Consider the following 115343-nt stretch of genomic DNA (forward strand, 5'->3'; position numbering starts at 1 on the left):
CCTGAAACATAAAGTTTTATTTTATCCGCAACTTCGAATCCACTATCTTTTCTTAAATTTTGAACCTTACTTAAGATTTCACGTACATATCCTTCTTCTTTAAGCTCTTGAGTAATATTAGTATCTAAAATTACTCCAACTTCACCTTCACCTGCAAATGCAAAACCTTCAAGTCCTTGCATTGTTACAAGTAAGTTTTCAGAAGTAAGCTTAATTTGGTCTTCACAACCTTCAACATCTACAAATACAGAACCACCATTGTTTATAGTTTGAGCAAGCTCCATTTGATTCTTTTCACTTATAGCTTTTCTTATTCCTGGTATAAATCTTCCATAAGCTCTTCCCAATACAGGTAGATTTGGTTTTATTTCAAAATTAACGTATTTTGAAAGATCTGCACCAAATTGAACCATTTTAATATTAAGTTCTTCTTTTATTATGTCTCCATAATATTCTGGAAGTGATTTTGTGCTAACAAGCATTTCTGAAAGAGGCTGTCTGTTCTTTATATTTGCTCCATTTCTAGCACTACGTCCAAGTTTAACTATTTTGTATGCTAAGTCCATTTTTTCTTCTAGCTCACTGTCTATAGCACTTGCATCATATGCTGGCCATTTACATAAGTGAACACTTTCCTCAGCATCTTTATCTAAATTAGCCACCAAGTTTTGGTATATATCTTCTGTCATAAATGGTACGAATGGAGCTGCAATTTTAACAAGAGTTGTAAGAACTTTATAAAGTGTTGTATATGCTCCAATCTTGTCCTCTGTAAGCTCCGTAGTCCAGAATCTTGCTCTGTTACGTCTGACATACCAGTTTGAAAGTTCATCCACAAACTCTTCAAGTTCAAGAGCTGCTTGAGTAATTCTGTAGTTATCCAAATGCTCTTCTACATCTTTTATTAATGTGTTAAGTTTAGACATTACCCATTTATCCATTACATTTTCTGATACAAAATTTTTGTATTCAGTTGGATTAAATTGATCTATCTCAGCATATAAAACATAGAATGAATATACGTTCCATAATGTGCTTAAGAACTTTCTTTGAGTTTCTTTTACGTCATCCTCAGAAAATCTTGTTGGAAGCCATGGTGCACTGGCAGTATAGAAATGCCATCTTGTAGCATCTGCTCCTTCATTCTCAAGTACATCAAACGGATCTACTACATTTCCTTTTGATTTTGACATTTTAAGTCCATGTTTATCAAGAACGTGACCTAAAACTATACAGTTTTCATAAGAACTTTTGCCAAATAATGATGTAGATATTGCAAGTAATGTATAGAACCATCCTCTAGTTTGGTCTACTGCTTCTGATATAAATTGTGCTGGGAAAGTCTTATCAAAAACTTCTTTGTTTTCAAATGGATAGTGATGTTGAGCAAATGGCATTGAACCTGAGTCAAACCAGCAGTCTATAACTTCTCCAGTTCTAGTCATTTCTTTTTGGCAATGCGGACAAGTAAGTTTAACTGCATCTATATATGGTTTATGAAGTTCTATTCCATCTGGAACATTTATTCCTTTTTCTTTAAGCTCTTGAACACTTCCTATACATTCTCTATGACCACATTCACATTCCCATATTGGCAATGGTGTTCCCCAATATCTGTCTCTTGAGATACCCCAGTCAATAACATTTTCAACGAAATTACCAAATCTTCCTGTTCTTATATTATCAGGATACCAATTTATGCTATTGTTGTTTGCAACAAGTTGATCTCTAAGTGATGTCATTCTTACAAACCAGCTGTCCTTTGGATAGTAAAGAAGTGGTGTATTACATCTCCAACAGTGTGGATATGAGTGAGTAAACTTCTCTGATTTATAAAGCGATCCATTTTCTTTCATATATTCTAGAATTTTAGGATCTGCTTTCTTTACAAACATTCCATTCCATGGTTCAACTGAATCTACAAATTTACCTTCTAAATCAACTAAATTAATAAGTGGCAAGTTGTATTTCTTTCCTGTTTGAGCATCATCTTCACCATAAGCAGGTGCTGTATGTACTATTCCAGTACCATCAGTAAGAGTTACATAATCTCCATGAACTACATAAAAAGCTTTTTCTTCTGGAACTTCAAATTTAAATAATTGTTCGTATTCAGTTCCAAGAAGTTCTTCTCCTTTAAATTCTCTTACTACCTCATATTCTCCTTCTAATACCTTATCAGCAAGCTCCTTTGCAAGTATTAGATATTCTCCATTATTTAATACTTCTACATAGTCATAAGCTTTATTAATTGTTAAAGCTACGTTACTTGGTAATGTCCAAGGAGTTGTTGTCCAAGCTAATATATATTTATTGTCTTCACCTTTTACTTTGAATTTAACAAATGCAGTAGCTTCTTTTACATCTTTATATCCTTGTGCAACTTCGTGAGAAGATAAAGCTGTTCCACATCTTGGGCAGTAAGGTGTTATTCTGTGACCTTTATATAAAAGCTCTTTTTCCCACATTTGCTTTAATGCCCACCAAACTGATTCTATATAATTATTTTCATAAGTTATATATGGATTATCCATGTCAACCCAGAAACCTAGTTGTTCTGACATTTTTTTCCAAAGACTAGTGTACTTGAATACACTTTCTTTACATTCTTTTACGAATTTTTCTACTCCATATTCTTCAATTTGAGGCTTACCTGAAATTCCAAGTTTTTTTTCTATTTCAAGCTCTACAGGAAGTCCGTGAGTATCCCATCCAGCTTTTCTTAGAACCTTATAACCCTTCATAACCTTATATCTTGGAATTAAATCCTTCATAACTCTTGTAAGTACGTGACCTACATGAGGCTTACCATTGGCTGTTGGAGGTCCATCATAGAAAGTGAAATATTCACCATCTTGATTTAAATTAAAGCTTTTTTCTATAACATTTTCTTCATTCCAAAGCTTAGCAATATTTTTTTCCATATCTACAAAATTTGTAGATGCTTCTACTTTGTTATACATTATATTATCTCCTTCCCGTAAACTCTATTTATTATCATTTAATTTTCATTATTAACAATAATACCCATTTTATTACCATTTATGGCATTTATTGTTCAATTTAAATTAAAATTTATAATTTAATACAAACTAAAAAAGCTACGCCCATAAGGACGCAGCTGTATAAACTACCCATAAACCACCTATGTGAAAATTTCAAGTACTATCATACTCTATTTCTTAACGCGAAATAACGGATAAACTTACTCAACAAATCTCTTTCAGTTCTCAGCTCCCAGGTGATTTTCCTTAAACCTTAGCTATGGGTTTCCACCATTCCCCACTCTCTTTAAGCATACAGTTAATTACTTTTCCTGTTCCTAGCTTTTATTACTTAATTTTTGTCAGTTGAAACTATAAATTTACTGACCAAACCACTATAATTATATAATTTTTCAATTGTATTTATTATATTACAACATTATTTTATTGTCAATTTATGTTTATGATATTTTATCATTAGCTGTTTTTTAATAGTTAAGATAAATATAAGTCATTGAAACAGCATTAAATATAGCAAAAAAGACTGGATTATACCAATCTTTTTTGCTCATAATATATCATTTAATATATCTAATATGTTATATAATCTCCCAGCCACTGCCAGGTATGGTATAAACTGAAATAAAGAAAATATGAAATATAGTCTCCTAATCTTGATTAGGTATGTATGAACCCTTACCGATTAAATTTTAACATTAATATGTCGTTTTATCAATAAGTTTTTACTTATTTTTAATTATTATACTAATATTATATTCATTTTGTATAAATAAATCACAATTTCAATGAAATTTTAAGCTTATGTTCCAAAATTTTCATAAATTCTTCATCTACTGTTGCTATATGTCTGCCTAATCTTACTTTTGAAACTACTTTTATCTGCTCTGCCAATATTGTTCCTGTAACTTGATTTTTCTCCCCGTCTTCTAACTTGTAATCACTTTCTCTTAGTTCTATATGTACTGCTATTTTCTTAGGTCTATTAGATATAGGTGCAATTATAGTAGTAGGAGAATTTTTGTTTCCTGTATCATTTTGAATTATTATGACAGGTCTTATTTTATTTTCTTCCGAACCAATATTTTGACCTAGTTCACATGTCCAAATTTCTCCTCTTCTTGGAACAATTTTAGAGGTTTTTACTAAGTTATCATTCATCTTTATCTGCTCATTTACCCAATCCACATAGTTATAAATGCGTTTAATATTATATGCTCTCTTTTTTAGATTATCCAGATTGTTATTTTCTTGAAGCTTACTCTTAATAGTGTATATATATTCTTCTAATATATCATCAATGCTTTTCACTTTACTTTCTATAAAGCTTAGTAATTCTTCGTCATTCATACTATTAATGTCGTTTCTCATATAATAATCCCCCCTTTTATTATAGTAAAATGAGACACTTATTACTTTAATTTATAAAATTCTATAACTTACCCCAATATCCTCTCTTATATATGTTTTTTTAAAATTTCGTATGTATACTCTATTATTTCAGTACAAGATACACCATTTTTCTTTAATTCAATACAATTAAATGTTCCATAGTCTTCTTTTATTTTATTCATAACTTCTTTAGAAATGGTTCTAACTTGATTAGATTCCTCTGCTGAATCTCTACCTTTTATTGCTCCTACAGCTATCATTGCCCCTGTAATAGCTCCACATGTACTTCCTACAGCCATTCCACCACCAAAGGGTGTTGCCACGGATACAGGTATATTAAGATTTTTTTCTTCGTTAAGTGCTTTTATTATAGATTCTGCACAATTGTATCCTTCTTTATAAAACTCTACTGCTTTTGACATATTTAATTCCTCCCATATTATCATTTGTATATAAAAATTAATTGGTTAACTATAATGTATACATATAAAATAACAGTTACATATACTGGCCAGTTAATAACCTTCTCATCATTTCTATGCAGTTCTTTAGGTTCCATTCCTCTTCTTCCATGAATTTTGATGAGTTTTTGAATCAATATTATCACAATACCAGTACAAATTACTGCTAAAATTAAATAAACCAAAACTAAATTTATCTTTTCACTAGTTGTAAGTGCTGATAATCCTGCTTGTTGAGCAGCTTTAACTCCTTCATTTGAAGACTTAAGTAAGAAAGTGCTTAGTTCTGCTAAAAATAGTTGAGTACCATTTATAACAAAATGGCATATCATAGATGAAAATATTGACCCAGTAATTCTAACTAGATATGCAAATATTACACCTAAAGCAAAAGCATATAAAAATTGATTTCCATCCATATGTATTATCCCAAAAAATAATCCTGTCATTATAGCCGATTTTCTTATTGCTATATTATCATAACCTGCCAATATAATTCCACGATATGTTATTTCTTCACAAATAGCGGGTGTTAAAGCTATAACTCCAAGTCTTATTATGAAAGGTATATTATCAAGTTCACTGACTATCTGACCAATCCTGTTTGGAAACACAAACTGAGTTATCAAAGATAAAAATGTTGCTATAGGCATAGCTATAAGTCCTATGGCAATAACTATAAAAATAGTTTTTACTCCTATTTTTTTTAACCTTAGAGTTTCTATTACGGATTGTCTTGTTAAAACAAAATATATTATAGTAGGTACTAGCAGCAAAAGTATTTGAGGCATAACAAGATACACAGGAAGTGATAATTTCAGTTTTGTAAATATAGGTATAAGTTTCCTTCCACCTACTGAATATAATATTAACAGTATCATTGCAAATAAATTTGAATAAAATACTCTGTTTTTCTCCACACAACTCCTCCTCTCTCTACTATTTTTATTATTTCAAAAAAATATACTATAATACTAACATAATAAAGGAAGAGACATAATATTACAATACATTTTGTAATTCTTATATCTCTTCCCAGTATTTTTTTATTTTACTATATTTATTCTTTTAAGCTTTTCTCATCTTTATTGTTCTTATTTTCTCTTGTATTAATCAAGTGTTTTCATAATTCCTCTAGCTATAGCTTCTGCACTCTTTTGTTGATACTGTGGAGATTTTAATAATTTTTCCTTTTCAGTATTACTTAAAAATTCTAATTCCACAAGTGCTGAAGGTGCTTTTGTATATTTAACTACATATACTCCTCTTTCCTTCAATCCTCTGTCTTTTCCTCCTGTTGCAGCTACTAATTCATCTTGAATATTTTGCGCTAACTTTATTCCATCACTTCTATTGTTTCCATATAAAGTTTCAATTCCTGAAGTTGAAGGACTTCCATCTATACTATTAGCATGAATAGATACAAAATAGTTAACATTTGCTGTATCTGAAATATCACAGCGCATTTTTAGCTCTGCTGATTTATTAGCTGGCCATGGTACATTATCACTAGTTCTTGTATATACAACATCAATTCCATTTTTAACAAGAATATCTCCAACCTCTAAAGCCACTGCCAATACTACATCTTTTTCTTTAGTTCCACCTGGACCTACAGCACCCGAATCATATCCTCCATGTCCTGGATCTATACAAATTTTATATTCTGGAGTCCCATCAATTGAAACTACCACTGTTAAAGTAACTGGCTTATTATAGTTTTTTACTCTTCCTTGAATCACGTAACTTCCAAGCTTACTTGTATCTATACTATTTACTTCCCATATGACATCAGCTTGTACTACTGCATTATTACTGTTAACTGCTGAAATTTTAGTAGGTAAAAAATATTGTTCTCCCTGCTTTACATTAACCCTAACATCATTTGCTGAAATAATAGTGTCATTAACGCTGCTGTTTGAATAGCTCACAACACTCTGTGCTATTCCATTTACAATTTTTTCTTGATACTCTGAAGTATTAAGTAATATTTCTTCTTTTGGATTAGATATAAATCCATAATAAACCATAATTCCTATTTCATCAAAATTTTCTAGCATCTTAAAGTTACTACTTTCTTTCGCACCTCTATCTTTTGCATTAGTATTAAATATTACATTTTTTTGAACATTTTCAGCTAACTTCTTACTTGCACTATCACTAGGTGAATAATAAGTTTCTATTCCTTCCCCAACTGACTCGTTATAATAATTACAATGTAAACTGATTAAAGCTTCTGCTCCGCTGTCGTTAGCTATTTGTGTTCTCTTGTCTACGTCAACATCTTGATTCCAAGAAACTGAATCAGTATTTCTTGTATAAGTTACCTTTATTCCTTTACTTTCTAATATTTTTCCAAGTTTTAAAGCAATAGCTAAATTTACATCCTTGTCTTTAACACCTGCGGTACCGTTCAATACTTTTAGGTTTGATGCACTACTGGCGTCTATACAAACCTTAGTAATTTTAGATATATCAGTATTTGGTGCTTTATTAACTATTACCTTTAATGTAACAGTTCCACTATATCCAGATACTGTTCCTTTATAGTAATAAGTCCCTATTTTAGATGTATTAACAGTTGCCTTGTCCCATTTTACACTAACACTTTTATCTGTATTGTCGCTCATTACAGCTTTAACAGTTGTTGGCAGTGTATATTTTTCTCCTTGATATAAGAGAGTTGTTATATCCTTTATATCTTTTATATACATACTTTGCTTTACATCCAAGTATTTCAGTACGGCAACGGCTATAGCAGCTGCACTATTCTTTTTAAACTCTTCACTATTCATTATTTTTTCTTCTTGTTGATTAGTTATAAAACCTAAATCCACATAAATTCCAGTAGCACTTACACTACTTAGGGTTTTGTATGTACTTTCTTTTATACCTCTATTGTGAAGATTTGTTTTACTAGCTAATTCATTCTGAACGTATGAAGCTAATTTTTTAGATTCATTATTACCTTTTAAATAATAAGTCTCTGAACCAGTTGCAGTTGGAGCTGTTGATGAATTACAGTGAACACTGACAAGAACATCAGCTTTAGCATCATTAACAATTTTACTTCTCCTACTAATACTGTCACCACTGCTCCATGAAACTGTATCAGTTTTTCTTGTGTAAACTACCTTAACTCCATTTTCCTCTAAAATTTTCCCTGCTTTTAATACAACATCTAAATTTATGTCCTTCCCTTTAACTCCTGAAGGTCCAACTTCTGCTCCTATATCATTTGCCGCTCTTCCTGCATCCAAAGCTACTATGTATCCTTTTTGTCCTGCCGGCTTATCTGGATTAGTTTTTGTTGTGAAAATCATTTTAGTAGGCTTGGACAATTCACTGCCTTTTACAGATTTAATTCCTTCTTTAACTAATAAAGTATAAGTTTTTCCATACTCATATCCATTTACTGCAGAAATCCGTACAGATTTATTATCCTTGTAGTCAATCTTTGTATCTACCTTAGAATTGCTGTCATTTAAAACTACAATAGTATCTTTTCCATCAATAGAAGATTTGTCAACTTCATCACTAAAATTAATAGTCCATACCTTGTCAATATCTATATTAATTTTACTTTCCATTTCTAAATATGTACTTGCAAATACATTTGGAGGCAAACTCACCCCAATGACCAGTATCATAACCATAAACATTGCAATTTTCCTTATAGTACCCAAATATCTCCCCTCCAAATTCAACATATATTTATATTTTATTTTATATGGATAAATAATGCAATTAAATTAACACACTTATCAAATATTATTAAATATTTCTTTTAAACCACAAATTATCCTTAATTATATTTACGAAAAAATATATCAATAGTTCAGTTATTTATATATTTTTAAATTAATTTTTATGAGAGTAAAATTATGTCATACATTCAACTCTCTATTTATAAGTACATATTACTTATTTCGTCATTGATTATGAAATATTCAGTATAATATTTTTTTATCCATTAATATATTTTCTGTAAACTTCTTTTTAATCCTTGAATATACACCGTATGAATTATAACATTTTGTAATATAATAAGTGTAACAAAAAAGTTAATATATATACATACGTTATACAATGTAACATTTTTGGAAAGGAAGTGTATTTAGTGGAAATTACTTGGCTTGGTCATGCATCTTTTTTAATTAAAGACTCAAACGGTAGAAAACTTTTGACAGATCCCTTTGATAAATCAGTTGGCTACCATACTTTTGATGAAGAAGTAGACTTAGTATCTATAAGTCATCATCATTTTGATCATGATTACATAGAGGAGCTTAAAGGTAATCCTGAAATTATCGATAAGGTAGGTCTATTCTACTTATGTGATATTCCGATTGAAGGAATCCCTTCTTATCATGATAATTCAAAAGGCGCTAAACGAGGTGAAAATATTATTTTCACCTTTGAAATGGATGGTTATAAAATTTGCCATCTAGGTGATTTAGGTCATGAGCTTTCACGAGATTATATAACAAAGCTTGGCAATATAGATATTTTACTTATTCCTGTAGGTGGAAATTATACTATCGATGGAAAAGACGCTGCTAATGTAGCTAAATTCATCAACAGCAAAATCATTATACCTATGCACTATAAAACACCTAATCTAGCTTTTCCACTTGATGGAGTTGAAACATTTATTACAAGTATGAAAAATGGGGAAAGAATAAATGACTATACTCTCAAAATAGAAGGAGAACTTGCAGGTAGGAATATGGTTAAAATTTTAGATCCAAAACAATAGAATAAAATTGTGTAACAATTTTATTCTATTAACCAATCCCCAATCCCCAGTCACCAGAGAAGGATGTTTTGCTAATGCAAAACTAAAATTAGAATAAATTAAAATAGACTTAAAGTAGATATAATCTATCTTTAAGTCTATTTTAATTTATTTTTATCTAATTGTTCTTAATTGTTTTTATCTTTTTTCTTTACTCTGGGGATTGGTGATTGGCTACTGGGGAATATAAGAATGTTGCCACATTTCAGGCTTTCTTCAACATTTATAACTCTCTGATTTCTGGAGCCTGCATATTTGCTGGATCCTTCTGTTAAATCTTTTTCAAATTTTCCGTCTACAAGAACATCTATATGTTTTAAAAGCTTTATTTTATACTCATCATTACTTTGTAAAATTTCTTCATATGTATATCCTGTATAGCACCATAAATTTAACCCTTGTTTTTTTACTCGTTCTGCCAATACATAAAGTTCTTTAGCCTGTTCAAATGGCTCTCCTCCTGAGAAGGTTACTCCATTTATTAATGGAACATTATGATTAATTCTATTTAGCAAATCATCTATATTGACTTTATCACCATAGTCAAAAGCCTGCATAGGCTTATTATGACATCCTGGACAATTATGTTTGCATCCTGAAAGAAATACAACACTTCTTAATCCTCTGCCATTTACCATAGAGTTATCCAAAAAACCCGCAACTTGTAATTCCATTATCTCACCAGCTTTTTTATTGATAAGTGTTGATATGTTTTTCACCATTATGCGAAGTTCTGTCTTTACGTTCTGCAACTTTCCCAGCACCAAATCTCTCATCTAAAGAAAGATATCCTGTAACTCTTGAAATTCCTTGTATATCTTTACTTCCACATTTAGGACAAGTATTTTTATCTGCTTCTATTCTTTCTCCACATTTTCTGCAGTATTTTAAATGGAAATTGATTCCTATATAACTTATATTAGTATTCTTATATGCATAATCAATTATAGTCTTTACATTTTCAGCTTCTGGATATCCATCCATTTCAATATATGTTATATGTCCTCCATTACATATCTTATGAAAAGGAGCTTCTAAATCTATTTTATCTTTTATAGATATTTTACATGATACTGGAACATGATAACTGTTAGTATAATAATCTTTGTCCGTAACACCTTCTATATTTCCAAAAACGCTCTGATCTTGAAGTATAAATTTGCCTGAAAGCCCCTCTGCTGGAGTTGCATAGCAAGACCAGTTCAAACTATCTATTTCTCTATATTTGTCACAAAATTCTCTCATATATGAAACTATTTTAATTCCAAGTTCATAAGATTCCTTACTCTCTGCATGATGCTTACCTACTAAAGCAGTTAAGGTTTCTGCAAGTCCTATGAATCCAATTCCCCACGTACCTTGTTTTAAAATAGCTTCTATCGAATCTTCAGGAGATAAATTTTCAGAACCTCTCATTAAGTGCTCACCTGCTACGAAAGGTAAATCTTTAACCTTTAATCTTTTAAGTACATTATATCTATGCAATAGTGATTCTCTTGCTAATTCAAGTCTATTCTCTAAAAGAGAAAAGAATTTATCTACACTTCCCTTAGCTAATATTCCAACACGTGGTAAATTAATTGTGGCAGGTGCTATATTTCCACGTGCTTCAGGACCTGGTTCACCATTTACATTTGACATTATATATGTTCTGCATCCCATTGTAGCAGCAATTACACCTTTATCATAATATTCCTTATTAAAATCTGCATCTAAATTCATAAACATAGGGTTCATTCTCTTACTTGCAACTTTACAAGCAAGTTCATATAAATAGTAATATGGATCTGTTTCTTCTCTGTTTACACCATTCTTAACTCTAAAGATTATATTAGGGAATATAGGCTGCTCACCTTTACCTAATCCTTTTTCATATTCTTCTAAGAAAAACTGACAAACCATTGCTGCATCTTCATTTCTAGGAAGTCCTAAATTAATGGAACTGAAAGGAACCTGAGAACCTGCTCTGGAATGCATAGTATTTAAATTATATACTATTCCCTGCATGGATTGGTGAACAATCTTTTTCACCTTTTTTTCTACTATTCTTTCAATATCAGCACCAGTATTCCCAAATTCTTCTCTATACTCATTTAAAATTTCCTGTCTTGTCATATCAACAAAAGGTGCCATGTCATTATCAAAATCTACGTGAGATTGTCCTCCGAACATATCATTTTGTGTGCTTTGTAACAATATACATGACAACTCTGCAGCAGATTCTATTCTTTTTGCTGGAAGTATTGTTCCGTAACCTGTATTAAATCCTCTTCTTAATATTTTTCCCGTTTCTATATTTAAGCAGTTTGTAGTTAAATTATAGCTGTCTAAATCATGATAATATATATCTCCGTTCTCATGAGCCTTAGCTAAATGTTTAGGCATTATACCTAAATTATGCCATTTATTTGATTCACTTGCTATTCTAAGTAATTTTGAACTGAAATTATTTCCCACATTTGCGTTATCTCTATCAGTTTCAACTCCTATATTTTTGATACTTTTCATTAAATCTGATTTTATTTCTCTGATTTTTGTTCTTTCTCTTCTATAATTTGAATAAGCTACGCCTATTGGTTTATGCCCATTTTGTAGCAAAATATCTTCAACAATATTTTGAATTTCTTCTACTGTTATTTTTTCATATCCTTTGTTTTCTATCTGCTCAATAACTCTTTGAGTAAGCTCAATAGCTTCACTTTCCTTTAAGTTAAAAGCTATCTCTTCTGCAGAACCTTTAATCGCATTAGTAATCTTGATAGAGTCGAACAAAACCTCTCTACCGTCCCTTTTCACTACATATAGCATTCATTCTACCTCCAACCACAACATATTGTACACGGCATATTATACTCTACAAAAAATTTTATATCAATTTTTAAATATACCATATAAAATTACTACCCCCCTATATGGTTTATATACCTTCTTTTTCTTCTGTTTTTTATACATATAGTAATGTTGACATGAATAACTTAACTTTCTAATTTTTTCACTAATCTTCTAATAATTCTCACAAATAAATCAATCATAAAAAATATATATATAGAATAAATTATTATATCTTATAATCCTATAAAATGGAGGTGTATTAATGAGTTATACAACTGAAGGTCAGCCCCAAGGATATCCATATTTCTATACAAATAAAATTCGTGAAGCATTGATAAGTGAGATAGTTGCTATAAATGGCTATGCTTATCACATAGCGCACTCTGACATTAAAGATATAAACCAAGTATGGCATCATATTATGGAAGACGAGAAACGGCACTATGGAATGTTTTTACAGTTACTTAGAAAATACGATCCAGTACAATATGCTAAATATATGGAATCAAAAGAACATGTGAAGTTAAGTAAAAATTCCAAATACCTAAATGTATATGGAAAACACTCTGAAGATTTAATATTAAACTTTATAAGAAGTGATATAAAAGGTGAATTCGAAGCAGTAATCTTATACGAGCAAAACGCTTTTGAATCACCATATAAGGATATAAAGGAAACTTACATTGAAATCGCAGGAGATGAAAAAGAACATGCTGAAGAACTTACATTGGTACTTATGCATTATGATAAAGACAAATACGGACCTATAGAATAATGTTGCGATGCAACATTATTCTAATTCCCAATCGCCAATCCCCAGCATAAAGAAAAAATCTAAAAACAATTAAGAACAATTAGATAAAATAGACTTAAAGATAGATTGTATCTACTTTTAAGTCTACTTTGTTTTATTTTAATTTTAGTTTTGCATTAGCAAAACATCCTTTTCTGGGGACTGGGGATTGGTTACTGGTTACTAGAATAAAATTGCTCCGCACTTTTATTCTAGCGGGTATTTCACAGTTGGCACATACATACTGCTATATGGTGGTGGCGGTATAAAAATGCCTTCTTTTTTAGGTAGTTCTATTTGTTTATCTTCTCTTAATAATATCTTATTTCTTAAATCTTCTCTACCAAGCTCAGCTATTCCTGTTACTGCAACATATATATCGGAAATTTTATACCATGTAGGATAATTCACTGCTCCTGTTGGAGGTAAATAGAATATTTTTTGAAATGTAGTTACTGACTTTTTAGTAGCTTCTCCATAAATACCATCTACTATTACCTTAGGTATAGCAGGATAATTATCTGCTATTCTATTTAAGTATCTTTGTACTGTTCTTACAGGTTCTCCACTAGAACCTAATTTTAAAGTATATCCCGGATAAGACATTGGAATTCCTGAAACCTTTTTTGCCGTAGTTAATTCTAAATCTGAACCATAAAAATTAGTTAATATTTCATAAGGAACTCTACCAGCATCACCCAAATATTTACTTCCCCACTGAGTAAGCCATCCTGGACATTGAACTTTTACCCCATCGCAATATTGAGATAATAAAGGCTGTTTTCTTCCAGGTCTTTTCATATATGTGGAAAATATATCATCAACAACTCTGCTTATATTAGAATAAATATTTCTTCCATATGAAAAAGCATGGTCAAAAGCAGTAGAACTAGTTATGTCAAAATTCTTTCCTTTTCCTCTGTACCATTCTGTATATATTCTATTTAACGTAAATGAAATAATACAATATACATTTGCTCTTATTGTACTTTCTGGCCAAGTAGAAAAAATTTCACAAGATGCTACATTCTTAATGTAATCTTTATAACTTACAGTATAATTAGGTGCAGAAGGATCATCTGGAACGCCTGCATGAACAACAATGAGTCCTGGAACTACTGGCTGTGGTAAAACTACTCCTCCTGTTGGCTCTGGAAGTGGTTTATCCGGATTTTCCGGTATTTTGGGTGGATATTTTCCAACTAATGTATTAGGTTCAACATTTATTATTTCTACTTCATTTACCTGTCTTGTAGTAGTTATTGGTGTAACTTTACATTGTTGAACAGCTAAAGTATTAGGATATATTTGACATCCTCGCACAACTATATCCCTATATCCCTTTACTTTTAACTCCACATCACAAAGACTATATGGTGATTTATCTGATGGCTTCATTGAATTATCTATTGGTGGTGCATCAAGCTCTAATTCACTTGTTTGTCCCGAAGAATCAGTAGTAATTTTTTGTTCTTTTTGTCTACTTCCCTCTTCAGCTCTGGGTTTAACAATTACTTCAGCATCAGGAATAGGAACATAAGTGTCTTCTACTATAACCTGTACTTGCAGCCTCCCTTTTTGTGCCATTATTTTTCTCCTTTTAGAAATTGCTCCAATAATAATAATATGAAACTAATATAATAATTGTGACCTATCTCTTATTTTTATCTTATTTTTTCAAAAACCCCTTTCAAATCTAATAACCCATATCCCCAAGATCTATTTGGATAAACATCTCCTGGTCTTTTTTTAGTTCCTCTTATTAAATAAGTTTTTACTTTCGTTGAATACAAAGTAGGATCATTTCCTTTTACAATTCCCCACTCCAAAATAAGTGCCACGGCTCCAGCGGTAACTGCCGCTCCTACACTGCTGCCTGAAACTCTAGTTGTTCCTCCTCCCCTAGATACAGTCAAAGCATTTATTCCCCCAGCTGCTAATTCTGGTTTTAATGTATGTTCTCTTGTAAATCCTCTTCCAGAAGCTGCTACTATTGTTTCAGTATTTTGATTGTAATACGCACAAGATATAACTCTTTCACTAGTAGATGGTATAGTCAATGTAACATTTTGAGAAGGAGCTAAAAATTTAGTACCTTCTTTTAATAACTCTCTTTGATACAACCAAGCATCATATCTTCCATTTATTACAATGTCTCCATAAAGTGTAAATTTCCAAATTCCTCCCCTAGCATTTCTTATATCTATTCTTATAACTTCATCCCCCGTAATTTCTTCCGGGAAAAAATATGCTATTGTTATAGTGCTTCCCTCAAAAACAAGCTTTGATATCTCCGTCTCACCAAGCTTTGCTGGAATCTTACCAATAACTTCACCCCCAGGAGATGTTACCCCTACTGATACCTTATCAGGCTTATTGCACCAAATTTCAAAGGTTAAATCTCTCTGCAAAGGATCTACCTGAATTTCCATAACCTTTTCTTCACCACTTTTTTCAAAATTGCCTGAAGCATGAGTTTCTCCATCTGCTTGATTGCCGCAGCCTGTTACTACAATAATTCCTCTAACCTTTGATATTTCGTCTATATATCTTTCTACTATTGCACTTCCGTTATGTGCTCCTTTATTAGTCCCTAAAGGTACATAAATAACTAAAGGTTTATTTAACTTTCTAGCCATATTATAAATATACTTAATTCCTAAAATTACTTCTGCTGTACAATAAGTTGGAATATCAACATCATTTATTCCTTCTAATGATAATGTATTCTTCTTTGCTTGCTGCATCTTTACTACTACAAATTCACAGCCTGGAGCAGCACCTTTAAGCTCAGGATTCCTTCCTCTTGCCCCTATTATTCCAGCCATACTGGTTCCATGACCATTTTCATCTTTACTGTTTACAATAGCATAAGGGTCTTCTCCTTGTTTTTTTGCCATAATAGCTTTATTAATCTCTTCTCTGGTATACTCAGTTCCAACTCCTAAAAATTCTGGTATACCTTCTCCTTTTACAGTTTGATCCCATATGCTTACTATTCTTGTTGTATCATTTTCATACATAAATTCTTCATTTAAATAATCTATGCCTGTGTCAATAATACCAACAAGTACTCCTTGCCCTGTTAAGCTTAAAACAGGACTTTCATGGAATTGTGATATATTTGCTGCATCTATAGGAGATATCTGATTTAATGTATATATACCAGGCTCCTCTACAAATACTATTTCTTTTGTTTTTTTAAAAAACTCATCAGCTTTGTTTATATCAACTGATATAACTGCATATCTGTCATCTAAAATAAATCCACAGGCATACTCTATATTCATAAAGACTGACTTTATATCACCTTCATATTCTACAATATAATTCCTGTAGTTTTCTTCATAAAAAAGCTCACTGCATCCTTGTCTTGTTCCTTTATTTCTAGCCCCTCTTTGAACAGCCACTTCCATTCCCTCTCTTGCACAAAGCTCACCATATCCCCATGTAGGTCCTGGGTAAATAACATCTATTCGTTCTCTTTTCGCTCCCTTTAGCATGAAATATTTAAGTCTGTCTCCGTACATGTATGGGTCATTTGCTAAAACCAATCCCCACTGCATAAAAAGTGCTGCTGCTCCAGCAGCATGAGGTGTCGCCATAGATGTACCAGATAAGCTATCATATCCACCTCCAGTTATAGAAGATAATATTTCTTCCCCCGGTCCCATAACATCGGGTTTATCTCCACCTATTTTACCTCTTCCTGAAAAACTAGATAAAGAATTTGTTTTATAATTATAACTTCCAACAGATATAACGTTGGAAACAGTAGCTGGAATTCCTAGAGTGTTAAAAGGATCAGGCTTTAAGAACTTTGTATTTGGATTCAATCCTTCTGAAATAGGCATCCATATGTCAAATCCTCCAACTGTCTCTCCTTTTGAATATATGTTTATATTCCAAGTACCTGCTGTTAAAAATCCCGTATCTACACTTAAACTTATTATTATTTCTCCATTTATATCAAAAGGTTTAGGCCCACTGTTGTAAATAAAACATTCATCTCTACCTATGTTTTTTTCATAATATCTACCATTTTTCAAAGCAATAATTCCACTGCTTGCTCCTCCTGGATTCCTAATCTCTATACTTATATCAGTTAAAAACTCCTTATAAAATTGTAATATCAAGCTTTTTTCATCAGCAGCCACAGCCATGGAAAGATTAACACTTTCCCTTAAAACTCCTCCTACATGATGAGCAGCAGCTCCTTCATTTCCTGAGGCTATTACAAAACTTATTCTTTCCAAGCTGCAAATTGTTTGTATATACTGTTCAAGAAGACTATTTCCATTATGAGCTCCATCATTTGTACTAAAGCTTAAGTTTATTACCAGAGGTTGTTTTAACTCCTTACTTTTCTCTATTAGAAATTTAATCCCTCTCATAAGCTGAGTAGATTTTGCATAACTAACCTTACCGCTTCCTGTCATTTTCACCATGGCAATACTTGATTTGTATGCAACTCCATAATAAATTTTATCTATATTCCCTCCAGCACAAGCAATACCTGCAACATGAGTACCATGTCCCACAACATCTCTCTGTGAAACTATACTGTAAGGCTCAGGGGAATTTATAGCTCTGTTTATATCATTTTTATTCCAAACTTTCCCTCCTTGCGAAAGATCATAAATATATTCTATTCTTGTACTTCCTTCTTCGTTTTTAAAAGCAGGGTGCAAATAATCAATCCCTGAATCAATAAATCCCACTAAAACACCTTCACCAGTAAGATTATACAAACTCCATACTTCAGGTACACAACTAGCTCTGTTACTTCCTAAATCTGAGGTGAATAAAGTTTTTGGAAGTTCAATATACTGGATTTCTTCAATAGTAGATACCTTGGGTATATCCTCTACCGCTATTGTAATTATTCCATATCCAAATCCTAAGTTTTCAAAAATTCCTCCTATTGCTTCTACTTGCTGTTTAACCTTTATACGTTCATCTCCAAATAATATAACCAACTCTATTTTTCCCGTTAATATCTCATCATTCTGGGAAAATTCCGCTATTTTTGCTTTAATGTTACTTGGAACATTTAAAAGTAAGTTTAGTAATCCATCTCTATTTTCCGTAAATAGCCCTCCTTAAATTAATTCATTAATTATATTTATGAATTAAACTGTACAAATAGAAAAAGCTTAAAACTTTTTTCTAAGTTTTAAGCTTTGATCTATTCTTCCATAGAAGCAATTTTTTCTTAATGCATAATAAAAAATATTATAATTTTATTTCCACTCTATCAAGCTTAGCTAGAACTTTTATCTCCTTAATCCCGATAGTTTCAGTTCTTAAGCTACCTTTATTGCTTACCAAAAGCAATTTAGTATTATCTAATTTTTTTATTTGTCTTATTTTTCTTTCACCATTATACTCAATAAGACAAATTGAATTATTCTCAATTTCATGAGTTATATGTGCAAAAGCTATATCTTCCTTTGATATTCTAAATCCTATCATATCATCATCTTCTATTTTCAAAAACAGAACCTTATCCTTTGAATGGCCTTCAATTTTGTTATTCATAATAGGCATTTTTCTTCCCTCTAAAATCTTACTCATATCATATCCATAAACAGGTACAGTTTTTAAAACAGAACTAAATGCATCATTCCAAACATCTTTTATTTTCTCAACAGGAGCACTTTTCCCTATTTTCTCCTGTTTACCTTCTTCTAGTGCTTGTTCCTCAAAAGACATTGTAATATCATTTAAATCTTTTCCTAAAATTTTTGATATTCTGTTTATCAAGCTTTCATTTGCAACTTTTCTTCCTAGCTCAACATCTTTTACAAAACTCTCAGCAACCCCTAATTTCTTTGCTAATTGTTTTTCAGTTAGCTTTGAAGCTAATCTGACTTCTTTTATCTTGTCTCCAATTCTACTCATAACTATTCCTCCGATGTATTATTTCTCTTAAATGCTTAACTATATTTTAATATAAGTAATCCTTTTTTTCCATTAATAAAGTATATATTTTACACAAAAACCCTCTGCAAAATATATTTGCAAAGGGTTCTATATCTATTTACTACATTTTTTCAGGTTCTGGATACTCAACTCCAAAAGTATCAACTGTTACTTTTTCCATAACTTGATCTTCATATGGTCTGTCACTATAGTCTGTCTTTGTATTAACTATTTTATCAGCAGCTTCCATTCCTTCTGTAATCTTTCCAAAAGAAGCATATTGTCCATCAAGATGTGGAGAATCTTCTACCATTATGAAAATTTGACTTCCTGCTGAATTAGGAGCCATAGTTCTTGCCATTGATAAAACTCCTCTAGAGTGTATCAAATCATTTTTAAAACCATTGCCAGTGAATTCGCCTTTAATTGAATATCCTGGGCCTCCCATTCCTGTTCCGTCCGGATCTCCTCCTTGTATCATAAAGCCTGGAATTACTCTATGAAAAATTACGCCATCGTAAAATCCTTTTTTTATTAAGCTAATAAAATTATTTACTGTATTAGGAGCAATTTCTGGATATAATTCAGCCTTCATAATATCTCCATTTTGCATTTTAATAGTTACTATTGGATTCATAATTTATTCTCCTCTCTTACAACCAATTCTCTAAATATTAAATATGTTACACTAAATTATACCATAATATACCCCATTTTTAACTAAATAAAAAGATTTTAAAAAAGTTTCCCAAAAACATTCAATGAATTTTTTCACTTGTCCAATTTATATTCATGTGCAAATCATTTACTTCCTTATCTAATTTAATAAATAAACAGCCTTTGGGAAGTATTATTAAAACTGAATTCTTTAATATATTACACTCTTCGTTTTCTAAAAGCTCATTTGTTTCTATCTCTAAATTTCTCTCATCTTCCTTTTCCTCTTGTTTTATTTTTACATTAAAAATCCCTATTTTATCTAGTATTGTAGTTTCTTCTATGTCCTTATATAATTCCTCTTCCCCTCCCATAAGACAAAGCTTATTAGGAATATCTTTATTTAAAATTTTTATCTCTTTTATTGTGCATATACTATTACTATCCTTAGGATTGTTGATAACTATATAATTGAATTTTTCTGATTTTTTAATGTGAATGTTATCCTCTTTTTCTCCTATTTGTTTTTCTCCTATTTCATCTCCCTTTTTTAAAACAAACACTTTCATTTCATCACCTTATTTCTATGGTTTTTTACTTTCTATAATAATAATTTATTCCACAGATTAGGTAAGGTGATAGATAATAGAATAAAATTGTGAAGCAATTTTATTCTACTCACCAGTCGCCAATCTCCAGTCCCCAGACAATGACGTTTTGCTAATGCAAAACTAAAATTAAAATAAAGCAAAATAGACTTAAAGTAGATATAATCTATCTTTAAGTCTATTTTAATTTATTTTTATCTAATTGTTCTTAATTGTTTTTATCTTTTTTCTTTACTCTGGGGATTGGTGATTGGCGACTGGGGAATATAAGAATGTTGCTTTACAACATTCTTATTATTTCTCCTCAATATTTAATAATCTATAAGAAATATCTAAAAGTTCTTTTTCATCTGAAGTGTTAAATATTTTAATTTTTCCTTTTTTAGGATGTGAATTAATAGATTTATTAGATACAAGCTGCCTTCTTAATTGAGCAGCAGTTCCCATACTACCATCTATAATATGAACTTTTTTTCCCAATACCTTAGATAATTCCTTTCTAATAAATGGATAATGAGTACATCCTAATACTACCGAAGATATTTCTTCAGCTTGTAATTCAAAAAATCTTTCTTTAATAAAATTATTTATTTCATCACCTTCAGTTACCCCTTTTTCTATAAACTCTACAAGTCCTGGGCAAGGTAAAGGAACAATATCCGCTTTGCTTTTATATTTCATCATAAGATTGTTAAACTTTTTTTCTGCTAATGTCATAGGCGTTGCCATTATTACAATCTTACCTTTCTTATTTAATCCTACAGCTGGTTTTAATGCTGGCTCTATACCTATTATAGGAATATACTTATATGTATTTCTCAACGCCTCAATGGCAGCACTTGTAGCAGTATTGCATGCAACTACAATAGCTTTAACATTATGAGTTAGTAAAAAATCCACTGCTTCAAAGCTTAATTTTCTTACTTCATCAACACTTTTAATACCGTAGGGAGCATTCTTAGAATCACCAAGATAAACAAAATCTTCATTTGGAAGTAATTTCATAGCTTGTTTCAAAACGCTAAGTCCTCCAACTCCTGAATCAAAAAAACCAATAGGTTTATCCTTAATATACATCGTTTTAACTGATTTACAGTGTGAAGTACTATAAATCAGTTCCACCTCCAATCTTTCCACTATTATCCTAATAAATCATGTAAATAATTTTTAATACTTATTTGAATAATATATATATATACGTTGCAAAAATACTATTCATTGTATTAAAACTTAGTTAAAGTTTTTTCATAAATTAATCATTGAACAATGAACATTGATAATTGAAATATATATCCATTTTTTAAATTAAAGCTAGTTATATATTTAATTTTTTTTACTTTTTAAATTAAATATATATACAAAATTTATCATAATATAAATTATACTTCACAAATTCTCTCAATACTACCTTTACAAATTTCTTTCAAAAGCTTTATTTAAACCTTTACATTTTAATTCTTTATCAAAATTTTATTATTTTATTGACAGTTTGTTAATTTTATAATAGAATTTTTATATAATTTTCAAAATAATATAGAGTAAAATGACAAATATAAAATATATATATCCACAGTTTTGTAATTAAATTTAAAGGGAGGAAAATTATGTTTAACGATTTGATCTACACAATTTTAAAGTCTGAACATTCAGAAGCGTCTCTAAAAAATATCCTTACTGAGCATCCAGAAATTAAATATGTATCTCTTATAGGTATTGATTACTCTGGAAATGATACAGACGAAAAAATTCCAATGAGAATTTTTTTAGAAGATATAGAGGGCTTTTTAAAAGGGGCTATACAAACTGACGGTTCATCAGTAGTTCTTCCTGGGATTGCTACATTAAATAATGCTAAAGTTGATATGATTCCAGATACTGAAGTTAATTGGTTTGTTGATTACAATTTTGAAAACATTGATGAAGAAACTGGAAAGCCTGTCGGAACACTTAGAATTCCTTGTTTCTTAGTACATGACGGTAAGGCAATTGACTCAAGACACATATTGAAATCTTCGATTGCTAATATTGAAGAAAATCTTATGAAATTTTACAAAGATTATCCTGAACTACTAAAACCATACGGAGCAACACTTGATGATGTAGAAGATGTTTCTGCAACAGCTGCTACTGAACTTGAATTTTGGGTAAAAACACCTCAAGAAAGAGCACACATTGAGGAGCTTTCAACCGCTCAAGTACTTCAAGAACAATATTGGACTAGAACAAAAGGTTCTGTAAGAACGGCTCTTGAAGAAGTTCTTGTGTTAATGGATAAATATGGTTTAGAATCAGAAATGGGTCATAAGGAAGTTGGTGGAGTAAAAGCTACTCTAACAGAAGACGGAGACTTAACACATATCATGGAACAATTAGAGGTAGACTGGAAATATGCAGATGCTCTACAAGCTGCTGATAATGAATTATTCGTTAGAATATTAGTTAGAGAAACTTTTAGAAGACATAAATTAGACGTAACTTTCCTTGCAAAACCAATCGATGGTATTGCCGGAAATGGAGAACACACTCATTTAAGTATAGCATTAAAACTAAAGAACGGAAAAAGAATAAACCTATTTGCATCTACACAAAACCATTTCTTAAGCATATACGGATATGGTTCATTAATGGGAATTCTTAAAAACTATGAAGTTATAAATCCATTTATATCTGCTACTAATGATTCACTTAGAAGATTAAAACCAGGATTTGAAGCACCTATATGTATAGTTACATCACTAGGTCACTCTGTAGAAGTTCCTTCAAGAAATAGAACTATTTTATTAGGAGTTATTCGTGATAACTCTAACCCTCTTGCAACCAGATTTGAGCTTAGAGCACCAAATCCTCATACAAATACTTATCTTGCTCTTGCTGTAATGTTCATGGCATGCAATGATGGTATAACTTATGCAATTACTAATCATAAGACTGAAGATGATTTACTTGCTGAACTTTCTAAAGCAGATGGAGTTGCTACTGATTATCTTGAAAAAGATAGAGCTTACAGAAGCGAAGAAGATGTATTTGAAGATTACACTGAAGAAGAAAGAAACAAATTATTTGGTATCGCACCAAAAACAGTATATGAAAATCTTTTAGGTTTTGAAAAACATCCTGAAAAATTAGAAATCCTAAAGTCAGGTGATGTATTTACTGATAAAATACTTAACAGTTTTAAAACTGCTGTTGAAAGAAGATGGATTACAGAAATAACTGGAAGAATAATTCCTAATTATATCGATAAAATAAGAAGCTGTAAAATGCTTCATAACGCAGAAAGAGCTTCTGATATTGATGTAACTAGATGGAAAAAAGTAAATGATTTAAGAGAATATTTAATGAAAGATTCTTCTTTAGCTAATTCTTTATTCACTAGACTGTGTGAATCTGTAGAAAAGAATGATTTTACTACTGTATCTGAACTTCAAATTGAAATGGATGCTAAAATAGAAGAACTAAGAGAAGCTTATATTCAATATAAAAAGAACCTTTTAGACATATAATGTAAATTAATAAACCAAAATTATTTAATTAATAAACCAAGATTATTTAATTAATAAACCAAGATTATTTAATTCATAATCTTGGTTTATAGCTTTATAAAGTAAAATATTTTTACTTTCATTAGTTGTTGAAGTTTCATTATATTAATTTTGGAATAATATAGAAATATAAAAAAATTATTACTTAAATTATTAAGAAGCATAATTATAAAGTGTTTTTTTTGAAATTTGCAAGTTATTTTTTTAGAATATGCAATTGAAATAATCAATTAACTAATATATAATAGTAGTATTAATATTTTTGCATAAAGAGTATTGTATATATTGCATTATTTTCATGCAATATATTTCTATATACAAAAAGGAGTGAATGAATTGGTTAAAAAATTCAAGAGAATTCTAGTAGCAAACAGAGGAGAAATTGCTATAAGAATATTCAGAGCTTGTAATGAATTGGGTATAAGGACTGTTGCCATATACTCAGACGAAGATAAGTGTTCTTTATTTAGAACTAAGGCTGATGAAGCTTATGAAATCGGAAAAAATCAAGGACCTATTGAAGCCTATCTTAATATTGACGAAATAATAAACCTTGCTTTAAAAAAAGGTGTAGATGCAATCCACCCTGGTTATGGATTTTTATCTGAAAATGCTGAATTTGCACAAAAATGTGAAGAGGCAGGCATTGAATTCATAGGACCTACCGCAAATATGATGGAAAGACTTGGTGATAAAATAAAGTCTAAATTAGTTGCTCAAAGCGTTAATGTACCAACTATACCTGGAGTTGAAAAACCTGTTACATCAGAAGAAGAAGCTATAGAATTTGCCACCGCGTGTGGATACCCTATCATGCTAAAAGCTGCTGCCGGCGGTGGTGGACGTGGTATGAGGATAGTTAGAAACCAAGATGAATTACTACCTTCTTTTAGAAGTGCTAAAAATGAAGCAAAAAAAGCTTTTGGTATAGATGATATTTTCATCGAAAAATTTCTTGAAAAACCTAAGCATATAGAAGTTCAAATTTTAGGAGATAAACACGGAAATATTGTACATTTATATGAAAGAGATTGTTCTGTTCAAAGACGTCATCAAAAGGTAATTGAATTTACTCCAGCTTTTGCTCTTCCACAAGAAAAAAGAGATGAGATTTGTGCCGATGCTCTAAAAATAGCTAAATCTGTAGGATATAGAAATGCAGGAACTCTAGAGTTCTTAGTAGATATGTATGGCAATCATTATTTTATAGAAATGAATCCTAGAATTCAAGTTGAACATACTGTAACTGAAATGGTTACTGGTATTGATATTGTTCAAAGCCAAATTTTAGTTGCACAAGGATATTCTTTAGATTCTAAAGAAATAGGTATATCTTCTCAAGATGATATTACCCTTAGAGGATATGCTATTCAATGCAGAGTTACAACTGAAGATCCTTCCAATAATTTCGCACCTGATACTGGTAAAATTGATGTTTACAGAACAGGTTCCGGGTTCGGTATACGACTTGATGGTGGAAATGGTTTTACAGGAGCTGTAATCAGTCCATACTATGACAGCTTACTTTTTAAAACTACCGCTTGGTCTAGAAGCTTTGAAGATACTATAAGAAAATCTCTACGTTCTTTAAAGGAATTAAACATTTCTGGTATAAAAACTAACGTTGACTTTTTAATTAACGTTTTAAATAACCCAATATTTGCAAAAGGTGAATGTAATACAAGTTTTATTGAAACTGAAAAGGAATTATTCAATATCACTACAAAAGCTGATTCAGAATATAATATACTTAAATTCATTGGTGATGTAGTTATAAATCAAACTCATGGAACAAAAAAAGATTTTGATGTACCTGTTGTTCCTAAAATTGAAGCACCTGGAGACTTAAAAGGTACAAAGCAAATACTTGATAAAAAAGGTCCTGAAGGTCTGGTTAAATGGATTAAATCACAAGAAAAATTACTTCTTACAGATACAACTATGAGAGATGCTCATCAATCGCTAATGGCAACTAGAATGAGAACTGTAGACATGGTTAAGGTAGCAAACGCAACCTCAGTGCTTGGAAAAGATTTATTTTCTGTTGAAATGTGGGGCGGCGCAACCTTTGACGTAGCTTATAGATTTTTAAAGGAATCTCCTTGGACTAGACTACAGGAATTAAGAAAAAAAATCCCTAATGTTCTATTCCAAATGCTGATAAGAGGTTCTAACGGTGTTGGATATAAAAACTATCCTGATAATGTAATACGAGAATTGATTGATGAATCAGCTAAATCAGGAATTGATGTATTTAGAATTTTTGACTCCCTTAACTGGCTAAAAGGAATGGAAGTTGCAATTGACCAAGTTATTAAAAACGATAAGGTTGCAGAAGCTTGTATTTGCTATACTGGGGATATTTTAGATCACACAAAAGACAAATACTCTATAGATTATTATGTTAAAAAAGCAAAAGAAATTGAAAAAATGGGTGCTCATATACTTGGAATTAAGGATATGTCTGCTCTATTGAAACCTTATGCTGCATACAAGCTTATTAAAGCATTAAAAAATGAAATATCTATACCAATTCATCTTCATACTCATGATACAACTGGAAATGGAGTTGCAACTGTCATAATGGCAGCTGAAGCTGGAGTTGACATTGTAGATACTGCATTAGACAGTATGTCTGGACTTACAAGTCAACCTGCATTAAACTCTGTTGTAGCAGCTCTTGAGCATACTATGAGAAATACAGGCATAGATTTAGATGGAGTTCAAAGACTTTCAGATTACTGGGCTGCAGTAAGACCAGTTTACGGTGAATTTGAATCAGGATTAAAATCAGGTTCTACTGAAATATATAAATATGAAATACCAGGAGGACAATACTCAAATTTAAAACCGCAAGTTGAAAGCTTTGGTCTTGGCCATAGATTCAATGAAGTTAAAGAAATGTATAAGAAAGTAAATACTATGGTAGGCGATATTGTTAAGGTAACTCCTTCTTCTAAAATGGTAGGTGACCTTGCAATATTCATGGTACAAAATAATCTTGCACCTGAAAATATAGTAGAAAAAGGCAAAGATATGGCATTCCCTGATTCATCCTTGGCTTACTTTAAAGGAATGATGGGACAGCCTGAAGGTGGATTTCCTGAAGATCTTCAAAAAATTGTTTTAAAAGGTGAAAAGCCTATCACTTGCAGGCCTGGTGAACTTCTTCCACCTGAAGATTTTGACTCAGTTGTTAAACATCTTAAGGATAAGTTTGACATTGAACCTACTAAACAAGATATTCTAAGCTATACACTATATCCAGATGTATTTGAAGATTACCTAAAATACATTAAAGAAAATGGCGATCTTAGCCTAATGGGAAGTGATATCTATTTCCACGGATTACGTGAAGGAGAAACTTGTGAAATCAAAGTAGCAGAAGGAAGAACTTTAATCATAAAGCTTCTTAAAGTAACTAAAGTGAATAATGAAGGCTTTAGAACTTTAATATTTGAAGTTAATGGAAATAGACGTGAAATTAAAATAAAAGATAAAACTACAAAAGCTGTTGCTGCGGCTGATGCACTCCAAATGGCTGACCCAGATAATCCTCTTGAAATTGGTTCAAGTATACCTGGTACAGTGCTGAAAGTACTTGTACAGCCTGGAGATGAAGTTAAAGAAAATGACAGCTTAATTATAATAGAAGCAATGAAAATGGAAACAATCATTACAGCTACAACAAGTGGAACAGTAAAATTAGTAAAAGTTACAGAAGGGCAGCAAGTTAAATCTGGAGAACTCTTGGTTGAACTTAACTAAAGCTGCATTTCCCCTTATTTTAGAGCGTATGTCATATAAAAACATACGCTCTTTTTTATTGCTCTCAATTGTAATTACTGAATTCACTTGGTAAATAACCTGTATACTTCTTAAATATCTTTGAAAAATACCTATAATCTGGATAACCTAATTTTAAAGCAACTTCTGCCACTTTTATATTCGGATTTTGAAGATACTCTATTGCTTTTTCCATTCTCAGCTTTGTAATATACTCTACAAAACTTATACCCAATATTTTTTTTATTCTTCTGCTTAAATAGCTTTCACTTAAATATACTTCCTTAGCAACATCCTTTAAAGATATATTTTCAGTATAATGTTCATTTATATATTCTATGGCTTTATTTAGTCCACTTTCACTGATATTTATATTTTCTAACTTTATATATCTAAGCACACTGTTAATAATTCCATCTACCCATTTATATAATTCGTTAATCGTATTCAATCCCTCTACTTTTTGGTAGGCCTCAAATTCTCTACCCAGTACCTTCTCTACAGATATATTATGTTCATTTAACATTTTCAAAGCCATTACAACGATTTCCAAGCTTACTTGCTTTATGACTCCATAACCTATATTATTATCTTTAAATACCTTAAAATACATATTATTCAGTTGTTTACTTGTTTTCACCTTATCTCCAGCCTTTAAGCTTAATTTAATCTCTTCTTCCGCATTTAAAATATAAGTCCATTTCATTAAATTTTCATGCTTTAAATCTGTAAAATAATTGATACTTCCTCTACCTTCATATAATTTATTTTTTAAGGCTTGTTTACTTTCATTGTATATTTTTTGTATTTCGTATATAGATCCAAAATCAGATACCCCAATAGTAATCTTATTACCTAGTTCTTCTATAATTTCCAATCTAATATTCTCAAAAATTTTTTCAATATCTCTTTGAACTAAGTTACCCAAATCTAATATTACAGCCATAATATTTTCATGGCATTCTACTATATACTGGGGAATTCCAGTTAAGCATTTATGAATCTTCTTTTTAATATACTTATTTTGTTCATATAAAATATCAAAACTACCTTTTCCTAATATCTCCTTATAATTATCATTTTCAATACATCCTATAACTATTGATTTTAAATCAATACTATACTTTTCAATAAACTCATCTAATTCAATACTGCTTATTATCTTTCCCCTCATCATATCTAAAAGAATTTTTTCTCTTGCAATATCAACCTGCTCTTTGTTCCTCTTAAATTCATTGTAAACTTTCTCAATTGAACTCATTAATTCTTCTTCATCTACAGGCTTTAAAATAAAGTCAACAGCATTTATTTTTACAGCTCCTCTGGCATATTCAAAGTCATCATATCCAGTTACTATAATAAATCTGCACTCTGGTAAAAATTCTTTTATGTTTTTAGCCATCTCTATTCCATTTATTCCAGCCATACTTATATCCGTAACTACTAAATCCGGACGTATTGCTTTAGCTATTTCTATACCTTCAAATCCATTAGATGCCTCACCACAGATTTCACACTCGTATTTTCCCCAATCTATAGTTTTTTTCATTCCTTCTCTAGCTAAAACTTCATCATCTACTATCATTACTTTAATGATTTTCTTCACCCTCTTTCCAATCATATGGAAGGATTAATTTAACATATGTTTTGTCATATATTCTATCCAAGTACACTCCGTATTCTTCTCCATAATGCAGTTTAACTCTTCTATCCACATTATTCATTCCAATACCTTCACCCTTAGTACTTTTGTTTTTTATTCCAATACCATCATCAATAATTTCAAAACAAATATTTTTTTCACTCTTGTATCCTTTTATCCAAAGTTCCCCTTTTTCCAGCTTAGGTTCCAACCCATGAATTATGGCATTTTCAACTAAAGGCTGTAATAAAAGCTTTAAAATTTTCTGTTCTAATATTTCTTCCTCTATTTCAAAACTTACACCGAATTTTTCTCCATACCGTATTTTTTGAATGGTCAAGTAATTATTAATCTGATCAATATCTTCTTTTACAGTAACTACATCCCCTTTTTTACTTATACTATACCTTAAAAATTTACCTAAAGAAGTAGTCATTTTCACTACCCCATCATTCTCTCCAAGCTTAGCCATCCATTTTATAGATTCTAAAGTATTGTATAAAAAATGAGGATTTACCTGAGCTTTTAAGTTTTTATATTCTGCTTCTTTCAAAAGATACTGCTTAATATACACCTCTTCAATTAGCTTGTCTATTTCCCTTACCATCTTATTAAAACTCTTTCCTAGCTCTCCAATTTCATCATTGCTTTTTATAGAAAAGTTTACATTCAAATCTCCCTTTTCAACCTTACGCATAAGTCTTGAAAGCTCATTTACAGGCTTTGAAATACTCTTAGACAAACCAAGAGACACTATGATTGCAAAAACTCCTAAAAATATAAGTACAAATATAAAGGTCTGAATAATTACTTCTTTATCCTTATACATTACTCTAACAGGCACTGTTTGAACTATTTTAAACTCATTATTCGCAAGAGTATTAAAATAAGCCATATATTTTTCTCCTTCTATGCTGCATACAAATCTCCCCTGCTTATTATTTAAAATAGTATCTAAATAACCTTCATAAAACTTAAAACCCGTCTTATCCTTGTGCAGCTTATCAGTGATTATCTTACCTTCCCTGTCTAATATATGGATATTATTTCCTTCATATATCTCCGTATGTTTTAAAATATTATCAAAATAATCATCATATATATCTAAAAAAACATATCCTAATTTTTTACCGCTGTCTCTATCTATAATTTGCCTGCATATAGCCAGTACAACATCTTTTCTTTCTTTACCATCAACTCTTCTATGAACATAAAATACCTTATTATCTCCAGCTGAATCTATTTTTTTAAAAATATCATTGTGTAACTCTCCATAAATAGGTGAAAAATATTCTTGAGTAGTAAATCTGCTAAAGGGATTATTTACCCCTGTTATGTATACAGGTATATCAATTTTTTGATTAGCTACTACACTGGTAATTATAGTATATATACTCTGAGAATCTTTAAATTTTTCACTATAGCTAATATACTTATTTTTCTTTAAAATTTTCTGAATTTCTTTGTTTTCAGCCATAAACTCAATAATACTTGAAAAATTATTTATGGAAGAATCAATAAAAGAACTCATTATTTTTATATTTTCATTTATTGAAGTATTTATTTTTTTATCTATTAAACTTGAAGTATTATAGTAATAAAAGAATGTCAATATTATCAATGGTAAAAACCCAACTAGTATGAATGCTTTAAAAAGTCTTGCTTTGAAATTTACACTTTTTATCATTTTCACCTCTTTGTACCCACAGTTTAATTCAAAATAATTATAGCACAAAAAACTCATTTTCTATATAAACGAGCCTTTGTGCTATAAATTGAAACTTAATTCAAATGTAGTATTTGTACTATATAATTGTAACTCTTATAATTTCTTCAAAAACACTTAAATCCTGAACTATTGTCCCGGGCTTTATATATCTTGGAATTAAAATTGTATACAAACTTTTTTTTGAACAAGCAATTTCTTCATTCACTTCATTATTTTCTTCATCATCTAAAGAATCTTCCTCTAAAGAAAATTCTATATTTTTGACTTTAATATTTCTGATTTCAAAATATTCTGACACTCTATCCACCAAGTCTTTTTTATTGTAATATTCCATCTCAATTTTTACTACATTAGTCTTGGCAAATAATTTCCCTTCAAATTTCTTTAAAGATGCCAATACTCCATAAACCCCTATTGCTGAAAAAATACTCAAAAGATAATATCCCATTCCTACTGCAAGTCCAATGCAAGCTACTACCCATATAGTGGCAGCGGTAGTGAGCCCTTTAACGGAACCTTTATCCCGTATTATTGTACCTGCTCCTAAAAAACCTACTCCAGTTACTACTTGTGCTCCTATTCTCCCTATATCAGCCTTAAGTGCATTAGCTAGCTGTGGATCTTGCGCTATCATCTTAACTGTATCCTCTACCATATAAACTTGTATCATAGATATGACAGCTGCTCCAACACAAACCAATATATGAGTTCTGAATCCCGCTGGTCTGTTTTTAAACTCCCTTTCATATCCTATAAGACCACCAACTACTATAGCCAAGCCTAATCTAATAATTACCTCTTGCCACTGCACCTTTTCATCCTCCTTTCTTTATGTTTTAAAAAGAGTACTATGTATTATCGCCTAATACTATAGTACTCTTTAGTTTTACCAACAATGTTTAAATAATTATAAAATGTGAACATTTTCAGGTAAGAAACTTATTCTTACATCTTGACCTTCCTCAAACACTTCTTTTCCTTGTGGATTCGTGTCTTGAATTACTATATCTTTATCGCCTACTTTAATTACATAATCTTGATATGAACCCATAAATGTGGATAAAGTAACCTTTCCTTTTAAAATACCTTCTCTACCTACATTTACCGCTTCAGGTCTTAACACTAATTTGCAGTTATCTCCTGATTTTTTATCACCTTTATAAGCTACATTTATTTTTTCTCCATATACTTCTATTGCTGCTGAATCACCATCTTTTGAAATCATCTTACCATCAATAAAATTAGCTGTTCCTATGAAATCAGCAACAAATTCTGATTTTGGCGTATAATATACCTCTTTTGGCGTACCTACTTGTTCTATTATTCCTTTATTCATGATGATTATTCTATCAGACAAGCTCATTGCTTCTGATTGATCATGTGTAACATATACTGCTGTTATACCTACTTTTTTCTGTATCTTTCTAATTTCCGTTCTCATATATACTCTTAATTTTGCATCAAGATTTGATAATGGCTCATCAAATAATAGCACTCCTGGTTTCATAACAAGTGCACGTGCAAGTGCAACTCTCTGCTGCTGTCCTCCTGACAATTGATTTGGATATCTGTATTCCATACCTTTTAGTCCTACTAAATCAATTATATTCTCAACTTCTTTTTTTATTACAGCTTTGCTTAATTTTTTAAGTTTTAACCCATAAGCCACATTATCAAAAATATTGTAGTGAGGGAACAATGCATATGTCTGGAAAACCATTGAACTATCTCTCTTATCTGGAGGTAAATCATTAATTCTGTCTCCCCCTAAATATATTTCTCCTGAAGTTGGAATTTCAAATCCAGCTATCATTCTTAGTGTAGTTGTTTTTCCACATCCTGATGGTCCCAGCAGTGTTACAAATTCCCCTGGTCTTATATCTACCGAAATATTATCAACAGCTTTAAATTCACTGCCATTTGCTCCTATATATGTTTTGTTAAGATTTTTTATATTAACACCTTTACTTCTCTTTTCCATTTATATATTCTCCATTCTATCATATTCTTGATTAGTACTTAACATTACATTCCTTCCTTGCTTATTCCCATTCTGCTTAATAATAAGTTCATTATAGCTACTGCTACATAAACTATAATAATAAGTATAGTAGAATAAGCTGCTGCCACTCCAAATCTGCCAGCATCAGTTTGAGCTAATATTTGAACTGTAAGTAGATTGTATTTAGCTGACACAAGGAATATTACCGCACTTACTGCTGTCATACTTCTAACAAAACTATAAACAAGTCCACTGAAGAAGGCTGGCTTTATTAATGGTAAAGTTACTGATGAAAATACCTTTGAAGTATTAGCTCCTAAGTCTGAAGCTGCCTCTTCTATTGCAGGATCTATTTGTTGAAGAGCTGCTACCCCTGATCTAACCCCTACTGGTAAGCTTCTCATAACAAAAGCAATTATAATTATGGTTCCTGTTCCTGTTAGTAATAATGGTTTAGTATTATAAGCTAATATATACCCAATACCAATAACTGTTCCTGGTACTGCCATGGCAAGTAATGAACTGAATTCTACAAAACCTTTTCCGAAGAATTTCTTTCTTACAATAAGGAATGCTATTATCATAGCCATTACTCCTGTAATAGGCGTAGCAATTACTGATAGTAATGTAGTATCACTTATTGGTTTAAGTCCTAATTCAAATACATATCTAAAATGATCTAAAGTTAAAGAATAATTTACACCCCAGATTTTAAATAATCCACCAAGTGGAATTAATACATAAAGGGATAATATAAATATAGTTATTATTAAGCAAACTAGGCTTAAAGGATAAACTATTTGCTTTTCAGCAATTAACTCTCTTTCTCTCGAAGCTTTTCCTGTTACAGTAACATAAGATTTTCTTTCTAACCAATATTTTTCAAAAACAAATATAAGTATAGTTATAAGTAATAGAATAATTGCTATGGTAGCTCCACCCTGCATATCGTAATTACCTATTGCTTGTAAATATATTGATGTAGCAAGAGTAGCATAGTCCCCTCCTATAACCATAGGATTAGAGAAATCAGCTACTGTTTCTATAAATGTCAATAAAAATGCATTTGCAATTCCTGGAGCCATAAGTGGAAGTGTCACTGTAGTGAAAGTCTTCCATCTAGATGCTCCCATATTTCTTGCTGCTTCTTCCAGCGATACATCTATATGCTTTAATAATCCATTTAAAAGCAAATATGCTACTGGAAAAAATGTCATGGTTTGTACAATTACCAAACCTTTAAATCCATATATATTTGCATTTGTTAAATTTAATAATTTATTAGTAATAAGTCCTTGTTGTCCAAAAAGCATCAAAACTGATAATGCAAGAACAAAAGGTGGTGAAACTATAGGTAATATTGAAACTATATTAAACATCTTTTTCAAACGTGTTTTTATATAAGAATCTGTATACGCAAAAATAAATCCTATTAATGTTGAAAGAAATCCTACTGTAATTCCTAATTTCATAGTATTTCCTAAAGTTTTTCTAAATTCTATATTCTCAAGTATGTCCCCATAAGCCTTCAATGTAAAACCTTGATTTCCTATAAAGCTTTGTTTCAGTACAGAAAATAAAGGATATAAAATAAAGGTTAAAAGCACTAAAATAGTAAATATAATTGTGGTTAAAAGTAATGGATCTCTCCATATTTTTTTCATATCAGTCAGGTCATTTTTCAACTTACTTTTGTATTGTTTAAATGCCATTTATATACTTCCTTTCATTTTTTTGATGAATATATGGTAAAATTATCATCATTATTACAAATCCCACCATCTACAGGATGGCGGGACTATTAAACTCTTATTTATTTGTTGCTTTATGCCATGCTTCAACTAATCTTGCTCTGTTTTCACCTGCAAAAGTCATATCATAGTTTATAAGATTAGTATTTTTTAATTGTTCAGCTTCTTTTGGTGGCTGAGCATCTGGGTTTGTTAAGAATTGGAAAGAACCAACTGTTTGACCAAGTTCTTGTGCTTTCTTACTTAAAGCCCAATCAACAAACTTCTGAGCAGCTTCCATATCTGGTGCATTTTTAATTATTCCTACAGCACCGATTTCATATCCAGTTCCTTCTGATGGAGCTGATAAAACTATATCTTCATATCCTTGCTTTTTATATTTAATTCCGTCGTGCATGAAGCAAATTCCAACCATTGCTTCTCCCATACCAGCCATTTGTGCTGGAGCTGAACCAGTCTTTGGATATTGCTTAATTTGTCCATCTAATTTCTTTAAATAATCCATAGCTTTGTCTTCTCCCCAAAGCTGTACTAAAGTAGAAACTAATGTATAAGCTGTTCCTGATGAACCTGGGTTTGCAACAACTATTTGTCCTTTGTATTCTGGTTTTAATAAATCTTCCCAAGACTTTGGAACTTGTACTCCTTTTTCTTTTAATAGTGCACCGTTGCAAACAAATCCTAAATAACCATTATATATTCCTGTCCAATACCCTTCTTTATCCTTAAACTTATCTGGTATTTTTTCTGCATTTGGTGAAACGTATTTTTCAAGTAATCCTTTTCCCTTAGCATCTATAAAAGTATCTGCTGGTCCACCATACCAAACTGAAGCTTGAGTGTTACCTTTTTCAGCGGTAATTCTTGCAAGAATTTCTCCACCACTCATTCTTACCATGTTAGTTTTAATTCCTGTTTCTTTTTCAAATTCTTTAATTGCTTTTTGCGCATGATCTTCCATAAGTCCTGCGTAAATAGTTAATTGTAATTGTTTATTATCTTTAGAAGTCTCTTTTTTAGAATCCGAATTTCCACATCCCGCCAAAATTCCAACTGACATTAACATTGTTAAACCTAGTGCCAATATTTTCTTCTTAACCATGTTTCTCCCCCCACATTTCTTTAATTTTTTGTTGATAACATTTACATTTCATTATCCAACCTCTTAGCTATATTATAAGTGCATTTTCTTTTCTATAAATAATAATGAACAAAATAAAACACATGGAGGTAAAGATTTTAAACATATTTAAAAAATAATATGTGACAATCAATCTTACTATTATGATAAAAAACTATTGGTAAATAAGTTATTAACATTGTTTGAGTGCTCATAATAAATCCTCCCTAATTTTCATTTTATAAATCCCCATTATATTTGTAACTTTCTATAATAAATGCTTTATAGTCAACTGTGTATTTAATTCCTGCTTTCCAACATACAATCATCAGGTACTAGGTACAGAAATTATATAATGTTTCTTTAATATAAAGTATATAATTTTATTCTATATGTTATATATATAATAGAACAACTATAATATAAAGTTAATAAATTTTACGCTAACTTACTTATATCCTCAATCTAAAACTAAAATAATAGTAACCAAAAAAATTAATACTACATACTATATATTATAAAAAGAATAAAGGGGGTGTCTGTATGACCAGAAAAATTCTTCAAACAAAAGTAATAGTAGGAAGAGGAACAGCTCAATTCTTTTTAGAAAAAGATATTGCTTTTTTACCACCTATCCCCCCAGTTTTTTATGTAAAAGAAATCAAAAAGTGGGTTGATGTTTATAATATGAAAGTAATACCTGGCAAGGTAATCTTTAATGCTTGGGTATGGAAAGATATAAATTATAAAACAGCTCAATATGTATGCGAAGGTGGAAATCAAGTAAATGGTCCACTATATCACAGTACAACAAAAATGCCATTGGCAGGATTTGTTGATATAACACCAGTTCCAGGAGAAGAAATTTTACCAACTGACGAAGCTGAAGTATTAGAAGCTTTTGTAGAAGGTGAAAAAGATCACTGGAGTGATGAAGTAGATGTAGGAAAAGGAGTAATAGCTTATAAAAAGGTTCATGAAAAAATGGTTATAAAAATTACTTTTAAAGTTGTAAGGATAGAACATGTTCCCGTAGAAGTAGGTTGCTAAGACAATAAATATTTAACAAATAAAATGAGACAAGCCCTTTAACTTGTTTATCAGTAATAACAAAAACAAGTGTCTAAATATAGTGGGTGTCTAAAAAATTAGACACCCACTTTTCATTACTTAAACTATTCTATTTTTTATTGAGATAAGCTTATCAATTAGATGAATATGTCAACACTCTACTATGTCCATATGTTCATTTCTTGTAATCTTAACATTAATTTTAACAACCATTCTTTCAAGAATTTTTTGATAAGCTATTTCACCGAACTTGGTATTAATCGAATCACCCCACTCGTTATTCTCTCCTTCTACGTACGCTTCTACTACTTCACAAGTATCCTCTTCATTAATTTTCTTACCTGAGTCAGATATTATATCAACAACTCCTGAAAATAGAATTTTTGATTCAGCGCAATATATTCTACCGTTTATAGTATCATCATGAGTATAATCTATTGTTTCATAATTTATAGTTTTAATAACACAACCGTCAACAATTACTTTGTTTGATATTATTGTTTTGTCATAAATAATAACTTGTTTGTCAATATCTTTTATGCGCCAAATAGGTGGATTAGGTGGTGAAATTGTAATTTCTTTAATTACTAATATTTGTGTTGAACCTTCTCCAACTATTATTGGTACTTCAATTGTTTTTTTGTATATATTATTTTTCATATTAACATTTTCAAGAACATTTTTTTCTTTAATAACTTCATAATCAGATGTATTTTTTTCAAGAAGCTTATTAGAATCATTTTCAGTCAATGTGTTTTCTCTTTTTTCATCATGTGAATTTTCTTTAGACTCATTTGTTTTATTTAAAGTAAGAGTAACTTTTATTTCTCCCAAAACTTGAATTTTCCAAAATAATTTATTACGTTTTGATTGTTTTGAATTTTCCACACTAAACCTGCAAGTAGGTCGTGATGTAAACATAGCTGATACTTGTATATCTTCATTCTTAATTTGATTCTCTTTTAATATATCTTGACAATGAATAATTTGACAAAAAAGCTTTCTTATAGACTTTACTTTATACCTGTTTTTATTTTGTTTAAAAACAGTACTATAAAAAATAAAGATATCATAATCACCAAAAACAGCTACATCTGTTTTAGGCAATATCTTAGTAAATAAACTTAAAGGGCTTACTTGTAGCTCTACTATAGTTGAATTATGTAAAGCTTTAAGCTTAATATTCTTTGAAAATGATTTAATCCTTTTACCCAGAATAATTGTTGACATAATTGTTTTTATCTCCTAATTACAATTTTCACTCTAAGTATTCTTTATCAGTTGAGTTAATTAAGAACTAATAGTTGTTATTCTATGCATAATAATTATTAGTCTCTCAATTAATTCAACTAATTAAATTTCACTTTACATCTATATATTATGTGGACATTTTGAAAGATATTACCCCACTAATACTGAATACGCATAAACTGGTTTCTGATAAACTAATTTTTAAGATGCGCCTTAAAAATTAGTTCATGTCCATAGTTGGTAGGATGCGGATCTATAGTTCTATTTAGTAAATCAAAATTTGTTAAAGGCTCTTTCCCATCATATTTATGAAATTTAGTATAAACATCAGCAATTTCATAATCATAGATACTATTTCTAATCTCTACATTTATTTGCTGAATTAATTTTTCAAATGTATCATATAAAACAGGTGTATCTGTTTTTAAAGGATTGTATAAGGTCATGACATATATTTTTGCATCTGGATTAAGGTTATTAATTTCTTTAATAATTTTTGGCCAATCCGCCTTAAAGTTTTTAACCCCTTCATTTAAAGCTTTCATCAACTCAGTATCATTTTGTAAAGTTTCTAATTTTTCTTGCCATTTAGAATCTGCCCTTACAGCTTTTGTCAACTTTGCAACAAAATTCGTTTCTTTTGAATTTAAATTATACTTAGATGCAATAGCTTTTATAACTGATGATAATAAATTGTTACCTCCAATACTAATAGTAATTACATCAGCTTGTCTAACATAGTTACGTATCTTGTCCTCATTTTTTAACTTATCTAATAGATGACTGCTTTTATAACCTGGAACAGCTAGATTATTTAGTTTCAATTGATTATACTGTTTTGTTGATATCAAGTAATCTTTGAAAAGATCAACATAACCTTTATTTAAATCAGCACTTAATCCAAAAGCAATAGAATCTCCTAATGCAATATATTTAGTTTCATTTTCATACTTCATAGAATTTTTTTCTTCCAAGTAGCGAAAAGCCATTATAGCATATATAAGTTTTTCATTATAATCCACATCCTTTGGATTTAATTTATACTTAGAGACAACATATTTAATAATAGGCAATAGTAATTTGTTGCCCTCCTGACTTGCAGTAGTTACTTTAACATCTTCTTGATAAGTAAATGCTTTGGCTTGTACAGGAATGAAAATCAATAAACCTATTAACATAAAACAAATAAACTTTCGTCTGCCCATATAAAAACTCCTCTTTACTAAATTAATTAATTTTTACATTATATATCTATATTACTATCACAATAAAATAAGAATGTTGCATCGCAACATTCTTATTTTATTTTTTTCAAAACATTAAGCAAATATTCAAAGGTTCTTTCTGTAGAAGAAATGCTTAGTTTTTCTTCAGGTGTATGAACATCGAACATATTTGGTCCGAAAGAAATCATATCCAAATCACCTAAAATATCTTTTAGTATTCCACACTCAAGTCCAGCATGAATTGCTGTTACCTTTGGCTCTTTATTGTACATATCCTTATGCACTTTTACAAAAACATCTCTAATGTATGAATCTGCTCTGTATTCCCATTCTGGATACTCAGATTCCAAAGTCATTTCAGCTTCTGCAAGTTTAGCTGCAGTTTCTATTCTCTTAACTATCTCATATTTCAAACTTCTTACAGAACTTCTTATAGCACTTTCAAATGTAATTTTATTATCATCAGTTGTAACTACACCTAAGTTAGTAGAACTCTGAACAAGTCCTTTGATATCCATGCTCATAGTCTGAACTCCACTAGGTATTAACATTAATAAGCCTATAATTTTGTCACCTAATTCTTTTATAAATGTCTTTTCTACCTTTTCTTCCAATTCTTCTATTTCAACAATTACTTCTGGATCTGAAACTTTTAATTCCTTCTTTAAAGTTTCTTTCCATTTTGCTGCTAGCTCTTCTAAAGCTAACTTATCGTCTTCTTTTACTAAAATAACAGCTTCTGCGTCTCTTGGAATGGCGTTCATTTTAGCCCCACCGTTAATTTCAGCTATATATATGTCTAAGTTGGAATTCAAATCATTAAGTACACGTCCAATAAGCTTATTGGCATTTCCTCTTTGCTTATCTATTTCCATGCCTGAGTGTCCACCTTTTAAACCTTTTATATTAAGCTTTAAAGGCATAAATCCTTCTTTTACATCTTCCTTTTCAACATTAAGCCTAACTATATTTCTAACTCCACCAGCACAGCTTGCTAAAAGTTCTCCTTCTTCTTCTGAATCTATGTTTATTAAAATCTTTCCTGAAAGATTGTCTTTTTTTATACTAGAAGCTCCACTCATACCTGTTTCTTCTTCTGTAGTAATCAATACTTCTAGTGGAGGATGAGAAATATCTTTACTAGATAATATAGCTAAGCAGTAAGCAACTGCAATACCATTATCTGCACCTAAAGTAGTACCTGCTGCTTTTACGAAATCCCCTTCTACTCTTATACTAAGTGGATCTTTCTCAAAATCATGTTCTACTTCTTTATTCTTTTCACATACCATATCCATATGTCCCTGTAACATTACAGTAGGAGCATTTTCATACCCTTTACTTGCCGCTTTTTTTATTATTACATTTAATGCTTCATCCTGTATAACTTCTAGATTATGCTCTTTTGCAAAGTTTACTAAATAATCACTTATAGCTTTTTCATTTCCAGAACCTCTTGGAATTCTTGTAATATCTCCAAAATACTCAAAAACTAAATTTGGTGATAAATCTTTTAATACTCTATCCAAACTACTCATCCTCTCCCATTAAGCACTAATTTGTTTAACTTTGTTTGCTTTAGGCTTTCCATCTTTATCATAGAATATTCCTCTAAGCATTAAAGCTAAAGCTCCATCCCCTGCAACAGCTGACATAGTTGCTGCACCTACCATTCGTCTTTTTCATTTTCACATTCTTTCTTTTAACATTTTCCATTTATTCACTTTAAATTATATTATTACATGATTTTATTGTCAAAACATATATTTGACGATAAAAAAATAAGCCACTCCTTCGAATGACTTATTTTAAAATCAAGTTCTATATTCTCCATTAATTTCCACATATTTATAAGTAAGGTCACAGCCCCATGCTTTTGCACTATATTCTCCTTGATTCAAGTTAATATATATTACTACCTTCTCCTGCTCTAAAATCTCTGATGCTAATTCTTCATTAAATTCTAGATTCATTCCTTGTTCAAAAACCTTTATTTCTCCAGCAGAACTTCTAAAGTTCACATCTACTTTGTCCGGATCAAACTCTCCACCAGAATATCCTACAGCACATACAATTCTTCCCCAATTTGGATCACTACCAAATAAAGCTGCTTTAACCAGATTAGAAGAAACAACAGACATTGCGCACAACTTTGCACTTTCTATATCTTGTGCATTTACAACTTCTACCTCTATAAGCTTTGTAGCTCCTTCTCCATCTCTAGCCATTTTCTTTGCAAGTTCCTTATTTACAAAATCTAATGCCTCTTTAAAAACTATAAAATCTTCATTTTCACTATCAATCAATTTATTTTCTGCCGCCCCATTAGCTAGACAAATCATCATATCATTGGTACTCGTATCACCATCTACTGAAATCATGTTATAAGAATCTTTTACGCTTTCCTTTACCGCTTTATTAAGCATAGCTTTACTTATATTTGCATCAGTAACAACAAAACCAAGCATCGTTGCCATGTTAGGCTTTATCATTCCAGATCCTTTTGCCATTCCACTTATTAATACCTTTTTACCATCCAGTACAATTTCTACTGTTATCTCTTTTGATTTTGTGTCTGTCGTCATTATAGCTTGTGCTGCATCTTTTCCACCTTCATCAGATTTCAAAGAGCATATCTTCTTAATTCCTTCTTTCATAATATCCATAGGTATAGGAACACCAATTACTCCCGTTGATGCCTGAAGTACATCTTCAGGATTAAGCCCTAATTCTCCAGCAGTTATTTCTGCTATAGTTTTTGAATCTTCAAAGCCATTTTTACCTGTACAAGCATTAGCCTGACCACTGTTAATAATTATTGCTTGAGTATTTTCATTTTTTATATATTCCATATTTAAAAGTACTGGTGCCGCTTTAACCTTATTTGTAGTAAATGTTGCCGCCGCTACAGCCTTCTTTTCACTATATATAAGAGCTAAATCCTTTTTTCCGCTTTGCTTAAGACCAGCTACAATACCTGCTGCCTTAAAGCCCTGTACATCAGATATGCTCTTGTTTTCTAATATCTTCATATATATTCTCCCTCCTTATTAGATTGCCATTGAAGGCATATTTATACCTTCTCCTTCTTCTAATCCAAACATCAAATTCATATTTTGAACTGCTTGCCCAGCAGCTCCTTTTATCAAGTTGTCTATTGCTGATACTACAATAATTCTGTTAGTTCTTTTATCTACTCTTATCCCTATATCACAAAAATTGCTTCCTCTGACATTTCTAGTTTCAGGCAATGTTTCTACAATTCTAATAAAATAATCATTTTTATAAAACTCTTTATAAACTTTATATATCTCTTCTTGTGACATATTATTTATAAGCTTTCCATAACAAGTAGCTAAAATTCCCCTATTCATAGGTACTAAATGTGGTGTAAAGTTCAATACAATCTTCTCTCCTGCAGCTTTTGACAATTCCTGTTCTATTTCTGGAGTATGTCTATGCCCTGCAACCCCATAAGCTTTTATTGATTCATTACATTCTGCATATAATGATGCTGTATTTAAACCTCTTCCTGCACCAGACACCCCAGATTTTGCATCGATTATTATTGAATCTGTCTGTATTAGTTTGTTCTTTAATAATGGATATAATGCTAATATACTTGCCGTTGTGTAACAGCCTGGATTGGCAATAAGCTTTTTATCCTTAATTTCATTTCTATACAGTTCTACAAGCCCATATATGGACTCTTCCAACAGTCCTGGACATTTATGTTCTAATTTATACCATTCTTTATAACATTCAATATCTTCCAATCTAAAATCAGCTCCTAGATCTATAACCTTAACTCCCTTTTCTAAGGCTTTTTGTGCTATATCAAAAGACTTTCCGTGTGGAAGTGCTATAAATAATACATCTATCTCTTCCAATCTTTCTTCTGCTTTACTCATATTTATACATTTATCATCAATAATACCTGTATAATTACTGTATATTTTTGAAAACTCCTCATCTGCATAACTATGAGAAGCTAAAAATTTTATTTCTACATATTTATGATTATTCAAGAACCACACAAGCTGCTGTCCTGCATACCCTGTAGCTCCAATAATTCCTACATCTATCATGAAATCCCCCCTAAAAACTATATAAAAAGATTATACACTTGTATGAATATTTATGCAATGTTTATTTATATTTTTTACAGTTTTCCATAACACTTTTTATTAACAAATTATTTTTTTTAATAAACCTGTTGCATATTTATTAAAACTAAAGTATAATTATTCACAAGTTAATAAAAATAAAATTTGGATTCTATACTCCAGATTTTAAGAAGGTGATTATAAATGTCAAAAAACAACATAATGAAAACCTACGGAAGGTTTGACGTTAGCTTTGAAAAAGGTATAGGCACAAAATTATATGATGAAAATGATAAAGAATACTTAGACTTTGTTTCTGGAATTGCTGTTAACTGTCTTGGACATTCAAATCCTGTTATAGTAAATGCTATTAAAGAACAAAGCTCAAAGCTCATGCATATTTCAAACTATTACTGGAACTCAAACAGCATAAAGCTTGCTGAAAAACTTTGCGAAAATAGCCATCATGATCAGGCATTTTTCTGCAACAGCGGAACAGAAGCTGTGGAAGCAGCTTTAAAGCTTGCTAGAAAACATGGTAAACTCAGTGGCATTGAAAATAAAAATAAAATTATATATATGAAAAACTCCTTTCATGGTAGAAGTATGGGAGCACTATCAGTTACAGGACAAGAAAAATATCAAAAAACTTTTGCTCCTTTAATTGGAGGCGTTGAAGCCGTTCCTTTTAATGATATAGAAGCTATAAAACAAGCTATGGATGATACTGTTTGCGGTGTTATCTTAGAACCAATACAAGGTGAAGGTGGTATTATTTCTGCTAATGTAGATTACTTGAAAACAGTAAAAAATCTTTGCCAAGAATTCAATGCTATTCTTATTTTTGACGAAATACAATGTGGTATAGGAAGATGTGGAAGCCTTTTTGCCTACGAGAAATTTGGTATAATACCTGATGTTATATGTATGGCTAAAGGTTTAGGCGGTGGATTTCCAATAGGAGCTGTTCTTGCAGGAACAAAAGCTTCTTCAGCCTTTGTTCCTGGGGATCATGGGACTACCTTTGGAGGCAACCCATTAGCTTGTGCTGTATCCTATGCTGTTCTTACAGAATTAATAGATGGTGGGGTTATATCCTCTATTGATGAAAAAAGTAAGTATTTGTTTGATAAAATTCATAAGTTAAAAGAGAAATATCCTATAATTAATGAAACAAGAGGAATGGGGCTATTAGTAGGCATAAATATTTCTACTGATACTAAAACATTTGTTACAGAATGTTTTAATGAAGGTCTACTGGTTGTAAGTGCTGGTGAGAATATTATTCGTCTTCTTCCACCTTTAAATGTTTCATTAGCTGAAATAGATTCAGCACTATCTATTTTTGAAAAAGTTTTACTAAAATTAAGCTAATTAACTTTTTATTGAATATTTCCCCGAAAGCCTCTAACAAACAAAGTTAGGGGCTTTCTCCCCTTTATAAGAGTAAATTACATAAAAATTCATTGGTTACCTTAAAATATTATAAAATGTATATTTTATAGTGATATAATTTATATTAAAGCAATAATAATTTATAACATAGGGGGAATTTTTATGAACATTCAAGTTAGAAATCTTGTGAGAAGCTCATTATTCTTAGCTATAGCTGTAGTTTTTCAAATGACAGTTAAACAAACTCCTGTAGTTGGTCCAGTAGTAAATGCTGTTTTGCTTCTTACTACTTATATCTGCGGAATTCCTTGGGGAATATATGTAGGAATCCTGACTCCACTTTTAGCCTTTGCTACAGGCACTTTAAATGCAGCCCTTGGACCCTTCGTGCCTTTTATAATGGCTGGTAATGCTATATTAGTTTTCTTTTTTGGAGTATTCAAAAGTAAAGAAAAGTATGGCAAATACTTAGGACTTATTATAGGCGCCCTACTTAAATACTTATTCCTATATTTATCTGCAACTAAATTAGTTTCTTTATTTAAATTGGGAATTGCTGAAAAATTAGCAAAAAAGCTAACAGTAGTAATGGGAATACCTCAATTTTATCATGCACTTATAGGAGGAGCTTTTGCTGTATTGATTATTGAACTTTTGAAGAAAAGAAAACAAATTGAATAATATAGGAAAAGTGCGAAGCACTTTTCAGTAGCCAGTGACCAGTAACCAGTAGCCAGAAAGAAAAAAGAATTAAAGAATTTAAATTGATAAAAATAGACATAAAAAAGAGCAAAAATATAGAAAACATCTATGTTCTTGCTCTTTTCCTTATTTAAATTTAGGTTTTGCCTTAGCAAAACTTCCTTCACTGGTTACTGATATCTGGGTACTGGTTACTAGAATAAAATTGTTACACAATTTTATTCTATTTCGCTGGAATGTATTGTCTTATCCAATGTGCAAATCCCTGAGGATTTCTTGTTTGAATATATACTCTACCAGGTCCTCTAAATCTGCATACAAGGGTTTCTCCTGAAGTAATTGAAGATATCCAACCCTTTGATGCCTTTTCTATAGAAAAATCCATATTTTCTGGCCATGCAACAAGATGCTGGTTGTCAATAACCATTTCTTCACCTGGGTTAATATCCATTGGGTGAATTGATCCATAAGAACTTACAAACAAAGTTCCTTTACCCCCTACTTTAAGTACGAAGAATCCTTCTCCTGAGAAAAGTCCTTTTGCAAGATCCTGCATCTTAGTTGATACATTGAGACTATCCGAACCAGCTAAAAATCCATCCTTTTGAACTAAATAATTATTAAAACCATCCATCTCTAAAGGCATTATATCACCAATGCCATTAGGTGAAAGTAAAACTTCTCCATTTCCTCTGGAAGCTCTCAAAGTCTGGAAGAAAAACTTTTCTCCTGCCAGCATTCTCCCTATTCCTCCAAATAGACCTCCTTCCAGCTTACCATCTACATCTATAGTGGAACTCATTGCAACCATAGCTCCTGATTCTGCTTTAATGGACTCACCATAATCAAGCCATACTTTTAACATAGTATTTGCACCTTTATACAACAACTCATGCTTTACTGCCATATTAATCCCTCTTTTCATTAGTTACTTAATATTACTATTTCGACATTTTTTTCTGTATACCTTTATATATACCTTTTTTATCGTTATTAAATATTTAACATTTCTAACTTAAAGTTTAAGTTTATTCCCTTACAAATTTAAAATATAATATATATATCTGCTAATGTATGGAGGTGTAACACTTGTCTATTATAGAATTTGAAAATATTTATTTTAATGATGGAAAGAAAAATATACTTGAAGATATAAATTTAAAGGTGGAGCACGGAGACTTTATTTCCATAATAGGTCCTTCTGGTGGTGGAAAAAGCACACTACTGAAACTAATAAGTAATCTTGTAAGTGCTAGTAAAGGTTCTATTAGCTTTAAGAATAAAGATATTACGCAATACTCCCCACTAGAAATAAGACAGCAGTGTGCTTACTGTTATCAGCTACCTTACCTATTTGGGAATACTGTATTGGAAAATCTCGCTTTTCCTTATGAAATAAGAGGAAAAAAAATTCATTTTGATAAAATCTATGAATTACTCTCTCTCTTTAAAATGGATAAAGACTACATTGATAAAAACGTAGATAAGCTGTCTGGCGGCGAAAAACAGAGATTGGCTCTTATTAGAACCCTTATATTTAAGCCTGAAGTATTATTATTAGATGAAGTTACTTCTGCACTTGATACAGATAACACACTTATTGTTGAAAATATAATAAAAGACTTAAACAACAAAGGAACTACTATTCTTTGGGTAACACACAATATTGATCAAAGTAAAAAACATGCTAATAAGCTTTTAACTATTGAAAATGGCAAAATAAAATCCCTGGAGGTGTTAAAATGAGCAGTACATCAATAAGTATTCCGTCTTTGATAGCAGCTTCATCTTTAGCTTTGATATCCTTAGGATTCTCATACTCTCAAAATTTAAAGCTAGAAAAAGAAATTATTATAGGAGTTATTCGTGCTGTAATTCAACTTATCGCTGTGGGATACATATTAAACTTTATTTTTGGAATGGAAAATCCTATATTCACTACCCTACTCCTTTTATTTATGATTTTTAACGCATCATTGAATGCAAAAAGACGTGGGAAAAATATAAAAAACAGTTTGATAATTTCTTTTATTTCCATAGCTTCTGGTTCTATAATAACTCTTTCTGTGTTAATTTTTGCAGGTGCTATTGAATACAAACCTTATCAAGTAATTCCTGTTAGTGGAATGATTATAGGAAACTCTATGAATGCTATAGGACTATGTTACAAACAGCTTATAACCAATTTTAAACAACAGCGAAATGAAGTTGAAGTGAAGCTTGCTTTGGGTGCTGATATTCTTCCTTCTTCTAAAGAGATAATTAAGGACAGTATTAAAACAGGAATGATACCTACAATAGACTCCATGAAAACTTTAGGAATAGTTTCACTACCAGGTATGATGACAGGACTTATCCTGGCTGGTACTTCTCCTTTAGAAGCTATAAAATATCAAATAATGGTAACTTTCATGCTGCTGTCGACCACAGCAATTGCAACCTTTATAGCCTGTTATATGTCATATAGGACCTTCTTTAATAGCAGAAAACAGCTTGTATAATTGGTGATTTTAATATAGAATATATTAGGGTGGTGTATATGTTAAAAAGAGATTCCTTCAAAGGGAAATTTACCCAGAAATGGTTTCTAATATTTGAAATTGTTTTTTCAATGATAACTGCTCCTTTTTTACTTTATTATGGTCCTTTTGAAAATGTAAAAGCTACAGTAGTAGGCTCTGCCATGACCACTTCAACTCATCAGTGGATTGCTACTATGTTTTTATCACAAGAACATATAAGTGAAATTCTTAAAAGGAATACAGTTAACAATATAGTTCAAACAGATATAAATAAATTAAATGAGCGAATAAGCAGCAAAATAAATAATAATCTTAAAGATACAAATGAAATAGAGAGATACTATATCAATGGAGATAAATTTACGGGTCACCTTCTTGTAATTAAGAATCCCAAAAAAGTTAAAGTGGGATATTCGCAAAAATTAGGTGAAAGCGGAGAAACCACCAGTGAAATTGCTGAACGTTATAATACTGCGGCTGCAATAAATGCTGGAGGCTTTATTGCAAATTCTGTTGATCCTGAAAGCACCTCAGATTCTAGCGGCAGTGCTGCTGGAATAATAATTTCTGACGGTAAGATAGTTTACAACAGCTTAAAAGAAGGTGAAAAAAGCTGTATAGCCGGTATAACCAAGTATGGAACCTTAGTAGTAGGAAATCATACTGTGGAAGAATTAAACAATCTTAATGTTACAGAAGCAGTTTCCTTTGGACCATGCTTAATAGTAAATGGTGAAAAAACTATAACCTCTGGTGATGGCGGTTGGGGAACAGCCCCTAGAACTGCTATCGGCCAAAGAAAAGATGGAAGTATTCTTTTACTAGTAATTGACGGTAAATATATAGGAAGACTTGCTGTAACTCTAAAGGAATTACAAGATATATTGTATGAATATGGAGCATATAATGCTATTAATTTAGACGGTGGTTCCTCATCTACAATGTACTATAAAGGAAAAGTAATAAGCAATCCTTATAAGTCTTCAGGTGAAAGAAAAATACCTTCTGTTTTTTATGTAGAACCTTCACCAACAGAAAAACAACCAAATTAAAAGAAGAAAAAGAATGCAGTTATCTCTGTATTCTTTTTTTATCTATGGAAAAATATAGCTTATAGTGATATCATTATACACAAATAAGTATTTACCTAAAATATAATCATAAAAAGAGGTTTTATGAAATGAAAATAAACTACCAAAAAATATTAGATAAAAAATTAGAAGAACTTTCAGCTTCCAATGAAGTTCCTTCCCTTCTTTTGCACAGCTGTTGTGCACCATGCAGCAGTTATGTTTTAGAGTATCTTTCCGAATTCTTTAATATTACAGTGTTCTATTATAACCCTAACATTCATCCAGAATCAGAATACGGAAAAAGAGTGGAAGAACAAAAAGAATTCATAGAAAATCTTCCAGTTAAAAGAAAGATAACTTTTATTGAAGGAAAGTATTTGCCTGAAGAATTCTTTGATATAGCTAAAGGCTTAGAAGAAGAACGCGAAGGTGGGCTTCGCTGCTTTAAATGCTATGAACTAAGATTAAGAGAAGCAGCTAAAAAAGCTAAAGAATTGAATTTTGATTACTTTACAACTGTATTATCTATAAGTCCACATAAAAATGCTGAAAAAATAAACGAAATCGGAGAAAAATTAGCACAAGAATTTGATGTGAAATTTCTTAATTCAGATTTTAAAAAGAAAAATGGATATAAACGTTCCATTGAATTAAGTAAAGAATATAATTTATATAGACAGGATTATTGTGGATGTGTTTATTCTAAAAATGTAGAAGAATAAGGTTTCTACAACCTACTTTAGAAAAGGAGTGTTTTTATGCATTGGTTTGATAAACTTGAGAGAAAGTATGGTCATTTAGCCATAAGAAATCTCATGACTTATATTGTGGGTTTAAATGGACTTGTATTTTTTTTAACTTATATTAATCCATTATATACTGATATATTAATACTAAACCCTAATCTAGTTATGCAAGGGCAAATTTGGAGATTAATTACTTATATATTTATTCCTCCTGCCCTTTCACCATTTTGGCTTATTTTTGCACTTTATTTTTACTATATGATAGGAACGGGCTTAGAACATGAATGGGGAAGCTTTAGATTTAATCTTTATTATCTTTTAGGTATGCTAGGAACAACTATCGTTTCTTTTGCCTTAGGAACTTCGCTTACAGGCTCTTACTTAAATTTATCATTATTTTTAGCCTTTGCCCGTATTTATCCTAATTATGAAATATTATTATTCTTCATATTACCAGTAAAAATGAAATATTTAGCCATGCTTAACTGGATATTCATAGGCTATACTGTACTTTTTGAACCACTTCCATATAAGCTTGCTGCTGTTGTTTCTATTATTAACTATTTTATATTCTTTGGAAAAGATATAATTACTCGTACAAAAACTAACAGACAGACTTACTATAATAGAAAAAAATTTAATGCAAATATACCAAAGGAATCAACCTTCCACAAATGTACTGTCTGTGGAATAACTGAAAAAGATGATCCTGATATGGAATTCAGATATTGTTCAAAATGTAATGGACATTATGAATACTGCATGGAACACTTGCATAATCACGAACACATAAAATAAAAAATCTGTATCTTTTAACTTAAAAGATACAGATTTTTTATTCTACAGTATATTCTGTAAATCTAAAAGAAAGTCTCAATAAAATATTTATGAACAGACTTATCCCCAGTTAGTTCAGGATGAAAGGAAGTTACTAACATATTATCCTCTTTTGCAGCAACAATCTTTCCGTCAAGTTCTTTTAAAATTTCTACTCCATTCCCTACCTTTTCTATATACGGGGCTCTAATAAAAACCAAAGGTATAGGATTATCAGAAATCTCAGGTACATTTTCTTCAATAATAAAACTATCTAATTGACTGCCATAAGCATTTCTTTTTACATGTATGTCCATGACTTTAAGATGTGCCTCTTCTTGCTCTCCAATATTTTTGGCTAGAAGAATCATTCCTGCACAAGTCCCCCATACTGGTAGACCATTGTTGATTTTATTTACTAAAGTTTCTTTGATTTGAAAATCATCAAGCAGTTTTCCCATTGCTGTACTTTCGCCACCAGGTAAAATAATTCCATCAAGATTATTGAGTTGTTCTGCTTTTCTTATCTCAATACCTTCGTGACCTAGTGATTTGATTATCTCTATATGCTCATTAAATGCACCTTGAAGTGCCAAAACACCTATCTTTTTCATTTTAGTATCCTCTATTAGCCATTCTTTCTTCTTTGTCTATTGAATAAACATTGATCCCAACCATTGCTTCTCCAAGATTCTCTGATACTTCAGCTAGTATCTTTGCATCATTAAAGTGTGTAACAGCTTTTACAATAGCACTAGCTCTTTTTTTCGGATCTCCAGATTTGAAAATTCCAGAACCAACGAATACACCATCGCAACCAAGCTGCATCATCATTGCAGCATCAGCAGGAGTAGCAACACCGCCAGCCGCGAAGTTTACAACAGGAAGTTTTCCATGTTCATGAACATATTCAACTAAATGAATAGGAGCTTGTAGTTCTTTAGCAGCGTTCATTAATTCCTCTTTCAATAAACCTTGAATTCTTCTGATTTCAGAGTTCATCATTCTCATGTGTTTAACTGCTTCGATAACATCACCTGTTCCAGGCTCACCTTTAGTTCTAATCATTGAAGCACCTTCACCAATTCTTCTTAAAGCTTCACCTAGATTTTTAGCTCCACAAACAAAAGGAACTTCGAAAGTTTTTTTGTCAATATGCAGAGTCGGATCAGCAGGTGTTAAAACTTCACTTTCATCAATATAATCAACTTTAAGAGCTTCTAAAATTTGTGCTTCAACGAAATGTCCAATCCTTACTTTCGCCATAACTGGAATAGAAACAGCTTTTTGAATACCTTTAATCATTTGTGGATCTGAAGCACGTGCAACTCCACCATCTTTTCTAATATCAGCAGGAACTCTTTCAAGAGCCATAACAGCACAAGCACCAGCTTCTTCAGCGATTTTTGCTTCTTCAGGAGTTGTTACATCCATAATAACTCCACCTTTAAGCATTTGTGCTAAATTCTTATTTAATTCATATCTATTATTCATGTTAATTCCCCCAAATCATTATTTTAGTATTATATTGCACGCACAATTACAAATATCCCCTAGGTATATCTGTATTATTTCACAAGAAGCTCACCAGGTCAATTGTATCGATACGCCTTTTACCCCCCCACAATCATATTAACTATTTTTTCAATTAAAGGAGCGGGACTAGGTATTTTAACTCCTAAGCTTAATAAAACACTCAATACTAAAGCTGCTGTCATGGCAATAAAATAAATCCCCATTTCTTTTTTTTGATTATTTTTCAAAAAATCTCTACCTTCTAAAACCATAACTGTTATATAAAAAACTATTATAACTAAAGTCATTTTTACTACTTCACCTCAATAGGTTTTTGCATTAATGCACTACCTTTTATATTAATCTTTACCTGTACATTTGTATCTATTTTTTTAAATTCCTCTTCCCAATATGGTTGAATCTTTTTCCAGACCTTAGGCATATCTCTTTGTATCTCAGAACTAAAACCAAAGATGTCACTTCCAAATTTCGTCTGTACTTTATGTATAACATTATTCAAATTAGTTTCTACAAACTTTTCAGCATCTTCTGCTAGAATTTTTCTTCCTTTTTCATCTATAAAATTTCTTTTTTGGTCTAGTTCAGCTATTGCCACATCAGTTTCCACATTGATGTTTAATGTAATTTTATTATCTTTATATATAGGCTTAATCTTAGTCTTACTGCCTAAAATTTCTAAAGTGTTTGTATATTTAATTCCCTCCATATAACTCTCTACTACTATTGCTCCTGATTTTATTTTATCTTTTATAAATAATGTGCTCTTAGATTCATCACCATTTAACCACCCTACTAATTTATCTTTATTAAAAACATAACTTCCATACACTTCAAAAACTTTCTTATCATCATTTTTTACATTGACTATGGAAGGAACTATAGGCGAAGCACCTTCTTTACTTAAGTCCTCTATAAATCTCCATACATTTATAACTGGATATACTGCAGAATAAACTTGTGAAATTAATGTATTATTAATTTTATATGAAAGTACTTGATCTTTTGCTTTATCCGGATTATTCAATATTTCTCCTGCTGTATTTTCCTTTGAAACAAGTAATTTCATATTTCCTCTTGGTTCAGCATCTCTATTTATAAAATCTATAACAGGTATTATGTTTTCTTCACAAATCTTTTGGCTTATAATAACCACCTTTGCATGTCTCCAATAGATCTTTTTACCAGTTTTGGGTATACTCTTTCTTATAGCATCAAATATACTATCTCCCTCAGTAATAACAATTTGTGATCTCACCTTAGTTCCACCTTTTTCAGGGGTAGGTATCATAATCTCTTGTGTTAAAATATACTTGTCTTCAACTTTATCTATAGCTACTCCTGCTATATTAACTACATCTGAAAGTTCTTTATAATCCCAACATGCTGAAAAAGTAAAAGCATTTATCAATACTACAGATATTAACAAGGTTTTTTTTAAACATTTCATTGTTTATTTTTTCCCTTTCTTATAATAAATTTAGGCTTCTTTAGAGATAACCATGAACTTCTTATTACAGTATCTTTTGCATCTTCTTTGCTTATAGATGTAGTCTTTAACATATATTCTACTCCAAAGGATTTTAAAGACATTAAATAGAAAACTATCGCCATTACTCCTAATATATAACCATATAACCCCAAAATAGAGGCTAATATTAAGAAAATTAATCTTATTATTAATAATCCAGAATACATTTTTGGTAATAAGAAACAGGAAATTGCTGTGGTAGCAACTATTATTACCATAGGAGAACTTACTATATTTGCTGTTACCGCTGCTTCTCCTAAAACTAATGCTCCAACTATACTAATAGTTTGACCTATATTTTGAGGTAATCTGGTACCCGCCTCTCTTAATATTTCAAATGTTAAAAGCATAAGTAATACTTCAACTATAGTAGGAAGGGCCACGCCTTCTCTAGCTACTGAAATACTAATAAGTAATTTAGTAGGTAATAAATCACTATGAAAATTTGTTAATGCTACATATATAGCAGGTACACTGGTTGTCAAAGCAAAACCTATTATTCTTATTATTCTGTTTAAAGATGAGAAAATAAAATTTCTATAATAATCCTCATTAGTTTGGAAATACTCCATAAATATAAAAGGCATTGTCAACACATTAGGACTTCCATCAACCATTAATGCAATTCTTCCCTCCAACAATTTACCTGCTATCACATCTGGTCTTTCCGTGTACCCTATGGTATTAAGAACACTCCAAGGATGGTCTTTTATTAACTCTTCTATATAACCTGATTCTAAAATACCATCTATTTTAATTGTATCTAGCCTTCTATTTAATTCGTCAAGTATCTCACTTGATACTAAATTTTGTATATAGCAAATACATATCCTGGTTTTTGTTATATTCCCTAATTCTCTAAACTTAAATTTTAATTGCTCAGAATTAATCTTTCGCCTTATTAAAGAAATATTAGTATCCATAGATTCATTGAATCCTTCTCTAGGTCCTCTAACTACACCTTCTGATGCAGGTTCAGTAATATTTCTTATGCTCCAACCTTTTGCATCTATTATTAAAGCTTCTTTACTTCCATCACAAAGCAGTACTGTGTCACCACGCAATACAGCACTTATGATTTCTTTCTGCTCATCTGTACTTTTAATATTACATGAAGATAATATTCTATGTGTTAAAAAATCAGCTATACTTTCATCTTCTATATTCTCATTTATACAATTCATAATAATAGGTTCTATAACATATTCATTTAATAAGTCTTTATCTGTCATAGAATCTATAAAAATAATACAACAATTTATGCTATTATCCCTACTTCTAAATTCTCTATATAAAATAGTTTCATCTTCTTTAAAAATATCTCTAAAGTGCTGAATATCTTTGTTTAAAATTCCTGTAATAGGTACCTGTTGCATATTGGATGTATTATTCATACTTAAAACCTCTTTCAAAAATTTTATGCTTATTTTAAATTAATTTCAGATGATTTATTATTTATTTTGGCAATAATTATGGTTATAATAGGAAAAATAATTTGAAAAGGTATAATATAGTAAACCCATACCTTTGCATCCCACTCCCAAAACTCCATTGGAGAATCATACACAGTATAAGATAAAATACTCATAAGTAAAGAAATAGGTGTTATTACAAACTTATACTCCATACATTGAAAAATTTTAGCTATTCCTTTACAGGTGACCAGTAGATGTACACTTACTTTAAAAATTCCGCCTATAGTAAATACGATAGCACCTATAAGCTCAAGTCTAGTAAGGAATTCTCTTATGTTTATCAGCGAAATAGCTCCATATGCAGGATAATATATAATTTTAGCTGTACCAATCCCTAACGTTAAACCTATCGTTAAGGAGGTTATAAATACTATACTTCCTCCAATTAATAAACCTAAGATATAAACTTTATAAGAAGATTTATCTGTAAAATGAGAAAAAAAAACAGCAAATGCTATCATCTCTCCAAATGGAAATGTAAATTCTAAATAAGCTGCTTTTATAATTGGTTTTATACCATTATATAAAACAGGTAAAATCCTGTTTATATCCATATATTTAGTTAATAACACTATTGTAATAAACATAGGAATAAGCAGTATAGGTAAAAAAAACTCTGCACTTTTCCCTATAGTTTCAATTCCTGTCTTTACCATGTACATACATAAAATGCCAATACATGTTTCTATAACAATTAAGGGAGTTGCTTCTAACGTTGTTATATTAATAAATTGACATACATTTCTTAAAATTATTGCTCCATCTTGGAATAAATACCAAGTATATAAAGCAATTATTCCTTTACCAATAACCTTACCAAAACAAATCTCAAAAATATCAAATAAATCTTTTCCCGGAAACATATAATGAAGTTCCCCATATATAAGAATCATAGGTAATGCCATTAATATTGCCAAAAGAATAGCTAACCACATATCTTTTCCAGCTTCTATTCCCATTACTTTCATTGAAGAAGTTCCTATTAAAAATAAAACTATGGTAGCTATACCTTGTTTGTCAGAAACACTTTCATTACTCATTACTTAATCCTCCACATAACTTCTGACTAATATATTAGTATTTTAACCTAATTAAACAAATCTTATGATAAGAATGTTACGCAATAACATTTTTATATTCCCCAGTTGCCAATCACCAATCCCCAGCGTAAAGAAAAACATAACAGAAATTAAAAATAATTAGATAAAATAAAAAAAAACTAGACTTAAAAATAGAGTATTTCTATTTTAAAGTCTAGTTTGCTTTATTCTATCTCATCGTATTTTCTTTTAATATTTTTAAGATCTTGCCAAAAGCTGTTTTTCTTACTTTCATCTCTTAAAACTGCCGAGGGATGGAATGTACAAGTTAAATAACATCCCTTTCTTTCTATCCACTTTCCTCTATCTCTAGTTATTCTCCAATTAGGATCTATTATATATTTCATAGCTGTAGCTCCAAGACAAACAATTATTTTGGGCTTTATTAGCGCTACCTGATTTCTAAGATAGGGAATGCATGTCATTGCTTCATCTTCAAAAGGCGTTCTATTATTTTCCGGTCTACACTTACATATATTAGCTATATAAAAATCCCTTCCGCGAACTAAGTCTAAAGCCTGAACCCCTTTTTCAAACAACTGACCAGCTCTTCCAACAAAAGGTCTGCCCGTTCTGTCTTCATCCCTTCCAGGCGCTTCTCCTATAAACATCAGCTTAGCCTTTGGACTTCCTTCCCCAAAAACCATGTTAGTTCTTTTTTCTCCTAATCCACATTTATTACATCTATTACATTCTTCATATAATTCTTTCCACTGAAGCAAACAAATCACCTCGTATATAATCAATTAACTTAATAATAACACAAAATAAGAAAAAGTGCGGAGCACTTTTCAGTAGCCAGTGACCAGTAACCAGTAGCCAGAAAAAAGAAGATTAAAAATTTTAAATTCAGTAAAAATAAACATAAAAAAGAGCAAGGATATAGAAATTCTCTATGTTCTTGCTCTTTCTTTTATTTAAGTTTAGGTTTTGCCTTAGCAAAACTTCATTTACTGGTGACTGGGGATTGGCGACTGGTTACTAGAATAAAATTGTTACACAATTTTATTCTTATCTGTATCTGTTCGCCATTTCTCCTATACTAGTAGAATTAGTTCCTTCTCCCACTGCACCAAACTTCCATTCAGTTCCGTGTCTATATATCTCTCCTACTATAAGAGCAGTTTTGTTTGCATAATCATCAGTTAAGTTATATCTTAGCATTTCTTGATTATTAGAAAGATTTACAGTTCTTATGAAAGCATTTTTTATCATTCCAAAATGCTGTTTACGTTTTATACAATCATAAATATTTACAACAAAAACTAATTTTATTATATCCTGTGGAACCTTTGCAAGTTCAATCATAATTTGTTCATCATCACCATCACCATCACCAGTTAGATTATCTCCCATATGACGAACACCGCCACTTTTATGACTCAAGTTTCCAAAGTAAACTATTTCTTCTTTTGATTTTATCTTATCATTTGCATCCAACATAAATACTGATGCATCACAATCTACTTCTGGAGCACTTCCACCAAATAAACTTCCCAAAAGTCCTTTGCCTCCTGCGTGCTCTACTGGGTCCCATCCAAGACCAACCATTATTTTAGATAAACCAGTATTATCCTTTGTTAAGCTTATTCTCTGACCTTTTTGTAAATTAATAGCCATTCTTTATCCCTCCATTGATTAGGTACTAAGTTATATCCCTAGCACCTAGCACCTAGCACCTAGCACCTAGCACCTAGCACCTAGCACCTAGCACCTAGCATATTGTCCCTTACTCTTAGACATCTAATCCATAGTTTTGGCAAAGGGCTGCCAATCCGCCTTGAAATCCGCTTCCTACTGCACTAAATTTCCATTCTCCATTATGACGGTATATTTCACAGAATATCAATGCAGTTTCAACAGAAAAATCTTCTGATAAATCATATCTTAAAACTTCTGCTCCTGTTTCTTTATCAACTAGTCTTACAAAGGCATTTGAAACTTGTCCAAAGTTTTGACTTCTCTGTACTGCCTCATGAATAGTTACTGTTATTGCTATTTTCCCAATATTGTCAGGAATCTTAGAAAAGTCAATGATAATTTCCTCATCATCTCCCTCTCCATCTCCTGTTCTATTATCTCCAGTATGTATTACTGAACCACTAGGATGATTTAAATTGTTATAAAACACAAAATCCAAATCATCATTTACTCTTCCATTTTCTCCAACTAAAAAAGCAGAAGCATCCAAGTCAAAATCATATCCTCCTGAATACTTGTTTGTATCCCAGCCTAGCCCAATGATTGCCTCTTTTAACCCTGGTACTTCTTTTGTTAAATTGATTTTTTGTCCCTTCGATAAATTAATAGCCATAGTGTTCCCCCCGAAAAACTTTTATCTATCCAATATTTATTCCAAAATTTCCACAAAGTGCTCCAAGTCCACCTTGGAATCCACTCCCTACTGCAGTAAATTTCCATTCTCCATTATGGCGATATAATTCACCAACTACTATTGCTGTTTCTATACTGTAATCTTCACTTAAATCATATCTTATTAATTCTTCATTAGTTTCTTCGTTGAAAATTCTGATAAATGCGTTTGAAACCTGACCAAAATTTTGTCCTCTTGCTTCAGCTTCATGAATAGTTGCTGTGAAAGCAATTTTTTGTATTTGATCTGGTACCTTATTTAGCTCTATTTTTATTTGTTCGTCGTCTCCTTCTCCATCTCCTGTACGGTTATCCCCAAGATGAATTACAGATTCTGAAGAATGCTTTAGGTTATTATAGAAAATAAAATCACCGTCAGATATTACTTTCCCATCTGCACCAACTAAAAAAGCAGCTGTATCTAAATCAAAGTCATTTCCACCATCATATTTGTTTGTATCCCATCCTAATCCAATTATTACCTTAGTTAACCCTGGATTTGTCTTTGTTAAATCCACTTTCTGACCTTTTGTTAAACTAACTGCCATATTAATTACCTTCTTTCTTATTAATTTGGTAAATATATACTTAAACTTTCCTTTAGATACATATCTAAAAGAAAGTTTAATATTTAAAACTCTGTGTATTATTTTATCCTAATAATTTATTACATCATATTAATATTATATATATTATATTTTTAAAAATCAAATATTCAGACAAAAACCATCAACAGTTATATTCTTATTTTTACTTTATTATATTTGTAATTCTCACCTTAAAATCTGCAAACTAAAGTAAGCTTTCCACTCTTTCTAATATCTCCTCAGAAGCATTAATTCCACTTTCCTCCGTTAAAGAAATATGACCCTGCTTCAAAATCTTCTCTTCTATTAAGCTCTTTAATTCTCCATGAGATGCACATATTGCGTAATCTGCATTAATTAATAATGGGTAATCTAAAAAAGAATCCCCTGCGGATATGATTTTTTTCTTTTCTTCTTTATCTTTCAAATAAAGAAGAGCATCCCATTTATTAACTGGTTTTGGTACTATATATAATTTTCTTCCTTGCAAAGATACTGTCCAATTATTTTCTTCAGCCCAATCTTTAAAGTTAATAAATTCACTAACATTTATTAATTCTTTATCTTTAAAATGAACACTAAAAAACAATTCATCTCTTAAAACCATTTTATCAATCCATGAAGTATCCGTGAAACTGTTTAAAAATTTCTTTTCAACAAATCTATAATGTGTAATTTTATCTACTACTTTTCTTATAATATTTCTCCATTCAGTATCAACTTTTCCATTTATCAATATATTCCCACCATTGCTCACAATAGCATAATCAGGCTTTATATACTCACTAATCACAAAAATTCTGTTATACTGCTCTATGGTACGAGTAGTTACCGGAACAAATAAAACATTATTCTTCATTATTTTTCTTATTTTTTCAACTACACCACTTTTCATATAACTTAATTCTTTTCCAAGATATCTCTCAGCCAATACAATATCTTCATTCTCTTCTTCAATCAATTTCTTCGTATAAATTAATGTCCTATCTAAATCTGATGCAAAAATCATTGTATTATCCCCTTTGCTTTAGATTTTATAAGGCCACAACATGAATAGCTCATATTCTTATATACTTCTACTGGAACTGCTCTATCCTGCGCTAATATTAAAATATGTTTTAAGTTTGGATTGTTAATATCATTAACAAGTATCTTCCACGGCACACGTCTTAAAAGTACCCTAGTTGTTTCCCCTACCCCAGGCTTAACCAAATTAATATCTGTAATATCATATTTTTCTCTGATTTCATTTACCTCTTTAATTCCCTTGTTATAAACCTTACTGTCTATTTCTTCAATTTCTTTTTCATTAAAAGCTATATTGGAAAAACAAGTTGTTATGGTATCTATAAATAACTGAGAAACATCCTCATCCTGCCATTCTTTATAGTATTTTGCCCCATGAAAATCATGTTCTCCTATAATATCATCTCTTAATACTGTTCTGCTAACTAATCCTGATACTGTTGAATTTAAACACGCAGAAGGAATTAAAAAATCCTCACGAGTGCCATATAATTCTACACAATGAGCTGGATCTGCTAAAACAGCTAATTTATCACTTAACTTAATTTCATATTTATTATAAAAATCCGAAACTGCCTCATTTAGTACTTCATTTATAGCTCCTTTGCCTGTCCACCCATCTACAAACTGTATATCTTCTGGATTATGATACTTTAAAATATACTTTAAAGCATTCTCATCTATCCCCTTACCTCTGATTATTGATATACTGTAATGAGGAACTTTCTTTTTATACTTCATTTCTAAATATCTCTTTATCAAAATTCCTATGGGAGTTCCCGCTCTTGCCAAGGATACAATGACTGCATTTCCGTTCTTTTCCCTATATATAAGTTCTCCTACAACCGCAGCTGCCTTGGCTACTTTCTCTTTTGTCGAATCTAATGTTTTGTAGAATATATCCATATACTCTTTTGTTGGAAAATACTCTATAGGAAGCATTTCTGAATAATGTCCTCCATTTTGTATTATGTTCTCTCTCTCTTCATTATCCTGTTCCTTAATTAAATTTGAAATATCCTTCAAAAGAAATGTAACATCCTCCCTGGAATAACTTCCAATAGGAGAAGGTTCTTTAAGGTGTTGAAATCTCATTCACAAACTCCTCCTCTTTAGTTTTGTAAAATAAACAAAATTTATCTTTTCAATTCCTGCACTATAAAATAAGTTTATTAACTCATTTTTACTTTTTCCATCTATTTCTCTCTCTGTTACAAATAAAACTTCTTTGTACATATCCTGTCCAATATTATAAACATAGTTAATAACGTCTTTATCAAAAGGATTATTAAATTTAGCTGCAAATTTTATTGCATATTCCTCTTGTTTTCCAACATAAATTGGACTTCTAGTTGTAGATTGATATTTAGCACCTTCAATTAAAGAAGCCATTAACATAGGAATATACATAAATTCTTCCGTACCTAAAACAAGAACCTTTTCATCAAGGGGCTTTATTGTATTTACCAAATTGGATAGCATCTTTTCCATTTCTTTAAGCTCATCATGAGCAATTCCAAATCTGCCGCTGAAATCTAAATAGCTGTAATTCTTTTTATCTTCACTAGCTAGAATTCTCGTAAATTCTCTACAATTATTTATTTTGAAGAAATAATTTCTTACTACTACCCCTTCATTATTTATTTCGGTAAAATTCTTTTCTGCCTTTATTGCTGGAAAATCAACCTGATAAAATTCTTCATGAATATGTTCTATTTTCTTATGGCAAGAATTTTCATAGTGTATATCCATTCCTTCTATGGAAGGGCTGCTGCAAGTGGCTTGCCCATTCAACAAGGATACAACATTTATCTTTACTCCTAGCTTTTCTTCCAAGTCCTTGTACCTTTTAATATATTCCTCACTTCTCCAATCCAAAATAGAAGCTATTATGTACTCTTTTTTAGGATATTTATCATTAATGGCTTCTATAAGATTTAAAGCTGTTTTTCCCGTAGTTATTTCATCATCCACTAAAACTATTCTCTCAAATCCAGATAAAAACTCTTCCTTTAAAGGATAACAAAAATGACTAACAGCATGAGAATGTTCCTCTTCAAAATTAAAAGCTGACCTGCATTGCAATAATTCATCACGAGTAGTATGAATATAGTAAATGTTATCTCCTTTGAATTGAGCGAATACGCTGTTACCAAGAGCTGTGGCAGTTTCTGCAAAACCAACAAAAAGAGTATGTTTATTTAGGGAAATCAACTTACTATCTGCATAAACTAATGCTTCATCACTAAACTTGTCATCCTTTAAAGCCTTAGAAATGATAGAATAATTTATTTCTTTAATAGCTCCTATTTTTTCACCTATCATCACTCCTATAAGTCTCCCTGTCAGAATAGCCTGCTTGGGATTTACAGGTATGTGTTTTCCAAGAAGCTTGCTCACAAACAGAAAAGCTCTTTTAGGATTTTTTCTTGCCGCCATTAAAAACAAATCCTCTAATTCAAAATTAAATATATTTTCTGAAATTTGTATATCTACAGCAATTTTATCTAAAATACTTAGTGTTTTCTTCATTTTGTCCCCCTCTAGAATAAATCCACATAGCTTTTATCCTCATTGAACACTCCATATACATAAGCTCTTTTTAATATTTTATTTGCCCAATTAGTATGAGGATTAATTTCATTCATTTTATTGCTATATTTACTTTTATATGCACCTTTTTTATTAGCCTCAACAATAGCAATAGCATCTTCATACTCTTCTTTTGTAACAACATATAAAGCATTTACAATGGAAATATGACTTGGATGAATTATAGTTTTTCCAATAAAGCTGTTTGCTTTATCCAAAACCACCTCTTTAATAAGACCATCTATAGATTTTTCTAAATAATCTTCTCTTTTTTCAATTCCTCTTTTACCTAAATGCTCTACAAAAGGGCTTCTTCTTAACTGAGGTTTTAAAATTCTATTGTCTGGATTAGAATTAAAGTATTCCCATACAGGTCCTGATATGACATATTCCTCTTCTGCTCTTGAAAATATATTTACTATATCTGAAATACAATCGCTTACCACTTTTATATCATATATACTATTATCAATATTACGTCTTATAGAATAAAGTCCTAAAAAATCAGTTCCTCCAAGACGAACATTTAATACATATTCCTTATTTTCATCCAATAATTTCTTTATACTCAATAATTCTTTCATTCGAGTTTCTTTATAAATTATTGGCTTTGACTCTAAAATTGGCATAGCATATAAAGTATGAGATATCCCTTTGTTAAACTCTCTTAAAATTTGTAAATATTCTTTCCCATTGCTGCAATCAAATTTGGGAAAAGCAAAACCTGTTAGACATTGAAAAACATCTTTGTATTCTAATAATCTTTTAAACTGCTCTATATTTCTTACTCTTACAAATATTAAAGGCAAGTCCTCTTCTTTAAATTCTTCTTCCTTTATAGACTCTTTTATTTTATTGCAAACTCTTAATAAGTTATTTTCTGCCTCTTTTACTCTTTCTTCTGGTATTGAATCCTCTAAACATAAAACCATAGAAGTCAATCTTTTATATTTCTTCTCTAAAACCAACTCTAAAATATCCTCTTTTAAAGCTGGCATATAGAGAGTTGCCCCTAAGGCATAAGATAAATATTCCTTAGAAGTAATATTGGTAATATAGCTTGGTTCTTTATAAAATATATTTTTCTTTTCAGTATAATTTAAGTCATCAAAGAATCTCATTCTTCCCCCTCCACTCTTACATATTTAATTGTCCCCTATCATCTATTGCTAGTCAATATTTTTAACAATAATATTGCAATTATCAATATTCATTACTCAATGATCAATTTATTAAAAAACTTCAACAAAGGTTTAATAGACTAAATAGTATTTATTCCGACTTAAGTATTAATCTTATATTTACTTTAGTACTTAAATATAAATAAAAAATATGCTAACCACTATAAAACATGTAGTGATTAACATATTTTCTAAAACTTAAATTTCTCCAAAACCATCTCTAAATTTGCTGACTTATCGTTTAATTCTTTAGATAATGAATACATCTTATCATTTAATTCAATTTCCTGATACACCGAAGCAGTAACTTCTTCTGTAGCCGCCGTATTTTCCTCTGAAACCGCTGCTATATTGTTTATTGATCCGTTCAGAGTTTCCTTATCTTTATTTATTACATTTATGTCTTCCATAATTTCCTGCATTGCTTTCTCTATATTTTCTATTGAATCATCTATAACTTCAAAAGTATTTATGGTTGAACTTACTTGTTCTGATTCTGCATTAAAGGCATCTTTTACTTCTTCTGACATATTCATTGATAAGTTTATAGATTCATTTATTCCATCTAATATTTCTTTAATTTGTTTAGCTGCCTCTTCAGATTGGCCAGCTAATTTTTTAACTTCATTTGCAACAACTGCAAAACCTTTTCCTGCTTCTCCTGCTCTTGCCGCCTCAATAGATGCATTCAAAGATAATAAATTGGTTTGTTTGGCTATATGATTGATTTTATTCAATATAGTTAGCACACTTTTTGTATTATTATCTAATTGAGCAATAATTTCTGTGAACTTAGACATAGCTTGTGAATTATTATAAGATGTATTTTTTAACGTATTTATTGTATTTTTACTATTTTTTAATACATCCATAGCATTTTGTGTAGCACTGCTTACATTACTTATAGAATTTATAGTATGTGCCATTTGATTATTGAAATTACTTGAAAATTCAACACACTTTAATGTTTCTTCTGTCTGACTAGTAGAACCTTCCGCTATCTCTTTAACTGCTGCTTCAATCTCTTTAGAGGAAGTTCTGATATTTTCTGACAAATCATAAAGTTCAATAGAAGAAGCATTGGTTTGTGAAGATAACTCCGTTGTAGTTGCAAGCATACTTCTTAAATTATTTATCATACTATTGAAATTGTCCCCTAATTCATTTAATTCTTTAAGTTTATATTTATTGGATTTAACCGTAAAATCTCCTTTTGAAAGTTTGTTTGTGATTCCTATAATCTCTTTAATAGGTTCTGTAATTCTTAGGGATGTAAAAATAGAAACCATTATAGATATTAATATACATACTACCATTATGATTAAAGATATTAATCCTATGTTCATAGCAGTTGAATATAATTCACTCTGAGGAACTACAGCTATAAACTTCCACCCTGTTACATCTGATGTAGTATAAACTCCAAACATGTTTTTATTATCTTTATACTTAAAAGTTCCCTCATTGGAATTCACTATGTTATTGTAATAACTTGTATTCAACTTCGTACCTATTAATTTGGAATCTTTATGTGACATAATTACTCCATCTTTATTTACAATAAATATATATCCGGTTTTACCTAATGTAGTATCTTTTAAAACTGAATCTAAAGCTTCTACATCAAAGTTTATCTGAAGCATTCCACATTTTTTAAAATTAGAATTTTCTATTATAGTTCTTATTAAACTAATAGTTAAATTATCATCTAAATTATATACATCCTTATGAGGCTTGGACCATACTGCTTTCCCATTTTTCTCTACTGCTGTTTTATAAAAATCTTCATTCTGCACAGCTTTTAGCTTGTCTTTATTTGCAAGATTACTTCTATTTGTACTTGCATAATTTCCATTATCACCATATATATATATACTCTGTATAAATTTCGAACTACTTCCTGCAGTAAAGGCTTTTAAAATATCACATAGCTTTTCATTATCCATGAAATTTTCATAATAATCATCAGTATGCTTAGTTAATAATTGACTTAACTCTTTATTATTAAGAATTTGCATTGATATATTCTCAATATTCCCTGTTACCAAATCAATATATTTTTTATTTTGTTCTAGTACATTCATTGTTGAACTTTTAAATTCATTAGTTATTCTATTTTTAGTTATAAAAAAAGTACTTACACTGGAGGCTGCCAAAGATATAATAATTAACATACTAAAAGTTACTACCATATTTCTTAATATACTATTTCTTATTTTTAAATCAGAGGCTATATTTGTTTTTCTATTTCTTATTTTCTTATTTATTTTTCTGTTTTTTAACCTCAAATTTAATTTTTTCATAAAAATCCCCCTAATCATGATGTATTAAACCCACGTTTAAGAAATTTAGCTTACCCCTTTTTTATTGTATTGTTTATTTGTTTACACATGTTTTAAAAACATTTTATATTTTTTACTATTATATTATTATTTTCTACTATTATTTACCAATAGTCAACCACCTTTAGTTATTTATGTGCATTTAAATAAATTTTAATAATTATTTTGGTCACTTTGAACAATAAAAAAGTAGGAAATATACTTATCCTACTTTTCTAATAATGCCTTAATTAAGGCTAATCCTATTCTACTTCCTTTAGGTTCAGTAAATTTTATTGCATTTGAGAGAAGATTTAATATTATTCTATTTTCAATGCTATTTTAACTGTTGTACCTACACCAAAGCTACTTTCTATATATAATTTTCCACCATGCATCAATATTATTTCATCACAAATTGCAAGTCCAATACCATTACCTGCTTTGTTTATATCTCCTTTATAAAACTTTTTCTTGATATTAGGTAACTGTTCATTTTTTATACCACATCCAGTATCCACTATTGAAACAACAACATTCTCTTCTTGAATTGAAGTGTATATATTAATGCTGCCACCTTCATATGTAAATTTCAAAGCATTATCTAGTACATTTATAAAAACCTGCTTAAGTCTATTTTTATCGGCTTTAATATATGGTAAATCTATAATATTGTGCTTTAATTCTATGCCATTTCTCTCAGCTCTCGGCTGCATTTGTTTTAATATGTTAAATAGCAGCTCTTTAATCTTTACTGATTCAATATTAAGAGTAATTTTACCAGCTTGAAACCTGGAGAAATCTAAGAGTTCTTCTACTAGAGAAGATAAACGTTCACTTTCTTCTATTATAATATCAAGCCCCTCGTCCCTTTTAATAGTGTCTGTAAATTCTTTAAGCTTTAAAGTTAATGCCCACCCTTTTATAGATGTCAAGGGCGTTCTAAGTTCGTGAGATATTGAAGATATGAACTCATTTTTAAGTTTTTCATTCTTTAATATTTCCTGTGCCATATAATTTAAGGTATCTGCCATACTTCCAACCTCATCATCATATTTTTTCTTTGCTCTTAAAGAAAATTCTCCTTGTGCCATTTGTTTAGCCACATCAGTGACTTGATTTAAAGGTTTCGTTATAGTATTGGAAATCATTATACTTACTATTGTGATAGATAAAATAACCAAAATCCCAATCAAGCTAGAAATTATCAAAATCTTCTTTAGCAATAAATTAACAGCTTCAAGAGATGTTATAAAACGCAGCACTCCTACAACATTTCCATTAATTTTTAAAGGTGCTGATACAGCCATTACTATTTCATTTGTATAAGGCTGATTACCTTGCCATGAAGATGTACCTCCCTTTAGTGCTAAATTAATCTCAAAAGAATCTATTTCAGTTCCTGGTGCAATTCCTATAGAGTCACATAAAATCCTCTTATTTTTATCAATTATTTGAACTTCAGCATTGGTAGAATAAGAAAAGCTTTCTATCAAATCATCTGCTGCAGTATCCAATGGTTTGTTTGCTAAATACTTGCTATAAAAATTACTAGATATTTTTACTTGCTTATATAAAATCTCTTCAATTCCTTTATAATAATAATTTTTAATACTTACCAATAAAATTAATTCCAAAATTATTACGGTTAAAAATATTACAACAAAATGACTTCCCCAAAGCCTACTCTTTATACTTTTCATCCAAACACATCCTAAAGTTACTTAAACCTGTATCCATATCCCCAAACAGTTTGTATTAACTGAGGGTTTGAAGGGTCTTCTTCTAGCTTTTCTCTTAGTTTTCTAACATGTACATCTACAGTTTTATATTCTCCATAAAAATCTTTACCCCATGCTAAATCCAATAGTTCCTCTCTTGTAAATGCTTTATCTTCATTTTCCATAAAGACTTTAATAAGGGCAAATTCTCTATGAGTAAGTTCTAACTCTTTACCATTTTTATAAATTTTCTGAGAATATTTATCTAATTTTAAATTTTCCAAACTTATACTATCAGAAACAGAACTACTTCTCTGAGGTCTTTTTATCCTTCTCAAAATAGCTCTTATTCTAGATACTAGCTCCATAGGATTAAAAGGTTTTACCATATAGTCATCTGCTCCTAAATCCAATCCTACAATTTTGTCCATATCTTGTCCCTTTGCAGTTAGCATTATTATACATATATCAGGGAATTGTTCTCTTAGCTTTTCACACACTTCATATCCATCTATTCCAGGCAGCATAATATCTAAAACTGCAATATCTGGTTTTCCTTTTTTACATTTTTCTAAAGCCTCTTCACCTGAAGAGGCTTCTATTACATCAAAATTGTTTATATTAAGATTTACTACAATAAAGCTCCTAATGTGTTTTTCATCTTCAACTACAAGTACCTTTTCCCCCATTTAAATCAACTCCAAAACTCTATTTTATTTTATTCAATTCATTTTTTACATTATTAAAAATAATACTTTTAATGATATTAACATTTGATTCTTGTCCAAAATACCCTTCCTTTGAAAGATTCTCAAGTATATTTAAAGCTCTATCAAAGTCTTCCTTTGCTTTAATCTTATTATTTTGTCCTAGAAGTGCTTTTCCTCGTTGAAAATATATGTCTGATAAATTTTTTTCTAAAAGCATTATATCCATATTACTATTTTCCATATTATTATTTTTAAGTTCTGTACGTTTTTCATAATCTAATAATTTTGATACATCAATGGATATTTGACTTAGAAGCTTTTCTGCCTCTTTATATCTTCCTAATTTATTTAATGCCTCTCCTTTAAGCATGTAAAATCTATGATTTTCTAATTCTAAAAGTTTTTCTTTACCCTTTTTTATTTCAAAAACTTTTTCAATAGATTTTAATGCTTCCTGAGATAAATTAGCTTTAATTTGTGCGTCTATCAAATAGTACCATACCAATTGAAGCTTATTCTCTTCTTTTAATAAATCTTTATAATAGCTTATTGCTTCTTTAAAATATTCTGGATAAGAATCCTCATCAAAATAAAAATCTTTTCCATCAAATCTTATTACATTAAATCCATAAATATTTGATGCTTCCTTTAATCCAACACCAAAAGCAAAACCCTTTTCTTTATTTTTATCTGGAGTATTTAAAATTTCAAATTTATTCCATATATCTAAATTTAATTCACTAACCTTACCATTATTAAATGTATATACTTGATATACAGAACCAGCATGGCTGCTTATTAAAGTGCCTACAATAAGACTTTTCTCATTACTATTATATACATTTACAAGATCAACCATTGATATCATATTACCTTCACTTTTCTTTTCAAAGATTTTTGTCCATTGATTATTCTTATTTTTTAATACAAAAAATCCTTTCTCATATTTTTCTTGAATTTTGAAAAATACCACAACTTCCTTTTCTTTATCATTATCTACATCCAATTCATATACACTCTTTTTGCTAACTATCTCATTTGGCGCTAAAAGTTTTGCACCTTCTGGTAGAAATTTTCTAGCAATAGCTTTCAAATCACTATTATCCTTAATTTGTTCTTCTGCCAGCTTAGGTGGCTTAATCATTGAAGCTGGAGTAGACAGTTTTGCACACCCTGTAGAAAAAATTTCTAAAGTTAATACTATAGAGATAAACCCAAATTTTCTATTCATTATAATCCTTCTTTCACCTTATATTATAAAATATTCAAATTAAGCTGCATACTTCTTATTTTTAATTATATAAGCTGACGAATTATTAAGTAGTTATCCTAAAGTAAAAAATAGTTATGAAAAGGTTATGTAATTTATAAGTTCTTTGTTGACAAATAAAATTTTTAATAGTATATTGAAACTATACCATTTAAGTATAGTTTAATGTTAGGAGATATAAAATGAAAATTACTCAAGAAGTTGATTATGCTCTTAGGGTTGTTCTCTATCTGTCTAAACTGGGATATGGTAATAAGATAGAAGCTAAGGTTATATCACATCAAGAGAATATTCCCCTTAGATTCTTATTAAAACTTTTAAGAAAACTGAAACAAGCAAGTATTATTGACTCTTTCAGAGGTGTTACTGGAGGTTATGCACTTGCCAAATTGCCCAAAGATATAACATTAAAAGATGTTGTAGAGGCTATTGATGGTCCTATCTATGTAAATAGATGTCTATATGACCCCTCTCTCTGCAACTTAAACAGAACAAACCATTGTGAAATGCACAAGACTTTAAATAGAGTACAGCAAAAGCTGCTCTATGAACTTGAAGATATAAACTTCGAAGATATTATAAAAGATAATAAATAAGGAATTGTAAATTCCTTATTTATTTACATAAAAACTATACCATTTTAGTATATTTTTTTAAGGAGGATTAATTATGTCAGGATGTTTCAATTGTTCAACTTGTAAATCAGCTGATAAAATACTGGAAAATTTTATTTCAAAATTAGATATAGATACTTCTCACCACAGAGTAGAAAGTCAAAATGTAAAATGTAATTTCGGTCTTCAAGGTGTATGCTGTCGCCTTTGCGCTAACGGTCCTTGTAGAATAACTCCAACTGCACCTAGAGGTATTTGTGGTGCTACCGCTGATACTATTGTTTCAAGAAACTTTTTAAGAGCTGTATCTGCTGGTGCTGGATGTTATCTTCATATTATAGAAAATACAGCATGGAATCTAAAGAAAACAGGTGAAAACCAAGGAACCATAAAAGGAGAAAACACTTTAAATCACCTTGCCGAAATATTTGGAATTAATGCGGAAGATATGCATGAAAAAGCTGTACTTGTAGCTGATAAAGTGCTTAAAGACTTATATAAGCCTAAATTCGAGAAAATGGAATTAGTAGAAAAGATGGCTTACAAGCCTCGTTTTGAAAAATGGAAAGAGCTTGGGATACTTCCTGGTGGCGCTAAATCAGAAGTTTTTGATGGAGTTGTAAAAACTTCTACAAACCTGAATAGTGACCCTGTTAACATGCTTCTGAACTCTCTAAGTTTAGGAATCTCTACAGGCCTATACGGACTTACTCTTACAAATCTTTTAAATGACGTTATGCTTGGTGAACCTAAAATAAGACCTGCAAAGGTAGGCTTTAAGGTTCTTAATAAGGATTATGTAAATATAATGATTACAGGTCATCAGCATTCTATGATAGCTGACCTGCAAGACAGACTTATAGATGATGATGTTGTTACACTAGCTAAAGAAGTTGGTGCAAAAGGCTTCAGGATTGTTGGTTCAACTTGTGTGGGGCAAGATTTGCAGCTTAGAGGTGAACACTACAAAGAAGTTTTCTCAGGTCATGCAGGGAATAACTATACAAGTGAAGCTTTAATTGCCACAGGTGGAATTGACATAATAGTTTCCGAATTTAACTGCACTTTACCTGGAATAGAACCTATTACAGATAAATTTTTAGTAGATATGCTTTGTATAGACGATGTCGCTAAAAAAGCTAATGCGGAATATATTCAATACTCATATGAAGAACGTGAAAATATCACTTCTCACATAATAAATAAAGCTGTGGAAAGCTACAAAAACAGACGTAACAAAATAACTATCAATGTACCTGAAAATCATGGCGATGATAACTCATTAACAGGAATTAGCGAAAACTCTTTAAAAGAATTCCTTGGTGGAAGCTGGAAGCCTCTTATTGACTTATTAGCTGAAGGAAAAATTAAAGGTATTGCTGGAGTTGTTGGCTGCTCTAACCTGGTTTCCGGTGGGCATGATGTGTTTACTGTTGAGCTTACAAAAGAACTTATTAAAAGAAATATAATTGTATTAACAGCTGGTTGTTCCAGCGGCGGACTTGAAAACGTGGGCTTAATGTCTCCTAATGCAGCAGAACTTGCTGGAGACAGTTTAAGAGAAATCTGTGAATCTCTTGGTATACCTCCTGTTCTTAACTTTGGTCCTTGTCTTGCAATAGGCAGACTTGAAATAGTAGCAACAGAGCTTGCCAGATATTTAGGAGTTGATATGCCTCAATTACCGCTTGTGTTGTCTGCTCCTCAATGGCTTGAAGAACAAGCTTTGGCAGATGGTGCCTTTGGTCTTGCTCTTGGACTTCCTCTTCATCTTGCAAAACCACCTTTCATAACTGGAAGTAAGGTTGTAACTAAAATTTTAACTGAAGACCTTGTAGATATAACTGGTGGACAGCTTATTTTAGAAGATGATGTTATGACAGCAGCAGATAAATTAGAAGAAATTATCTTAGGCAAAAGAAAAAGATTAGGTTTAAAATAATCTAAAAGTGGGATATACTCCCTATATTTATTCCTTACTATTAAAAGCCTGTATCTCATAAATTTGAGCTACAGGCTTTGTAAACTTCTTATACAAAAAACTTTAATATAAATAATGCACCAACTATATATGTAGGTAATGTAACCTCTTTTGCCCTTCCAGTTAAAGTCTTTAAGAATATATATGATACTATTCCAAATACTATACCATCTGATATGCTGTATGAAAGCGGCATCATTATTATTGTAAAGAAAGCTGGTATTGCTTCTGTAAAATCTATTAAATCTATTTCTTTAATAGGCTCCATCATAAATAATCCAACTAGAATCAATGCTGGTGTAGTGGCAGGAGATGGTATCATTGTAAATAGTGGTGCAAAGAATAATGCTATTGCAAACATTCCTGCTGTTGATAAAGCAGTTAATCCTGTTTTTCCACCTTCAGCAACTCCTGAAGCACTTTCTACAAAAGTACTTACTGTACTTGTTCCAAGACAAGCTCCTAGAGTAGTTCCTATTGCATCTGCAAATAATGCTTTTTTTACTCTTGGAACCTTGCCATTTTCATCTAGCATTTTTGCTTTAGTAGCAACACCTACAAGAGTTCCTACCGTATCAAACATATCCATAAATAATAATGTAAATAAAACAATAAACATGTTTGGAGTAAATATATGACTCCATTCAAATTTAAAAAATATTGGTTTCAATGATGGCGGTGCACTTATTATTGCACTTGGAAGCTGAGTTATGTTCATTGGAATACCGATTATTGTTGTAGCGACAATCCCAATAAGCAGCGCTCCTCTAACATTTTTCGCCAGTAAAACTCCTGTAATTATAATTCCTATAATAGCAAGCAGTGCAGTTCCACTTGTTACATGTCCAAGCTTAAGAATTGTACTATGCTCTTCGTGTATTATTATTTTAGCATTATCTAATCCTATAAAAGCAATGAAAAGCCCTATTCCCACAGAAATAGCTCTTTTAATATTCATAGGAATAGAATCTACTATAGCTTCACGCACATTAAAAGCTGTAAGTAAAATAAAAATAATTCCTTCTAAAAATACTGCCGTTAAAGCAAATTCAAAACTATATCCCATTTGCTTAACTATTGTGAAAGCAAAAAAAGCGTTAAGTCCCATACCTGGTGCTTGCGCAAAAGGAAGCTTTGCATATAATCCCATTATTGCAGTTGCAATAACTGCTGATAATGCTGTAGCTGTAAATACTGCTCCTGAGTCCATTCCTGCTACTGATAATATTGCTGGATTTACAATTAATATGTAAGCCATAGTCATAAATGTAGTTATTCCTGCCAAAATTTCCGTTTTAACATTAGTTCCATTTTCTTTTAGTTTAAAGTATGATTCCATATGTCTTTCCCTTCTTGATTTGTTTTCATTTTTGACCCTTGTACATATTAGCAAATGCATATATTAAAGTCAAGAAAAATCACGAACATTCCTAGCATTTTCACTTCTTATATTTTGTTATAATATTATGTATATATCACAATTATCAATGTTCATTACTCAATAATCAATCTTTAAAAAACTTCAACGAAGTTTTAATAAAATGAATAGTATTTATTGACACTTATATGTTTAATGTTCGTATTTAAAACCCAAAGGAGCTAAAATCCTCATGGATTTTAACTCCTTTTATATCTATATTATAACTGCATAACTCCCACATTATCTGACACTATTAAATCAGCTTCAGTTGTTTTTACTACTTCATCAACAGTAACTCCTGGAGCTACTTCTTTTAGCACAAGCCCTTTATCAGTTACTTCAATTACAGCTTTATCCGTTATTATAAGGTCAACTACTCCAGCAGCTGATAATGGTAAAGTACACTTCTTAAGTATCTTGGAATTTCCTTCTTTATCGGTATGACCTAAAGCAGCTATTACCTTTTTAGCTCCAACTAAAAGATCCATTGCTCCTCCCATACCCGGAACAAACTTTCCCGGTATTTTCCAGTTAGCAATATTTCCTTGTTGATCTACTTCAAGCGCACCTAAAACTGTCATATCTACATGTCCACCTCTAATGATGCAAAATGAGAAAGATAAATCAAATGCTGATGAGCCTGGAAGCATTGTGATTGGTTCTCCTCCTGCATTTCCCAAGTCCGGATCTGATTCTCCTTTTTTTGGTGCAGGACCAAATAATAATCCCCCATTTTCTGTTTGTAAAACTACATCTATTCCTTCTGGAATATAATTTGCAGACATAGTAGGCATTCCAAATCCAAGATTAGCAACCATTCCGGATTTAAATTCCTTTGCAATTCTACGAGCAATTATTTCTCTAGCATTCACTTAATACCCCTCCCCTATCTTAACTTCTTATTTTTAGTCCATAATTCTTCAAAATAATTTTTTCTGTCTTCAAATGAATTTCCTTTAACAATTATATCCACCAATATTCCCGGTGTTCCAACATGATTGTAAGGAATTTCTCCAACTTCAACTATTTCATCAACTTCAGCAATTACCAAATCAGCAGCAGTTGCCATAACAGGATTTGAATTTAAAGATGTTCCTCTATATTCAATGTTCCCAGCCTTGTCTGCTCTATATCCTTTTATTATTGCTACATTTGCTTTTAATGGAGGGTATACTAAATATTCCTTTCCATCTACAACTAATTTATCTCTTCCTTCTTCTGCTTCAGTACCTAACCCTGTTGGGGTAACTACAGCTCCAAGTCCTGCTCCGCCTGCACGAATTCTTTCTACCCAAGTTCCCATAGGGTTAAATTCTACTTCTAACTCTCCAGTATTATATTGTTTTACAAGTTCAGGGTCAGTACCTATATGAGCACCTATAAATTTTTTAATTTGCTTATTTGCTGAAAGCTTGCCAATATCCAATCCTCCACCAGGATAACCTCCAACTACCCCTATTAAGGTTAAATCCTTCACATTTGATTGAGCAAGTTCATCAATCATTTTTAATGGAGCACCAACACCTAGAAATCCGCCAATCATTACTGTCATACCATCTTTAATGTTACTTACAGCTTGCTCTGTAGTTTTAATAACAGCCATTTTAATTCCCCCTGTTAACTATTTTTTAGACTAATTTTGTGCTTACATAACTATCTTTATGATTGGCTTAGTGCAAAATATTCCTATAATATTTAAAACACAAGCTGTAATAAAAGCTTTTCCGTAATCTCCACCTAGTACCCAATAAGAAAGAAATACTTTAATATTGTATCAAAGCTTAAAGATGAAGCCCTAAAAAATTGTAGAGACATAATAGGATTTACTTTTTGCGAGCAACTTTGTAAAATAGAAAAATATCTAGACGCGTAACAATTAAACACTCAATAGTTTCATCGTCCCATTGAGTGTTTATATTTTATAAATTATTTATTTATATTGATTGTGACGATACAAAATACTGACCTATAACTTCTCTGACTTCATCTGGTTTTTCATTTATTGCTTCACTCCAGCTCATTCCTGTATTTTGAGTAAATGTTGCCATAGCTTGAATTAATTGATCTACTTGCGTGTTTTGTAAATTATGTCCATAATTCGTCATAATATTTTCTACTTGGTAATCTCCACCACTATACCATGACTCAATTGTTACTTTATCATTAGTACCATTAATTTTAATAACCATATCATTTTCATTTCGCTCAAAAATTAAATCTGAATAATTTGACATAAACCCTATTTTGTCTGTACTATTAGTATCACTATCATAATTATTTATCGTATCTTCTCCAAAACTTCCTGAAAACTCATAGAAATCATTTCCTGCACCACCATTTAAATAATCATTTCCTTCATCACCTATTAAATAATCATCTCCTTCATTTCCATAAATTCTATCATTTCCTAAAAGTCCACGAATAACATCACCTTCAGATGAACCGTATATTTCGTCATCTCCTCCATATACTTCATTTATTATTTGCATCATATCTAATGTATTCCCATCAGCAAATTCTATTCTTTGTATACTATTCTTATACCAGTCTTCTATTATTATTTGATCTTCTTCTACTTCCGTTTTTATTACTAAATTGACTCCATCTCTCACTATATCTATATTTTGTTGATTTATTCCTTCTCCTAATCTTAATACTTGAATATTATCAGCTATATTAACAGGATCTATTCTAGTAACAGTATGTCTTCCATCTCCTACATTATATACATACGTATTATTTCCTTCTCCTTGGTACGGCATATCATATAATGATTCTTCTATTTCTTCTGCTGTTAGTACACTTCCGTTTTTAAACTCAATTCTATCTAATTTGTTTCCTTCATACCATTTTACTATTTTTATTTGATCTTCTTCTGTTTCTGTCTTTATTATTACATCTGCCCCATCCATTACTATATCTATATTGTGTTGATCTATTCCTTCTCCTAATCTTAATACATCTTCACTATTATAACTTGTAAAAATAGAATCTCTTCCATCTCCTACATTATATACATATACATTGTTTCCTTCTCGTCCATACAAAACATCATTTCCTTCTCCACCTTCTAACACATCATCTTCCGTACCACCATAAAGTTCATCATCTCCTATACCACCATAGAGTTTATTATCTCCTGTACCACCATGGAGTTTATCATCTCCACCAAGTCCATAGATCTCATATTGTATATTATCAACATTTGATCCTTTCAGTGTTTCATCCATTTCCGTTCCTCTTAACAGCATATTCTTAAACTTATCATCTATTATTTCCTTATTCCACACTTCTCCATCTGCAAATTCTATTTGTTCCATTCTCATGCTTGAATTGATAAAGTAGTCTTTTAAAGTAATGGTATCTTCCGTTCCAGATATTCTTAATTCCAAGTCACTAGTACTTGTTTCACTTACCCTCCAACTCACTTCATTTGATGCTATATCTGTAAATTTAATTTTATCTACTTCTTGTTCATTGCTTTGATTATCATATATTGTATCTTTACCAAACCCTTTGCTGAATTCATACACATCACTTCCGGAACCACCATCTAGATAATCATTACCTTCTTCTCCTAGTAAGGTATCATTTCCATTTTCTCCATATAACTCATCGTCTCCTGTGCCGCCTATTACTTCATCATCGTCATTTCCACCATATAGTTTGTCGTCTTCACTTCCTCCATCTATCTTGTCATTTCCGTTATATCCATATATAGTGTCTTTTCCACCTAATCCTTTGATTTCATCATTACCTTCGTTGTATCCATATAGAAGATTATTTTCATCATCACCTATTAGTACAGCTTTCTTTACATAGTCTACATCCCACTTTGTTCCATCTGCAAATTCTATCTCTTCTACCTTATAGCTATCTGAACTAAAGTAGTTTCTTACTGTTACTTGATTTTCTGTCCCTTGTAGGATTAATTCTAGATCGCTTACATTTTTTCTTATTTTTATGTCTTTTGCTTCGATTCCTTCTCCCATTATTAACTTATCTATATTTCCATTGGTATCGTCATACTCATGTATTGTATCTTTTCCATAACCTTTTCTGAATATATAAGTATCATTTCCATACTCACCTTGTAAATAGTCATTTCCTATTCCACCATCTAATATATCCTCTCCATTCCCACCATATAGCTTGTCATCTCCACTTCCACCATATAGCTTGTCATTTCCATTATATCCATATATGGTATCTTCTCCACCTAATCCATTGATTTCATCATTATCTTCGTTGTATCCATATAGACGATTGTTTTCATCATTGCCTATTAGTAACGCTTTCTTTACATAGTCTACATCCCACTTTGTTCCATCTGCAAATTCTATCTCTTCTACCTTACAGCTATCTAAACGGAAGTAGTCTGTTACTGTTACTTGATCTTCTGTTCCTTCTAGGATTAATTCTAGATCACTTCCATTTTTTCTTATCTTTATGTCTTTTGCTTCGATTCCTTCTCCCATTATTAACTTATCTATATTTCCTTTGGTGTAATCATACTCACATATGGTATCTTTTCCATAACCTTTTCTGAATATATAAGTATCATTTCCAGAACCACCTTCTAGATAATCATCTCCTTCTTCTCCCACAAGAATATCATCTCCTGAGTTTCCATAAAGCTTATCATTACCTTCTCCTCCGTCTAGTATATCTTCTCCATTTCCCCCTGATATAGTATCATTTCCTTCAAAGCCCCAAATCGCTTCATTTTCATTTGTACCTGTAAGGGAATCTTTCTCGCTTGTACCTACCATTTCAACTTTGTTGGCAGCATCTATGATGTGAGCATATTCCGTGAAGCCTTTGGATACAAAGGCTTCACGGAATATTTCAAAATTGACTATATCTAAAATCTGAAGTTGATACATATTTGCAATAAATTGTCTTAATAGTGCTTTACCTTCTTCTGGGTCACTTGAAATACGAGTTAATATTTCAGATGTCACCCCTGAAAGATCAAGCTTTACACTATTTGTTTTGTCATCCCAGGTCAAAGTAGTTTTGCTATACAGCTCCTTAAAGTCTGTTTGTGCTATAAGCTGTGAATACACGCAAGTTACAAGCTTGTTAAATGCACTTAACAGCAAAGGTGTTGCCTGCCCATGTGGGTTAGGATCTTTTTCATTCCAGCACCATGTACCTACATATTCTTCGCCTAACAATTCTTCAAGAGCTTCTAATTTTCTAGCATCACCAATAGCATTACCATAAATTCTAGTAGCTGCACGGCTATTAGGATCTATTCCTTCTACCCCTGTCCATGCATAAATAATGCTCATCACTAGTTGCTTTCTAACAGCAACATCAGATTCATTGACAAACTGTTCCACAAGGGTTTACAGACGCTTGCTACTATCCCTCATCATGGTCTGATGCAAGCTGCGGACATTTCCAAAACCTTTTAGTTCAGGTAAATTAGCTATTTCTATCGTTTCTTCAATCAGATTAGTGGAGGTTGAATGAATGGCATCAGTCTTAAACCAGACATCATCAATTGCTCCAGTTGTACCATCTGCCTTGGTAAACGTCCCTGTCTGTTTGTGATCATTCCCCTGATCATCTACAACTGTTGTACTTCTATACCCTGTATTAATAGATGCTATCCCTGCATCCATAAGTGTGATAAGTTCTCCAGTATTAGTCACACCATCACCATTAGCATCTTTCCAAACGCGCAACTGACTATAAATAGCATCATTAATGTCGATTTTGCCATCACGGTTATCGTCGAGTTCTGCCAGAGCAGCAAACCCATTAGCTGCTTTTGTGCCATCATTCAGCAAAGTATTGTTCCCAAAGAGTTCTTTTCCACTGTCAATAATACCATTACCATTAATATCACGTACTAACAATCCATCATCCTTACCTACCCATGCAGACTTTTCAGCAAAGCCGTTGTTATCGTGATCAAAGTTAATGCCATCCTTTAGAAGGGTGGTTTCAACACCATCACCATCAAGATCGAGAATTAAAGGAGATTTAGTGATTTCTGCAGTGTGAAAAATATCAAGCAAATTGTCAAGCATGTTGCTGAGATGCTCTCCAAACTCAGTTTCTAAAAATGGTTCTACTAAATTCTTTCCTTTAGTTAATAAATCTGGAAATGCACCTATAAATTCACCTTTAGTAATTAATTCCCTAAGACTCGTATAACCGTAGCTACTACCGTCCAGAGAAAGTCCTAATGCTGAAAAAGCTTTTAACCAATTTCTATCTATTAAATATGTCTGTGGTAAACAGTATTTGGGCTGCTTAATTATAACTTTTCTAAAGAAATTCGCTTCAGGTTTAAGTATCGAATCATATACTCTTACAGAATTTTTCTCTAATAATGATTGAAATGCACCACCCGAAGAATATAACGAAACTCCAATATCTTGACATTTATATAAATATTCTCCCAAAGTTTTTCCAAATGTTCTACCTTTCTCTCCACCAATTAATCCGAAAAATCTTCCCACTCCCTCCCTTTCGATATATTCTATTGCACTACCTTCTGGTAAAATATCATCAAACGGAAGTGCATTAACAATTGTAGCTACTCCTTTCTGAACATTATCTGCTCCATGTGCCATTACATAGCCACCTGGAACAGCAGCTATACCCTCTGTGCCCGCAATCAAACCAACTCCCGTCATAAATTGTCCACTGCCTACAACTATTCATACTATGCCATCACAAACATTCCCCCATTCTGTTTCATCAATAAATTCTTTTGCTTCAGACTCTATTGATACTAAAAATCTATTCATTTCCTCTATTTCTATATTCATTTGTTCTCTTGCTTCTTCAATACTTTGATTTACGCATGCAGATACAAAATTGATTTCTCCATCTGTTGAATAGGCTAATTGATTTTGCTCTTTATAATATTCTATTGCAGCTCTTGTATATTCCTTCGAGTAATTCATTTGCGAATTAAATTCTTCTAACATATTTTCATAAGTACTAATTCCCCTACTCATTGTAACGCCTCCTTGTATTTAATATTAATTAAACCATTTACTTACAATAAATTTTATAAAATGTAACAATATTGAAATGATGTATATAATAAATGAAAAAATAGGAATAGAAACTAGTCCAACGGCTATGCTATCTTTTAGGCTATATCCTTTCCTTCTACAAAACAAAGTTACCAAAATGACAAGACCTAATAAAAATACTATTGCTCCTATAAATAAGAGGACTTCTTCTCCTACTAAAAAATCTATTGTTTGCCTAGTAACATTTTTAAGTTGTTTAAAAATGTTATAAATAAGTGCTATTATTAAAATAACATTCCCCCAAACACTTATTGAAGATTTTTTAAACTTGTTTAATAAAACAGTAATAATTGAAATAAGTAAAACAGTAGCCAATAAAAATACTAAAATTGTATTCATTTTTTAATCAACCTCTCTTCTATAATTATAAAAATACGTTTTCTTTTCCATTTCTCTTATTTTTACATTATTAAATTTATCTGGAAATATGAAACTTGTCCTTGTTTGATAAATTTAATATCTTTGTTTAGAGCCTTTTATTCCTTGATCATATTGTATTCTTCTAAGCTTTTTGAATCTCTAGCTTATGTGTATGTTGTTTTTTCTGTATAATCTTTTACCTTGAACTCTTTATACTTTTTTGCATCTAATACATCTTCACTCAGTAAAAGGCTTAGATTTTAACACATTAGCTTATTTACTTTACTGTCATCTCCCTTGTTGCTTTCTGTAAGTAATCCTCTTTCAAGTTTTGTAATGTTCAGTAAATTTTTAGCTTTTTAAGCTATGGTTTGTTAATAGAACTATTTAGTTCTATTAACAGCTGACTTTTTTACTTCTCGCCCTTCTGTAACATGCTCCTTGTAATCCCCCTTCTAATGATTAAATCACTTTTATATTTCCTATTGTCCTTTATGTTGTTGATTGAAAAGATGATAATATAGCCCTTTTCGTTGTATAAGCTTATCATGTGGACCAAATTCTACTAAGTTTCCTCTATCAAGTACCATAATAGCAATTGGTGGATTTCTTCATCAAGTCCTAGCGCTTGTCCTATACCAACCCCATTAAAAGTAACTGCTTTTTTACCTGTTTTATATGCTGCGTACTGACATAATCCTCCTCCAAGGGAATGTCCTGTATAGCTTATCTTACTCTCATCTTTAGCTTCTCCTATTATATTGTTTGCAAAATTATAAGCATCCGTAAACTGATTTGGTTTTCCAATGGCTTCATCATATAGTGACAATTGTGCATCATCCAAAAGATCTTCTAATTTAAATTTCATTACCTCAGGTTCAGTTCCTCTAAAGGCAATAACTTTTTCACCAGTGTCTATATTTTCATAAGCTACTCCAACAAACCCAGTTGTAGCGTTTTTATTTTCATAGCCTATGATTTTCCAATCATTTTGTATTTTAGTGATTTCGTCTTTCCATTTTGAATAATCTTTTTCATTTTGATTCTTGAAAACTTTACCAATTTGTAACTTGGACAAAGGTCTTTGAATATATTCTTCTTTATTTATATATTGTCCATCCTTGTTCTTATGAAAATCAATATATGCAAGCTGACTTAAAACCCTATATTCATTTTCTGTAACCATATTTTATATCCCCCTTTTAATCTTTATTTATTTATAATTTTAAAATTTTTCATAATATCATCAACTGATTGAATTACATCTATATCAGGTTCCCATATAGTACAAAGATATCTTGTATTGTCATCATAATAATCAAATGTAAGTTGATAATGACCCAATTTAGGATTTCTTATTTTATTAATCAATTCCATTATTTTTTCAGATTCCTTTTGAATATCTATATTCTCTTTAACAATCTCTACATCTAAACTAAAACTTATTTCTTCTGGATACTTCTTTTTTATTTCTTCATAGGTAGGCGTATATCCAAGCATATTATCTATATCTAAATCACTGTCACCACTTGGGCCTGCATATACTTCAAACTTCCTCACATCTTTTGGAAAAATATTTTCAATAATAGGTTTTAATTCTTCATATGCTGCTTCACGCCAATATACATCTAGATAAGTATCATAATATCCAGTTTCTTTATAATCTGAACCAAATGGATCATCAGCATAATTATCTTTAGGACATGCCGTTGTTCTAAACTTAAGACTTTTATCATCTTTAGGATATGCTGTTGTATCTATACGGATCTTTCCTATTTCTGGCATGCGATAGTGGGCATATGTTACAACAAATTCTTCCCCATATTTTGCCTTTAAGTATTCCTGAACCTTTGTTTTTTCACGGTTAAGTATTCTCTTGTCTTCAGCACTGTTCATACATCCAATTAAATTCAGTGACAAAGTTATAGATAACAGCAATTTTAAAAACATCCAAAGTTTATTCTTTTGTTTTTTCATCAATTTTTCCCTCCAGTTCTTTAAATCATTATGATTTCTTTATTAAGCCATAAAACTTGTCCTGTGCTAACCTTTTTTTTCCTCTTCAAGTATTTTTATTTTCATAACACATTAGCTTATTTACTTTACTGCTATCGCCCTTTATGGTTGCTGTAAGTAGTTCTCTTTCAAAGCATCCAATAATTTTAACACGCCCATTTTTTGGTATCTATAATTCCTCCTCATTTTGAAATTTACTTAAAATAAAACAAATTATCAACATTATAGCAAGAGTTAAAAAAAACACTGTGTTTCCTAATCTTGGTAGTGATTCATTCACAATCGCTATCACAATCTTAGAATTATAATCAACCTTAAATTTATATATCCCCGATTGATCTATTTTGAATTTAAAAATACTTTTTGCATAACTGCTAAATTTATTCTTATATAGGTAAGCATACCTATATTCTTTCAATTCAATTTCTTTCATTGATTGATCAAATATTTTAAATTCCAATTCTTTCAAATTCACTTCTGGATATATATATGGAGTATCTTTTCCTCCAAAATCACTCTCATATTCTTGATATACCATGTACTCTCCTTTATAAGGAAGATTGAGTTCTATTTCGTTAGGAGCAAAAAAGCAAATGCTTTTTGGCATCCTAATTATGAAAAAAAAACCTATAAAAGACACGGCAATTATAGTAAAAATTAGTCTCTTTATAAATAAAGTTATCTTTTTTTTCAAAATATCTTCTCCTTTTCTTATTAACTTTAAACTTATTAGAGAATTGATTGCTAATGGTAACAGGAGATTATATACAAATATAAGTTTTATATTTGTATATAATCTAGATAATTAATGTTCATCAGGAACAACAACACCTTTTTTAAATGCTAAAAGACACAATACATAAAAACCATAAAAAGGAATTAGCAATAGCCAAAAGTGATATCCTGGACGACCAAGATCATGTAATCTTTGAACCGTAAGACATACATAGATTATCAAAAACCCTATATATGCAATAATAGAAATAATGTGCGTAAAACTATTATTTATAAACATACTTAAAAAAATAATAATCACAAAGCTAAAAGCACCTAAAGCACTATATACATGATATTTAAGACGATTAGCATTGCCTTTGAAACTAAATAATGTTTTCATAATTTCACCCCCTCTCTATAAAGTTAAAATTTACTGTACCCCCTTCTAATTATTAAATCACTTTTATATTTCCTATTGTCCTTTATGTTGTTGATTGAAAAGATGATAATATAGCCCTTTTCGTTGTATAAGCTTATCATGTGGACCAAATTCTACTAAGTTTTCTCTATCAAGTACCATAATAGCATCAGCATCTTTGATGGTAGAAAGCCTATGAGCTATAATCAATACTGTACGTCCATGACATATTTTTGAAAGATTTTTTTGTATGATATTTTCTGATTCATAATCTAATGCAGATGTAGCTTCATCAAAGATAAGGATTGGTGGATTTGTTAAAAGTGCTCTTGCAATAGCAATACGTTGTCTTTGTCCTCCTGAAAGGGCTGTTCCTCTTTCACCTACTTGTGTGTCATACCCTTCTGGTAATTCTAAAATGAAATCATGAGCTCCTGCTACCTTCGCCCAATGAATAATTTCATCCATACTGGCCTCTGGTTTGTGAATACATATATTGTCTTTTACACTTCCATGAAAAAGGAAGTTTTCTTGTAATACTACTCCTATTTGACGTCTTAGCCAGAAAGGATCTGCCAGCGAAATATCCACCCCATCTATCATAATTTTACCTGCTTCTGGAATGTATAGTCGTTGTATAAGTTTATTCAGTGTACTTTTTCCTGATCCACTTCTACCTACAATCCCTATGGTCTTGCCTTGTGGTATTCTAAAAGACATGTTTCTTATGGCTTCTGGAACATCCATTCTATATCTAAATGTTACATTTTGAAATTCAATATGTCCTATAATATTTGGCAGCTTTGCTTTTTTCATATCCGAATGTGGCTCAGGTACTGCATTAAATATATCTGCAAGACGTTCAATTGAAACGCTTGTTTGCTGAAATTCTTGCCATAGATTTACTAATCGAAGTATAGGACCACTTACTCTCCCTGATAACATTCTAAAGGCAATAAGTTGTCCAACAGTGATATCTCCTTTTATTACAAGATGTATTCCAACCCATAGTAAGATTAAATCTGTAGTTTGTTGTATGAATTGCCCTACTGCGTTGGCATTTCCCCCTAATATAGATGTCTTAAAAGAAGCGCCTACATAATCAGCTATTTTATCTTCCCATCTTTTTTCACTTAAGGGCTCTAATGCAAATGATTTGATTGTTTGTACTCCAGATACGGATTCTACTAAGAAGTTTTGCATTTCTGCTCCATAATTGAACTTTTCTTTCAATTGATTTCTAAAAATAGGTGTAACGATTACTGATAATGCAATGAAAAACGGAAGAGAAAGTAATAATATGTTTGTAAGGGTTATATTATACATATACATATACATAACAACGATATATACAGATAAAAATAATATATCCAGTATAGATGATAGTGGTGCTCCTGTTAAAAATCTTCTTATATTCTCCACTTCTCTTACTCTTGCTATGGTCTCCCCTACTTGACGATTTTCAAAATATCTATTTGAAAAACAAAAAAGCTAACCACATAGTAGTTAGCCGGTTACGCTACTGCATCCACATGACATAAGCGTCCAAATATAGTCATGTTTCTTCTGCTCTAACATAAATCTTAAAATTAATATATTTACCTATATTTCTACCGTCCTATAAGTTACTTTCAAATAGAATATGTAAGAATGATTGGAATATTCGGAATATACATATTCTATTATTATTTTACAATATTTTTAATGTTTTTTTTGTCGAAATTTGCAACTTTATTTATTTTTTTGTTTTTTATATAATTTATTCTATAATAAAGTTTTAAAAGATAAACTTTGTTACATAGTATATATTCATAATTTTATAAACAGGAAGGATAAAATAACAATGTTGGCAGAAAAAGAATATTTAAGAGATCAGTATTTGAGACACTTATTTTTAAAGATTGGAGGGAAATTCTAATGCTATTGAAAAAAGATAATCTAGAACATGAATTTCTACCAGCGGCCCTGGAAATTGTTGAAACACCAGCTTCTCCACTAGGTCGGTCAACTATATGGATTATATTCACAGCACTTGTTACAGCTATGTTATGGTCCTATTATGGTATGGTAGACAAAGTAGCAGTAGCAAGAGGCAAAGGATAAAAATTTATCACAAGAAGTAATTACTATTCAAAAAAGATTAAGAGAAGCCAGGGAATCTGAATATAAAACAAAGCAAGAAACATTAACATTTTCTATACTTCAAATCCAAAATGAAATTCAAAGTATGGAGTCTGAACTTGAAAAAATCCATAAATCTATTGATATCATAAAACAAAACGAAAAATTATTAAAAACTCAATCTCAAGACAAACAAACAGCTGCATTAGACTTAGAAAAAATGAAGCAACAAGTTGAATTCTTATCAGAAGAAGAATTGACAGCCAAAAAACTATATGAAAGTGGAATTATTGCTAAAAAAGAATTGCAAGATAAAAGTCTTAAGTTAAGTTTAGCACAAAAAGAACTTGAAATTTAAAAAGTAAAAATACAACAAGAAAAGAATATGATACAAAATGATCAAAAAAAGCTTCAGAATGAATTAACATTACAACAAAACGAGTATGAAACACAGAAAATAAGAGAAGAAAGTTTGAAATTACGATAGGGCTATAAATAGATTTCAAGACTGTAAATAAGATTGTATAAATTAATCTCAATCTTTTTACAGTCTTGAGAAGTTTAAAGAGTGTATCCACTACACTCTTTAAACTTCTTTTAAGAAGATTTCCACGCTTCTATCAAGTATTCCAGTTAAATACGCCAATACAACACCGTAATTTGTGATACAAACATTTTTTTCTCTGCACATATCTATTCGTGTAAGCATAGTTTTTCTGTTTAACATGCATGAGCCGCAGTGAATTACAAGATCATAATCCCCCAAATCCTCTGGAAAGTCGTGACCCATTTTAAATTCAAATTTCAAATCTTTGCCTGTATGTTTTCTTAACATTCTCGGAATTTTAACTCTTCCTATATCCTCATGAGAATGGTTGTGGGTACAGCTTTCTGATATCAGTATTCTCGAATTTTCATCAAGTTCATCTATTTTAGAAATTCCTTCTAAAAATGCATCTATTTCTCCTTTATATCTGGCAAACAATATGGAGAAGCTTGTTAATTTTATGTGTTCTGGTACGATTTCACTTACTCTTTTAAAAGCTTGTGAATCAGTTACAACTAAATCCACATCTTTAATATCTTCAAGAGCTGACTCAAGTTCCGTATCTCTCACCACATAACTTTTTATACCATGATCCAAACAATCCCTGATAAGCTGAACCTGTGGAAGTATTATTCTTCCCTTTGGAGCCTCTGAATCTATTGGAACAACCATAATAACCTTACTATTATAAGGAAGCAAATCCCCAACGATAGGTATTTCCTTTTCTCCTTCTTCGATTCTCTTAATTAACTCGTCCTTTAAAAACAGAATATTTTCCTCTTTACTTGCTGACACAAAAATAGCATCATTAAATTTGCTTCTAACTTCTTCTAGTCTGTCTTCTGAAACAGTATCAATCTTATTTATTATGTGCATATATGGAATATTGTATTTTTTGAAACTTATTACAGTTTCCTTATAAGCATCCTCATCCATATCATTTATATCCATAACATATATAGCAAAATCAGTTCTTTCAAGTATTTTAAGACTTCTTTTAACTCTAAGCTCTCCAAGCTCTCCTATATCATCCAATCCAGCTGTATCTATAAAAACTACTGGACCTAATGGAATAAGTTCCATAGCTTTACTTACAGGATCTGTGGTAGTTCCTTTTACAGAAGATACTAAAGATATATCTTGACCAATGATAGCATTTAACAATGAAGATTTACCTGCATTTCGTTTTCCATATATAGCTATATGTTTTCTGTTTGCATTAGGTGTATTATTCATTTCATCCTCCTATAAGTATAAATCTCGTTCTCCTTTTTTAAGCCTTTCTAAATTATCAAATACTAACTTTTTCACGTCTTCTCTCTCTATTTTTGCTGCTTCCTCACGAATTAAAGCTTCACCTTTTTTATACAATTCTTCATCTCCATAATCCAAAATGAACTCCATTAGTGTCATCATAGCATTAGGTCCACAAACATTTTGAATTTGGCCTGATTTTGCAAGTCTCATGAATCTATCACCAGTTCTTCCCTTTCTATAACAGGCAGTACAATAGCTTGGAATATACTTGTCATTAATTAATTCCTTTAAAACCTCCAATGGACTTCTGTGGTCTGCTAAATCAAATTGATCTACAACTTTTCCTTGTTCATGTTCCTTATATCCACCCACACCTGTACATGAACCTGCACTAATTTGAGAAACTCCGTATCTTAAAAGTTCTTTTCTCATTTCTGCACTTTCTCTTGTAGACATAATAATTCCTGTAAATGGAACTGCAATTCTTGTAATAGCTACTATCTTTTTAAACGTATCATCGTCTACTAAATATGGGAACGTCTCTAAATCCATTCCTTCTGCCTTTCTAAGTCTTGGAAAAGATATAGTGTGGAATCCAACTCCATATTTTTCTTCCAGATGTTCATTGTGAAGCATCAAAGCTAATACTTCAAACTTAGGATCTGCGAGTCCAAATAGAACTCCACCACCCACATCGTCTATTCCACCTTCCATAGCTCTGTCAAAAGCAGTTAAATGATACTCATAATCTCCCTTTATACATTTTGGATGCATTTTATCATAAGTAGGCTTATGGTAAGTTTCTTGGAATAATATATACGTTCCTATTTTTGCTTCCTTTAGTTTTCTATAATTTTCAACAGTTGTAGCTGCAATATTAACATTTATTCTTCTGATAACACCATTTTCATTTTCTGTTTTATAAACTGCATCTATAGCATCTAAAATATAGTCTATATCACAATTTACAGGATCTTCTCCAGCTTCTAATGCTAATCTTTTATGACCCATCTTTTCAAGTATCTTAACCTCTTGTTGAATTTCTTCTCTTGTCAGCTTTCTTCTAGGAAATTCATTACATTTTTTATATCCACAATAAACACAATTATTCACACAATAGTTACTAACATATAAGGGTGCAAAAACTACTATTCTATTTCCATAAATAGATTTTTTAATATCCCCTGCTATTTTGTACATTTCCTTTAACTGTTCTTCATCTTCAATTTGAAGTAATATAGCTATATCTTTATGTGATAGTCCCTTTTTCTTTTCTGCCTTATCAAGAACCTTTTGAATTTCTTCCTGACTTGCTCCTTTAGCCTCTTCTAATAAACCTTCAATATACTCTTTATTTATAAACATTCTATTTCCTCCTCCAATTTATATTATCCCCTCTTGACATATCAATGGAAAAACCAGCTCTGGTTATCCTTCCTTCTATGCATTTTCTGCACTCTGCAGCTTCATCTCCTGTGCATATTTTTCCGTTATACAAAGAATATTTCTCTCTAACTGTCATTGGTGATAAATTAGGCATAACTACATTTCCACCAGCTTTTAATCCTTTTTCTCGTCCCAATGAATCTATAGTTCCTAAAGCAGTTGTTGCAGGCAGCAGAACATTTGGTAAAAGCAATCTTATAATAGCCAGCAATATTACTGTTTTTTCTACTGTTCCATTCTTTTCATCAGCTAATGGTGTATCTTTATGTGATATAAATGGACCTATACCTATCATATGAGGCTGAAGCTCCTTCAAAAAATGTAGATCCTTTACAAAATCTTCATTAGTCTGTTCTGGAAGTCCTACCATAAAGCCAGCCCCTACTTGATATCCTATCTTCTTTAAATTCCACAAACATTCTCTTCTGTTTTCAAAACTAGCTTTAGGATGAAGTTTTTCATATAATTCCTTTGATGCAGTTTCATGTCTTAAAAGATATCTGTCGGCTCCTGCATCATAATATTTTTTATAGGATTCATAAGACTTTTCTCCTATAGAAAGAGTTATCGCATTTTCCGGGAAATTATTCTTGATTTCTCTGATTATTTCTACCATTCTATCATCAGTATAAAAATCATCCTCTCCGCCTTGCAATACAAAAGTCTTATATCCCAGTCTGTCCCCTTCTTTACATGCAGACAGAATTTCTTCTAAATTCAATCTATATCTGTCAGCCTTTTTATTTGAAGATCTAATACCACAATAGATACAATCTCTTTTGCAGTAATTAGTAAATTCTATTAGACCTCTCATAAATACCTTGTTACCATAGGTTTTCATTCTGGTTTCATGAGCTTTATCTATTAAATAAGTTTTATCTTTTTCTTTCAAATTATTAAGTAAATCCAGTAATTTTTTTTCGTCTAAATAGTTTTCATTATATAATTTATCAATTAGTTTTCTCATAGTTTAAATCTCTTTCTTTGATATGGATGTTTTCACCATAACATTTTCAATATTCCCCAATTTACCTGTAAGGCTGTTTATTTCATTTAAGTCTCCAATAACAGTTATAGCTATTACTGATATACCTTCTTCAAAAGGGATTCCCATTCTTCCTCTAATAATCCCCTTAAAGCTTGCTACTACCTCATTAAATTCCAATTGGCACTTGGCAGGCTCTTCTAAAATGGCACTGATTACAGCAATCTTTTTCATATCCTCTTCCTCCTATTAATTGAAACTTAACTTCAAGTACTGTACGTACTCTAGCTAGAAATTAATTAAACTTCCATATAACAAAAAAACTTTCCTGTGAAAGGAAAGTTAGAATTCGTATAGAAAATAAACCCTGGATCTTCTCCATGGTATACTTATCCCTATGTCTAACTTCCTTTCAGATTAGATTTCTCTTTTCTGTTAGGTTATTATTTTTGTATGGAACAAATAATTAAAGATTTCTCTCTAAATATTTGAACCTGAATAATTGTTTCTTTATAAATATTGTATTCCTTAAAATATATAGTGTCAATATATGAGAAAATAATTCTATAAAATCATTACTACATTAACCCCTAATTCATAGAGTCGTTTTTTATCTTATTCTTTTTTAAAAATTCTTCAACCTTTTCTTTATCATCAACACTTATTTTCATGTTAATTTGCTTAATATCATCATATTTAAATACTTTCTTTATTATAGGACTATATGCTTCAAACTCCAAGGAATAATACTGTAAAGATTTTTTTCTACTTTTTTTACTTTCGAGTTCTCCCCATTTATAAGATTTTATGTTCTTCCATTTATAGTCTCCATTCTTAGTGTATATACCCTCTTTACATATACTATCCTTGTCAAAGCTTCTGACTAACCAAACAATACCCACTAAGGCTTTTATTATTCCACTATAAAACTCATCTAATCCACTACTTGTATAATCATCAACAGTCATAGCTTCTGAATACATTTCCTTCTTCTCAAACATATTTTCCAACCTTATTAAATCATCATAATGAAAAAATAAATGCTTCCACTGACTTATATATTTGGGTACTAAGAGCCAATATACTTGTTTGAAATCTTCTCTGAACCTTGTAAAAGAAACAAATGCTAACAGTAACCAAACAATAGCCACAATAAAACTTCCACAATCCCACTCTCTTAAAGCTATTGCAACAGCTTTATTTTGTTTTTTTATTTTTCTGACTCTGCTTATTATTGAACATAAAATAAAAAATATAATAAGTAGAATATAATAACTATAACTAAATTTCATATGGGAATTCTCCTTTTGCTGATTATATGATTGCATTTTTTATCAAGTAAAATATATCAATCAGTAACATTAGGTAAATCTTTCAACTTTTGTTTAGTACTATCATCAACTTTATATAAACTAATTTCTTCTAAAGATTTTAATTTATCAATATGATTAATATTTTTTATGTTTACATCACAAAGATGTAGTTTTTTCAGATTCTTCAAATCTTCTATACCATCCAGACTGCCAATTTCACAATCATCCAAATAAAGCTTATCAAGGTGTTTTAGTGTTTTTATAATAGAAAAATCCTTAAATTTCATTCCACGTATTGACAATCTTTTTAAATTAGGAAAATTATTAATACTATAAGTGTCTTCTCGTATGTCCAATTTTTCTATATTCCTAAAATTCAATTCTTCTACAGAATTCATTTGTCCTATATTAGATAAATCTTCAACTGTCCCCCCACGAAGAGATATCTTTATAACTTTAGTCAATTGAGATACAAGATTTATATTTTTAACTTTTTTATCTCTAAGATTTATCTCAATTTCTTCCAAATTCTTTAATTGCTCTATACCTTCTAAATTAACTCCATTGCGAAGCCAGTGAATCTCTATAAAACGTATCTTTTCTAAATTTTCCTGTGTTATTCCACCATCGCACCAATTTTTTTTTAGGGCTTCCTCTACACATATTTGAAATTCCCTATCTTTTATCAATCTATTTTTACTTATGTAAACATTAATGCAAGTAACTAATGAGATTATTAATATAGTAGAAAAAATTTTATTCCATTTATATTTTGAAATACCTTTCCAAATATAAAAAACAACAAGTGTTGTAAAATAATAAACCAATATAATACTTATTTTACAATGTATATCAAACTTATTGGTTACAACACTCAGTAAAATAATTCCTAGTAAAAACATTAATTCAATTCTATGAAATTTTTCTAAAATTATTAAATCACAAAGATATACTATCCAATATAAAATTACTCCCAAATGAATAGTAATTTCTACATTAAGTATATATAAAATTATCATTAATATTAAAAATACTGAATACACTAACTTTTCTTTTTTAAAATCCTGCTTTGCTTTTTGCTCCATCAACATATCTCCCCATAGACTGTATATACAAAAGGTTTCTGCCATTCCTTTATATGCTTGTACCCTTAAGATACGCCTTGCTATTCTTTATTTTCTGTTTATATTTATACATACGTTCATCAGCAATTTTCATTAATTTATCATATTGCTCACCGTCTTTAGGAAAGCTTGCAATACCATAACTATAGCTGCAAATAAATTTATTTTCTTCAAAAGTTATTAGATTATCTTGAAAATGTATAATTAATTCCTCAAATCTTTCTATAAGAGTTTTTAAGTCCCTATTAAAGAAAACTCCTACAAATTCATCTCCACCAAGTCTTGCTAAAATATCTAAATCTCCAATGTACTTGCTTAAACTACTAGTAAAAGTTTTTATAAACTCATCTCCTACTAAATGCCCATAAGTATCATTAACAACTTTTAAGCCATTCAAATCAAATACTACAAAGAAAAATTCTTCACTATTTATTCTGGATTTATAAATATATTCATAAATTAGCTCTTCAAAATATCTTCTATTATATACATTTGTTAATTTATCATATCTAGATAAATATACAGTTTCTTCATAAAGCCTATGCTTACTTATAGAAATTTCAATTTGCTTTCTCATATATTCCATTATTTCCAAATCTTTTTCATCATATATGTAATTCTGTTCACTGTCAATGTTTATAAAACCATATAATTGTTCTTCTATTATAATTGGTGTACTAATAGAAGATTGGATTGTAATGTCTTGTTTATTTTCTAAAATTCTTGGTAATTGCTTCTTAAGTATTTCCTGAACATCATTTATAATAATCGCTTTCTCAATTTTTCCTTTTGTCTTAATCCATGCAAAAGTTTCCTTCAGCTTAATAGTATATTCTTTAGCTTTTTCATTATCATAGCCTCTGCTGGCAGCAATTTTTAAATTTTCTTCCTCATCCAAAAGCAATATACATATAAGATTGTCATTTCCCATCAATTGATTTATCTTTTCTATAATTAATTGGAATAACTCATTAATACTTTTTATTCCAGTAATAGATTGATTTAGTTCTAACATAGCATCCTTTACTTTTGACAGTCTATCTATTCTTTCTTCAATTATCTTTCTCTCTGTAATATCAAGTATAACTCCAACTATCCCTTTAACTTCATTTTCTTTATTTGTAAAAACTGTTTTAGTAAACATTGCATCATGTAATAATCCGTCATTATATCTAACTTTTGCTTCATAAACTTGCTTTCCCTTATTCTTCATCAATTCAATATCAGCTTTATGATAAATATCAGCAAGTTGTTTAGAAGAAATCTCATATACTGTTTTCCCAATAATTTCTTCTTGTCTAAGACCTACATATTCTGCATGAGCAATATTAGTATATTTATAGACACCTTTTTCATCTTTATAGAAAATTGGATTAGGAATTGTATCCATAAGTGTTTGAAGAAATTCTAGATTTTCCTGGAGAGCTATTTCAGCATTTTTCCACTCTGTAACATCCTGAATAGCACCAATCATTTTAATTTTATTTCCATTATCATCATAAATAGAAACTCCATTTGCTCGTATCCATCTTTCTTCTCTATTTGGTTTTACTATCTTAAACTCTATAGGATTTATTATCTGTAAATCTGCTTTTTTTACCAACATTTCTTCTATCATGTTTTTATAATTACCATGAATTACATTATGCATAATATATTCAAAATCACCTTGGAATTTTCCTTTATCCATACCAAATATTTCGTATATCTCATCAGAAAAATCCAATCTATTTGATTTGTAATCCCATTCCCAGCTTCCTAGATTTCCAATTTCCTGCGCACATTTCAATCTGAGTTCTCTTTTTCTTAACTCGTTTTGAGTTAATTTTTTTTCCTCTGGATTACAACATATTTCATTACATCTATTAGAAAATACTTTTCGTTTTTTGCTTCTGAATAAAGGAAAAATGAAATTAAACAGGGACATACTTTTTGCTCCTCTCAATTATATCCTTTTACAAGATATTAGGTATTTCTATGTAAATTATGAGGTAAAATTTTGTCATTTTTGTTTTATTTCCATATAAAAATAGTATATTATTTATTCTATGGGGTCAATTGGAAATATAGATTTTAATTATAAATAACTATTTCTGTTTTTTCTTAATAGAAACACCCTCAGTTTATTACTTGTACTATTTCTTTACATATGTTAAAATCCAATTATGAAAAAAAGAAAAAACAATTGAGCTAGGGGTGCTGGATAGGCCGGCTGAGAAGGAAAACCTACTATTTTTCTTACCCTTGAACCTGATCTGGATTGTACCAGCGTAGGAAAGCACGTTCCAAATATTTTGGTTCTATTTATGCAAATACAACAGGCATAAATCCTTTACGCGGGATTTATGCTTTTTTTATTTCTCCTAGTTCAAAAGAAAGGAGTTTTTTATGAAAACAAAACAATTAACCTTATCTGCATTACTTATCGCTATAGGTAGCTTATCCGCCCATGTTATATACATTCCTGTAGGGGTATCTAAATGTTTCCCAGTACAACACTTTATAAATGTTCTATCTGCTGTTCTATTAGGACCAGTCGGTGCTTTAATTAATGCCTTTATCATATCATTGCTAAGAAATATTATTGGAACAGGCTCTCTCCTAGCTTTTCCTGGAAGTATGATTGGTGCATTATTATCTGGAATATTATATTCTAAAAGAAAGAATATTAATTTTGCCATTGCTGGAGAAATAATTGGAACTGGTTTAATAGGAAGTTTGGTATCTATTCCTATAGCAAATATTTTGATGGGAAAAAATATTGGAGCCACATTCTTTATACTTCCATTCTCATTGAGTACTATTTCAGGAAGTGTAATTGCATATTTTATTTTAAAAGTTCCAGTATTTCAAAAAATAATAAATACTATAAGTACAGGAGATGTTTAATTAATGAATAATTTAGATTTTTTAAATGAATGCTCAAAAGCTTTGAAGAAAGTAAAAGACACTAATCCACTAGTGCATCACATTACCAATTATGTTACGGTAAATGACTGTGCCAACATAACCTTATGTATTGGTGCATCACCAGTTATGGCAGACTCTATTAAAGAAGTATGTGATATGGTAAGCATAAGTTCTTCCTTGGTGATAAATGTTGGCACTCTAAATGAACGAGTTGTTGAATCCATGATATTAGCAGGAAAAGAGGCAAATAAGAAAGGTATTCCTGTTGTTTTAGATCCAGTAGGCTTCAGTGCTACTCCTTATAGAAAAGAAGTGGTTAAAAACCTTTTAGATGAAGTACACTTTGATGTAATTAAAGGAAATTCATCTGAAGTATTAGGAATAGTAGGTCTATCAGATTCTATGAAAGGAGTAGACAGCATAGATTTAGACGAGAGTGAGTTTATGAAAAATGTTGCCAATCCGCTTATTGACTATTCTATAAGAGAAAATACTGTTTTAGCTGTTACAGGTAAAGTAGATATAATAATCCATAAAGATAAAATTATTAAAATATACAATGGTCATTCTCAACTGAAAAAAATTACAGGTACTGGCTGCATGACTGCATCTCTTATTGGAAGTTACTTAGGTGCTGGAAACAGTAAAGAAATCTCTGCAGCAGCAGGAATTTTAACAATGGGCATATCTGGTGAAGAAGCCTATAATAATCTGACTTGTAAAGATGCTTTAGGACAATTTAAAGTAAATCTTTTTGATGAAATAGCTTGTTTTACAGAAAATATCTTTCAGGAAAAATGTAAAATAGATATTATTAATATTTAACTCAGATTCTAGCAGGTTAAAACACATATTAATAAATTTAAAGAAAATGTAGACAGATTTGAATTTACATAAATCTATCTACATTTTCTTTAAATTTTTAAGTTAAACCCATACTGAAAATATTTTTTTACCATTAAGCTTTATTTCTTCACTTTCTCTATCTTTATTTTCTTCTTTCCTAAAATCAAATATCAGAAGGTACCCTTCATCCAAATTATATTGCTCTAAATATTGTCCAAGCTGAACTAATCCTTTTTTATGATACTCCTCACCATGCCATATTTTAAGCTCTAGTATATACATTCTCTTTTCATAAGTTATTACAATATCAAATCTTTTCTCTTCTCCACCAGTTACTTCTTTAAATGCAAAACCTACTCCATTTATTATTGGACTTATAAAAGCTAGAAAAACTAGTCTTGCATCATTTTCTAGGAAAGCTTCTCTATTTTTTGAATACTCATGCTTCATGAATTCTTGAAATTTTATAAGTATTTTCCTTATATCTAGGCTTCCATCTGCATTTATAAATTTATCTCTGTAGTTATAATTTGACATAGTTCCATATATTCTTTTTCTTAAAATTTTTACCATCATATGGTCATACAAAAGTTGCTCGTATATCCTGTTATGTATTTTACAATTACCTTTATATTCTTTTAAAATTCCATATGTAGTTGCCATATTTATTATTTCATCAGTCTTTATATAGCTAATTCTTTCGCCTTTTAAAATTATGTTTTCAACAAAATAATATAATTCATCATTATTTTCTATATTTTTAATAAGGCTGTCAAAGTTAGTGTTACTGTCTTTTAAAATTAATTTTACAGCCATATCCATGTATTCTTTTTTCCACACTAATTCATTTTCTAGCATTATCTTTTCATCTATTATCTTGCAGAGTTTACTAACTAAGAAAGGATATCCTGATGTGTAATAATAAAGTCTTTCTGAAAAATAAGTTTTATCTAATTTTACATTCTTATTTTTAACATAGTCATCTAACATTGTTTCTATTTCTTCTGCCGAAAAACTCATATCTATATCAAAATCAGCAGCTATATTCCATGGGCTGTTGTATTTTTGCTCTTCATCTGGTCTTATTTTTATTTTTAAACTTTTAACATCATGAACTCCTGCTAATATTATGCTGTGAAATGTATAATCAGACCCTTCATTTCTGAGTAAATACTTATTTCTTAGCATACCTAGAAAACTTAAAAATAGCTGATTATTACTACTTTTATCTACTTCATCTATCATTAAAATTACTTTTTTATTAGCTTTTATTATAAATTTAGTTATAACTTTTGATAAGTCTTTAAATTTTTTAACTTTACTCTTTTGTTGTTCTAAAAAATCTGCTAACTCCTCATGTTCCAAAAACAAATTATCTTCTAAAATTTCTAGAAACTCTCTTGAAAACACTTCCTCGTCTTCAAAAATCAAATCTCCAATTCCTTCAAAACTTATTTTTATAGATATATAATCTTCACTATTTTTTAATTGTTTATTTAATAAAAATAATGTAGTTGTTTTTCCATACTGTCTTGGTCTGTTTATTATAAAGTATTTTCCCTTATTAATTAATTGCATAACTCCCTTTAATTTATCTGAAGTATCTACCATATAATGCATCTCTGGTATACAGGTTCCTGTTATATTGAATTCCTTTTCCATATTGAACTCACACTCCATATACAATTTCTTATTAATAATAATTTAATATTATAAAATCAGCTCTTGTTCCCTCACTCTACAATTCCTATTCTTTTAATATTTTACCATACATATTTTTATTTAAACACTGAATTTATCTTTCCTAAAATAAATAGCTATAAAAAAATACTATCATAATGAAATTTTTTTATGCTCATTTTTTTACTTTTCTGTTTATATATATTAACATTTATGTTATTTTTAAGTTATGATGTTAAAAGGAGAATTTTATTATGAAAAAAATACGTATAAAAATTATATTATCAATATTACTAGGAGCATTAGTTTCAATTTATGTATATACAGCTTTACCAAGACCATATAACAAAACTTTTCAAGGTATAAAATACAGATTAGGAAAAGCAAATACTCAATATGTTGAGAAAGTAACCATTTCAATTAATGGAAAGCTATCAAAAGATTTTATCTTCGGAAAAAAATTTGTAGGGAAAATAAAAATCAATGACTTAGAAATTCCTAAAGAAATAGAAGAACTAGAATTAAAATTTGATGAATTTAATAGAGCTAGTATAGATTATCTCTTTTTCACCGAGAGTTATAAACCTATACGACCATCATATGGAACTATATATATAGATGATAATTTTAGTCAATTAACTATTAATATACTCGAACCAGAGGATTTATATGCACATAGTAAGCAGTGGAATAGCGGTAATGGCCTAATGATATCAGCCCCTGCATCTAATAGAAAAGAAGCATTGGAAATACCCAATGTATTAATGAAGGATATTTTACGTAAAGATTTGGAATAATGGAAAAAATGGACATGAAAAGTATTTTCAATACATTTCATGTCCATTTTCATACGTTTTATAGTATTCTATAAGTTTTACACCTTCGCCTTTTTACTCCAATGCTTTGTGTAAACTATTCACAAATTCAAAAACTCTATTTTCAATATTTCCTTCTTTAATTCCTTCTTCTATTTTCTTGATAATAGCACTTCCAACAATTACTCCATCGCATATTCCTTTTAAATCCCTTACAGTTTTTTCATCAGATATACCGAATCCAATGGCTAAAGGAAGTGTAGTGTATTTCTTTATCTTATTCATAAACTCTGCTAAATCCACCTTAAACTCACTTCTTGTTCCTGTTACTCCGTTAGATGAAATACAGTAAACAAAACCATTTCCTTCTGAAACTACTTCCTTTATTCTATCTTCAGAGGTAGGTGCAACAAGAGGTATAAGGTCAACAGGATAATCTTTCATAAGCTCATTTATTTCTTTTCTTTCTTCCATAGGTAAATCTGGAATAATAAGTCCATCTACACCATACTCTCTACAATTTTCTAGAAATCTTTCCATTCCATATCTATATACAGCATTAAAATATACTAAAAACACAAGTGGTATTTCTGTCTTTTCTCTTATTCTTTTTACCAACTGAAAAACAGAATCTATATTTGTTCCTGATTTCAAAGCTCTTTCTGATGCTCTTTGTATCACTGGACCATCAGCTAGAGGATCTGAATAAGGTATTCCTAATTCTATAATATCAGCTCCTGCTCTCTCCTTTTCAAGTACCAAATTATAAGTTGTATCTAAATCTGGATCTCCACTGGTTACATAAGTTATAAGTGCTTTCTCATTTTTTTCTCTTAATTCTATGAATTTTTTCGTTATCCTACTCTGCATGATCTATACCCCCTATATAGTTTGATATTGTATGAATATCCTTGTCTCCTCTTCCAGATAAGTTAACTACTATAATATCATCTTTATTAGTCTTAGGTGCCAGCTTCATTAAATAGGCAATGGCATGAGCACTTTCCAATGCTGGAATAATTCCTTCTACCTCTGATAAATATTTAAATGCCTTTACAGCTTCATCATCTGTTATACCTTCATATTTTACTCTTCCAATTGAGTGAAAATAAGCATGTTCTGGTCCTATTCCTGGATAATCCAACCCTGCAGAAATTGAGTGTACTGGCATAATCTGACCATATTCATCCTGAAGAAGATATGTCATCATTCCATGAATAACTCCCATAGAACCTTTTGTTATAGTTGCTGCATGTTTATCTGTATCAACACCCAATCCAGCAGCCTCTACCCCATATATTTTTATTCCTTCATCTTCATGGAAAGGATAGAATAATCCCATGGCATTACTTCCACCACCAACACAGGCAACTAAATAATCTGGAAGTCTTCCTTCCTTCTCAATTATCTGTTCTCTTACCTCATCTCCAATTATTCTTTGAAAATCTCTTACCATAGTTGGATATGGATGAGGGCCTACAACAGAACCCATTACATAAAATGTATCATCTACATTTGTAACCCAGTCTCTTATGCCTTCATTAGTAGCATCCTTTAATGTTCCCGTTCCAGAAGATACTGGATTAACCTTTGCCCCTAGTAGGTTCATCTTAAACACATTTAAAGCTTGTCTTTCTACATCTTCTACTCCCATATAAACTTCACACTTTAGCCCAAACATTGCACATATTGTAGCTGTTGCAACACCATGCTGGCCTGCCCCAGTCTCTGCAATAATTCTCTTTTTTCCCATTCTCCTTGCCAGTAAAACTTGACCAATTACATTATTGATTTTATGTGCTCCTGTATGATTTAAATCTTCACGCTTTAAGTAAATCTTTCCTCCACCCAGATTCTTAGTTAAGTTTTCTGCAAAATATAAAGGGGTAGGTCTTCCTGAATACTCCTTAACATAATATCTGTAGTCTTTTTGGAAGCTTTCATCATCCATTGCATTTACAAATTCTCTTTCCAGTTCTATAAGTGCATTCATCAAAGTCTCTGGTACAAACTGTCCTCCAAATTTTCCAAACCTTTTAGGTATATTTTTATTATTCATATTATCCCCTCACACTTTCTATAAAATTTTTCATCTTATGAAAATCCTTATGTCCATCTACTTCAACGCCGCTGCTTACATCTACCACCATAGGGTGAATTGTATTAATTGCCTTGCTTACATTTTCAGAGGTGAGCCCTCCTGCCAAAATAATATTTTTACTCTTACTTATATTTGATACCATTTCCCAATGAAAAGTCTTTCCAGTACCACCATATTCACCTTTTATATAGGTATCTAATAAAAAACCATCCACATTATATCTTTCAAATTCATTCAAGCTGTGGATATCTTTTATTCTGAATGCCTTCCATATCTCATATTGAAAAGAATTGCAGTACTTAGGGTTCTCATCTCCATGAAATTGCAGTACGTCTAAACCGCAGTAATCTGCTATTTCATTTACTTTCTCCATAGATTCATTTAAAAATACTCCTACCTTTTTTATGCTTCTGTCCAATCCCTGAATTAATTCTTTTGCTCTGTATTTATCTACTTTTCTCACACTCTCCGCAAACACAAAACCCACATAGTCTGGCTTTAACTTATTGACATAAAGAATATCTTCTTCTCTTTTTAATCCACATATTTTTACTTTAGTCAATCTATCTCCCCCTAAGTTCTCTTAACTTTTCATCTATAGCTTTTGCCCTCATCAAGCTTTCTCCTATAAGCACTCCCTGGACACCTAAATTGCTAAGAAACTCCATGTCTTTTCTTGTATTTATTCCACTTTCACTTATTACAGCTTTATCTTTTGGAATAAAAGACATTAATCTTTCTGTTGTTTCAAGAGTAGTTTTAAAGGTTTTTAAATCTCTATTATTAATACCAATTATTTCTGCTTCCGTTTCCAATACTATATCTAGTTCAGCTTTATCATGGACCTCAACAAGACACTGAAGTCCCATTTCTTTTGCAATCCTTTGAAAATCTATTAGTTCCTTCTTAGTCAGTATTGCTGCAATTAGAAGAATTACATCCGCTCCCAATACTCTTGCCTGATAGATTTGATATGGATCAATTATAAAGTCTTTTCGCAAAACAGGAACAGAAGTTATACCTTTAATTTGAGATAAGTATTCATCTTTTCCCTGAAAAAATTTATCCTCTGTCAATACTGATATTGCCTGAACCTTATTTTTTTCATATTCCTCAGCTATAGCCAGTGGATGAAAGTCTTCCCTTATAACACCCTTAGAAGGTGATGCTTTTTTTACCTCTGCAATAATACTAATGTCTTTATTTTCAATGATTGATTTCTTAAAGTTTCTGGTTTCATTACAAGCTTCTATTTGAGAAACAAGCTTGTTAAAAGGAGTGATTATCTTTTCTTCCTCTAGTTTTTTTCTCTTGTAATCAACAATTTTGTCTAGAATCATTTGACTACCTCCTGTGTAAACTTTGCAAAATCATTTAGTTTTTCTAATGCAAGCCCTGTATCTATAATTTCTTTTGCTTTCTCAATTCCTTCTTTTAAAGAATCTGCCTTCTTTCCTACATATATGGCTGCTCCAGCATTCATTAAAACCATATTTCTTCTTGCCCCTGTTTCACCTTTTAATATTTTAAGTATAATCTCTGCATTTTCTTCTGGATCTCCTCCTGATATTTCATCCTTTTCAGCTACTGGAATTTGAAAATCTCTAGGATCAATAAAATAGGTATTTATTTTTCCATCCTTAAGTTCACTTACCTTTGTTCTATCAGTAACTGTAATCTCATCTAACCCATCCACTCCATGTACAACCATAGCCCTTTCAAGACCCAGTTCCTTCAAAACTCCTGCCATAACTGGTGTAAGCTTCTCATCAAATACACCAAGCACCTGCCCCTTTGCTCCTGCTGGATTTGTTAATGGTCCAAGTAAATTGAATATACTTCTAACTCCAAGTTCACGTCTTGGTCCTACAGCATATTTTGTTGCCTTGTGAAAATTAGGTGCAAACATAAAGCCTATATTCAACTCATCTACACACTTTTGCACTTCATCAGGCTGGAGGTTAATATTAACCCCTAATTTTTCTAATACATCTGCACTTCCACATTTGCTGGAAACAGAACGATTACCGTGTTTTACCACCACAACCCCAGCTGCTGCAGCAACAAAAGCTGCTGCTGTAGAAATATTAAATGTATTTCCTCCATCCCCTCCTGTGCCGCAGGTATCTATGGCATAATCACTCTCAATAGATACATTTAGTGCCTTATCTCTCATAACCTTAGCACTTCCCGTAATCTCTTCCAAGGTTTCTCCCTTCATTCTAAGTCCTATTAAAAGACCACCTATCTGAGCTGGAGTTGCCTTACCTTCCATGATAATATTCATAGCACTTATCATTTCTTCTTGTGTCAAGTTTTCATTTCTTGCTACCTTATCTATTGCAAATTTCAGCACTCCTTACGCCTCCTTTTTATAATTTAAGAAGTTTTTTAAAAGCTCTTTTCCATTCTGTGTAGCGATAGATTCAGGGTGAAACTGAACACCAAATATAGGATAGTTCTTATGTTTTAATCCCATAATTTCTCCATCGCTACTTTCAGCAGTAATTATCAGCTCATCATCAATAGAATGTCTTTCAACAACCAAAGAATGGTATCTTGTTACTCTTAATGGATTTTCAAGTCCTTTAAACAAATCCATCTCATTATGTGTAATCATAGAGGTTTTACCATGAACCATTTCCTTAGCATGCACAATCCATCCCCCAAATACTTCCCCAATACATTGATGTCCAAGACATACCCCCAGTGTCGGTATATCCTTTCCAAATGTTTTAATAACTTCTTTAGAAATACCTGAGTCCTTTGGAAACCCTGGTCCTGGGGAAATTATAATATGGTCTATATCCATTTGTTTTAGTTTTTCTATTGTCACTTCATCATTTCTGAATACTTTCACTTCTGGATTAATCTCTCCCACATATTGATACAAATTGTAAGTAAATGAATCATAATTATCTATTATTACAATCAAGATACTTCCTCCTCTGCTATTTTTATAGTTTCTACCAATGCCTTTGCCTTCCTTAGTGTCTCTTCGTATTCACTTTTTGGATCAGAATCAGCTACAATTCCAGCACCAGCTTGAATATATGCCGCTCCCTCCTTGAATACCATTGTTCTTATGGCAATACACATGTCCATATTTCCATTAAAGCCTAAATATCCAACTGCTCCTGCATATACCCCTCTTTTTCTATTTTCTAATTCATCTATAATCTCCATTGCTCTTACTTTTGGTGCTCCTGATACAGTACCTGCTGGCAAACAGGATATTAGTGCATCATACATATCACAATCATTTTTAATTTTTCCAATCACATTGGATACAATGTGCATTACATGAGAATATTTTTGTATCTCCATAAATTGATTTACTTCAACTGTTCCAAATTTTGATATCTTTCCAATATCATTTCTGCCTAAATCCACCAACATTAAGTGTTCTGCTCGTTCTTTTTCATCCTTAATTAACTCCGCTGCATGTCTTTCATCTTCCTCACGATCTTTTCCTCTTGGTCTAGTTCCTGCTATAGGGCACGTTTCTACCGTACCTTCCTTTACTTTTACCAGCAGTTCCGGTGATGATCCAACTAAGGAGTATTCTCCAAAGTTTATATAAAACATGTAAGGTGATGGATTTATAGTTCTTAAAGTTCTATATGCCTTAAATGGATGTATGCCTGTTTTTATCTGCAGCCTTTGAGATAAAACAACTTGAAAAATGTCTCCGTCCTTTATATATTCCTTTGCTTTCAAAACCCCTTGGATAAATTCTTCCTCTGTTTTATTGCTGAAATATTCGCTTTTTTCTGAATTTGCTTTTTTGTCCTCTTCCATTTCAAACCTATTTTCTAATATTTCTCTCTTTATTTCTTTTAATCTTTCAAGAGCATTTTCATATAGTTTATATAAGTCAGAAGATACAGGAACATTTACAATAATCCTAATTTTCTGTCTTAAATGGTCATAGCAAATTATTTCTTCTGTTAATAAAAGATGTACCTCTGGCATTTTTATATCATCAATATTCACATTAACCAGATTTTCATAATTTCTTATTACATCATATCCTATATATCCAACTGCTCCTCCACTGAAGTCAGGCATATTTTCCATATGCACCATGGAGAAATCATTAGTTATTTCTTTTACAATATCAAGTACTCTACCTTTCTTATTAATTACCTGATTTCCTTTGTTTATAGTTACCTGATTCCCATAACTTCTGATTGTCATAAAAGGATTTCTTCCGATGTAGGAGTATCTTCCCCACTTGTTTCCCCCTTCAACACTTTCTAGAAGATAACTGTTTTTATCTTTGCAAAGCTTTTTAAACAAAGTAATTGGTGTCTCTGTATCTCCTTCCATTTCTAAAGAAACAGAAACCATTTTTGAAACCTTACTTAATTCTTCAAACTTCTTAAAATCTGGATAGACCATATACTCACCCCTAATTTATAAAATAAAAAAGCATTCCATCCCCATAAATAGGGACGAAATGCTTAAGCTTCCGCGATACCACCCTGATTAGATATAATACAATCATATAGTTTGCAGCAGCATTTATATAAAATAAAAAACACTCCGTCCCTTTATATAGGACGAAATGTTGAATTTCGCTGTGCCACCTATCTTAGATAGTATTAAATCTCTCTCTTTTAAGTACGGAAATAGATTTGACTATTTCGATACCCAGTCCTTGTAACGTAAGACCTACGGCAAATGCTACTCTCTTATGATTTCACACCGCTTCTCATGGAACCATTCAATAAGCATATCCACATCAGGCTTCCACCATCCCCGACTCGCTTTAGCTTCATGTCCTATCTACTTTTTCCAATCACTGAATTTATAAACGCTTTTTTTAGAATTATAATATTAATTTGTAGTTTAGTCAATGAAAAATTATGGATTATCTGGAGTTTTTACTTATTTAAAAATGCACACCTCTTTTAATAGCTTTCGTAGAGCACGCTTTTACGCAGTCTCCACATCTTATACACTCTGCACCGTTAGGCTTTTTATAAACTTCTATATCCAACTTACATTTTTTCACGCAAGCTTTACAGTTTGTACACTTATCTTTATCTACTTCAAACTTGTAAAAGCTTATACCATTGAATAAAGAGTAAAAAGCACCTAAAGGACATATATATCTGCAAAATGGTCTGTATATAAATACAGAACTTAGAATCATAATAACTAAAAGGAACATTTTCCATCCAAATAAAAATCCAATAGTATCTCTTAAAGGTTCATTTAATAATACTAAAGGTATTCCGCCTTCTAAAGTACCAGCTGGACATATATATTCACAAAAATAAGGTGGACTTATTCCGAATTCATTCACTAAGAACATAGGCAGTAATATTACAAATACAATTAAAATAACATATTTTAAATACTTCAATACATTGTTTATTTTTTTATTAACTTTAATCTTACGAGATGGTATTTTATATAATAAGTCCTGAATTAGTCCAAAAGGACACAACCATCCACAAATAAATCTACCAAATATTATTCCCATTAAAGATATAAAACCTGCTATATACAATGAAAAATCATATTTTATAGTTCCTATAACCGCCTGCATGGAACCTATTGGGCAGGAACCCATAGCTCCTGGACAGGAATAACAATTCAGTCCTGGAACACAAAGCTTTTTTGTGTTTCCCTTAAATATATTTCCTTCAAAAAAACCTTTAATATTGGCGTTTGTAATTATAGCAGTAATTATTTGAGTTATTCTTCGCTTATCCAATTCCTATACACTCCAAACATATATTTATTGCTTTCTTTAATACCACCCGAACTTCATTTCTATAGACTCCTGCTGCTATAAAACTCACACTCATTAATAAAATTCCGTACTTCAATAATCTTTCTTGCAATTTTATTTTTTCATAAGCCATAAGATACCCTCCCCTTTACCTTAAGCTTCTTTATTTGCATCTACTATCAAGTAGATTTACAGACAATAAATATTCCTAATAATGTTGCCTGTAAACTATTTAATTATTTTAAAGTCTTTAATCTTTCTTGTATTTCCTTCTTATATTCTTCCTTGCCGCGAGATCCTACTATAGGTTTACCAATAATATTTCCTTTGCTGTCAACAAATATAGTTGTTGGAACTCCCGATACGTCTTTTAAGAATCCATTCTGTAATTTTTCATCAGGAATTATATTAGTATATGCTACTCCTTTTTCTTTTACTATTCTCTTTGCTAATTCTTGATTTTCTTCATCATCAGATGTATCTGCAACAATACCTAGTATGTTTATATTTTCTTTCTTTACTTCTTCATAAAGCTTTTGAAGATCTGGCATTTCTGCAATACAAGGTTCACAGAAAGTAGCCCATATATTTACCATTGTAAGCTTATTATCTTTAAAGATACTGCTGTCTGCTTCTTTCCCATCTAAAGCTTTTGTTTTAAACTCTATATTTTTATGTTTCATCATTTCTGCATCTTTATCTATTGGCGTAAATAACTTTATATTTTTCTTTAACTCATCAATTCCTTTAAGTGCTTCTTTAAATTCCTTCTTTTCTTCATCCGATAATCCATTTTCATCATATTTATCATTGTATAATATGTAGCATTCCAAACTATCTTTTTCAGCTACTTTATCCTTATGTTGATACTTTGAGAAAACTTTTTCTTTTGTTTCTTTATCTTCTTTTGGACCATTCTTTTCCTTGTTTTTATCCAATACTAAGATAGTAAAAATTTCTTTTGCCTTAGTTTGATATTCTTCAAATAGTTTTTTTTGTTCTTCTTCAGTTTTTGCATTTTTTGCTTTTGCTTCTATTTTCTTAATAAATTCAGCAGGTACAAATTCGTATGGGATCTCTCCTACTATATAAGCTACTCCAAATTTTCCTCCTACTACACAAGCTGGACCTATTCCCTCTTTTTCAACCCATGCTTCCGGTACAGTATATTCTAAGCCCATTTCCTTATATTTATAATGATTATCTTTTAAAACATCCTTTTTGCTTTCTGTTTGCTGTGTTTTATTTTCAGCTTGTGCAGATTTATCAGTTGATTTACCACATCCTACTATTGAAACACAAACTAACGCCGTTATAATCATTGCTAAAAATTTCTTTTTCATATTACATCCTCCTCCGTAACTAACTGCTTACATGTATAATTATATAGTTTTAAATTCATATATACCATTTATTCACCTTACAAAACAGTTGTTTAATCTTACATTATCGTAAGATTAAACCCTTTTAAAAAGTTGATACAATAGAAAAGCTTCCAAGCTTTAATACTTCAATTGAAATTGATATAGGCATTAATTTTTTTATGTTATATATAATAATGAAATTAAAATTAAAAAATCTTAATAAAAAGTTCGGAAGAAATAAAGCTACAAATGATTTTTCAGTTACTCTTGAAAATAGTGTTTATGGATTATTAGGACCTAATGGTGCTGGTAAAACAACTTTTTAATAGTGATGTTTATAGCTGTAATGGTAATACTGCGTAAAATCACTTATAATGCCTTTACTGATGAAAATAGAAAATAATAATAAGAAGAAGAAATCTCCATGAAAATTTATTCATGGAGATTTCTTATTTAGTCTCTATTCCATAATTATCACACAAGGCTTGAAGCCCACCATTAAATCCACTGCCTATTGGTGATACCTTCCACTCATTTTTATACCTGTAAATTTCTGCAACAACAACTGCTGTCTCATATTTTAAGCCTGTATTAAAATTATAGCTTATGATTTCACTCTTAGTTTCAGTATCTATAATCTTAAAATATCCATTAGATACAGCTCCAAAATTCTGACGGCGTTTATCTGCTTCATAAATTGTTACGGTAAATGCAAGCTTTTGAATATTAGGCGAAATCAAATTCAAATTAAGCTGAATAGCGCCATCAAATCCACCCTCTAATAAAGAATTGTGGTCTTTATCTATAACCACTCCCCCATCTCTACTGGAAGGATTTCCGTAAAAAATAAAATTTTCTTCCGCTGTATTATTGTTTCCATCCACCATAAAAACTGATGTATCTAAATCAAATTCTACATTTCCATTAAAATTTATATCCCACTCTAATCCAACCATAAGCTTTGAAATATTTTTAGTTTTTGAATTTACACTTACTTTCTGACCTCTCAGTAGCTTAGTAGAATTAATAGTGTTAATACTAGCTCTCACAGCTTTGTTTTTAACTGGTTTAGTAGCAGTATTTGTTACACTTGCAGCTGGAACTGAATTAGTCACAGTATTTATATAACCACTATTATTTTGAAGATTAACTGTATTGCCTGTATATGTTGCCTGGTTTTCAATAACTTGTGCAGGTTGTGATAAATCAATAATCCCCTCTTCTTCCCTTAGGGACGTCTCTACAACCAAACTCCCGTACCTGCACTGCCGAGAACTTATATTATTTATATTTGGGTTATATATATTTATGCTCACTCTTTACTGATTGCTCCTTTCTTTTTTTGTATTTTAAAGTGTTCCGCTTTTTATGTGTGCAATATTATATTTTACTCTTTTTCCTATACCAGCATCTTCTCTATCTCAGATGCTGGTATAGGCCTACTGAAATAATATCCTTGTCCAATATCACAAACATTCTTCTTCAAAAATGCCAATTGTTCTTTTGTCTCTACTCCTTCTGCTATAACCTTCAGATCTAAACTGTGGGCTAACTCAACAATTAATTTGAAAATATAAGATTCTTCATCTTCATTTATAATATTTTTAATGAATTCTCTATCCACTTTTAATATATCAATAGGCAGTTTCTGTACATAGGTCAATGAAGAATATCCAGTACCAAAATCATCCAAGGCAATAGTTATACCTAATTGCTTTAGCTGCTGCAATACTTCAATAGCCTTTTGTAGATCATCCATCACAGCCGTTTCAGTAATTTCCAATTCAATATTACAAGCGTTCATATTATATTCTTCCAATATATGTTGAACGTTTGACACTAATCCTTCCTGTGTTAATCTTTTACTTGATAGATTAATAGACATTTTTATGTTGGAATATCCTTCCTCTTCCCATTTTCTTTTTTGTTTGCAGGCTGTTTTCAGTACCCATTCTCCAATCTCTCTAATATATCCCGTTTCTTCAGCAAAAGGGATAAATTCCATAGGTGAGATGAATCCTTTTTCAGGATGTATCCAACGAATAAGGGCTTCTACACCTATAATCTTACCCGTATTCAAATCAATTTGCGGCTGATAATACAATACAAACTCTTCATTTTGTATAGCATATCTTAATTGATTACTCATTTGAATATAGCGCCAAGTTTTTTCTCGCATATCACAAGTAAAAATGCCGAATCCATCTTTTCCATTCTCTTTGATATGAAACATTGCTGTATCTGCATTTTTCATAAGAGTTGATAAATCCGTGCCATGCTCAGGATATACTGCAACTCCCATACTGGCAGATATATAAAATTCTTGTTTTTCTAAAATCCAAGGTCTTCTTATATATTTAAAAATACGATTAATTTCTAAAATAATATTATTGGTATTTTCTACATTCACCAGTACTATGGCAAACTCATCTCCACTTAATCTAGCTACCAAATTTGGAGATTTAATTTCATGTAATAACATATTAGCTATATGTAATATAAGTTTATCTCCTGCATCATGTCCCATAGTATCATTTATATGCTTGAAATTATCAATATCGAAATATATAAATGCAAGCTTGTGCTTTTTTTCTTGTGCTTGTTTAATTTGTTTCCTTACTTCTTCTTGAAGCATGGTGCGATTTGGAAGTTGGGTCAGTGTATCATAATATGCCAGTGACTGCAATCTATCTTGCAAATTTACTTGTTCTGTAATATCAGTATGGGAACCAGCAATACGAATTAGATTTCCTTGGCTGTCCCACACCCCTTTTCCACGACTAAGAATCCAACGATACTGCCCATCTTTACATCGAATTCGATAGGTATCTTCATAAATACCTTCTTTAGAAATCAAATATGCTTCTATTTTGTCTAAAACTCTTTGCAAATCTTCCGGATGTAAAAGTGTTTTCCAAGTTTCCAAAGAATGTTCTAATTCATCCTTGTCATAACCTAATTCTTTTTTCCATTTTATAGTAAAGAAATATACACCTGTCTGCAAATCCCAATCCCAGATACCATCATTTGCTCCTTCCACCGCCAATTCATAACGTTGATTGCTGATTACAAGTTCATTTCTATGTTTCTCCAGTTCATCGTACTGCTGACTTAATTCTTCATCCAGTGCCATTAATTCTTCATTAGCAAAACTTAACTCATCATATCCTTCTAAAATTTTATCAATTGCCAATTTAAACAACATCATTTTGCTGTTTATAATAAAATAAAATATGGCTCCTGTTACAACAACATAAAACCAGCCTTTATATAACTGGACTTCTTTCAAAATATGTGTATCATTAATAAAAATATCTAAAACCTCATCCGATAACAGTATCCAAAGTGCACCTATAATCACGTAAATAATAATAATTTTTAATGATTCAAGCTGAGGATTAAGATCTTTTTTGAATTCTAAAAAATCAGAAAATTTATTGTATATATCCATCATTTTATTATCAAACCATATAATATCTTTTCTATCCTTCATTCCTTGCACCACTTTCGTCATAAGTTAGTTTATTTACTTTAATTCTGCAAAATAAAAAGCTAAATTGGCAATGCTACCCAAAAGCAGATATGGCATACTGAACAAACGTTACCACACAATTAAATATACAAGTGGTTATGAGTATGTCAAATAAATCACTAGTCATATTTTATCATTTAAAGTGAACTTTATAACTACTTAAATGATGTAAACTTTGGAATAAATAAACCATAATTTCATAATATAACCACTTTCATCAATGGTTTAATAAATTTATTTGACACAAAACACAATAAAAACTTATTTTTCTAAGCTTCTTTTATTAGTCAATTGCTATATTAACTCCTGAAGGTCTCTCAGCAGGTTGAACTATAACAACTTCTCCTGGGCTATTAAATTCCATGAAATAAGACTCTCCAGAACTTTGTCCAATAAATGTTTTCCAGCTTACATCTGTTCTAAAGCTTGGGTCTTGACCTGTCCAGCATATAACTGCATCAGGATCTACAACACATGGAGTTTCAAGTATTATAGGATTTCCATTTGTAGTTATAACAACCTGTGCATCACTTCCCATTGCAGTAAGATTTGAAGTAAATAATCCCTTTTGTGATATAACCCCACTTCCAATGAATCTAACTCCATATTTACAATCTGCCGTAAAAGCTAGTAAATTTTCTCCTTCAACTCCAACACTTTGACCTGGTTGCAATTTTATTATGCTAACATGCTGGGCTCTATTAGCCATATAATATGTACCCTTACCACTAACCTTCATTATAGGTATGTTTTCCCCTGTAAGCTTTCTGGCTGCAAGATTTATCATTGAATTTAAAATGCTTCTGTTCTGATTTGGATCTAGTAAAACCTTCTCTGCCGTAAAGCTTCCCTTTTGGGCTACCATAGCCCCAACTCTAGCAAAAAAATGTCCCTCTCCATCCGCAACACAGCTTAATTCTTGATGTACTCTAAAATTAAACATTTAACACACGCCCCTTACCATTCATCTTTAGAATAAATACTTGATTTATTAAGGTTAGTATATCATAATAAAAGCTATATTTTCATATTCTTTTTTAATTTTTAAATAGGATTTACAAGTTTTTTGTATAATATATTTAATAGGAAATATTTTAATATAATCAATTATTTGAAAGTAGGCATGATATATGGTTAACATTCGAAAATTCATAAATTCTTCCATTAAAAGCTCTGATGATATTTTCAATGATATACTTGTACCAGTAAACAAAAGAATTGGATTTATAAAGGGTCCTAGTCCAATCATACCTATTTATTTTTATAGATGTATAGGTATTAATGAAGAAGAAGACTATTATAAGAAACTCCATAAGCTAGATGAAAATTTATCTAAATTAAACAATCAATATTTAAGATTTGTTTCTAACATACCTTTTAACACTAATCATAGGTTAATGGAAAAAATTCAAATTACTTGGGATAGAAATAATTTAGAGCCTTTTGACAATTCAAAAATACACACTCTAGTGAAATTATTAGGAGGAAATGGCTCAATTCCTAATATAGATAATTCATTGATAGATACTTCTATTGTGGAAGTCTTTGCTCATATTTTAGGATTATATCTGAAAAAAGAGGCAAATTTAAATTTAACTAAAATCAAAAATTTCACCTTAAAGTTAATTACTTGGATAAATGACTTTATTCCAAATTTAGTACAAAATTTCAGTTTAAAAACACCAAACAATACGGAAATTATAAATCCAAAAGTGATTTACTATGGAGATGTAAAAAAGCACGAAGTATATTTTTTAATTTTCTTATCTCGTTTAGGTTGTGATGTTTTATATATAAATTCTCCTTCTGACTGTGATTTTTCATTCATTGATAAAGAAGGACATTATTCTAAAATTTTAAATCTACCGTTAAAAACAAGCTTAGAAATTGAAAAGTTAGATTTTAATAAAAAACTGCAAAATCAAAAGTCAATTTCTACAGGAGCTTTAAATTTTAATACGTCTGAAAAAGTTAGTAATAATATACCTAAAACCGAAATTAAAACTTCTGTTAAAACTTTCAACGTAAGTAACTACATGAACTCTATAAGTTCAGCCCTTAAAGCTTCCAATGATATTTTAAAAGATTTTTCATCTTCTTTAAATAAACGAAGCGGCTTTATTGGTAAACCTATGCCTATAATACCAGTGTATTTTTATAGATACATAGGAATAGAAGAAAATAAAAATCAATATTATAACAATTTATACCGATTGGATAAAAAATTAGAATCTCTTGGTAATTTATATTTGAAGTTTACATGTGACCTACCTATTGAGTCAAGCCCAGAACTTATGAGTAAAACAAACAGTATATGGAAAGCTGTCCATGACTTTAATAAAAATAAAAAATATGTTTTAATTGGATTATTAATGGAGGCTGATGCTTTTCCTGATTTAAAACAAGAAATAATAACCTCTTCCATAGTAAAAAGCTTTAATTCTATTTTAGAATTATACTTGAATACGGAACCTAATATTAATACAGCTAAAATTAAAAATTTCAGTTTAAAAATACTTATGTGGATTCATAAATTTGTACCGAATTTATTTAAAAAATTTGATTACCTTAAGAATTCTACAAATGAAATATACAATC

General features: G+C 30.7%; 97 protein-coding genes, 3 pseudogenes, 2 riboswitches and 1 other annotated feature (2 of these 103 cut by a window edge). Of the genes and pseudogenes, 21 read left to right on the forward strand and 79 right to left on the reverse strand.

Annotated elements, in window-relative coordinates; translation table 11 throughout:
* The 5 genes from ileS to OIO11_RS10285 all read right to left on the reverse strand — a co-directional run.
* Nucleotides 1–2963, reverse strand: partial view of an isoleucine--tRNA ligase gene (gene ileS / locus OIO11_RS10265; RefSeq protein WP_268071363.1) — the 5' portion only. 154 nt of this gene lie to the left of the window's left edge; the window shows 2963 of its 3117 coding nt (coding positions 1–2963); its start codon is at nt 2961–2963; its stop codon lies off the left edge, out of view.
* A gap of 816 nt (nt 2964–3779) precedes the next feature.
* The gene (locus OIO11_RS10270) at nt 3780–4373 is read right to left on the reverse strand and encodes a type II toxin-antitoxin system PemK/MazF family toxin (protein WP_268071364.1); all 594 of its coding nucleotides are present in this window, start codon (nt 4371–4373) and stop codon (nt 3780–3782) included.
* 86 nt (nt 4374–4459) lie between these two features.
* A complete protein-coding gene (locus OIO11_RS10275) occupies nt 4460–4816 on the reverse strand; it encodes a C-GCAxxG-C-C family (seleno)protein (protein WP_268071365.1) in 357 nt (118 codons plus the stop codon).
* Between the two features lie 20 nt (nt 4817–4836).
* Nucleotides 4837–5775 carry a CPBP family intramembrane glutamic endopeptidase gene (locus OIO11_RS10280; protein ID WP_268071366.1) on the reverse strand — a complete coding sequence of 313 codons (939 nt, stop codon included), beginning with the start codon at nt 5773–5775 and terminating at the stop codon, nt 4837–4839.
* Nucleotides 5776–5964: 189 nt separating this feature from the next.
* On the reverse strand, nt 5965–8541 hold the full coding sequence (locus OIO11_RS10285; protein ID WP_268071367.1) for an N-acetylmuramoyl-L-alanine amidase: 2577 nt from the start codon (nt 8539–8541) through the stop codon (nt 5965–5967).
* 434 nt (nt 8542–8975) lie between these two features.
* Here OIO11_RS10285 and OIO11_RS10290 point away from each other — a divergent pair, with 434 nt between their 5' ends.
* On the forward strand, nt 8976–9614 hold the full coding sequence (locus OIO11_RS10290) for an MBL fold metallo-hydrolase (protein ID WP_268071368.1): 639 nt from the start codon (nt 8976–8978) through the stop codon (nt 9612–9614).
* Between the two features lie 167 nt (nt 9615–9781).
* On the opposite strand, the gene nrdG is transcribed toward OIO11_RS10290, so the two are convergent.
* Both nrdG and nrdD read right to left on the reverse strand, forming a co-directional pair.
* On the reverse strand, nt 9782–10327 hold the full coding sequence (gene nrdG / locus OIO11_RS10295) for an anaerobic ribonucleoside-triphosphate reductase activating protein (RefSeq protein ID WP_268071488.1): 546 nt from the start codon (nt 10325–10327) through the stop codon (nt 9782–9784).
* A 16-nt stretch (nt 10328–10343) separates the two neighbouring features.
* Nucleotides 10344–12461, reverse strand: a complete 2118-nt coding sequence (gene nrdD / locus OIO11_RS10300; protein ID WP_268071369.1) for an anaerobic ribonucleoside-triphosphate reductase — start codon at nt 12459–12461, stop codon at nt 10344–10346.
* A 286-nt stretch (nt 12462–12747) separates the two neighbouring features.
* On the opposite strand from nrdD, the gene OIO11_RS10305 reads away from it, so the two are divergent.
* The gene (locus OIO11_RS10305) at nt 12748–13260 is read left to right on the forward strand and encodes a hypothetical protein (protein ID WP_268071370.1); all 513 of its coding nucleotides are present in this window, start codon (nt 12748–12750) and stop codon (nt 13258–13260) included.
* Between the two features lie 225 nt (nt 13261–13485).
* Here OIO11_RS10305 and OIO11_RS10310 read toward each other — a convergent pair whose 3' ends face one another.
* From OIO11_RS10310 to murI, 7 genes and pseudogenes are all read right to left on the reverse strand, one after another.
* Nucleotides 13486–14865 (reverse strand): peptidoglycan-binding domain-containing protein, encoded by a 1380-nt coding sequence (locus tag OIO11_RS10310; protein WP_268071372.1) that lies wholly within the window; start codon nt 14863–14865, stop codon nt 13486–13488.
* Nucleotides 14866–14942: 77 nt separating this feature from the next.
* The gene (locus tag OIO11_RS10315; protein WP_326497936.1) at nt 14943–17441 is read right to left on the reverse strand and encodes a S8 family serine peptidase; all 2499 of its coding nucleotides are present in this window, start codon (nt 17439–17441) and stop codon (nt 14943–14945) included.
* A 63-nt stretch (nt 17442–17504) separates the two neighbouring features.
* Nucleotides 17505–18350, reverse strand: a pseudogene (locus OIO11_RS10320) (S8 family serine peptidase); the annotation flags it as partial.
* Between the two features lie 163 nt (nt 18351–18513).
* Complete coding sequence (locus tag OIO11_RS10325; RefSeq protein ID WP_268071373.1) at nt 18514–19182, reverse strand: S24 family peptidase; 669 nt, start codon at nt 19180–19182, stop codon at nt 18514–18516.
* Between the two features lie 142 nt (nt 19183–19324).
* Complete coding sequence (locus tag OIO11_RS10330) at nt 19325–19840, reverse strand: peptidylprolyl isomerase (RefSeq protein ID WP_268071374.1); 516 nt, start codon at nt 19838–19840, stop codon at nt 19325–19327.
* A gap of 121 nt (nt 19841–19961) precedes the next feature.
* On the reverse strand, nt 19962–20429 hold the full coding sequence (locus OIO11_RS10335) for a hypothetical protein (RefSeq protein WP_268071375.1): 468 nt from the start codon (nt 20427–20429) through the stop codon (nt 19962–19964).
* 333 nt (nt 20430–20762) lie between these two features.
* On the reverse strand, nt 20763–21545 hold the full coding sequence (murI, locus tag OIO11_RS10340; RefSeq protein ID WP_268071376.1) for a glutamate racemase: 783 nt from the start codon (nt 21543–21545) through the stop codon (nt 20763–20765).
* Nucleotides 21546–22072: 527 nt separating this feature from the next.
* On the opposite strand from murI, the gene OIO11_RS10345 reads away from it, so the two are divergent.
* On the forward strand, nt 22073–23971 hold the full coding sequence (locus OIO11_RS10345) for a glutamine synthetase (protein WP_268071377.1): 1899 nt from the start codon (nt 22073–22075) through the stop codon (nt 23969–23971).
* 375 nt (nt 23972–24346) lie between these two features.
* Nucleotides 24347–27778 carry a pyruvate carboxylase gene (locus OIO11_RS10350; RefSeq protein ID WP_268071378.1) on the forward strand — a complete coding sequence of 1144 codons (3432 nt, stop codon included), beginning with the start codon at nt 24347–24349 and terminating at the stop codon, nt 27776–27778.
* Nucleotides 27779–27842: 64 nt separating this feature from the next.
* Here OIO11_RS10350 and OIO11_RS10355 read toward each other — a convergent pair whose 3' ends face one another.
* The 6 genes from OIO11_RS10355 to OIO11_RS10380 form a co-directional block, all read right to left on the reverse strand.
* Nucleotides 27843–29381: a response regulator transcription factor gene (locus OIO11_RS10355; protein WP_268071380.1), complete on the reverse strand. Its 1539-nt coding sequence runs from the start codon at nt 29379–29381 to the stop codon at nt 27843–27845.
* Between the two features lie 4 nt (nt 29382–29385).
* Nucleotides 29386–31125 carry a sensor histidine kinase gene (locus OIO11_RS10360; RefSeq protein ID WP_268071381.1) on the reverse strand — a complete coding sequence of 580 codons (1740 nt, stop codon included), beginning with the start codon at nt 31123–31125 and terminating at the stop codon, nt 29386–29388.
* A gap of 118 nt (nt 31126–31243) precedes the next feature.
* The gene (locus OIO11_RS10365) at nt 31244–31978 is read right to left on the reverse strand and encodes an MgtC/SapB family protein (RefSeq protein WP_268071382.1); all 735 of its coding nucleotides are present in this window, start codon (nt 31976–31978) and stop codon (nt 31244–31246) included.
* 96 nt (nt 31979–32074) lie between these two features.
* Nucleotides 32075–33148 carry an ABC transporter ATP-binding protein gene (locus OIO11_RS10370; protein WP_268071383.1) on the reverse strand — a complete coding sequence of 358 codons (1074 nt, stop codon included), beginning with the start codon at nt 33146–33148 and terminating at the stop codon, nt 32075–32077.
* 44 nt (nt 33149–33192) lie between these two features.
* Entirely contained in the window at nt 33193–34881 is a 1689-nt protein-coding gene (locus OIO11_RS10375) for an ABC transporter permease (protein ID WP_268071384.1), read from the reverse strand.
* A 97-nt stretch (nt 34882–34978) separates the two neighbouring features.
* Nucleotides 34979–36022: an ABC transporter substrate-binding protein gene (locus tag OIO11_RS10380; RefSeq protein WP_268071385.1), complete on the reverse strand. Its 1044-nt coding sequence runs from the start codon at nt 36020–36022 to the stop codon at nt 34979–34981.
* A gap of 561 nt (nt 36023–36583) precedes the next feature.
* Between OIO11_RS10380 and OIO11_RS10385 the strand changes: the two genes are divergently transcribed.
* Nucleotides 36584–37090: a hypothetical protein gene (locus OIO11_RS10385; protein WP_268071386.1), complete on the forward strand. Its 507-nt coding sequence runs from the start codon at nt 36584–36586 to the stop codon at nt 37088–37090.
* Nucleotides 37091–37261: 171 nt separating this feature from the next.
* Here the strand turns inward: OIO11_RS10385 and OIO11_RS10390 are convergent, their stop codons facing one another.
* From OIO11_RS10390 to argC, 6 genes are all read right to left on the reverse strand, one after another.
* A complete protein-coding gene (locus tag OIO11_RS10390) occupies nt 37262–38341 on the reverse strand; it encodes a DUF3794 domain-containing protein (protein ID WP_268071387.1) in 1080 nt (359 codons plus the stop codon).
* A gap of 215 nt (nt 38342–38556) precedes the next feature.
* On the reverse strand, nt 38557–39567 hold the full coding sequence (locus OIO11_RS10395; RefSeq protein WP_268071388.1) for a GDSL-type esterase/lipase family protein: 1011 nt from the start codon (nt 39565–39567) through the stop codon (nt 38557–38559).
* Nucleotides 39568–39659: 92 nt separating this feature from the next.
* Nucleotides 39660–41126, reverse strand: coding sequence for an aminoacyl-histidine dipeptidase (locus OIO11_RS10400; protein ID WP_326497935.1), 1467 nt, complete (start codon nt 41124–41126; stop codon nt 39660–39662).
* Between the two features lie 9 nt (nt 41127–41135).
* Nucleotides 41136–41261, reverse strand: coding sequence for a hypothetical protein (locus OIO11_RS10405; RefSeq protein WP_268071390.1), 126 nt, complete (start codon nt 41259–41261; stop codon nt 41136–41138).
* A gap of 141 nt (nt 41262–41402) precedes the next feature.
* Nucleotides 41403–42620 carry a bifunctional glutamate N-acetyltransferase/amino-acid acetyltransferase ArgJ gene (gene argJ, locus OIO11_RS10410; RefSeq protein ID WP_268071391.1) on the reverse strand — a complete coding sequence of 406 codons (1218 nt, stop codon included), beginning with the start codon at nt 42618–42620 and terminating at the stop codon, nt 41403–41405.
* Nucleotides 42621–42638: 18 nt separating this feature from the next.
* Nucleotides 42639–43676, reverse strand: a complete 1038-nt coding sequence (gene argC / locus OIO11_RS10415; protein WP_268071392.1) for an N-acetyl-gamma-glutamyl-phosphate reductase — start codon at nt 43674–43676, stop codon at nt 42639–42641.
* A 222-nt stretch (nt 43677–43898) separates the two neighbouring features.
* Between argC and OIO11_RS10420 the strand changes: the two genes are divergently transcribed.
* Together OIO11_RS10420 and OIO11_RS10425 are read left to right on the forward strand one after the other, a co-directional pair.
* Nucleotides 43899–45068, forward strand: coding sequence for an aspartate aminotransferase family protein (locus OIO11_RS10420; RefSeq protein WP_268071393.1), 1170 nt, complete (start codon nt 43899–43901; stop codon nt 45066–45068).
* 183 nt (nt 45069–45251) lie between these two features.
* Nucleotides 45252–45770 carry an ECF transporter S component gene (locus OIO11_RS10425; RefSeq protein ID WP_268071394.1) on the forward strand — a complete coding sequence of 173 codons (519 nt, stop codon included), beginning with the start codon at nt 45252–45254 and terminating at the stop codon, nt 45768–45770.
* A gap of 244 nt (nt 45771–46014) precedes the next feature.
* On the opposite strand, the gene OIO11_RS10430 is transcribed toward OIO11_RS10425, so the two are convergent.
* Nucleotides 46015–46698 (reverse strand): TIGR00266 family protein, encoded by a 684-nt coding sequence (locus tag OIO11_RS10430; RefSeq protein ID WP_268071395.1) that lies wholly within the window; start codon nt 46696–46698, stop codon nt 46015–46017.
* Nucleotides 46699–46880: 182 nt separating this feature from the next.
* On the opposite strand from OIO11_RS10430, the gene OIO11_RS10435 reads away from it, so the two are divergent.
* The 5 genes from OIO11_RS10435 (at nt 46881) to OIO11_RS10455 (ending at nt 50930) form a co-directional block, all read left to right on the forward strand.
* On the forward strand, nt 46881–47537 hold the full coding sequence (locus tag OIO11_RS10435) for an ABC transporter ATP-binding protein (RefSeq protein ID WP_268071396.1): 657 nt from the start codon (nt 46881–46883) through the stop codon (nt 47535–47537).
* Complete coding sequence (locus OIO11_RS10440) at nt 47534–48292, forward strand: ABC transporter permease (RefSeq protein ID WP_268071397.1); 759 nt, start codon at nt 47534–47536, stop codon at nt 48290–48292. Before OIO11_RS10435 ends, OIO11_RS10440 begins: the two co-directional genes overlap by 4 nt.
* Nucleotides 48293–48330: 38 nt before the next feature.
* The gene (locus OIO11_RS10445; protein ID WP_268071398.1) at nt 48331–49365 is read left to right on the forward strand and encodes a phosphodiester glycosidase family protein; all 1035 of its coding nucleotides are present in this window, start codon (nt 48331–48333) and stop codon (nt 49363–49365) included.
* 128 nt (nt 49366–49493) lie between these two features.
* On the forward strand, nt 49494–50108 hold the full coding sequence (locus OIO11_RS10450) for an epoxyqueuosine reductase QueH (RefSeq protein WP_268071399.1): 615 nt from the start codon (nt 49494–49496) through the stop codon (nt 50106–50108).
* Nucleotides 50109–50144: 36 nt separating this feature from the next.
* Complete coding sequence (locus OIO11_RS10455) at nt 50145–50930, forward strand: rhomboid family intramembrane serine protease (RefSeq protein WP_268071401.1); 786 nt, start codon at nt 50145–50147, stop codon at nt 50928–50930.
* A 62-nt stretch (nt 50931–50992) separates the two neighbouring features.
* On the opposite strand, the gene pdxT is transcribed toward OIO11_RS10455, so the two are convergent.
* The 18 genes from pdxT to OIO11_RS10545 all read right to left on the reverse strand — a co-directional run bounded on the left by pdxT (nt 50993) and on the right by OIO11_RS10545 (nt 70329).
* Complete coding sequence (pdxT, locus tag OIO11_RS10460; protein WP_268071402.1) at nt 50993–51562, reverse strand: pyridoxal 5'-phosphate synthase glutaminase subunit PdxT; 570 nt, start codon at nt 51560–51562, stop codon at nt 50993–50995.
* A gap of 1 nt (nt 51563) precedes the next feature.
* Complete coding sequence (pdxS, locus tag OIO11_RS10465; protein ID WP_268071403.1) at nt 51564–52442, reverse strand: pyridoxal 5'-phosphate synthase lyase subunit PdxS; 879 nt, start codon at nt 52440–52442, stop codon at nt 51564–51566.
* Nucleotides 52443–52561: 119 nt separating this feature from the next.
* Nucleotides 52562–52771: a hypothetical protein gene (locus OIO11_RS10470; RefSeq protein WP_268071404.1), complete on the reverse strand. Its 210-nt coding sequence runs from the start codon at nt 52769–52771 to the stop codon at nt 52562–52564.
* Between the two features lie 5 nt (nt 52772–52776).
* The gene (locus tag OIO11_RS10475) at nt 52777–53931 is read right to left on the reverse strand and encodes a Ger(x)C family spore germination protein (RefSeq protein WP_268071405.1); all 1155 of its coding nucleotides are present in this window, start codon (nt 53929–53931) and stop codon (nt 52777–52779) included.
* Nucleotides 53928–55406, reverse strand: coding sequence for a spore germination protein (locus tag OIO11_RS10480; RefSeq protein WP_268071406.1), 1479 nt, complete (start codon nt 55404–55406; stop codon nt 53928–53930). Before OIO11_RS10480 ends, OIO11_RS10475 begins: the two co-directional genes overlap by 4 nt.
* 29 nt (nt 55407–55435) lie before the next feature.
* The gene (locus tag OIO11_RS10485; RefSeq protein ID WP_268071407.1) at nt 55436–56527 is read right to left on the reverse strand and encodes a GerAB/ArcD/ProY family transporter; all 1092 of its coding nucleotides are present in this window, start codon (nt 56525–56527) and stop codon (nt 55436–55438) included.
* A gap of 224 nt (nt 56528–56751) precedes the next feature.
* Nucleotides 56752–57309 carry a uracil-DNA glycosylase gene (locus OIO11_RS10490; protein ID WP_268071408.1) on the reverse strand — a complete coding sequence of 186 codons (558 nt, stop codon included), beginning with the start codon at nt 57307–57309 and terminating at the stop codon, nt 56752–56754.
* Between the two features lie 289 nt (nt 57310–57598).
* Nucleotides 57599–58207 (reverse strand): TerD family protein, encoded by a 609-nt coding sequence (locus OIO11_RS10495; RefSeq protein ID WP_268071409.1) that lies wholly within the window; start codon nt 58205–58207, stop codon nt 57599–57601.
* A 115-nt stretch (nt 58208–58322) separates the two neighbouring features.
* Complete coding sequence (locus OIO11_RS10500) at nt 58323–58901, reverse strand: TerD family protein (protein WP_268071410.1); 579 nt, start codon at nt 58899–58901, stop codon at nt 58323–58325.
* A 25-nt stretch (nt 58902–58926) separates the two neighbouring features.
* Nucleotides 58927–59508, reverse strand: a complete 582-nt coding sequence (locus tag OIO11_RS10505) for a TerD family protein (RefSeq protein WP_268071412.1) — start codon at nt 59506–59508, stop codon at nt 58927–58929.
* Between the two features lie 244 nt (nt 59509–59752).
* Complete coding sequence (locus OIO11_RS10510; protein WP_268071413.1) at nt 59753–60556, reverse strand: HAD family hydrolase; 804 nt, start codon at nt 60554–60556, stop codon at nt 59753–59755.
* Nucleotides 60553–61668: a cysteine protease StiP family protein gene (locus tag OIO11_RS10515; RefSeq protein ID WP_268071414.1), complete on the reverse strand. Its 1116-nt coding sequence runs from the start codon at nt 61666–61668 to the stop codon at nt 60553–60555. The genes OIO11_RS10510 and OIO11_RS10515 overlap by 4 nt, the downstream gene beginning before the upstream one ends.
* Nucleotides 61669–63105, reverse strand: coding sequence for a phosphoribosyltransferase family protein (locus OIO11_RS10520; protein ID WP_268071415.1), 1437 nt, complete (start codon nt 63103–63105; stop codon nt 61669–61671). It lies immediately after the preceding gene.
* 11 nt (nt 63106–63116) lie between these two features.
* Nucleotides 63117–64286, reverse strand: a complete 1170-nt coding sequence (locus OIO11_RS10525; protein WP_268071416.1) for an HpcH/HpaI aldolase/citrate lyase family protein — start codon at nt 64284–64286, stop codon at nt 63117–63119.
* Nucleotides 64287–64537: 251 nt separating this feature from the next.
* On the reverse strand, nt 64538–66649 hold the full coding sequence (locus OIO11_RS10530) for a methyl-accepting chemotaxis protein (protein ID WP_268071417.1): 2112 nt from the start codon (nt 66647–66649) through the stop codon (nt 64538–64540).
* Nucleotides 66650–66987: 338 nt separating this feature from the next.
* Nucleotides 66988–68370: a sensor histidine kinase gene (locus OIO11_RS10535; RefSeq protein WP_268071418.1), complete on the reverse strand. Its 1383-nt coding sequence runs from the start codon at nt 68368–68370 to the stop codon at nt 66988–66990.
* Nucleotides 68371–68387: 17 nt separating this feature from the next.
* Nucleotides 68388–69077, reverse strand: coding sequence for a response regulator transcription factor (locus OIO11_RS10540; protein ID WP_268071419.1), 690 nt, complete (start codon nt 69075–69077; stop codon nt 68388–68390).
* 19 nt (nt 69078–69096) lie between these two features.
* Entirely contained in the window at nt 69097–70329 is a 1233-nt protein-coding gene (locus OIO11_RS10545; RefSeq protein WP_268071420.1) for a tetratricopeptide repeat protein, read from the reverse strand.
* A 221-nt stretch (nt 70330–70550) separates the two neighbouring features.
* On the opposite strand from OIO11_RS10545, the gene OIO11_RS10550 reads away from it, so the two are divergent.
* Nucleotides 70551–70964 (forward strand): RrF2 family transcriptional regulator, encoded by a 414-nt coding sequence (locus tag OIO11_RS10550; RefSeq protein WP_268071421.1) that lies wholly within the window; start codon nt 70551–70553, stop codon nt 70962–70964.
* 73 nt (nt 70965–71037) lie between these two features.
* Nucleotides 71038–72924, forward strand: a complete 1887-nt coding sequence (cooS, locus tag OIO11_RS10555) for an anaerobic carbon-monoxide dehydrogenase catalytic subunit (RefSeq protein ID WP_268071422.1) — start codon at nt 71038–71040, stop codon at nt 72922–72924.
* A gap of 88 nt (nt 72925–73012) precedes the next feature.
* On the opposite strand, the gene OIO11_RS10560 is transcribed toward cooS, so the two are convergent.
* The 13 genes and pseudogenes from OIO11_RS10560 to OIO11_RS10620 form a co-directional block, all read right to left on the reverse strand.
* Nucleotides 73013–74302, reverse strand: coding sequence for an NCS2 family permease (locus tag OIO11_RS10560; RefSeq protein WP_268071423.1), 1290 nt, complete (start codon nt 74300–74302; stop codon nt 73013–73015).
* Between the two features lie 299 nt (nt 74303–74601).
* Nucleotides 74602–75255, reverse strand: a complete 654-nt coding sequence (locus OIO11_RS10565; RefSeq protein ID WP_268071424.1) for a 3-oxoacid CoA-transferase subunit B — start codon at nt 75253–75255, stop codon at nt 74602–74604.
* Between the two features lie 14 nt (nt 75256–75269).
* Nucleotides 75270–75986, reverse strand: coding sequence for a CoA transferase subunit A (locus tag OIO11_RS10570; RefSeq protein WP_268071426.1), 717 nt, complete (start codon nt 75984–75986; stop codon nt 75270–75272).
* A 331-nt stretch (nt 75987–76317) separates the two neighbouring features.
* Nucleotides 76318–79731, reverse strand: coding sequence for a calcium-binding protein (locus OIO11_RS10575; RefSeq protein WP_268071427.1), 3414 nt, complete (start codon nt 79729–79731; stop codon nt 76318–76320).
* A gap of 6 nt (nt 79732–79737) precedes the next feature.
* The gene (locus OIO11_RS10580; protein ID WP_268071428.1) at nt 79738–81039 is read right to left on the reverse strand and encodes a hypothetical protein; all 1302 of its coding nucleotides are present in this window, start codon (nt 81037–81039) and stop codon (nt 79738–79740) included.
* Nucleotides 81040–81063: 24 nt separating this feature from the next.
* Nucleotides 81064–81366, reverse strand: coding sequence for a hypothetical protein (locus OIO11_RS10585; RefSeq protein ID WP_268071429.1), 303 nt, complete (start codon nt 81364–81366; stop codon nt 81064–81066).
* Nucleotides 81367–81390: 24 nt separating this feature from the next.
* Nucleotides 81391–81786, reverse strand: coding sequence for a hypothetical protein (locus OIO11_RS10590; protein WP_268071430.1), 396 nt, complete (start codon nt 81784–81786; stop codon nt 81391–81393).
* A 586-nt stretch (nt 81787–82372) separates the two neighbouring features.
* Nucleotides 82373–82993, reverse strand: a complete 621-nt coding sequence (locus OIO11_RS10595) for an Mbeg1-like protein (RefSeq protein WP_268071431.1) — start codon at nt 82991–82993, stop codon at nt 82373–82375.
* A 23-nt stretch (nt 82994–83016) separates the two neighbouring features.
* A complete protein-coding gene (locus OIO11_RS10600) occupies nt 83017–83784 on the reverse strand; it encodes a hypothetical protein (protein WP_268071432.1) in 768 nt (255 codons plus the stop codon).
* Between the two features lie 208 nt (nt 83785–83992).
* Nucleotides 83993–84517, reverse strand: a complete 525-nt coding sequence (locus OIO11_RS10605; RefSeq protein ID WP_268071433.1) for a hypothetical protein — start codon at nt 84515–84517, stop codon at nt 83993–83995.
* A 111-nt stretch (nt 84518–84628) separates the two neighbouring features.
* Nucleotides 84629–84940: a DUF805 domain-containing protein gene (locus tag OIO11_RS10610; RefSeq protein WP_268071434.1), complete on the reverse strand. Its 312-nt coding sequence runs from the start codon at nt 84938–84940 to the stop codon at nt 84629–84631.
* A gap of 72 nt (nt 84941–85012) precedes the next feature.
* A complete protein-coding gene (locus OIO11_RS10615; protein WP_326497937.1) occupies nt 85013–85903 on the reverse strand; it encodes a peptidase domain-containing ABC transporter in 891 nt (296 codons plus the stop codon).
* Nucleotides 85889–86425: pseudogene (locus tag OIO11_RS10620) on the reverse strand (ABC transporter transmembrane domain-containing protein); the annotation flags it as partial. The pseudogene OIO11_RS10620 and the gene OIO11_RS10615, both read right to left, overlap by 15 nt.
* 32 nt (nt 86426–86457) lie before the next feature.
* A riboswitch (cyclic di-GMP riboswitch) is annotated at nt 86458–86540 on the reverse strand.
* A gap of 335 nt (nt 86541–86875) precedes the next feature.
* On the opposite strand from OIO11_RS10620, the gene OIO11_RS10625 reads away from it, so the two are divergent.
* Together OIO11_RS10625 and OIO11_RS10630 are read left to right on the forward strand one after the other, a co-directional pair.
* Nucleotides 86876–87061 (forward strand): hypothetical protein, encoded by a 186-nt coding sequence (locus tag OIO11_RS10625; RefSeq protein ID WP_268071435.1) that lies wholly within the window; start codon nt 86876–86878, stop codon nt 87059–87061.
* Between the two features lie 124 nt (nt 87062–87185).
* Nucleotides 87186–87437, forward strand: coding sequence for a hypothetical protein (locus OIO11_RS10630; protein WP_268071436.1), 252 nt, complete (start codon nt 87186–87188; stop codon nt 87435–87437).
* Between the two features lie 228 nt (nt 87438–87665).
* Here OIO11_RS10630 and hydF read toward each other — a convergent pair whose 3' ends face one another.
* The 7 genes from hydF to OIO11_RS10665 all read right to left on the reverse strand — a co-directional run bounded on the left by hydF (nt 87666) and on the right by OIO11_RS10665 (nt 95678).
* Nucleotides 87666–88862 carry a [FeFe] hydrogenase H-cluster maturation GTPase HydF gene (hydF, locus tag OIO11_RS10635; protein ID WP_268071437.1) on the reverse strand — a complete coding sequence of 399 codons (1197 nt, stop codon included), beginning with the start codon at nt 88860–88862 and terminating at the stop codon, nt 87666–87668.
* Nucleotides 88863–88871: 9 nt separating this feature from the next.
* Nucleotides 88872–90248: a [FeFe] hydrogenase H-cluster radical SAM maturase HydG gene (gene hydG, locus OIO11_RS10640; protein ID WP_268071438.1), complete on the reverse strand. Its 1377-nt coding sequence runs from the start codon at nt 90246–90248 to the stop codon at nt 88872–88874.
* Between the two features lies 1 nt (nt 90249).
* Nucleotides 90250–91296, reverse strand: coding sequence for a [FeFe] hydrogenase H-cluster radical SAM maturase HydE (gene hydE, locus OIO11_RS10645; RefSeq protein WP_268071439.1), 1047 nt, complete (start codon nt 91294–91296; stop codon nt 90250–90252).
* A 3-nt stretch (nt 91297–91299) separates the two neighbouring features.
* Nucleotides 91300–91548 carry a TM1266 family iron-only hydrogenase system putative regulator gene (locus tag OIO11_RS10650; RefSeq protein ID WP_268071440.1) on the reverse strand — a complete coding sequence of 83 codons (249 nt, stop codon included), beginning with the start codon at nt 91546–91548 and terminating at the stop codon, nt 91300–91302.
* Nucleotides 91549–91904: 356 nt separating this feature from the next.
* Complete coding sequence (locus OIO11_RS10655; protein WP_268071441.1) at nt 91905–92606, reverse strand: hypothetical protein; 702 nt, start codon at nt 92604–92606, stop codon at nt 91905–91907.
* 56 nt (nt 92607–92662) lie between these two features.
* The gene (locus OIO11_RS10660; RefSeq protein WP_268071442.1) at nt 92663–93712 is read right to left on the reverse strand and encodes a hypothetical protein; all 1050 of its coding nucleotides are present in this window, start codon (nt 93710–93712) and stop codon (nt 92663–92665) included.
* A gap of 49 nt (nt 93713–93761) precedes the next feature.
* Entirely contained in the window at nt 93762–95678 is a 1917-nt protein-coding gene (locus tag OIO11_RS10665) for a sensor domain-containing diguanylate cyclase (RefSeq protein ID WP_268071443.1), read from the reverse strand.
* A gap of 255 nt (nt 95679–95933) precedes the next feature.
* Nucleotides 95934–96045: riboswitch (TPP riboswitch) on the forward strand.
* Nucleotides 96046–96139: 94 nt separating this feature from the next.
* Here OIO11_RS10665 and thiW point away from each other — a divergent pair.
* Together thiW and thiM are read left to right on the forward strand one after the other, a co-directional pair.
* Nucleotides 96140–96640, forward strand: a complete 501-nt coding sequence (gene thiW / locus OIO11_RS10670; protein ID WP_268071445.1) for an energy coupling factor transporter S component ThiW — start codon at nt 96140–96142, stop codon at nt 96638–96640.
* 3 nt (nt 96641–96643) lie between these two features.
* Complete coding sequence (gene thiM, locus OIO11_RS10675) at nt 96644–97486, forward strand: hydroxyethylthiazole kinase (protein WP_268071447.1); 843 nt, start codon at nt 96644–96646, stop codon at nt 97484–97486.
* Between the two features lie 102 nt (nt 97487–97588).
* Here thiM and OIO11_RS10680 read toward each other — a convergent pair whose 3' ends face one another.
* A complete protein-coding gene (locus tag OIO11_RS10680; protein ID WP_268071448.1) occupies nt 97589–99169 on the reverse strand; it encodes an AAA family ATPase in 1581 nt (526 codons plus the stop codon).
* A gap of 272 nt (nt 99170–99441) precedes the next feature.
* Between OIO11_RS10680 and OIO11_RS10685 the strand changes: the two genes are divergently transcribed.
* Nucleotides 99442–99984, forward strand: a complete 543-nt coding sequence (locus tag OIO11_RS10685) for a hypothetical protein (RefSeq protein WP_268071449.1) — start codon at nt 99442–99444, stop codon at nt 99982–99984.
* Nucleotides 99985–100077: 93 nt separating this feature from the next.
* Here the strand turns inward: OIO11_RS10685 and trpA are convergent, their stop codons facing one another.
* The 10 genes from trpA to OIO11_RS10735 all read right to left on the reverse strand — a co-directional run bounded on the left by trpA (nt 100078) and on the right by OIO11_RS10735 (nt 109192).
* Complete coding sequence (gene trpA, locus OIO11_RS10690) at nt 100078–100872, reverse strand: tryptophan synthase subunit alpha (protein WP_268071450.1); 795 nt, start codon at nt 100870–100872, stop codon at nt 100078–100080.
* Entirely contained in the window at nt 100862–102061 is a 1200-nt protein-coding gene (trpB, locus tag OIO11_RS10695; RefSeq protein ID WP_442781295.1) for a tryptophan synthase subunit beta, read from the reverse strand. Before trpB ends, trpA begins: the two co-directional genes overlap by 11 nt.
* A 1-nt stretch (nt 102062) precedes the next feature.
* Nucleotides 102063–102665 carry a phosphoribosylanthranilate isomerase gene (locus OIO11_RS10700; RefSeq protein WP_268071451.1) on the reverse strand — a complete coding sequence of 201 codons (603 nt, stop codon included), beginning with the start codon at nt 102663–102665 and terminating at the stop codon, nt 102063–102065.
* 1 nt (nt 102666) lies between these two features.
* Nucleotides 102667–103443, reverse strand: coding sequence for an indole-3-glycerol phosphate synthase TrpC (gene trpC, locus OIO11_RS10705; RefSeq protein WP_268071452.1), 777 nt, complete (start codon nt 103441–103443; stop codon nt 102667–102669).
* Nucleotides 103440–104459 (reverse strand): anthranilate phosphoribosyltransferase, encoded by a 1020-nt coding sequence (gene trpD, locus OIO11_RS10710; protein WP_268071453.1) that lies wholly within the window; start codon nt 104457–104459, stop codon nt 103440–103442. The genes trpC and trpD overlap by 4 nt, the downstream gene beginning before the upstream one ends.
* 3 nt (nt 104460–104462) lie before the next feature.
* Nucleotides 104463–105038: an anthranilate synthase component II gene (locus OIO11_RS10715; protein WP_268071455.1), complete on the reverse strand. Its 576-nt coding sequence runs from the start codon at nt 105036–105038 to the stop codon at nt 104463–104465.
* Entirely contained in the window at nt 105035–106507 is a 1473-nt protein-coding gene (gene trpE / locus OIO11_RS10720) for an anthranilate synthase component I (RefSeq protein WP_268071456.1), read from the reverse strand. Before trpE ends, OIO11_RS10715 begins: the two co-directional genes overlap by 4 nt.
* Before the next feature lie 154 nt (nt 106508–106661).
* Nucleotides 106662–106920, reverse strand: a binding site (T-box leader).
* Between the two features lie 80 nt (nt 106921–107000).
* Nucleotides 107001–107831: a 4Fe-4S binding protein gene (locus OIO11_RS10725; protein ID WP_268071457.1), complete on the reverse strand. Its 831-nt coding sequence runs from the start codon at nt 107829–107831 to the stop codon at nt 107001–107003.
* Nucleotides 107824–107982, reverse strand: coding sequence for a CD1871A family CXXC motif-containing protein (locus tag OIO11_RS10730; protein WP_268071458.1), 159 nt, complete (start codon nt 107980–107982; stop codon nt 107824–107826). Before OIO11_RS10730 ends, OIO11_RS10725 begins: the two co-directional genes overlap by 8 nt.
* Before the next feature lie 103 nt (nt 107983–108085).
* Nucleotides 108086–109192: a TlpA disulfide reductase family protein gene (locus OIO11_RS10735; protein WP_268071459.1), complete on the reverse strand. Its 1107-nt coding sequence runs from the start codon at nt 109190–109192 to the stop codon at nt 108086–108088.
* A 212-nt stretch (nt 109193–109404) separates the two neighbouring features.
* Here OIO11_RS10735 and OIO11_RS10740 point away from each other — a divergent pair.
* Nucleotides 109405–109533, forward strand: a pseudogene (locus OIO11_RS10740) (ABC transporter ATP-binding protein); the annotation flags it as partial.
* A 129-nt stretch (nt 109534–109662) separates the two neighbouring features.
* Here OIO11_RS10740 and OIO11_RS10745 read toward each other — a convergent pair.
* From OIO11_RS10745 to OIO11_RS10755, 3 genes are all read right to left on the reverse strand, one after another.
* Entirely contained in the window at nt 109663–110463 is an 801-nt protein-coding gene (locus OIO11_RS10745; RefSeq protein ID WP_268071460.1) for a TerD family protein, read from the reverse strand.
* Between the two features lie 149 nt (nt 110464–110612).
* Nucleotides 110613–112727 (reverse strand): putative bifunctional diguanylate cyclase/phosphodiesterase, encoded by a 2115-nt coding sequence (locus tag OIO11_RS10750; protein ID WP_268071461.1) that lies wholly within the window; start codon nt 112725–112727, stop codon nt 110613–110615.
* A 301-nt stretch (nt 112728–113028) separates the two neighbouring features.
* A complete protein-coding gene (locus OIO11_RS10755) occupies nt 113029–113688 on the reverse strand; it encodes an AIM24 family protein (RefSeq protein WP_268071462.1) in 660 nt (219 codons plus the stop codon).
* A 187-nt stretch (nt 113689–113875) separates the two neighbouring features.
* Here OIO11_RS10755 and OIO11_RS10760 point away from each other — a divergent pair, with 187 nt between their 5' ends.
* Nucleotides 113876–115343, forward strand: the 5' portion of a protein-coding gene (locus tag OIO11_RS10760; RefSeq protein ID WP_268071464.1) for a YceG family protein. Its footprint extends 1082 nt past the window's final position; the window shows 1468 of its 2550 coding nt (coding positions 1–1468); it begins with the start codon at nt 113876–113878; the stop codon falls past the right edge of the window.

This window comes from Clostridium sp. ZS2-4 (assembly GCF_026719745.1).
Lineage (GTDB): Bacteria > Bacillota > Clostridia > Clostridiales > Clostridiaceae > Clostridium_H.

What these genes read in the sequence shown, in the direction of transcription:
- OIO11_RS10600 (WP_268071432.1), bottom strand. Translation starts at nt 83,784, where the DNA reads ATGAAAAAACAAAAGAATAAACTTTGGATGTTTTTAAAATTGCTGTTA.
- thiM (WP_268071447.1), top strand. Translation starts at nt 96,644, where the DNA reads ATGAATAATTTAGATTTTTTAAATGAATGCTCAAAAGCTTTGAAGAAA.
- OIO11_RS10540 (WP_268071419.1), bottom strand. Translation starts at nt 69,077, where the DNA reads ATGGGGGAAAAGGTACTTGTAGTTGAAGATGAAAAACACATTAGGAGC.
- OIO11_RS10430 (WP_268071395.1), bottom strand. Translation starts at nt 46,698, where the DNA reads ATGGCAGTAAAGCATGAGTTGTTGTATAAAGGTGCAAATACTATGTTA.
- OIO11_RS10455 (WP_268071401.1), top strand. Translation starts at nt 50,145, where the DNA reads ATGCATTGGTTTGATAAACTTGAGAGAAAGTATGGTCATTTAGCCATA.
- trpC (WP_268071452.1), bottom strand. Translation starts at nt 103,443, where the DNA reads ATGATTCTAGACAAAATTGTTGATTACAAGAGAAAAAAACTAGAGGAA.
- nrdG (WP_268071488.1), bottom strand. Translation starts at nt 10,327, where the DNA reads ATGGAATTACAAGTTGCGGGTTTTTTGGATAACTCTATGGTAAATGGC.
- OIO11_RS10525 (WP_268071416.1), bottom strand. Translation starts at nt 64,286, where the DNA reads ATGAGATTCTTTGATGACTTAAATTATACTGAAAAGAAAAATATATTT.
- OIO11_RS10360 (WP_268071381.1), bottom strand. Translation starts at nt 31,125, where the DNA reads ATGATAAAAAGTGTAAATTTCAAAGCAAGACTTTTTAAAGCATTCATA.
- OIO11_RS10560 (WP_268071423.1), bottom strand. Translation starts at nt 74,302, where the DNA reads ATGGAATCATACTTTAAACTAAAAGAAAATGGAACTAATGTTAAAACG.
- OIO11_RS10355 (WP_268071380.1), bottom strand. Translation starts at nt 29,381, where the DNA reads ATGATAGTAGATGATGAAGTTTTAGCTAGAGAAGGAATGAAAAAAACT.
- OIO11_RS10420 (WP_268071393.1), top strand. Translation starts at nt 43,899, where the DNA reads ATGTCAAAAAACAACATAATGAAAACCTACGGAAGGTTTGACGTTAGC.
- OIO11_RS10315 (WP_326497936.1), bottom strand. Translation starts at nt 17,441, where the DNA reads ATGGCTGTGGCTGCTGATGAAAAAAGCTTGATATTACAATTTTATAAG.
- OIO11_RS10510 (WP_268071413.1), bottom strand. Translation starts at nt 60,556, where the DNA reads ATGATTTTTGCATCAGATTTAGATAGGACATTAATTTATACGAAGAAA.
- trpE (WP_268071456.1), bottom strand. Translation starts at nt 106,507, where the DNA reads ATGGTCTATCCAGATTTTAAGAAGTTTGAAGAATTAAGTAAGGTTTCA.
- OIO11_RS10650 (WP_268071440.1), bottom strand. Translation starts at nt 91,548, where the DNA reads ATGAAAAAGATTGCTGTAATCAGTGCCATTTTAGAAGAGCCTGCCAAG.
- cooS (WP_268071422.1), top strand. Translation starts at nt 71,038, where the DNA reads ATGTCAGGATGTTTCAATTGTTCAACTTGTAAATCAGCTGATAAAATA.
- OIO11_RS10535 (WP_268071418.1), bottom strand. Translation starts at nt 68,370, where the DNA reads ATGAAAAGTATAAAGAGTAGGCTTTGGGGAAGTCATTTTGTTGTAATA.
- OIO11_RS10485 (WP_268071407.1), bottom strand. Translation starts at nt 56,527, where the DNA reads ATGAGTAATGAAAGTGTTTCTGACAAACAAGGTATAGCTACCATAGTT.
- OIO11_RS10380 (WP_268071385.1), bottom strand. Translation starts at nt 36,022, where the DNA reads ATGGTTAAGAAGAAAATATTGGCACTAGGTTTAACAATGTTAATGTCA.
- OIO11_RS10755 (WP_268071462.1), bottom strand. Translation starts at nt 113,688, where the DNA reads ATGTTTAATTTTAGAGTACATCAAGAATTAAGCTGTGTTGCGGATGGA.
- OIO11_RS10505 (WP_268071412.1), bottom strand. Translation starts at nt 59,508, where the DNA reads ATGGCAGTTAGTTTAACAAAAGGTCAGAAAGTGGATTTAACAAAGACA.
- OIO11_RS10515 (WP_268071414.1), bottom strand. Translation starts at nt 61,668, where the DNA reads ATGAGATTTCAACACCTTAAAGAACCTTCTCCTATTGGAAGTTATTCC.
- OIO11_RS10275 (WP_268071365.1), bottom strand. Translation starts at nt 4,816, where the DNA reads ATGTCAAAAGCAGTAGAGTTTTATAAAGAAGGATACAATTGTGCAGAA.
- OIO11_RS10390 (WP_268071387.1), bottom strand. Translation starts at nt 38,341, where the DNA reads ATGTCAACAATTATTCTGGGTAAAAGGATTAAATCATTTTCAAAGAAT.
- OIO11_RS10665 (WP_268071443.1), bottom strand. Translation starts at nt 95,678, where the DNA reads ATGTCCCTGTTTAATTTCATTTTTCCTTTATTCAGAAGCAAAAAACGA.
- OIO11_RS10385 (WP_268071386.1), top strand. Translation starts at nt 36,584, where the DNA reads ATGACCAGAAAAATTCTTCAAACAAAAGTAATAGTAGGAAGAGGAACA.
- OIO11_RS10735 (WP_268071459.1), bottom strand. Translation starts at nt 109,192, where the DNA reads ATGAAAAAGAAATTTTTAGCAATGATTATAACGGCGTTAGTTTGTGTT.
- OIO11_RS10625 (WP_268071435.1), top strand. Translation starts at nt 86,876, where the DNA reads ATGCTATTGAAAAAAGATAATCTAGAACATGAATTTCTACCAGCGGCC.
- OIO11_RS10545 (WP_268071420.1), bottom strand. Translation starts at nt 70,329, where the DNA reads ATGAATAGAAAATTTGGGTTTATCTCTATAGTATTAACTTTAGAAATT.
- OIO11_RS10305 (WP_268071370.1), top strand. Translation starts at nt 12,748, where the DNA reads ATGAGTTATACAACTGAAGGTCAGCCCCAAGGATATCCATATTTCTAT.
- hydG (WP_268071438.1), bottom strand. Translation starts at nt 90,248, where the DNA reads ATGTTTATAAATAAAGAGTATATTGAAGGTTTATTAGAAGAGGCTAAA.
- OIO11_RS10685 (WP_268071449.1), top strand. Translation starts at nt 99,442, where the DNA reads ATGAAAAAAATACGTATAAAAATTATATTATCAATATTACTAGGAGCA.
- hydE (WP_268071439.1), bottom strand. Translation starts at nt 91,296, where the DNA reads ATGAGAAAACTAATTGATAAATTATATAATGAAAACTATTTAGACGAA.
- thiW (WP_268071445.1), top strand. Translation starts at nt 96,140, where the DNA reads ATGAAAACAAAACAATTAACCTTATCTGCATTACTTATCGCTATAGGT.
- OIO11_RS10370 (WP_268071383.1), bottom strand. Translation starts at nt 33,148, where the DNA reads ATGGAAAAGAGAAGTAAAGGTGTTAATATAAAAAATCTTAACAAAACA.
- pdxT (WP_268071402.1), bottom strand. Translation starts at nt 51,562, where the DNA reads ATGAAAAAGATAGGTGTTTTGGCACTTCAAGGTGCATTTAATGAGCAT.
- OIO11_RS10750 (WP_268071461.1), bottom strand. Translation starts at nt 112,727, where the DNA reads ATGACGAAAGTGGTGCAAGGAATGAAGGATAGAAAAGATATTATATGG.
- OIO11_RS10730 (WP_268071458.1), bottom strand. Translation starts at nt 107,982, where the DNA reads ATGGCTTATGAAAAAATAAAATTGCAAGAAAGATTATTGAAGTACGGA.
- OIO11_RS10495 (WP_268071409.1), bottom strand. Translation starts at nt 58,207, where the DNA reads ATGGCTATTAATTTACAAAAAGGTCAGAGAATAAGCTTAACAAAGGAT.
- OIO11_RS10615 (WP_326497937.1), bottom strand. Translation starts at nt 85,903, where the DNA reads ATGTTATCAGGGAGAGTAAGTGGTCCTATACTTCGATTAGTAAATCTA.
- OIO11_RS10655 (WP_268071441.1), bottom strand. Translation starts at nt 92,606, where the DNA reads ATGAAATTTAGTTATAGTTATTATATTCTACTTATTATATTTTTTATT.
- OIO11_RS10500 (WP_268071410.1), bottom strand. Translation starts at nt 58,901, where the DNA reads ATGGCTATTAATTTATCGAAGGGACAAAAAATCAATTTAACAAAAGAA.
- hydF (WP_268071437.1), bottom strand. Translation starts at nt 88,862, where the DNA reads ATGAATAATACACCTAATGCAAACAGAAAACATATAGCTATATATGGA.
- OIO11_RS10630 (WP_268071436.1), top strand. Translation starts at nt 87,186, where the DNA reads ATGGAGTCTGAACTTGAAAAAATCCATAAATCTATTGATATCATAAAA.
- OIO11_RS10530 (WP_268071417.1), bottom strand. Translation starts at nt 66,649, where the DNA reads ATGAAAAAATTAAATTTGAGGTTAAAAAACAGAAAAATAAATAAGAAA.
- argC (WP_268071392.1), bottom strand. Translation starts at nt 43,676, where the DNA reads ATGATAGATGTAGGAATTATTGGAGCTACAGGGTATGCAGGACAGCAG.
- OIO11_RS10325 (WP_268071373.1), bottom strand. Translation starts at nt 19,182, where the DNA reads ATGAGTAGAATTGGAGACAAGATAAAAGAAGTCAGATTAGCTTCAAAG.
- OIO11_RS10585 (WP_268071429.1), bottom strand. Translation starts at nt 81,366, where the DNA reads ATGAGTAGGGGAATTAGTACTTATGAAAATATGTTAGAAGAATTTAAT.
- OIO11_RS10310 (WP_268071372.1), bottom strand. Translation starts at nt 14,865, where the DNA reads ATGGCACAAAAAGGGAGGCTGCAAGTACAGGTTATAGTAGAAGACACT.
- OIO11_RS10580 (WP_268071428.1), bottom strand. Translation starts at nt 81,039, where the DNA reads ATGACGGGAGTTGGTTTGATTGCGGGCACAGAGGGTATAGCTGCTGTT.
- OIO11_RS10595 (WP_268071431.1), bottom strand. Translation starts at nt 82,993, where the DNA reads ATGGTTACAGAAAATGAATATAGGGTTTTAAGTCAGCTTGCATATATT.
- OIO11_RS10550 (WP_268071421.1), top strand. Translation starts at nt 70,551, where the DNA reads ATGAAAATTACTCAAGAAGTTGATTATGCTCTTAGGGTTGTTCTCTAT.
- argJ (WP_268071391.1), bottom strand. Translation starts at nt 42,620, where the DNA reads ATGAAGATATTAGAAAACAAGAGCATATCTGATGTACAGGGCTTTAAG.
- OIO11_RS10445 (WP_268071398.1), top strand. Translation starts at nt 48,331, where the DNA reads ATGTTAAAAAGAGATTCCTTCAAAGGGAAATTTACCCAGAAATGGTTT.
- OIO11_RS10590 (WP_268071430.1), bottom strand. Translation starts at nt 81,786, where the DNA reads ATGAATACAATTTTAGTATTTTTATTGGCTACTGTTTTACTTATTTCA.
- OIO11_RS10425 (WP_268071394.1), top strand. Translation starts at nt 45,252, where the DNA reads ATGAACATTCAAGTTAGAAATCTTGTGAGAAGCTCATTATTCTTAGCT.
- OIO11_RS10520 (WP_268071415.1), bottom strand. Translation starts at nt 63,105, where the DNA reads ATGAAGAAAACACTAAGTATTTTAGATAAAATTGCTGTAGATATACAA.
- OIO11_RS10470 (WP_268071404.1), bottom strand. Translation starts at nt 52,771, where the DNA reads ATGACTTTAGTTATAATAGTTTTTTATATAACAGTTATGGTTTTAGAA.
- OIO11_RS10400 (WP_326497935.1), bottom strand. Translation starts at nt 41,126, where the DNA reads ATGAGTAGTTTGGATAGAGTATTAAAAGATTTATCACCAAATTTAGTT.
- OIO11_RS10660 (WP_268071442.1), bottom strand. Translation starts at nt 93,712, where the DNA reads ATGGAGCAAAAAGCAAAGCAGGATTTTAAAAAAGAAAAGTTAGTGTAT.
- trpB (WP_442781295.1), bottom strand. Translation starts at nt 102,061, where the DNA reads ATGAATAATAAAAATATACCTAAAAGGTTTGGAAAATTTGGAGGACAG.
- OIO11_RS10610 (WP_268071434.1), bottom strand. Translation starts at nt 84,940, where the DNA reads ATGAAAACATTATTTAGTTTCAAAGGCAATGCTAATCGTCTTAAATAT.
- OIO11_RS10395 (WP_268071388.1), bottom strand. Translation starts at nt 39,567, where the DNA reads ATGGGCAGACGAAAGTTTATTTGTTTTATGTTAATAGGTTTATTGATT.
- OIO11_RS10345 (WP_268071377.1), top strand. Translation starts at nt 22,073, where the DNA reads ATGTTTAACGATTTGATCTACACAATTTTAAAGTCTGAACATTCAGAA.
- OIO11_RS10440 (WP_268071397.1), top strand. Translation starts at nt 47,534, where the DNA reads ATGAGCAGTACATCAATAAGTATTCCGTCTTTGATAGCAGCTTCATCT.
- OIO11_RS10570 (WP_268071426.1), bottom strand. Translation starts at nt 75,986, where the DNA reads ATGGCTGTTATTAAAACTACAGAGCAAGCTGTAAGTAACATTAAAGAT.
- OIO11_RS10405 (WP_268071390.1), bottom strand. Translation starts at nt 41,261, where the DNA reads ATGGTAGGTGCAGCAACTATGTCAGCTGTTGCAGGGGATGGAGCTTTA.
- OIO11_RS10335 (WP_268071375.1), bottom strand. Translation starts at nt 20,429, where the DNA reads ATGAAAGTGTTTGTTTTAAAAAAGGGAGATGAAATAGGAGAAAAACAA.
- OIO11_RS10475 (WP_268071405.1), bottom strand. Translation starts at nt 53,931, where the DNA reads ATGAAATGTTTAAAAAAAACCTTGTTAATATCTGTAGTATTGATAAAT.
- OIO11_RS10480 (WP_268071406.1), bottom strand. Translation starts at nt 55,406, where the DNA reads ATGAATAATACATCCAATATGCAACAGGTACCTATTACAGGAATTTTA.
- nrdD (WP_268071369.1), bottom strand. Translation starts at nt 12,461, where the DNA reads ATGCTATATGTAGTGAAAAGGGACGGTAGAGAGGTTTTGTTCGACTCT.
- OIO11_RS10270 (WP_268071364.1), bottom strand. Translation starts at nt 4,373, where the DNA reads ATGAGAAACGACATTAATAGTATGAATGACGAAGAATTACTAAGCTTT.
- pdxS (WP_268071403.1), bottom strand. Translation starts at nt 52,442, where the DNA reads ATGAATAATAGATATGAATTAAATAAGAATTTAGCACAAATGCTTAAA.
- OIO11_RS10450 (WP_268071399.1), top strand. Translation starts at nt 49,494, where the DNA reads ATGAAAATAAACTACCAAAAAATATTAGATAAAAAATTAGAAGAACTT.
- OIO11_RS10680 (WP_268071448.1), bottom strand. Translation starts at nt 99,169, where the DNA reads ATGGAAAAGGAATTCAATATAACAGGAACCTGTATACCAGAGATGCAT.
- trpA (WP_268071450.1), bottom strand. Translation starts at nt 100,872, where the DNA reads ATGCAGAGTAGGATAACGAAAAAATTCATAGAATTAAGAGAAAAAAAT.
- murI (WP_268071376.1), bottom strand. Translation starts at nt 21,545, where the DNA reads ATGTATATTAAGGATAAACCTATTGGTTTTTTTGATTCAGGAGTTGGA.
- OIO11_RS10330 (WP_268071374.1), bottom strand. Translation starts at nt 19,840, where the DNA reads ATGAATCCAATAGTAACTATTAAAATGCAAAATGGAGATATTATGAAG.
- OIO11_RS10375 (WP_268071384.1), bottom strand. Translation starts at nt 34,881, where the DNA reads ATGGCATTTAAACAATACAAAAGTAAGTTGAAAAATGACCTGACTGAT.